At 33.1% G+C, this 115,343-nt stretch carries 88 protein-coding genes, 3 tRNA genes and 1 pseudogene; 46 read left to right on the forward strand and 46 right to left on the reverse strand.

The genetic code is table 11. The annotated features are described in order from the left end of the window. Positions 1 to 214: 214 nt before the first annotated feature. Positions 215 to 742, reverse strand: coding sequence for an endonuclease III domain-containing protein (locus FEM21_RS14700; protein WP_236353674.1), 528 nt, complete (start codon positions 740 to 742; stop codon positions 215 to 217). 392 nt (positions 743 to 1,134) lie between these two features. Here FEM21_RS14700 and FEM21_RS14705 point away from each other — a divergent pair, with 392 nt between their 5' ends. From FEM21_RS14705 to lon, 8 genes are all read left to right on the forward strand, one after another. Continuing rightward, entirely contained in the window at positions 1,135 to 2,556 is a 1,422-nt protein-coding gene (locus FEM21_RS14705; protein WP_035662000.1) for a glycogen synthase, read from the forward strand. Further along, positions 2,553 to 3,833 carry a glucose-1-phosphate adenylyltransferase gene (locus tag FEM21_RS14710; protein ID WP_035662002.1) on the forward strand — a complete coding sequence of 427 codons (1,281 nt, stop codon included), beginning with the start codon at positions 2,553 to 2,555 and terminating at the stop codon, positions 3,831 to 3,833. The genes FEM21_RS14705 and FEM21_RS14710 overlap by 4 nt, the downstream gene beginning before the upstream one ends. Positions 3,834 to 3,891: 58 nt before the next feature. After that, on the forward strand, positions 3,892 to 5,796 hold the full coding sequence (gene glgB / locus FEM21_RS14715; protein ID WP_035662004.1) for a 1,4-alpha-glucan branching protein GlgB: 1,905 nt from the start codon (positions 3,892 to 3,894) through the stop codon (positions 5,794 to 5,796). A 206-nt stretch (positions 5,797 to 6,002) separates the two neighbouring features. Further along, a complete protein-coding gene (locus tag FEM21_RS14720) occupies positions 6,003 to 8,399 on the forward strand; it encodes a glycoside hydrolase family 31 protein (RefSeq protein WP_035662006.1) in 2,397 nt (798 codons plus the stop codon). Positions 8,400 to 8,489: 90 nt separating this feature from the next. Continuing rightward, on the forward strand, positions 8,490 to 9,308 hold the full coding sequence (locus tag FEM21_RS14725) for a M48 family metallopeptidase (RefSeq protein WP_035662008.1): 819 nt from the start codon (positions 8,490 to 8,492) through the stop codon (positions 9,306 to 9,308). Positions 9,309 to 9,440: 132 nt separating this feature from the next. Further along, entirely contained in the window at positions 9,441 to 10,754 is a 1,314-nt protein-coding gene (locus FEM21_RS14730; RefSeq protein ID WP_035662011.1) for an MFS transporter, read from the forward strand. A gap of 53 nt (positions 10,755 to 10,807) precedes the next feature. Beyond that, positions 10,808 to 11,680 (forward strand): DUF6252 family protein, encoded by an 873-nt coding sequence (locus FEM21_RS14735; protein WP_035662014.1) that lies wholly within the window; start codon positions 10,808 to 10,810, stop codon positions 11,678 to 11,680. A gap of 221 nt (positions 11,681 to 11,901) precedes the next feature. Beyond that, positions 11,902 to 14,352, forward strand: a complete 2,451-nt coding sequence (lon, locus tag FEM21_RS14740; RefSeq protein ID WP_035662018.1) for an endopeptidase La — start codon at positions 11,902 to 11,904, stop codon at positions 14,350 to 14,352. Positions 14,353 to 14,460: 108 nt separating this feature from the next. On the opposite strand, the gene FEM21_RS14745 is transcribed toward lon, so the two are convergent. Next, complete coding sequence (locus tag FEM21_RS14745) at positions 14,461 to 15,192, reverse strand: Dph6-related ATP pyrophosphatase (protein WP_035662021.1); 732 nt, start codon at positions 15,190 to 15,192, stop codon at positions 14,461 to 14,463. A 99-nt stretch (positions 15,193 to 15,291) separates the two neighbouring features. On the opposite strand from FEM21_RS14745, the gene FEM21_RS14750 reads away from it, so the two are divergent. Both FEM21_RS14750 and FEM21_RS14755 read left to right on the forward strand, forming a co-directional pair. Continuing rightward, positions 15,292 to 17,352, forward strand: a complete 2,061-nt coding sequence (locus tag FEM21_RS14750) for a M1 family metallopeptidase (protein WP_035662023.1) — start codon at positions 15,292 to 15,294, stop codon at positions 17,350 to 17,352. Positions 17,353 to 17,359: 7 nt separating this feature from the next. After that, positions 17,360 to 18,259 carry a patatin-like phospholipase family protein gene (locus FEM21_RS14755; protein WP_035662026.1) on the forward strand — a complete coding sequence of 300 codons (900 nt, stop codon included), beginning with the start codon at positions 17,360 to 17,362 and terminating at the stop codon, positions 18,257 to 18,259. 1 nt (position 18,260) lies between these two features. Here FEM21_RS14755 and FEM21_RS14760 read toward each other — a convergent pair whose 3' ends face one another. Beyond that, complete coding sequence (locus tag FEM21_RS14760) at positions 18,261 to 18,782, reverse strand: DUF7935 family protein (protein WP_035662030.1); 522 nt, start codon at positions 18,780 to 18,782, stop codon at positions 18,261 to 18,263. Positions 18,783 to 19,006: 224 nt separating this feature from the next. Between FEM21_RS14760 and FEM21_RS14765 the strand changes: the two genes are divergently transcribed. The 3 genes from FEM21_RS14765 to FEM21_RS14775 all read left to right on the forward strand — a co-directional run bounded on the left by FEM21_RS14765 (position 19,007) and on the right by FEM21_RS14775 (position 22,508). Beyond that, positions 19,007 to 21,340 (forward strand): ATP-dependent helicase, encoded by a 2,334-nt coding sequence (locus FEM21_RS14765; RefSeq protein ID WP_035662033.1) that lies wholly within the window; start codon positions 19,007 to 19,009, stop codon positions 21,338 to 21,340. 62 nt (positions 21,341 to 21,402) lie between these two features. Continuing rightward, positions 21,403 to 22,023: an L-threonylcarbamoyladenylate synthase gene (locus FEM21_RS14770; RefSeq protein ID WP_035662037.1), complete on the forward strand. Its 621-nt coding sequence runs from the start codon at positions 21,403 to 21,405 to the stop codon at positions 22,021 to 22,023. A gap of 104 nt (positions 22,024 to 22,127) precedes the next feature. Further along, positions 22,128 to 22,508, forward strand: a complete 381-nt coding sequence (locus FEM21_RS14775) for a PH domain-containing protein (RefSeq protein ID WP_035662039.1) — start codon at positions 22,128 to 22,130, stop codon at positions 22,506 to 22,508. Between the two features lie 98 nt (positions 22,509 to 22,606). On the opposite strand, the gene FEM21_RS14780 is transcribed toward FEM21_RS14775, so the two are convergent. The 3 genes from FEM21_RS14780 to FEM21_RS14790 form a co-directional block, all read right to left on the reverse strand. Then, on the reverse strand, positions 22,607 to 23,437 hold the full coding sequence (locus FEM21_RS14780; RefSeq protein WP_035662041.1) for an OmpA/MotB family protein: 831 nt from the start codon (positions 23,435 to 23,437) through the stop codon (positions 22,607 to 22,609). 75 nt (positions 23,438 to 23,512) lie between these two features. Continuing rightward, on the reverse strand, positions 23,513 to 24,502 hold the full coding sequence (locus FEM21_RS14785) for a glycosyltransferase family 2 protein (protein ID WP_035662255.1): 990 nt from the start codon (positions 24,500 to 24,502) through the stop codon (positions 23,513 to 23,515). Between the two features lie 16 nt (positions 24,503 to 24,518). Beyond that, the gene (locus FEM21_RS14790; protein WP_035662043.1) at positions 24,519 to 24,962 is read right to left on the reverse strand and encodes a type I restriction enzyme HsdR N-terminal domain-containing protein; all 444 of its coding nucleotides are present in this window, start codon (positions 24,960 to 24,962) and stop codon (positions 24,519 to 24,521) included. Between the two features lie 98 nt (positions 24,963 to 25,060). On the opposite strand from FEM21_RS14790, the gene holA reads away from it, so the two are divergent. The 5 genes from holA to ettA all read left to right on the forward strand — a co-directional run bounded on the left by holA (position 25,061) and on the right by ettA (position 31,791). Beyond that, a complete protein-coding gene (gene holA, locus FEM21_RS14795; RefSeq protein ID WP_035662044.1) occupies positions 25,061 to 26,065 on the forward strand; it encodes a DNA polymerase III subunit delta in 1,005 nt (334 codons plus the stop codon). Between the two features lie 43 nt (positions 26,066 to 26,108). Then, positions 26,109 to 26,291: a CAL67264 family membrane protein gene (locus FEM21_RS14800; protein ID WP_035662045.1), complete on the forward strand. Its 183-nt coding sequence runs from the start codon at positions 26,109 to 26,111 to the stop codon at positions 26,289 to 26,291. A gap of 241 nt (positions 26,292 to 26,532) precedes the next feature. Next, the gene (locus tag FEM21_RS14805; protein ID WP_051627631.1) at positions 26,533 to 28,011 is read left to right on the forward strand and encodes an alkaline phosphatase PhoX; all 1,479 of its coding nucleotides are present in this window, start codon (positions 26,533 to 26,535) and stop codon (positions 28,009 to 28,011) included. A gap of 74 nt (positions 28,012 to 28,085) precedes the next feature. Next, entirely contained in the window at positions 28,086 to 29,906 is a 1,821-nt protein-coding gene (locus tag FEM21_RS14810) for a cytochrome-c peroxidase (RefSeq protein ID WP_051627632.1), read from the forward strand. Positions 29,907 to 30,099: 193 nt separating this feature from the next. Further along, entirely contained in the window at positions 30,100 to 31,791 is a 1,692-nt protein-coding gene (gene ettA, locus FEM21_RS14815) for an energy-dependent translational throttle protein EttA (protein WP_035662050.1), read from the forward strand. A gap of 137 nt (positions 31,792 to 31,928) precedes the next feature. Here ettA and FEM21_RS14820 read toward each other — a convergent pair whose 3' ends face one another. Continuing rightward, on the reverse strand, positions 31,929 to 33,716 hold the full coding sequence (locus FEM21_RS14820; protein ID WP_035662052.1) for an ABC transporter ATP-binding protein: 1,788 nt from the start codon (positions 33,714 to 33,716) through the stop codon (positions 31,929 to 31,931). Between the two features lie 211 nt (positions 33,717 to 33,927). Between FEM21_RS14820 and FEM21_RS14825 the strand changes: the two genes are divergently transcribed. Together FEM21_RS14825 and FEM21_RS14830 are read left to right on the forward strand one after the other, a co-directional pair. Beyond that, a tRNA-Val gene (locus FEM21_RS14825) sits at positions 33,928 to 34,005 on the forward strand. 172 nt (positions 34,006 to 34,177) lie between these two features. Continuing rightward, positions 34,178 to 35,371, forward strand: coding sequence for a hypothetical protein (locus FEM21_RS14830; protein ID WP_035662054.1), 1,194 nt, complete (start codon positions 34,178 to 34,180; stop codon positions 35,369 to 35,371). A gap of 132 nt (positions 35,372 to 35,503) precedes the next feature. On the opposite strand, the gene FEM21_RS14835 is transcribed toward FEM21_RS14830, so the two are convergent. Next, a complete protein-coding gene (locus FEM21_RS14835) occupies positions 35,504 to 36,964 on the reverse strand; it encodes an FAD-dependent oxidoreductase (protein WP_035662056.1) in 1,461 nt (486 codons plus the stop codon). A gap of 185 nt (positions 36,965 to 37,149) precedes the next feature. Here FEM21_RS14835 and FEM21_RS14840 point away from each other — a divergent pair, with 185 nt between their 5' ends. Continuing rightward, positions 37,150 to 38,151 (forward strand): LLM class flavin-dependent oxidoreductase, encoded by a 1,002-nt coding sequence (locus tag FEM21_RS14840; RefSeq protein ID WP_035662058.1) that lies wholly within the window; start codon positions 37,150 to 37,152, stop codon positions 38,149 to 38,151. A 126-nt stretch (positions 38,152 to 38,277) separates the two neighbouring features. Here FEM21_RS14840 and FEM21_RS14845 read toward each other — a convergent pair whose 3' ends face one another. The 5 genes from FEM21_RS14845 to FEM21_RS14865 all read right to left on the reverse strand — a co-directional run bounded on the left by FEM21_RS14845 (position 38,278) and on the right by FEM21_RS14865 (position 42,528). Continuing rightward, positions 38,278 to 39,210 carry a hypothetical protein gene (locus tag FEM21_RS14845; protein WP_035662061.1) on the reverse strand — a complete coding sequence of 311 codons (933 nt, stop codon included), beginning with the start codon at positions 39,208 to 39,210 and terminating at the stop codon, positions 38,278 to 38,280. 20 nt (positions 39,211 to 39,230) lie between these two features. Next, complete coding sequence (locus FEM21_RS14850) at positions 39,231 to 40,082, reverse strand: substrate-binding domain-containing protein (RefSeq protein WP_035662063.1); 852 nt, start codon at positions 40,080 to 40,082, stop codon at positions 39,231 to 39,233. 66 nt (positions 40,083 to 40,148) lie between these two features. Beyond that, positions 40,149 to 41,042, reverse strand: coding sequence for a nucleoside phosphorylase (locus tag FEM21_RS14855; protein ID WP_035662065.1), 894 nt, complete (start codon positions 41,040 to 41,042; stop codon positions 40,149 to 40,151). Between the two features lie 106 nt (positions 41,043 to 41,148). Then, positions 41,149 to 41,478 carry a translation initiation factor gene (locus tag FEM21_RS14860; protein ID WP_035662068.1) on the reverse strand — a complete coding sequence of 110 codons (330 nt, stop codon included), beginning with the start codon at positions 41,476 to 41,478 and terminating at the stop codon, positions 41,149 to 41,151. Between the two features lie 99 nt (positions 41,479 to 41,577). Next, positions 41,578 to 42,528: an isopenicillin N synthase family dioxygenase gene (locus FEM21_RS14865; RefSeq protein WP_035662070.1), complete on the reverse strand. Its 951-nt coding sequence runs from the start codon at positions 42,526 to 42,528 to the stop codon at positions 41,578 to 41,580. Positions 42,529 to 43,337: 809 nt separating this feature from the next. On the opposite strand from FEM21_RS14865, the gene FEM21_RS14870 reads away from it, so the two are divergent. The 8 genes from FEM21_RS14870 (at position 43,338) to FEM21_RS14905 (ending at position 61,062) form a co-directional block, all read left to right on the forward strand. Beyond that, positions 43,338 to 50,300 (forward strand): type I polyketide synthase, encoded by a 6,963-nt coding sequence (locus FEM21_RS14870; RefSeq protein WP_035662072.1) that lies wholly within the window; start codon positions 43,338 to 43,340, stop codon positions 50,298 to 50,300. 21 nt (positions 50,301 to 50,321) lie between these two features. Then, on the forward strand, positions 50,322 to 54,557 hold the full coding sequence (locus FEM21_RS14875; protein ID WP_035662074.1) for a type I polyketide synthase: 4,236 nt from the start codon (positions 50,322 to 50,324) through the stop codon (positions 54,555 to 54,557). Next, positions 54,545 to 54,844: an acyl carrier protein gene (locus FEM21_RS14880; protein ID WP_035662076.1), complete on the forward strand. Its 300-nt coding sequence runs from the start codon at positions 54,545 to 54,547 to the stop codon at positions 54,842 to 54,844. Before FEM21_RS14875 ends, FEM21_RS14880 begins: the two co-directional genes overlap by 13 nt. After that, entirely contained in the window at positions 54,835 to 55,626 is a 792-nt protein-coding gene (locus FEM21_RS14885) for an alpha/beta fold hydrolase (protein WP_035662078.1), read from the forward strand. Before FEM21_RS14880 ends, FEM21_RS14885 begins: the two co-directional genes overlap by 10 nt. After that, on the forward strand, positions 55,619 to 58,015 hold the full coding sequence (locus FEM21_RS14890; RefSeq protein ID WP_035662080.1) for a glycosyltransferase: 2,397 nt from the start codon (positions 55,619 to 55,621) through the stop codon (positions 58,013 to 58,015). The genes FEM21_RS14885 and FEM21_RS14890 overlap by 8 nt, the downstream gene beginning before the upstream one ends. Positions 58,016 to 58,019: 4 nt before the next feature. Continuing rightward, positions 58,020 to 59,291, forward strand: coding sequence for a condensation domain-containing protein (locus FEM21_RS14895; protein ID WP_035662083.1), 1,272 nt, complete (start codon positions 58,020 to 58,022; stop codon positions 59,289 to 59,291). Further along, complete coding sequence (locus tag FEM21_RS14900; protein WP_152547423.1) at positions 59,288 to 60,535, forward strand: condensation domain-containing protein; 1,248 nt, start codon at positions 59,288 to 59,290, stop codon at positions 60,533 to 60,535. Before FEM21_RS14895 ends, FEM21_RS14900 begins: the two co-directional genes overlap by 4 nt. 71 nt (positions 60,536 to 60,606) lie before the next feature. Beyond that, positions 60,607 to 61,062 carry a TLP20 family protein gene (locus FEM21_RS14905; protein ID WP_236353677.1) on the forward strand — a complete coding sequence of 152 codons (456 nt, stop codon included), beginning with the start codon at positions 60,607 to 60,609 and terminating at the stop codon, positions 61,060 to 61,062. Positions 61,063 to 61,123: 61 nt separating this feature from the next. Here FEM21_RS14905 and FEM21_RS14910 read toward each other — a convergent pair. The 4 genes and pseudogenes from FEM21_RS14910 to FEM21_RS14925 all read right to left on the reverse strand — a co-directional run bounded on the left by FEM21_RS14910 (position 61,124) and on the right by FEM21_RS14925 (position 62,853). After that, positions 61,124 to 61,207: transfer RNA gene (locus FEM21_RS14910), tRNA-Tyr, on the reverse strand. A 198-nt stretch (positions 61,208 to 61,405) separates the two neighbouring features. Further along, positions 61,406 to 61,486 (reverse strand) — tRNA-Tyr (locus tag FEM21_RS14915). 188 nt (positions 61,487 to 61,674) lie between these two features. Next, positions 61,675 to 62,061 (reverse strand): annotated as a pseudogene (locus FEM21_RS14920) (peroxiredoxin family protein); the annotation flags it as partial. 18 nt (positions 62,062 to 62,079) lie between these two features. Further along, positions 62,080 to 62,853 carry a DUF4369 domain-containing protein gene (locus FEM21_RS14925; protein ID WP_035662090.1) on the reverse strand — a complete coding sequence of 258 codons (774 nt, stop codon included), beginning with the start codon at positions 62,851 to 62,853 and terminating at the stop codon, positions 62,080 to 62,082. Between the two features lie 226 nt (positions 62,854 to 63,079). On the opposite strand from FEM21_RS14925, the gene FEM21_RS14930 reads away from it, so the two are divergent. After that, positions 63,080 to 63,307 (forward strand): hypothetical protein, encoded by a 228-nt coding sequence (locus FEM21_RS14930; RefSeq protein ID WP_035662093.1) that lies wholly within the window; start codon positions 63,080 to 63,082, stop codon positions 63,305 to 63,307. 35 nt (positions 63,308 to 63,342) lie between these two features. Here the strand turns inward: FEM21_RS14930 and FEM21_RS14935 are convergent, their stop codons facing one another. Further along, positions 63,343 to 64,887 (reverse strand): hypothetical protein, encoded by a 1,545-nt coding sequence (locus tag FEM21_RS14935; protein ID WP_035662095.1) that lies wholly within the window; start codon positions 64,885 to 64,887, stop codon positions 63,343 to 63,345. Between the two features lie 154 nt (positions 64,888 to 65,041). Between FEM21_RS14935 and FEM21_RS14940 the strand changes: the two genes are divergently transcribed. The 8 genes from FEM21_RS14940 (at position 65,042) to acs (ending at position 76,126) form a co-directional block, all read left to right on the forward strand. Further along, on the forward strand, positions 65,042 to 66,217 hold the full coding sequence (locus FEM21_RS14940) for a 2-isopropylmalate synthase (protein WP_081824717.1): 1,176 nt from the start codon (positions 65,042 to 65,044) through the stop codon (positions 66,215 to 66,217). A gap of 63 nt (positions 66,218 to 66,280) precedes the next feature. Further along, on the forward strand, positions 66,281 to 67,399 hold the full coding sequence (gene leuB / locus FEM21_RS14945; RefSeq protein ID WP_035662097.1) for a 3-isopropylmalate dehydrogenase: 1,119 nt from the start codon (positions 66,281 to 66,283) through the stop codon (positions 67,397 to 67,399). 274 nt (positions 67,400 to 67,673) lie between these two features. Continuing rightward, positions 67,674 to 69,347: a dihydroxy-acid dehydratase gene (ilvD, locus tag FEM21_RS14950; RefSeq protein ID WP_035662100.1), complete on the forward strand. Its 1,674-nt coding sequence runs from the start codon at positions 67,674 to 67,676 to the stop codon at positions 69,345 to 69,347. 104 nt (positions 69,348 to 69,451) lie between these two features. Beyond that, on the forward strand, positions 69,452 to 71,140 hold the full coding sequence (ilvB, locus tag FEM21_RS14955) for a biosynthetic-type acetolactate synthase large subunit (protein WP_035662102.1): 1,689 nt from the start codon (positions 69,452 to 69,454) through the stop codon (positions 71,138 to 71,140). A 4-nt stretch (positions 71,141 to 71,144) separates the two neighbouring features. Beyond that, on the forward strand, positions 71,145 to 71,675 hold the full coding sequence (ilvN, locus tag FEM21_RS14960; RefSeq protein ID WP_035662104.1) for an acetolactate synthase small subunit: 531 nt from the start codon (positions 71,145 to 71,147) through the stop codon (positions 71,673 to 71,675). A gap of 15 nt (positions 71,676 to 71,690) precedes the next feature. Continuing rightward, positions 71,691 to 73,163, forward strand: coding sequence for a ketol-acid reductoisomerase (gene ilvC / locus FEM21_RS14965; RefSeq protein WP_035662107.1), 1,473 nt, complete (start codon positions 71,691 to 71,693; stop codon positions 73,161 to 73,163). 136 nt (positions 73,164 to 73,299) lie between these two features. Beyond that, positions 73,300 to 73,908 carry an LURP-one-related/scramblase family protein gene (locus FEM21_RS14970; RefSeq protein WP_035662110.1) on the forward strand — a complete coding sequence of 203 codons (609 nt, stop codon included), beginning with the start codon at positions 73,300 to 73,302 and terminating at the stop codon, positions 73,906 to 73,908. 310 nt (positions 73,909 to 74,218) lie between these two features. Beyond that, positions 74,219 to 76,126: an acetate--CoA ligase gene (gene acs, locus FEM21_RS14975; protein WP_035662113.1), complete on the forward strand. Its 1,908-nt coding sequence runs from the start codon at positions 74,219 to 74,221 to the stop codon at positions 76,124 to 76,126. A 35-nt stretch (positions 76,127 to 76,161) separates the two neighbouring features. Here acs and FEM21_RS14980 read toward each other — a convergent pair whose 3' ends face one another. The 6 genes from FEM21_RS14980 to FEM21_RS15005 all read right to left on the reverse strand — a co-directional run bounded on the left by FEM21_RS14980 (position 76,162) and on the right by FEM21_RS15005 (position 83,650). After that, positions 76,162 to 76,761 (reverse strand): 3'-5' exonuclease, encoded by a 600-nt coding sequence (locus tag FEM21_RS14980; protein WP_035662116.1) that lies wholly within the window; start codon positions 76,759 to 76,761, stop codon positions 76,162 to 76,164. Between the two features lie 2 nt (positions 76,762 to 76,763). After that, entirely contained in the window at positions 76,764 to 78,671 is a 1,908-nt protein-coding gene (locus FEM21_RS14985; RefSeq protein ID WP_035662119.1) for a DUF294 nucleotidyltransferase-like domain-containing protein, read from the reverse strand. A gap of 375 nt (positions 78,672 to 79,046) precedes the next feature. Further along, on the reverse strand, positions 79,047 to 80,366 hold the full coding sequence (gene fucP, locus FEM21_RS14990) for an L-fucose:H+ symporter permease (RefSeq protein WP_035662122.1): 1,320 nt from the start codon (positions 80,364 to 80,366) through the stop codon (positions 79,047 to 79,049). A 42-nt stretch (positions 80,367 to 80,408) separates the two neighbouring features. Further along, entirely contained in the window at positions 80,409 to 81,332 is a 924-nt protein-coding gene (locus FEM21_RS14995; protein ID WP_035662125.1) for a carbohydrate kinase family protein, read from the reverse strand. 12 nt (positions 81,333 to 81,344) lie between these two features. Then, a complete protein-coding gene (locus FEM21_RS15000) occupies positions 81,345 to 82,208 on the reverse strand; it encodes a sugar phosphate isomerase/epimerase family protein (protein WP_035662128.1) in 864 nt (287 codons plus the stop codon). 77 nt (positions 82,209 to 82,285) lie between these two features. Beyond that, positions 82,286 to 83,650: a carbohydrate porin gene (locus FEM21_RS15005; protein WP_035662131.1), complete on the reverse strand. Its 1,365-nt coding sequence runs from the start codon at positions 83,648 to 83,650 to the stop codon at positions 82,286 to 82,288. A gap of 380 nt (positions 83,651 to 84,030) precedes the next feature. Between FEM21_RS15005 and FEM21_RS15010 the strand changes: the two genes are divergently transcribed. Next, positions 84,031 to 84,765 carry an NUDIX hydrolase gene (locus FEM21_RS15010; RefSeq protein ID WP_035662133.1) on the forward strand — a complete coding sequence of 245 codons (735 nt, stop codon included), beginning with the start codon at positions 84,031 to 84,033 and terminating at the stop codon, positions 84,763 to 84,765. A gap of 70 nt (positions 84,766 to 84,835) precedes the next feature. Here the strand turns inward: FEM21_RS15010 and FEM21_RS15015 are convergent, their stop codons facing one another. From FEM21_RS15015 to FEM21_RS15035, 5 genes are all read right to left on the reverse strand, one after another. Continuing rightward, entirely contained in the window at positions 84,836 to 85,405 is a 570-nt protein-coding gene (locus FEM21_RS15015) for a hypothetical protein (RefSeq protein ID WP_035662136.1), read from the reverse strand. Positions 85,406 to 85,579: 174 nt separating this feature from the next. Next, positions 85,580 to 86,848 carry an NAD(P)/FAD-dependent oxidoreductase gene (locus FEM21_RS15020; RefSeq protein ID WP_035662140.1) on the reverse strand — a complete coding sequence of 423 codons (1,269 nt, stop codon included), beginning with the start codon at positions 86,846 to 86,848 and terminating at the stop codon, positions 85,580 to 85,582. Between the two features lie 59 nt (positions 86,849 to 86,907). Beyond that, entirely contained in the window at positions 86,908 to 88,248 is a 1,341-nt protein-coding gene (locus FEM21_RS15025; RefSeq protein ID WP_035662143.1) for a DEAD/DEAH box helicase, read from the reverse strand. A gap of 48 nt (positions 88,249 to 88,296) precedes the next feature. Further along, entirely contained in the window at positions 88,297 to 89,844 is a 1,548-nt protein-coding gene (locus FEM21_RS15030; protein WP_035662146.1) for a DEAD/DEAH box helicase, read from the reverse strand. A gap of 105 nt (positions 89,845 to 89,949) precedes the next feature. Next, positions 89,950 to 90,468: a DUF6155 family protein gene (locus FEM21_RS15035; RefSeq protein ID WP_035662149.1), complete on the reverse strand. Its 519-nt coding sequence runs from the start codon at positions 90,466 to 90,468 to the stop codon at positions 89,950 to 89,952. Between the two features lie 102 nt (positions 90,469 to 90,570). On the opposite strand from FEM21_RS15035, the gene FEM21_RS15040 reads away from it, so the two are divergent. The 7 genes from FEM21_RS15040 to FEM21_RS15070 all read left to right on the forward strand — a co-directional run bounded on the left by FEM21_RS15040 (position 90,571) and on the right by FEM21_RS15070 (position 96,692). Beyond that, the gene (locus FEM21_RS15040) at positions 90,571 to 90,846 is read left to right on the forward strand and encodes a DUF3817 domain-containing protein (protein ID WP_035662267.1); all 276 of its coding nucleotides are present in this window, start codon (positions 90,571 to 90,573) and stop codon (positions 90,844 to 90,846) included. A gap of 211 nt (positions 90,847 to 91,057) precedes the next feature. Then, positions 91,058 to 91,462 (forward strand): hypothetical protein, encoded by a 405-nt coding sequence (locus tag FEM21_RS15045; protein ID WP_035662152.1) that lies wholly within the window; start codon positions 91,058 to 91,060, stop codon positions 91,460 to 91,462. 210 nt (positions 91,463 to 91,672) lie between these two features. Then, positions 91,673 to 92,386 (forward strand): alpha/beta fold hydrolase, encoded by a 714-nt coding sequence (locus FEM21_RS15050; RefSeq protein ID WP_035662155.1) that lies wholly within the window; start codon positions 91,673 to 91,675, stop codon positions 92,384 to 92,386. 38 nt (positions 92,387 to 92,424) lie between these two features. Then, a complete protein-coding gene (locus tag FEM21_RS15055; protein ID WP_035662159.1) occupies positions 92,425 to 93,369 on the forward strand; it encodes an ATP-grasp domain-containing protein in 945 nt (314 codons plus the stop codon). A 17-nt stretch (positions 93,370 to 93,386) separates the two neighbouring features. Continuing rightward, positions 93,387 to 94,493 (forward strand): carboxylate-amine ligase, encoded by a 1,107-nt coding sequence (locus tag FEM21_RS15060; protein WP_035662162.1) that lies wholly within the window; start codon positions 93,387 to 93,389, stop codon positions 94,491 to 94,493. Between the two features lie 31 nt (positions 94,494 to 94,524). Then, on the forward strand, positions 94,525 to 95,355 hold the full coding sequence (locus tag FEM21_RS15065) for a type 1 glutamine amidotransferase (RefSeq protein WP_035662167.1): 831 nt from the start codon (positions 94,525 to 94,527) through the stop codon (positions 95,353 to 95,355). Positions 95,356 to 95,501: 146 nt separating this feature from the next. Beyond that, positions 95,502 to 96,692: a hypothetical protein gene (locus FEM21_RS15070; RefSeq protein ID WP_035662170.1), complete on the forward strand. Its 1,191-nt coding sequence runs from the start codon at positions 95,502 to 95,504 to the stop codon at positions 96,690 to 96,692. Between the two features lies 1 nt (position 96,693). Here FEM21_RS15070 and FEM21_RS15075 read toward each other — a convergent pair whose 3' ends face one another. From FEM21_RS15075 to FEM21_RS15155, 17 genes are all read right to left on the reverse strand, one after another. Beyond that, a complete protein-coding gene (locus FEM21_RS15075) occupies positions 96,694 to 97,392 on the reverse strand; it encodes a DUF4240 domain-containing protein (protein ID WP_051627634.1) in 699 nt (232 codons plus the stop codon). Between the two features lie 55 nt (positions 97,393 to 97,447). Next, complete coding sequence (locus FEM21_RS15080; RefSeq protein ID WP_051627635.1) at positions 97,448 to 99,103, reverse strand: M1 family metallopeptidase; 1,656 nt, start codon at positions 99,101 to 99,103, stop codon at positions 97,448 to 97,450. 7 nt (positions 99,104 to 99,110) lie between these two features. After that, the gene (locus tag FEM21_RS15085) at positions 99,111 to 100,325 is read right to left on the reverse strand and encodes an ATP-grasp domain-containing protein (protein WP_035662173.1); all 1,215 of its coding nucleotides are present in this window, start codon (positions 100,323 to 100,325) and stop codon (positions 99,111 to 99,113) included. 4 nt (positions 100,326 to 100,329) lie between these two features. Beyond that, positions 100,330 to 101,757 carry a leucyl aminopeptidase family protein gene (locus FEM21_RS15090; RefSeq protein WP_035662176.1) on the reverse strand — a complete coding sequence of 476 codons (1,428 nt, stop codon included), beginning with the start codon at positions 101,755 to 101,757 and terminating at the stop codon, positions 100,330 to 100,332. Continuing rightward, positions 101,758 to 102,891 carry an alpha/beta hydrolase gene (locus FEM21_RS15095; RefSeq protein WP_035662179.1) on the reverse strand — a complete coding sequence of 378 codons (1,134 nt, stop codon included), beginning with the start codon at positions 102,889 to 102,891 and terminating at the stop codon, positions 101,758 to 101,760. Positions 102,892 to 103,030: 139 nt separating this feature from the next. Next, on the reverse strand, positions 103,031 to 103,630 hold the full coding sequence (gene hisIE / locus FEM21_RS15100) for a bifunctional phosphoribosyl-AMP cyclohydrolase/phosphoribosyl-ATP diphosphatase HisIE (RefSeq protein ID WP_035662182.1): 600 nt from the start codon (positions 103,628 to 103,630) through the stop codon (positions 103,031 to 103,033). A 95-nt stretch (positions 103,631 to 103,725) separates the two neighbouring features. Further along, a complete protein-coding gene (gene hisF, locus FEM21_RS15105; RefSeq protein WP_035662185.1) occupies positions 103,726 to 104,481 on the reverse strand; it encodes an imidazole glycerol phosphate synthase subunit HisF in 756 nt (251 codons plus the stop codon). A 54-nt stretch (positions 104,482 to 104,535) separates the two neighbouring features. Next, positions 104,536 to 105,267 carry a 1-(5-phosphoribosyl)-5-[(5-phosphoribosylamino)methylideneamino]imidazole-4-carboxamide isomerase gene (hisA, locus tag FEM21_RS15110; RefSeq protein ID WP_035662187.1) on the reverse strand — a complete coding sequence of 244 codons (732 nt, stop codon included), beginning with the start codon at positions 105,265 to 105,267 and terminating at the stop codon, positions 104,536 to 104,538. 7 nt (positions 105,268 to 105,274) lie between these two features. Continuing rightward, the gene (gene hisH / locus FEM21_RS15115; protein ID WP_035662189.1) at positions 105,275 to 105,868 is read right to left on the reverse strand and encodes an imidazole glycerol phosphate synthase subunit HisH; all 594 of its coding nucleotides are present in this window, start codon (positions 105,866 to 105,868) and stop codon (positions 105,275 to 105,277) included. Between the two features lie 72 nt (positions 105,869 to 105,940). Beyond that, entirely contained in the window at positions 105,941 to 107,077 is a 1,137-nt protein-coding gene (hisB, locus tag FEM21_RS15120) for a bifunctional histidinol-phosphatase/imidazoleglycerol-phosphate dehydratase HisB (protein WP_035662191.1), read from the reverse strand. Between the two features lie 79 nt (positions 107,078 to 107,156). Further along, a complete protein-coding gene (gene hisC, locus FEM21_RS15125; protein ID WP_035662197.1) occupies positions 107,157 to 108,206 on the reverse strand; it encodes a histidinol-phosphate transaminase in 1,050 nt (349 codons plus the stop codon). Positions 108,207 to 108,290: 84 nt separating this feature from the next. After that, complete coding sequence (gene hisD / locus FEM21_RS15130) at positions 108,291 to 109,580, reverse strand: histidinol dehydrogenase (RefSeq protein ID WP_035662199.1); 1,290 nt, start codon at positions 109,578 to 109,580, stop codon at positions 108,291 to 108,293. A gap of 93 nt (positions 109,581 to 109,673) precedes the next feature. After that, positions 109,674 to 110,531 carry an ATP phosphoribosyltransferase gene (hisG, locus tag FEM21_RS15135; RefSeq protein ID WP_035662200.1) on the reverse strand — a complete coding sequence of 286 codons (858 nt, stop codon included), beginning with the start codon at positions 110,529 to 110,531 and terminating at the stop codon, positions 109,674 to 109,676. Between the two features lie 296 nt (positions 110,532 to 110,827). Next, on the reverse strand, positions 110,828 to 111,769 hold the full coding sequence (locus FEM21_RS15140) for a YeiH family protein (protein ID WP_035662276.1): 942 nt from the start codon (positions 111,767 to 111,769) through the stop codon (positions 110,828 to 110,830). 65 nt (positions 111,770 to 111,834) lie between these two features. Next, positions 111,835 to 113,862, reverse strand: a complete 2,028-nt coding sequence (locus FEM21_RS15145) for a hypothetical protein (RefSeq protein ID WP_035662201.1) — start codon at positions 113,860 to 113,862, stop codon at positions 111,835 to 111,837. 105 nt (positions 113,863 to 113,967) lie between these two features. Next, positions 113,968 to 114,714, reverse strand: coding sequence for a 3-oxoacyl-[acyl-carrier-protein] reductase (gene fabG, locus FEM21_RS15150; protein ID WP_035662203.1), 747 nt, complete (start codon positions 114,712 to 114,714; stop codon positions 113,968 to 113,970). A 135-nt stretch (positions 114,715 to 114,849) separates the two neighbouring features. Continuing rightward, positions 114,850 to 115,272, reverse strand: a complete 423-nt coding sequence (locus FEM21_RS15155; RefSeq protein ID WP_035662204.1) for a hypothetical protein — start codon at positions 115,270 to 115,272, stop codon at positions 114,850 to 114,852. Positions 115,273 to 115,343 lie beyond the last annotated feature (71 nt).

Consider the following 115,343-nt stretch of genomic DNA (forward strand, 5'->3'; position numbering starts at 1 on the left):
CGCCTTTCTTTTGAAAACCCCTATCTCAACGAGATAGGGGTTTTTGTTTTATATATGTTTTTGATAATTTTAAAATGACTTTACAGAAAATTAAAATTTTTTAAAGCGGATTTAGATAGTAATTGCAACAAGAATTTATTGGGCATATTGTACATTTTGGTACAGGTTGGCAAATTTCTCTACCTAAAAAAGAAATTGCTAGGCCAATTTCACTTCAAATTTCTTTTGGTAAAACAAGCATCATTTCTTTTTCTATTTTTATTCCGTCTTTTGTGGAAGTTGTGATTCCTATTCTGGAAGCAACTCTAATTACATGTAAATCAGCCATTATTCCTTCAGGGGAAACATTTGCTTCTCTCATTATCACATTAGCTGATTTACGTCCAATTCCATTTATATTGGTTAATCCTTTCATTGTTAAAGGAATATTTTCTTCTTTTTTAATGATTTTGGCAATATTTAAAATCCATTCTGCTTTCTTTTCATAAAATTTGACAGCAGTGATATAAGGAATTATATTACTTATTGTTGCTTTTGACAAGCTTTCGAAATTTGGATAAGTATTAAAAAGTGGAATTGTAATTTTATTAATGTTTTCATCTGAATCCTGGGCAGATAAAACTACCATGATTACAAGTTGATATAAGTTTTGGTATTTTAAAGGGTGTTCTTTCTGTTTGTATTTTTCTAATATTGGAGTTAATTTTTGTCTCCAATCGATGTCATTGCTAAATAAATCCATTATCAAATTTAAATAATTAATTTCAGAATTAGTTTTTCTATTGCTTATTGTTATTAAAATATTATTTTTAAGAATGATGCTTCTTTTTTAGAATAATAATTCTATAATTTTATACAGTAAAGTTTGATGAAATATTGATTTAGAGTAAGATTTTTATTAAATTATTAATTTTTACAACTAGCTTGTTACTGATTGTTTTGAAAGGTTTGGATTATAAAAAAACTTTGATTTTATGCTTAATATTTTTTTAGTTTTACTCCAATTGTTTCTATTTTTCACTATATTTAGAAAAAAGTTAATTATTATTTTACTATCAAAATAACTATTGTGTTTGTCAATTAGAATCTATTCTAACTTTAATTTTTAACCCAAAATAATCTTAAAATAAGTAGATGGAAATATTTCATATCAGTGCAGAGTGTTATCCTGTAGCTAAAGTAGGTGGTTTAGCTGATGTTGTAGGTGCTTTACCTAAATACCAAAGTAATTGGGGAAATCAGGTAAGGGTTGTAATGCCTTATTATGAAACTAAATTTAGAAGTGAAAATAATTTTGAATGCGTTCATTGGGGAACAGTTAAATTAGGAAATTTTAATTTTCCTTTTAGTGTTCTTAAGGAGACAACTGATAAATTAGGTTTTGAATTATATCTAATCGAAATTCCCGAACTTTTTGACAGGAAAGATGTATATGGATATGAAGACGATATTGAGCGTTTTATGTCTTTTCAAATTGCCACTTTAGATTGGATTATTGGTAGAGCAACTATGCCAGATGTTATTAATTGTCACGATCATCATACGGGATTAATTCCATTTATGATGCAGCATTGTCATAGATATCATAAATTACTCAATGTACCATCAATGATTACGATTCATAATGGTTTGTATCAGGGACAATTTGGTTTTGACAGATTACATTATTTTCCTGATTTTGATTTGACTCATGTAAAATTACTGGAATGGGATCATCAAATTAATTCATTGGCAGTGGGAGTAAAATGTGCTTCGGAGGTTACTACAGTTTCACCTAGTTATTTGGATGAAATAAATTATTTTGCCAATGGTTTAGAATCATTGTTTAATATGGTTCGTTATAAATCCAAAGGAATACTGAACGGTATTGATGCACAGGTTTGGGATCCCGAAAAAGATAAAATGCTGGAGAAGAATTATTCGATTCAAAATTTTGAAAAAGGAAAACAACAAAATAAAGAGACACTTTGTACTCTTTTTAATCTTGATCCAACGAAACCATTATTTAGTTTTATAGGTAGATTATTTGATGAAAAAGGAGGAGATTTACTGCCTCAGGCTTCGGCATTGGCATTATCAGAAAATTTTAAAGAAATTAATATTTTAATACTAGGTTCAGGAAATACTCATATAGAAAATCAGCTGAATAGTTTATTAGCTGATTATAAGGGTAATTACAATACTTTTATTGGTTACAATGAAGAATTAGCACATTTAATTTATGCTGGAGCCGATTTTTTATTAATGCCATCAAGAGTTGAACCTTGCGGATTAAATCAAATGTACGCACTGCGATATGGGACAATACCTATTGTAAGGAGAACAGGAGGATTGAGAGATACTGTAATTGATTTTGGAGACGATGGAAATGGAATTTGCCATGACCAATCTTCAGTAGGAGATGTTTGTTATTCAATTCAAAGGGCAGTGGGTTTGTACAATGATAAAGAAGCGCTAAACAAAATTAGAAAAAAAGGAATGAATACAGATCATTCCTGGGAAAAAGCCAGTCAGGAATATATAGAAATGTACAACTTAATACTTAACAAAATATGAAGGCAAAAAGAAAAAACGTTATTGCCATTATCTTAGGAGGTGGGCAAGGATCCAGATTATATCCATTGACGGAAACCAGGTCTAAGCCAGCGGTACCAGTAGGAGGGAAATATAGACTTGTTGATATTCCTATTTCAAATTGTATGAATTCAGATATTTACAGAATGTTTGTATTAACACAATTTAATTCGGCTTCACTTAACGCACACATTAAGAATACTTATGTTTTTAGTGCTTTTAGCCAGGCTTTTGTAGATATTTTAGCTGCTGAACAAACTCCGGATAATCCAACCTGGTTTCAGGGAACTGCCGATGCTGTAAGACAATGTATGCCTCATTTTTTAAATCATAATTTTGATTACGCCTTAATTTTATCTGGTGACCAATTATATCAAATGGATTTTAATGATATGATTGAAGAGCATATTAAAAAAGAAGCCGATATTACCATTGCTACTTTGCCTGTAAATGCTAAAGATGCACCTGAATTTGGAATCTTAAAAACAAATAGTGATAGTTGTATTGAATCTTTTATTGAAAAACCAGCAAAAGAATTATTACCTGATTGGGAATCAAATGTGAGTGATCAAATGAAAGCCGAAGGTAAAAATTATCTGGCTTCAATGGGTATTTACATTTTCAATAAAAAGCTGTTGGTCGATTTAATGGCTAATCCTGATACAAAAGATTTTGGAAAAGAAATTATTCCGGATGCTGTAGGTAATAAAAAAATTCTAAGTTATCAATATGAAGGTTACTGGACAGATATTGGAAATATTGATTCTTTCTTCGAAGCTAATATTGGATTGACAGAAGATGTGCCTGAATTTAATTTGTTTGATAATGATAACAAAATTCACACAAGACCTCGTATGTTGCCGCCATCTAAGTTTCAAAATACGATTATAGACAAATCATTAATTTCTGAAGGATGTATTTTAAATGCAAAAGAAATTAAACGTTCAGTAATTGGTGTTCGTTCAAGAATTGGTAAGGATACCATTGTTCATAATACGTATGTAATGGGTAATGATTTTTACCAAAGTATCGAAGATATGGAGGAAGATTTGAAAGATGAGAAAATATTAATTGGTATTGGCGAAGGCTGTTATATAAATAATGCTTTGGTGGATAAAAATTGCCGAATAGGTAATAATGTCCAAATTAATGGAGGTTCTCATTTAGAAAATGCAACAACTAATTTGTATGCAGTTAAAGATGGAATTGTGGTAATAAAGAAAGGAGTGACTTTGCCTGATAATTTCAAAATTGGTTAGTGATTCACTTTTTTAATATTTATATTCTATTTTCCAAAATTATACCTAATAAAATACTATGAGTAAAGTTATTTCGCATTCCCTTTTTACTGATTTTGATATTAACTTATTCAAAGCTGGCAAACATTTTAGGTTGTATGAAAAGTTAGGAGCACATTTAATGGAATTAAATGGTGTTCAGGGCGTTTATTTTGCAGTTTGGGCTCCTACGGCTCATTCTGTGTCTGTTGTAGGTGATTTTAATTTCTGGACAGAAGGAGAGCATGAACTTTTTGTGCGTTGGGATTCTTCGGGTATTTGGGAAGGTTTTATTCCTAATATTCAAAAAGGAGCTACTTATAAATATAAAATTCTTTCTAATAATGGAGGTTTAGTAACTGAAAAAGCAGATCCGTTTGCTTTTTATTGCGAAAAACCACCGCATACTGCTTCAGTTGTTTGGGATCTTACTCATAAATGGGATGATTCTAAATGGATGAAAACCAGAAAAGAACATAATGCTTTAGATAAACCTTATTCGGTATACGAAGTACATTTGGGGTCGTGGAAACGTGGCGAAGATAATCGGTTTTTGAGCTATTTAGAATTAGCTGAAGATTTGGTTAGTTATGTAAAAGAAATGGGATTTACTCACGTAGAGTTTATGCCGGTAATGGAATATCCTTATGATCCTTCCTGGGGTTACCAGTTAGTAGGTTATTTTGCGCCAACCTCTCGTTTTGGAAATCCACAGGATTTTATGGTTCTGGTTGATAAATTGCATCAGGCAGGAATAGGAGTTATTCTGGATTGGGTTCCTTCTCATTTTCCGGATGATGCGCATGGATTAGGCTTTTTTGATGGTTCTAATTTATACGAACATCCTGATCGCCGAAAAGGCTATCATCCTGACTGGAAAAGTTTAGTATTTAATTACGGAAGAAACGAAGTGCGTTCTTTTTTAATAAGTAATGCTTTATTTTGGTTGCAACATTATCATATTGATGGATTACGAGTTGACGCTGTTGCATCGATGCTTTATTTAGATTATTCCAGAAATGATGGCGAATGGGAAGCTAATATTTTTGGAGGAAATGAAAATCTGGATACTATTAGTTTTTTAAAGGAATTCAATGAAGTAGTTTATTCTAATTACGAAGGTGTACAGACAATTGCTGAAGAAAGCACCTCTTTTCCAATGGTTTCCAGACCTACATCGGTTGGTGGACTTGGTTTTGGGATGAAATGGATGATGGGATGGATGCACGATACTTTAAAATATTTTCAAAAAGAAACGGTGTATAGAAAGTACCATCAAAATGATTTGACTTTTTCAATGACGTATGCTTTTACCGAAAATTTTATGCTGCCATTGTCTCATGACGAAGTGGTGTATGGTAAAAAGTCCATTGCCGATAGAATGCCTGGTGATGAATGGCAGAAGTTTGCCAATTTGCGTTTGCTTTACGGTTATATGTTTACGCATCCGGGAGGAAATTTACTTTTTATGGGAGGTGAATTTGGTCAAATGGCTGAATGGAATTTTCAGCAAAGTCTAGATTGGCATTTACTGCAATATCCTGTTCACAATGGCGTGAAAGAGTTGATTAAAGATTTGAATAAATTGTATAAATCAGAACCTTCTTTGTACGAAAAGCAGTTTAGTCATGAAGGTTTTGAGTGGATTGATTATTCAGATCATCAAAATGCGGTGCTTTCTTTTATTCGAAAAGGTAATGATCCAAAAGATGATTTGATTATAGTATGCAATTTTACTCAAATCGTCCGTAAGAATTACAGAATTGGAGTTTCTAAAAAAGGAAAATTAAAAGAAATTTTTAATAGTGATTTAGAAAAGTACCATGGAAGTAATGTGTTAAATACGAATACTATAAAAATTGAATCTTCACCTTATGGCGGAAGAGATTATTCGGTAGAATTAGTGTTGCCGCCTTTAAGTGTGACTGTTTTTAAAATTTTGTAAAGCTTGTTTTTTTGATAAAATAAATTCAGGCTTATAAAATTTATTTTTTTTAACTAAGAAGTATTAATAACGTATTAATACTTCTTTTTTTTTGATAATTAGTCAACTATTACGTTTTCGTTAATTAAAAAACTATTGTTTATTTATAAAAAAGATTTTTTGTAAGTTTGAGAAAACCCACAAATACTAATTCTAAAAAAACTAGCATGATTACAAATACAGAATTAGAGTACAAAGGAAATTTGTACCCGTCAAAAATAGTTTCTTACACACATGATGTTGATTCGGTTTATTTTTACACTGATAATAGTGTAATTTTAAAACTGACTGTTTTAAGAGATAGTTTGATTCGTTTTCGATATACTACTAAAGGCTATTTTAGTAATGATTTCTCTTATGCTATTGATGAGAGCCATTCACATGGATACAATCACTTAAAAGTTACTGAAGAAGAAGATTATTATCAGGTTACAACAAATAAAGTCATTTGTAAAATTCAAAAAGCCGATTTAAGATCATTTATTTATGATTTAAAAGGCAATGTATTACTAGAAGATGAATTGGGTTTCCATTGGGAAGAGTGTTACGAGTTTGGAGGAAACATCGTAAAAATGAGTAAAACTTCCAGAGAAGGAGAATGTTTTTATGGTTTAGGTGACAAAGCAACTCAAATGAACCTAAAAGGAAAAAGAGTTGAGAACTTTGCTACCGATCAATATGCTTATCAAAAAGATCAGGATCCTTTGTACAAAGTAGTTCCTTTTTATATTGGCTTACACAATAAACAAGCGTACGGAATTTTCTTTGACAATACTTTCAGAACCTTTTTTGATTTTTGTCAGGAGAGAAGAAATGTTACCAGTTTTTGGTCTGATGGAGGAGAAATGAATTATTACTTTTTCTATGGTCCAAGTATGAACGACGTAGTAACATCGTATACTGATTTAACAGGAAAACCTGAATTACCACCATTATGGGCTTTGGGTTATCACCAATGTAAATGGAGTTATTATCCGGAAAGTAATGTAAAAGAAGTTGCGGCTAAATTTAGAGAACTACAAATTCCTTGTGATGCGATTTATTTAGATATCGATTACATGGAAGGATTTCGCTGTTTTACATGGAATAAAGAATATTTTCCAGATCCAAAGAGAATGGTTTCAGAGTTATCTGCAGATGGATTCAAAACCATTGTTATTATTGATCCGGGAATTAAAATTGACAAAGAATATTGGGTTTACAAAGAAGCTTTAGCCAATGATTATTTTTGCAAAAGAGCTGATGGTCCTTATATGAAAGGAAAAGTCTGGCCAGGAGAATGTAATTTCCCGGATTATACAAATCCCGAAGTAAGAGAATGGTGGGCTGGATTATTTAAAGAATTAATTTCAGATATTGGAGTAAAAGGAGTGTGGAATGATATGAACGAACCAGCCGTAATGGAAGTTCCTAATAAAACATTTCCTAATGATGTGCGTCATAATTACGATGGAAATCCTTGTAGTCATAGAAAAGCGCACAATATTTATGGAACCCAAATGGCAAGAGCGACCTATCATGGTGTAAAACGTTTTGCTTACCCAAAAAGACCTTTTATTATTACGCGTTCCGCTTATTCTGGTGCACAGCGTTATACTTCGTCATGGACGGGAGATAATGTGGCTACTTGGGAACACCTTTGGATAGCTAATATTCAGGTGCAAAGAATGTCAATTTCAGGAATGGGCTTTACAGGTTCTGATATTGGAGGATTTGCTGAGCAGCCTACAGGCGAATTGTATGCAAGATGGATTCAGCTTGGTGTTTTCCATCCGTTTTGTAGAACGCACTCTTCCGGAGATCATGGAAATCAGGAACCTTGGGCTTTTGATGAGGAAGTGATCGATATTACCCGAAAATTTGTCAATCTTCGTTACCAATTATTACCTTATTTATACACTATGTTCTGGCAATATATCGAAGAAGGTACGCCAATGTTGAAACCTTTAGTATATTTCGATCAGGAAGATATTCAAACGCATTATCGAAATGACGAATTCATTTTTGGAAACCAAATATTAGTTTGCCCTATTTTAGAGCCTAATGCTCTAGGTAGAAGAATGTATATTCCTCGTGGCGAATGGTACAATTACTGGACAAATTGTTTGGTAAAAGGAGGAAAAGAAATGTGGGTGGATACAAAATTTGACGAGATTCCGCTTTTTGTAAAGGCGGGCGCTATTATTCCTAAATACCCTGTACAACAATATGTGGGCGAATTAGAATTCGACGAATTGACGCTGGATGTATATTACAAAGAAGGAAAAGAAAAATCAGTAGTGTATGAAGATGCTCAGGATGGTTATGATTATAAAAAAGGAAGATTTAGTTTTGTGACTTTCCAAATGACCGGAAAAGAAAAAGAATTAAATATTCAGGTTCATAAAGAAGGAAAGTTTGATACTAATTATTCAAAATACAAAATTAATTTTATTGGATTACCTTTTGAAGTAAAAACCATTGAGATTGATAATGTGGAAATTACATTTGATGCCAATGAATTAAAAGAAAATCAATATTTAATTGTTCCTAAAGATTTTAACGTTCTGCATATTGTCGGATAAAAAAAATTAAGATATTGATACAATTGAAACTAATTTTGTAAAGTTAAAATTAATAATAATTGTATTTTTGTTTTGAAAAATTTAACAATTATGAAAAAGAATCTAATACTTATAGGAATTGCAAGTCTGGGTTTAGCGTATTCTTGCGCTACTAATCCATTAACAGGAAAAAGAACGTTGAACTTTGTTTCTAATAGTGAATTGTTTCCATCTTCGTTTCAACAATATGGAACTTTTTTAAAAGAAAATAAAGTGGTTTCAGGAACCGCCGATGCTAAAAAAGTAGAAACTGTTGGTATAAAAATCAAAGCTGCTGCTGAACGTTACTTGGCTTCTCTTGGTCAAACCGATTATTTGAATGGTTACCAATGGGAATACAAATTAATAGACAGTAAAGAAGTAAATGCCTGGTGTATGCCAGGAGGTAAAATTGTAGTTTACACCGGAATATTACCAATTACTAAAAACGATGCAGGTTTAGCTACTGTTATGGGACATGAGGTTTCGCATGCCTTGGCTAATCACGGAGCGCAACGTATGAGTGCTTCACAATTGCAAACTTTAGGAGCGGCAGGTGTTGCTGTTGCTACAGGAAATCAAAGTGCTGAAAAACAACAAATGTGGCAACAATATTACGGAATAGGTTCTCAGGTAGGAGTAATGCTTCCTTTTAGCAGAAGTCACGAAACGGAAGCTGATAAAATTGGTTTAGTATTAATGGCTATTGCAGGATATAATCCGGATGAAGCTATTAATTTTTGGACTCGAATGTCAGCTAATTCAGGAGGTCAGGCACCAGCTGAGTTTTTAAGTACGCACCCGTCTGACGCTACCAGAATTGCTAACTTGAAAGCAATGATTCCGGAAGCTAAAGCTACTGCAGCTAAATTTGGTGTAACATTCAAATAAAAAAATATAATCCTTTTTAAAGCCAATTCATCCGAATTGGCTTTTTTTATGTTCATTAATAAAATATTATTTTAATTGATTTGAGTTGTAACTGTTAAAAAAAACTATAAATTCGTCGTCAAATAAAAAGATATGAATTCATTACAAAAAGGAGATAAAAAATTATTAAATGCCTGGGCATTTTACGATTGGGCAAATTCAGTTTACACACTTACAATTGCATCTGCAGTTTTCCCTATTTTTTACGAAGCATTATTTTCTGAACGAGAGCATTATATAGATGTTTTTGGTTTTCATTTAAAAAATTCAGCATTAATAAGTTTTGTTACAGCAGCAGCTTTTTTAGTTGTTTCTTTTATTTCTCCTTTATTATCCGGAATTGCAGATTATGTGGGGAATAAAAAATCTTTCATGAAATTTTTCTGTTATGTAGGGGCTTTATCTTGTATGGGATTGTATTGGTTTGATTTGGAAAATATTTATGTTGGATTAGCATTTTATTTTCTAGGGCTTTTGGGATATTGGGGGAGTTTAGTTTTTTATAATTCCTATTTGCCAGACATTGCTTTTGAAGAACAACAGGATCAAATAAGTGCCAAAGGTTATTCTTTAGGATATATTGGAAGTGTGATTTTGTTGATTATCAATTTAGCCATGATCATGAAACCAAAACTTTTTGGAATTTCAGGAACTGATGGTGAGGCAGCTATGAAAGCCATGCGTTATTCGTTTATAATGGTAGGTGTTTGGTGGATTTTGTTTAGTCAATATACTTATTATTATTTACCAAAAGGAAGTAAAGATACCAGTGGTAAACTAACAAAATCAGTTGTTTTTAATGGTTTCAAGGAATTGAAAAAAGTTTGGGCAATGTTGAATGATAATATTCCTTTAAAAAGATATTTGAGTGGATTTTTTGTTTCGAGTATGGCAGTACAAACAGTGATGCTTGTAGCAACTTATTTTGGAGCACAGGAAATTCAATGGTCGTCAAAAGAAGAAAGTACAATTGGATTAATTATTTGTATTTTAATTATTCAATTGGTCGCTGTAATAGGTGCTATTTTAACGTCTAAATCTTCTTCAAAATTTGGAAATATTCCCACTTTAATTGGAATAAATATTATCTGGGCAATATTTTGTGCTTTGGCATTTTTCATAACATTACCAATACATTTTTATATAATGGCCACTATTGCTGGTTTTGTAATGGGAGGAATTCAGTCTTTATCCCGATCAACTTATTCGAAATTATTACCGGAAACTCAGGATACTGCATCTTTTTTTAGTTTTTATGATGTTGCTGAAAAAATAGGAATTGTAATTGGAATGTTGATTTATGGTGCTATTGACCAAATTACAGGAAGTCCAAGGTATGCTATTGTGTTTTTAGCTATCTTCTTTGTTATAGCAGTTTTTTTATTAAGAAAAGTACCTAGAAAGTAATAGAGAAATAAAATAATGAAGTATATTTGAAGGCAATCAAAATTTACTGATTTATGAGAAAATTAAAAACTGTTTCGCAATTAATATTGTTGTTTATAACGACATTAATAGCTTCATGTACTTATGAACCCGTTGATGGCACTGTTGAACCAGATCCTGGCATAGGGATTTTTCAGGCAGATTTTAATGGTGCTACATGGAAATCAAATAGAAACGAAGCTATAGTTTCGGGAAATTTTATCCAAATTGCAGCAAGTAATTCAAAAGGGGAGAACTTTGGAATTATGATTGATGGAAGTACAGTGGGGACTTATGCAGCCAATATTAATATAGTGTCTTTTTCGCCAGCAGGTACAGAATATGGTTATTGGGGGGTAAATGATGATAATCCAACAGAAGATACAGGTTCAGTAATTATTACAAGTATAAATACAACAACCAAAACAATATCAGGAACTTTTCAGTTTAAGGGATATTGGTCAGATTCAGATACTCCTATAGCTCCAATTCAGTTTACCAATGGTGTTTTTAAAGATATTCCGTATACTACACAAGAAGAATCTGCTGATGTTTTCACTGCAAAAGTTGGTGGAGTGAACTTTGTTCCTACTGATATTCAAGCAATGGTGGTTGCTGATTTTATTACTATTGGTTCTTTAGACGCTAATTTTAATAATTTGTCAATTGCTATAAAAAATACTTTAGGCGCAGGTACTTATGCTATTACAAATACTATGGCGACAAATGGAATAGCAGATGAAGTACAAGGGTATTATGAAGATATAAATGATGAATATAAAGCTGTTTCTGGAAACATTACCATTACTTCTAAAACAGCTGACAAAATCAAAGGAACATTTCAATTTACAACTAATGGGGCAACACCATTTGTAATAACAGAAGGTAAATTTGATGTAGAATATTAGTTTTAGTATAAAATTACTGTTAATTGCCCTCAAATAAGTAGTTTACTTTTTGAGGGCAATTAATTTTTTATCAGCTTTATGGCATAAAGATTGACTTATACTACTTGAATAATGTTGTTTGTTTTATTGTTGATTGATTTTCAATAATATAGAACACATAAATATTAACTTTGTTATTAAATACTTATTTAGTTTAATGACAAAAAGACTTAAATTACATTATGTCAAAACATAAAATACTTACTATTGACAATTTGTCACAACAAGAATTTGATTCAGAAGCAGAATTAATACCTTTATTAACGCCAGAAGATGAAGAAGAAATGATGAAAGAAGAATTACCTCAGTCGTTACCAATTCTTCCATTGCGTAATATGGTTTTGTTTCCTGGAGTTGTAATTCCTATTACTGCTGGCAGAGATAAATCGATAAAACTGATTGATGACGCTAATGCTGATGGAAAAATTATTGGAGTAGTTGCTCAGAAAAATGAAGATATTGAAGATCCGTCTAAGGATGATATTAATTCAATAGGTACTGTTGCTCGTATTTTGCGTGTGCTTAAAATGCCTGACGGAACTACAACTGTGATTTTGCAAGGAAAGAAGCGTTTCGAAATCGAATCAATCACTGCTGAAGAACCTTATATTTCTGCTTTAATCAAAGATTTTTCTGAAGACAGACCTGATAGTGATGATTCTGAATTTTTAGCTATTTTAGAGTCAGTAAAAGAATTAGCTATCCAGATTATCAAGGTAAGTCCAAATATTCCATCTGAAGCTACTTTTGCTATAAAAAACATTGAAAGTCAATCTTTCCTGATCAATTTTGTTACTTCTAACATGAATTTATCAGTTAAAGAAAAACAAGATTTGTTAGCTATCAATAGTTTAAAAGACAGGGCTTTAGAAACTTTAAAGTATATGAATATTGAGCTACAGAAACTGGAACTTAAAAATGATATTCAGTCTAAAGTACGTTTTGATTTAGATCAGCAACAAAGAGAGTATTTCCTGCACCAACAAATGAAAACCATTCAGGAAGAATTAGGTGGTTCAACTCAGGAAGAGGAAATGGACGAAATGCTAGTGAAGTCTAAAACCAAAAAATGGGATGAAAAAACGCAGACAATTTTTGAAAAAGAATTGATTAAAATGCGTCGTATGAATCCGCAGGCTCCTGATTTTGGCATTCAAAGAAATTACATGGAATTGCTTTTAGATTTGCCATGGAATGAATATTCGAAAGATAATTTCGATTTGAAAAATGCTCAAAAAATTCTTGACCGTGATCATTTTGGACTGGAAGAAGTAAAGAAAAGAATGATCGAGCATTTGGCTGTTTTAAAGCTAAGAAACGATATGAAATCACCGATTATTTGTCTAACAGGACCTCCGGGAGTGGGTAAAACCTCAATTGGACGTTCAGTTGCCGAAGCTTTAGGTCGTGAATATGTGCGTATTTCTTTAGGAGGATTGCGTGATGAAGCTGAAATTCGAGGACATAGAAAAACGTACATTGGTGCAATGCCAGGTAGAATTATTCAAAGTCTGAAAAAAGCAGGAACATCAAATCCGGTTTTTGTTTTAGACGAAATTGATAAATTGTCTAATAGTAATCATGGTGATCCGTCATCAGCATTATTAGAGGTTTTAGATCCGGAGCAAAACAGTGCTTTTTATGATAATTTTGTCGAATTAGGATATGATTTGTCTAAGGTAATGTTTATTGCAACTTCGAATAATATGGGAGCAATCCAACCAGCTTTGAGAGATCGTATGGAAATTATTAAAATGTCTGGTTATACTATCGAAGAAAAAGTAGAAATAGCTAAGCAGCATTTGTTTCCACGTCAATTAAAAGAGCATGGATTGACTTCTAAGGATTTGACTATTGGAAAAAAACAATTAGAAAAAATTGTAGAAGGATATACCCGTGAATCTGGGGTACGCGGACTCGAAGCTAAAATTGCTCAGGTAATTCGTAATGCAGCAAAATCAGTTGCTATGGAGGAAGAGTACAATAAAAAAGTGACTGATGAAGATATTTTAAAGGTACTTGGAGTTCCTAGATTAGAGCGTGATAAATACGAAAGTAATGATGTTGCTGGTGTAGTTACAGGTCTTGCCTGGACAAGCGTTGGTGGAGATATTTTGTTTATCGAATCACTGCTTTCTCCTGGTAAAGGAGGAATGAGTATTACCGGAAATTTAGGTACGGTAATGAAAGAATCGGCTACAATTGCTTTGGAATACATAAAAGCCAATGTGCAACAAATAGGTTTAACGACTGAGATATTGTCTAAATATAACGTTCACTTACACGTTCCTGAAGGTGCTACACCAAAAGATGGTCCAAGTGCCGGAATTGCAATGCTGACTTCATTAGTTTCATTGTTTACGCAAAAGAGAGTGAAGAAAAATATTGCGATGACTGGTGAAATTACACTTCGAGGCAAAGTATTGCCTGTAGGCGGAATTAAAGAAAAAATCCTGGCTGCAAAAAGAGCTAATATCAAAGAAATTATCTTATGTCACGAAAATAAAAGTGATGTAGACGAAATAAAACCAGAATATTTAACAGGTGTTACTTTTCATTATGTAAAAGAAATGAGTGAAGTATTAGCTATTGCAATTACGGACCAAAAAGTAAAAAACGCTAAGAAATTGTAAAAAAAATAGATTTCGATAAGTCTTTAAAATATAATTTACCGCAAATTCACGAATTATTTGAATGTATAATAATTTGCGAATTTGCGGTTTATTTTTTCTCAAATCTTATTATTTCGGAATCAAATCGCAATACCAAAATCCGAAATCAAAAGCTGAAGTATCATTTGTGTCACAGGCAGTATTGGAAGTTTCTTGTTTGGGTTTTTCATATTTTCGATAGACAATTTCGCCTATTTCAAAATCAATTGGTTTTTTAAAAATTGGTCCGTCAAAAGTAAAGGTGTGAAATTCGCCGTTTTCACCACATACATCCACAGCATCAGGCAAATCATCAATAAATTGCTGATCGATTATTCTGCCTACAAAACTTTTATCAAGAAAACGTTCATTTACACAAACCACAATGGTTTTAAAACCTAAAGAAATAAATTCCTGAATCAAATCTTTTGTTGGGACTTTCCAAATAGGAAAAACGCCTTCTAATCCCATTGTCACTAATTTATCCTCACGGTATTGTCGTAAATCTTCCAGAAAAATATCACCAAAAACCGAATGTGTGATTCCTTCCTTTTTTAGTTTTTCTAATCTTTCCTGCATCACATTTTCGTAAACTTCCATTGTGGGCATTTCGGGAATTTGCATGATTTCTAATGGAATTCCAATGCTTTTAGCTTGTTGCTCTAATAATTCAACACGAACTCCGTGCATCGAAATACGTTGGAACTGCTGATTGACACTGGTTAATAAATATTCAATCGAAAAATCAGGGTTTTGAAGGATTTTGTATAAGGCTAAAGCAGAATCTTTTCCGCTGCTCCAGTTAAAAAGGGCTTTGTTCAATGTAATTTTATTAAAAATTTAAGAGGTAAACATACAAAAATACTTCGATTAGTTCATTTAGCTTTGTAACTTTGGAATTCTGGCTTTAATTTACTTTTAATGAGATACCTTTTTCTTTTTATTTCTTCTTTTGTTTTTTCGCAACAAACAAAAACAGTTGATTTTACTTCTGTAAACGCTCGTTTGAGTTTAGATGCTAATGAAAAATCAGTTGCCGGTAGTGTAAATTATGCTTTCGAAATTCTAAGTCCAACAGATACTTTGAAAATTGATGCACAAAATATGCAATTTTCAAATGTAAAACTGAACCAATCTAATGTTCAATATTTGAATTCAGGAAAGCAATTATTGATTGTTTATCCGTTTCAAAAAGGGAAAAACGAATTGGTTTTCGATTATACAGCTGCGCCTAAACACGCATTGTATTTTATAAACTCGGCTAGTTTAGAAGATTTACAAATTTGGACGCAAGGTCAGGGAAGATACACCAGTAATTGGTTTCCAAGTTTTGATGATGTGAATGAAAAGCTCATTTTTAATCTCGAAATTGCATTTGATTCGAATTATCAGGTGGTTTCTAATGGAGTTTTAAAACAGAAAAATAATTCAGATAATAAAACGATTTGGTCTTATCAAATGGAAAAGCCAATGAGTTCTTATTTATTGATGCTTGCCATTGGAAAATTCGAAAAGCAAGCACAATTTTCTAAAAGTAAAGTGCCATTAGAATTATACTTTGAAAATAAAGACCAACCTCGTTTTGAGCCAACTTACCGCTATTCGGCACGAATATTTAATTTTTTAGAAAAAGAAATAGATGTAAAATATCCGTGGAAAATCTACAAGCAAGTTCCTGTTAGGGATTTTTTATATGCTGGAATGGAAAATACTTCGGCTACTTTATTCGCAACCAGGTATGTTGTTGATTCGATAGGTTTTCAGGACCGAAATTATACTAATGTTGATGCTCATGAATTGGCTCATCAATGGTTTGGGGATTTAATTACTGCTGCAAGCGGAAAACATCATTGGCTACAGGAAGGTTTTGCAACTTATTATGCTTTGCTTGCTGAAAAATCAATTTACGGAGAAGATTATTTTTATTCGAAAATGTATGAGTCTATCCAGCAAATAAAATATGCATCAAGAACTGATACCATTCCTATTTTGAATGAAAAGGCCAGCTCGCTGAGTTATTATCAAAAAGGAGCCTGGGCATTGTTTGCATTGCATCAGGGAATAGGCGATAAAAAGTTCAAAAAAATCATCAAAAACTATTTGAAAAAATACGCTTATAAAAATGTAACGACCGAAGATTTCTTTGCAGAAATTAAAAAAGTTACTGATTTTGATACTGATTCTTTTTCTAAAGAATGGCTCGAATCAACTGTGATTAACACTCAAAAAGTCAATGCTTTATTGGTTAAAAATAAAATAACCAAAATAATGCTGGAGCTTGACAAAATAAAGTCAAAACCTTTGGCTGAAAAAAGAGGGTTTTTTAAATTAATTCTGATGTCTGATGCTCATTATGCGGCAAAAGAAATGGTGGTTAATCAATTAAAAAATGAAACTTTTGAAGCTAAAAAAGAATTTTTAGACTTAGTTATTGAAAGTAAAAATATTCCGGTTCGTCAGGCATTGGCTTATTCGTTGCCTAAAATTCCAGAAGAATTTAGAGTGGATTACGAAACTCTTTTGGACGATGATTCTTATCAAACAAAAGAAGTTGCTTTGTTGTATTTGTGGAGAAATTTCCCAAATCAACGCTTAAATTATTTAGAAAAATCAAAAGATTGGATTGGTTTTAATGATTATAATTTAAAGACTTTATGGTTGTCATTAGTATTGATGACTCCCGAATATTCAGCAAATAAGCAGGATATAATTACGGAATTAATTAATTATTCATCTGAAAAATATGAGGCGACAACAAGGCAAAATGCTTTGGAAAAATTAATTGGTTTTAAGATTATTAATGATGCCATTTTAGTCAATTTAGTAAAAGCAACCACGCATCACATGTGGCAATTTTCTAAATTTGGAAGAGACAACATTCGAACTTTATTAAAAAATCAGGAAAATAAAGCTTCTTTTTTGAGAATTTTACCTAATTTGAACGAGAAAGAACAATTTCAACTGAATCGATTATTAAATTAACAATTTTATGAGAGCATTGGTTATTTCCGGAGGCGGGAGCAAAGGCGCATTTGCAGGTGGTGTTGCCCAATTTTTATTGGAAAAAAAGAAAATCAATTACGATTTTTTTATAGGAACATCTACGGGAAGTTTGCTTTTACCGCACTTAGCTCTGGGAAATATTCAAAAAATACATCGTATTTATACCAATGTAGATATGAGTAAAATTTTTAATGTAAATCCGTTTATCGTTAAAAAAAAGAACGGAATTGATGTGGTTACCATTAATCACTTTAATGTTTTATTGCAGTTTTTTAAAGGCAGAAGAACCTTTGGCGAAAGCAAAAAATTACGTGCTTACATTAAAAAAAATCTGCCTATAGAGGAATTTAATTTACTCAAAGCTTTACATACCGATGTAATTGTAACGGTGACGAATCTGACAATGAATCAGGCAGAATATAAGTCGATTAAAGAATGTACTTATGATGAATTTTGCGACTGGATCTGGATTTCGAGTAATTATATTCCGTTTATGAGTATTGTTAACATCAAAGGCCAAGATTATGCCGATGGTGGTTTTTCGAGTTTGGTGCCAATTCAGGAAGCTATTAATCGTGGCGCTACAGAAATTGATGTAATTATTCTGGAAACCGAAAAAGCCACTCCCCGAATGGCTATTGGTAAAAACCCTTTTTCGCTATTGATTGATTTATTTCAAATTGAGTTAGACCAGATTGAAAAGCACAATATCTTGCTTGGAACTTTGTCTGCTTCTTACAATAATGTGAAGTTAAATCTATATTATACCCCAATTGCTTTAACTAACAATGCTTTGGTTTTCAATAAAGAAAAAATGAAGCAATGGTGGGAAGAAGGCTTTCAATATGCGCTGAAACAAAATGAAGTTGTTGAAGAGGTGAAATAATCTACCACAATTCAGCTACTTCATTTTTGATAAATGATAAAGCAGTAGTGCTTGGTGAAGCTTTGTCGAATAATTCACTAATAACAAAGGTTCTTAGTTCATCTGCATTAGTTACTTTTTCATTTTTAGCAGCAGTACGAATCATTTGCACAATAGCGTTTTTGGCGGTTACAATAACTGCCCAGCATTTATCTGAAACATAAATTTGCTGTGCAATATTGTGTTCAAACTCTTGTTCGATATGTGCAATCACATAATTTTCATAATCATTTTTATTGTCAGAAACGGGATTAACACGCACCATTAATTGCGACGGATTAATACGCTCCATTAATAAAGTCATCCTTTCGTAAGCCTGTAAACGTAATGGTAAAGCTGTTTTTTGATTTTCTTTTTGTAGTAACCATCGACGGGTATTTTGCTGGTCTTTAAAATGAGAATTGAATAATAAATAAGCCACTGTGCCTGTTATTATTGATGGAATTGTATAAGCTAGAATTTCGATAATATTGGTTGTGTTCATTGGGGTAAAAATTTTTGAAAACAAAAATATACTTTTTGTGTGTCTTTGTGAAAAAATAATACAAAGATTCACAAAGATAAAGCACAGAGAGATTCGTAGAGAAAGGGTTTAAAAGATTTTGCAATCTCTGTAAAAAATGACTTTTAAACTTTCGACTTAGTTTGTTAATCTTTGAGAAATAAGTCCATGGAAATACTTATTTTTGCATAAATAGACTAAGATACATGCAACAATATATTTCCCAGCTTAACGAAGCACAACGTGCGCCAGTACTACAAAAAGATGGACCAATGATTATTATCGCTGGTGCAGGTTCTGGAAAAACACGTGTGTTAACCATTAGAATTGCTTATTTGATGCATCAGGGAATTGATGCTTTCAATATTTTATCGCTAACCTTTACAAACAAAGCAGCCCGCGAAATGAAACATAGGATTTCAGATATTGTGGGTTCAAGTGAAGCAAAAAATCTCTGGATGGGAACATTTCATTCTATTTTTGCCAAGATTTTGCGTTCTGAAGCTGATAAATTAGGTTATCCGTCTAATTTTACTATTTATGATTCTCAGGATTCGCTCCGGGCTATTTCGGGAATTATTAAAGAAATGCAACTCGATAGAGATATTTATAAACCAAAACAAATTCTGAGCCGTATTTCGACTTTTAAAAACAGTTTGATTACGGTAAAAGCTTATTTTAACGACCCTGAATTACAGGAAGCCGATGCGATGTCTAAGAAACCCAGAATGGGCGAGATTTATCAGGCTTATGTAGAGCGTTGTTTTAAATCGGGAGCGATGGATTTTGATGATTTATTATTGAAAACCAATGAATTGTTGACTCGTTTTCCTGAGGTTCTAGCCAAATATCAAAACCGTTTTCGTTATATTCTGGTTGATGAGTATCAGGATACCAATCATTCACAATATTTGATTGTTCGCGCTTTGTCAGATAAATTCCAAAATATTTGCGTGGTAGGAGATGATGCGCAGAGTATTTATGCTTTTCGAGGTGCTAACATTAATAATATTTTGAATTTTCAAAAAGATTATCAGGGAGTTCAAACGTACAGATTAGAGCAAAATTACCGTTCGTCCCGAAACATTGTGGAAGCTGCTAATACGGTGATGGAGCACAATAAGACTAAACTGGAAAAGGTAGTTTGGACTGCCAATGAATTTGGTCCAAAAATAAAAGTACACCGCAGTTTAACCGATGCTGAAGAAGGCCGTTTTGTAGCCAGTACTATTTTCGAACAAAAAATGCAAAACCAGATGAATAATGGGCAATTTGCTATTTTGTATCGAACGAATGCGCAATCGCGCGCTATGGAAGATGCGCTTAGAAAAAGAGATATTCCATACCGAATTTACGGTGGTTTGTCTTTCTATCAAAGAAAAGAAATCAAGGATGTTTTATGCTATTTGCGATTAGTTCTTAATCCAAAAGATGAAGAAGCGTTGATGCGTGTAATCAATTATCCGGCTCGTGGAATAGGAGATACTACGGTCGAAAAATTGACTGTTGCGGCAAATCATTACAAAAGATCCATTTTTGAAGTGATGCAAAATATTGATCGCATTGATTTGAAATTGAATTCGGGAACCAAACAAAAATTACAGGATTTTGTTACAATGATTCAAAGTTTTCAGGTAATTAATGAAAATCAGGATGCCTTTTATATTACGGATCATGTTTCTAAAAAAACAGGATTAGTTCAGGAATTGAAAAAAGATGCTACTCCGGAAGGAATGGCAAAAATCCAGAATATTGAAGAACTTCTAAACGGTATAAAAGATTTTACAGAAGGACAAAGAGAGATTGACGGTGCACGTGGTTCTTTGGCTGAATTTATGGAAGATGTAGCTCTGGCTACTGATTTAGATAAAGATACTAATGATGAAGACCGTGTGGCTTTAATGACTATACACCTGGCAAAAGGATTGGAATTTCCTCATGTATTTGTGGTAGGAATGGAAGAAGATTTGTTTCCATCAGCAATGAGTATGAGTACACGATCCGAATTAGAAGAAGAACGCCGATTGTTTTATGTGGCATTAACCAGAGCCGAACATCAGGCCTATTTGACTTATTCCCAATCGCGTTACCGCTGGGGAAAATTAACAGATAGTGAACCTTCGCGTTTTATTGAAGAAATTGACGGACAATTTTTAGAATATCTAACTCCTGCAGAAACTAATTATCGTTTTAAACCGATGATTGATAAAGATGTTTTTGGTGATGTGGATAAATCTAAATTACGTTTGTCTAAACCCGTGAGTGCGACGCCTCCTAAATACATTACGGATAACCAACCTAAGCCAGAAGCGCCTATTCGAAAATTAAAACCTGTTTCGTCGAATGCACCTTCGGCAGGTGCGAATTTATTTGATAATAAATTAACAGCAGGAAATATTGTCATGCACGAGCGTTTTGGACGTGGACAAGTTTTGAACTTAGAAGGTGTAGGAGCTGATAAAAAGGCCGAGATTAAATTTGAAGTAGGAGGAATTAAAAAGTTGTTACTGCGATTTGCGAAGTTGGATGTTATTGGATAAACATTAATTCAATAGATTTTATTAACTTTAATAGTATTCTAAGACATAAAAATAACAACGCTATGGCAGAGTTTATAAAAATATACGAAGACAAACCATCAGAAGCAGCGATTGCTAAGGTGGTTAAGGTTTTAAAAGAGGGTGGTTTGGTAATTTATCCAACGGATACTGTTTACGGTTTGGGTTGCGATATTACTAATTCCAGAGCTTTAGAACGTATTGCTAAAATTAAAGGAGTAAAGTTAGATAAAGCTAAATTCTCTTTCATTTGTCATGATTTGAGTAATCTTTCGGATTATGTGAAGCAAATTGACACGGCTACTTTCAAAATTTTAAAAAGAGCTTTACCAGGACCTTATACTTTTATTTTGCCGGGGAATAATAATCTGCCAAAAGAATTCAAGAAGAAAACTACAGTAGGTATACGTGTTCCAGAAAACAATATTACGTTAGAAATTGTACGCCAGCTTGGAAATCCAATTGTTACTACTTCTATTCGTGATGAAGATGATGTAGTAGAATATACCACTGATCCGGAATTAATTTTCGAAAAATGGCAAAATCTCGTAGATATGGTAATTGATGGTGGTTATGGAGATAATGTGGCTTCGACTATTATTGATTTATCAGGTCATGAGCCTGAAATTGTGAGAGAAGGAAAAGGAGATATTGATATTATTTAGTTCTTTGCTTTTCCGAATGTAGTTTTAAAATAGCATTGTAATTTGTAATGATTGTTTTTATATTTTAGCTAGACAAAATATAAATTCATTTAAAAAAATACAATATGGGACTATTTTCAGCATTATTAGGAAACGCAGGATCAGTAAGTCAGGAAGAATTAAAGAAAGACTACGACAAATTATTAATTGAAGGAGAAGAAATAGAATTAGGTTTTAAGCTAATTCGTGACGTTTTCATTTTTACTACAATGCGATTAATTCTGGTAGATAAACAAGGTTTGACCGGAAGCAAAATAGAATACAAATCAATTACTTATAAAAGTATTTCCAGATTTAGTATTGAAACAGCAGGAACTTTTGACCTAGAAGCTGAATTGAAAATTTGGGTTTCAAGTGAGCAGCAACCAAGTATTCGAAAACAATTCAATAAATCAGTGAATGTTTATGATGTGCATAAGGTTTTAGCCAGTTATGTTTTAAAATAAAATATATGTTTTTATAACCGCTGAGTTGTATTCAAATGTATTATAATAAAAAACGTCCCGAGAAATCGGGACGTTTTTTATATTGAAATCAAAACAGATTATTTTTGTTTTTTCATTTCTTTTTCAACCATATCATAGAATTGGTCAATTTTAGGTAAAACTAAGATACGAGTTCTTCTGTTTTTAGCTCTGTTTTCAGCAGAATTGTTAGCTACTAAAGGAACATAAGAACTTCTACCTGCAGCGATTAATTGCTCTGGTTTAACTCCTAATTCGTTTGTTAACACACGGATGATAGAAGTAGAACGTTTCACACTTAAATCCCAGTTGTCAAGTAAAACTCCGTTTCCAATGTAAGGAACATTATCAGTATGTCCTTCAACCATACATTCGAAATCTGGTTTGTCATTTACAACTTTAGCAACTTTAGCTAAAACGCTTTTTGCTCTGTCAGTTACGTTATAACTACCTGTTTTAAATAACATTTTATCAGAAATAGAAATGTAAACTACTCCTTTTTCAACATTGATTTCGATATCTTGATCATTTAAACCAACAACGCTTTTTAAACTAGTTACAACAGCAAGAGTTACACTGTCTTTCTTGTTTAATGCATCTTGCATTCTAGTGATTTTTAAATCTTTTTCTTTAATAGATTCTAAAGCTTTTTCGATATTTTCAGCTCCTTTTGCTGTTAAAATTGTCATGTCTTTAGAAGTGTTGATTAAAGTTTGATTGTGTTCTTTTAAACCATCAACTCTGGCAACAAGTCCTGCTTTTTCTTCAAGACAAGAATTCAATTTTACTGTAGCAGTATTTAATAAATCCTGAGTTTCTTTATTTCTTGCTTCTAACTCCGCATACTTCTTTTTAGATACACAAGATGTCAAAAGAGCAAGTACCGAAAGGGTCATAACAACTTTTTTCATAAATTTTATTAGTTTTTGAGTTTTTACAAATCTAAGGTTAAATGTTTAAAAATTAAAAACAAATTAATGTTAAAATCATTTAACAAAGACCTTGCCATTATTTATATAGTAATTTATAACGATGTTTTTTGTATTATAGTATCTTTTTGATTGAAAATGTGCTCTTTTTTTATAAGTCTTTGAAAATAAAGCATAAAAAGCAAAGTGAGCTTTTAAAATTGCCCAGCAATGTGCAAATTTTCCTTGTAAAATAAAATGGATTCCTGCAAGTCCATCCAGTGATAACCGAATGAATAAGGTGGAATAAAAATTTTCTTTTGGAAGATTTTTAACCAACATTAATAATGAATTTCTGAAATTCAGAAAGGTTTTTTTCGGATTTCCTTGTTGTAAGGTAGCGCCACCTACATGATATACTACTGAATTTGGATTGTATTTAATTTGATGATTCTTGTTTTTTGCTCTCCAGCATAAATCAATCTCTTCCTGATGAGCAAAAAAATCGGCATCAAAACCTTGTAATTCATGATACACTTTACTTCTAATAAAAAAACAAGCTCCCGAAGCCCAGCTTATTTCGCAGGCATCATTATATTGTCCGTTATCTTTTTCTATAGTATCAAAAATGCGGCCACGACAGTAAGGAAAACCATATTTGTCAATAAATCCGCCGGCTGCACCAGCATATTCAAAATATTCTTTGTTTTTAAAATCTAATATCTTTGGCTGAATTATAGCTGTTTCAGGTTCTTTTTCGAAAGTTGCTATAATAGGTTGTAACCAATTTTCAGTTACTTCAATATCCGAATTGACTAAAGCATACAATTCGGTATCTATATGTTGTAAAGCGTCGTTATAACCTTTGGCAAAGCCATAATTTCCTGTGTTTTTTACAATTTTTACAATTGGAAAATTGGCTTCAACAAAAGAAATTGAATTATCTGTCGAAGCATTATCAGCTACATAAATATCCGCTTCTGATGAATACTTAACTACTGAGGGTAAAAATTGTTCTAATAATTGTACTCCATTCCAATTGAGGATAACAACGGCTATTTTTTTCAAAGTATATATTGTTTTCTTATTTATAATCTGGAAGTTGAGGCAGAAATTCATATTTTTCATTCTCATAATCCATTTGACAAAAATAATGATTCAGTCCATTGCTTACCATTAAAAAATTAGATTTCATAGTCATATTATAACGTGCAATCTGATCAAAAGTTCCCTGAGTAATTTTTACTTCAGGCGCTTTGCATTCGACCAAAATATTAATGGAACCATCGGTATTAAAAACTACAACATCATATCTTTTTCTTAATCCATTGACCAATAATACTTTTTCGACATTGATTAAGGATTTTGGATATTTTTTTTCTTCCAATAAAAACCGAACTAGATGTTGACGAACCCATTCTTCGGGTGTAAGAATGATGAATTTTTTCCTGATTTCATCAAAAATAGCCACTTTATTTTCGCTATTTTTGAAACGAAAAGTATAAGGTTGGAAATTGAGTTTTTGCATAAGGCAAATATAATTTGAAAATTAGACAATTTGAAAATTAGTTTTACTAATGAATTTTAAAAACTGACAACTGCTACTGAACACTGAATACTTGAATAATGGACGAAGTCATAAAAATTGTAAACGATATTAAAGCGGGAAATATTAAACCTATTTATTTTTTAATGGGCGAAGAACCGTATTATATAGATAAATTATCGGATTATATTGAGCAGAATGTTTTGTCGGAAGACGAAAAAGGATTTAATCAAACAGTAATGTATGGTAGAGATGTTTCGGTTGATGATATTGTTTCGACTGCTAAGCGTTATCCAATGATGGCTGAACGTCAAGTTGTAATTGTAAAAGAAGCGCAGGATTTAACGAAAACTATTGATAAATTAGAAGCTTATGTCGAAAATCCGATGCTTTCTACTGTTTTGGTTTTTTGTTACAAGTATAAAACTTTAGATAAACGTAAAAAAGTAACTAAGTTATTAGCAAAGTCCGGAGTGGTTTACGAAAGTAAAAAACTCTATGAAAATCAGGTAGGCGACTGGATTAAACGTGTTTTATCCGGAAAAAAATATACTATCGAACCTAAGGCTTCGGCAATGTTAGTCGAATTTTTAGGAACTGATTTGAGCAAAATAAATAATGAGCTCGAAAAATTACAGATTATTTTGCCTAAAGGCAGTACTATTTCTCCAAAAGATATTGAAGAAAATATAGGTTTTAGTAAAGATTTTAATGTTTTCGAACTTCGAAAAGCCATTGGTGAACGCAACCAATTAAGAGCGTATACTATTGCCGAAAATTTTGCCAATAATCCAAAGGAAAATCCTATGGTGGTAACGACAAGTCTGGTTTTTGGTTTTTTTGTACAATTATTAAAATACCACGGATTAAAAGATAAAAATCCAAAGAATGTGGCTTCGGTTTTGGGAGTGAATCCTTTTTTCCTGAAAGAATATGATTTGGCTTTAAAGAATTATCCAATGCGAAAAGTAAGTCAGATTATAGCAGCTTTAAGAGAAATTGACGTAAAAAGTAAAGGTGTAGGGGCTAATGCAATGTCTAATGCCGACTTACTAAAAGAAATGTTGTACCATATTTTTAATTAGAATTAATTATTTGATATTTGTACTTTAAAAAAATGCTAGAATAATGGGAATGAATAAAAATACCATCTTAGGATGGGCTACTTTTATAATGATTTTAATGGGTTTGTTATTAATAGGACTTGGAATTTTTAAATATAGAGATGTTTCAGGTATTGGATTTGCTGCTGTTGGGGTAGGTTTTTTTGCTATTGCGTGGGTGTTTAGTTCTTTAAAAGGAAGAGTATAAAATATAGATATTATAAAGAATTACGACTATTACTTTTTTAGTGATAGTCGTTTTTTTTTATGTCTTAAAATTGACTTTTTACAGGCTTATTAATACTGAATCTAGATATTAACTTAAAATTAACCTTTTTAGGATTTTTGTTAAAAACGCTTAACACAATGGTCATTATTTGAATAATATCACTTAACCTTTTCATCGTTTTTAGAACATAGTTTTGTCAAAAATAAAAAATAGAAAAACTATGAAATTTAATTATCTAAAAAAAGCAGGTGTATTGTCTTTATTCAGTTTAGCAGTTATTGGTTGTCAAAATGATGACGATAATTCTAAGAAAACAAATGCTACAATCGATTTTAACAACACTTCAAAAGAGCCGGCTTTAGTAGTGGCTAAAGAAGGTTTTGAAAATTTGAATATTACAGCAATGATAAGTAGTACTGATGTTTTACCTCAGTCACCTAATTTTGTTTATGGAGCTCAGCCGGATGGAGCTGGATTCATGAAAGATCCTAATGGTGATGGATATATAATGATTACAAATCACGAAATACTTCAGTCAGTTTCTAGAGTTTATTTTGATAAAACATTAAAAGCTGTAAAAGGAGATTATATAGTTGATGCAATAGGAGGTTTAACAAGATTATGTTCTGCAACTTTAGCAACTCCGGCTATTCACGGATTTGGACCAATATTTTTAACTGCTGGAGAAAGTGGTGAAGAAAGTATGGTTCACGGAATCGATCCTATGGGATTATCTAGCGAGAAAAGCAGAAAAGACAGAGTTTTACCAGCTTTAGGAAAAGCAAGTATGGAAAATGCAGTTCCGCTTACTAAAGAGGCTTATTCTGGAAAAACAGTTATCTTAATTGGAGAAGATCAGTCTTATGGAACTTCACATGCTAGTGCTGGTCAGGTAATTATGTATGTAAGTAATACTGTGGGTGATTTGAACAATGGTAAATTATATGCTTTAAAAAGAAATGATGGTAATCAGGTAGAAACAACTATGGGAATTGGTAGTTCTTTTGATGTTTCATTTGTTGAAATTCCAAATGCTAAAAACATTACAGGTGCAGAAATCAATAAAACAGTTAACAATTTAGGAGCTATTCGTTTTTCAAGAGTTGAAGATATTGATTACCGTAAAGGTTCTGCTAAAAACAACCGTGAAATCTATTTTACAGCAACAGGTCAGGCAACTAATAATGCTCCTGTAGATGGATACACAATGTGGGGAAGAGTATATAAATTAAACTTAGATGATAAAGATCCATTAAAAGGAAAATTAGAATTAGTTGTTGAAGGAGATTCTACTCCGGGAACAGGAATCATCAATCCGGATAACCTTTGTGTAACTGAAAATTATGTTTACATTCAGGAAGATGGAGATTCTTACTATGCTGCTGCAAAACACGATTCTTACATCTGGCAATACAACATCAATACTAAAGTTAACAAACCTTGGTTGACAATGAATCACAAGCGTGAGGATGTAGCCTGGAATACTACTTACAATCAATCTGGTGTTATGAAGTTAGGAAGCTGGGAATATGGAGCAATGGAAGATATTTCAGATGTTATTGGAGTTCCAAATACATTTATTGTAAATATTCACCCGCACACATGGCAAAAAGATGCTTTCAAAAATGCTGACGGAAGTGGTGTTAGTACTAATAAAGAAGGTGGTCAAACTGTGATCATCAGAAATGTTCAAAGATAATTTTTGATATTATTAAATAAAAAAACAGCCCTTTTACAGGGTTGTTTTTTGCATTTATTTACCTAAAAAACACAATGAAATTGCATACAAATAATTGGAGTAAAAATATATTCCTTCTTCTGAGTTTTGCCTTTGTAATTCTAATCGTAGGATGCGAAAAAAAATATACCGACTTAACCATTCAGCAAGAATTGATTTCTGATATTCAAAAAACATATCAAAATGTAAGTGAATTAGAAAAATTAGTTGAAGAAAATAAAGGTGAAAAGACCATACAAGAAGCTTTTAATACCGCTAGAATAAAATATAAAAAAGTAGAATGGGCTATTGAATATTTCACGCCTAATCCGGCTCGTTTTATTAATGGTCCTGCTTTAGACGAATTGGAAGTTGCTGAAAACACTTTTTTTCCTCCTAATGGTTTTCAGGTAATTGAGGAACTTATTTATCCTAATTATCCAATTGAAAATAAAACGGATTTAATTCGGGAAATCAAAAAACTAAATGCTAACTTAAAACAAATAGAATTGCATTTTGAAGCGATCACAATTTCAAATGCGCATATTATTGATGCTTCAAAGATGGAAATCAACCGAATTTTAGCATTAGGAATAACAGGATTTGATTCGCCAATTGCCTTTAAATCTATTCCGGAAGCGGCTGTAAGTTTAGAATCTGTAAAGGTGTTAATTTCGAAAATGAAACTGAATTCTCCAGAATCAGCTCAATGCGAAAAAGAAATAGCTGATTTAATTTCTCAGGCAGCAGTTTTTTGCCAAAAAAATAATGATTTCAAAACTTTCGACAGAGCTTTTTTTATTATAAATTATTTGAATCCAATTAGTAAAAAACTTGTTGTTTTTCAAAAAATAAATAAGATTGAAAACACTAATAAGAATAGCGTTGTAAACCCAAACGCGACTACTATTTTTGATAAAGAAGCTTTTAATGTAAATGCTTTTATTCCTTCAGAAGAATACCAATATTCTAAAGACAAAGCCGAATTAGGAAAACAATTGTTTTATGAAAATTCCTTGTCTGATAATAATAATCGTAATTGTTCTTCCTGTCATAATCCTGAAAAAGCATTTACTGACGGATTAAAAACAAATCAATCTTTAAGTGGTGGCAATCTAAGCCGAAATACGCCAACATTAACTTATGCTTCGTTACAAAATGCACAGTTTTGGGATATGAGACAATTGGATTTAGAAAAACAAAGCTTAGATGTAATCCAGAATAAAGATGAAATGCACGGAAATGTTGCCAATGCAATTGAGGTATTAAATAAAGATGCAGCATACCAAAAGTTATTTAAAAAAGCATTTCCAAAAGCGAAAAAAATAGAGGAGTGGCAGGTTCAAAATGCTTTGGCTAGTTACATTCGTTCGTTGAATGCATTCGATAGTAAATTTGATAATTACATGCGTGGAGAATCAAATGATTTTACGGATGAAGAAAAATTAGGTTTTAATCTTTTTGCAGGAAAGGCTAAATGTGCTACCTGTCATTTTATTCCATTATTTAACGGAACAGTTCCTCCTGGTTTTCAAAAAACCGAACAAGAAGTGATAGGAACTCCGGCAGACAAAAACGGAAAAAAAATCAGTCCTGATTTGGGACGTTATATGCAATACGAAATGCCACAATTAAAAAACGCTTTCAAGACACCTTCTTTGCGAAATGTTGCTGTTACAGCACCTTATATGCACAATGGTGTTTTTTCGACGCTGGAAGAAGTAATTGATTTTTATAATAAAGGTGGAGGAGTTGGTTTAGGAATTCCTGTTGACAATCAAACTTTACCTTCAGATGAATTAGAACTCAATCCAAAAGAAATTAAAGCCTTAGCCGCTTTTATGAAAACTCTGACTGATAAAAAATATCAGGAATAATTTCATAAACGGTATCATCCTAAAATATTTCTTTCGTAAAGACTTGCAGAGGTACACAAAGTCAATTTAAAAATCTTTGTGTACCTCTGCGTTTTCTTTGTGCATCTCTGTGCAATAACTAAATATTAATCTCTTTTTTATTTCTTGAATAACACTATATTTGTATTCTTTAAAAAATAAAAATCATAATAATATGTCAGACGATAAAAAGGTAATTTTCTCAATGCAAAAATTGAGTAAAACTTATCAGGGAGCCGATAAACCGGTTCTTAAAAATATTTACTTAAGTTTCTTTTACGGAGCTAAAATTGGTATTCTTGGTTTAAATGGTTCAGGTAAATCTTCTCTTTTAAAAATCATTGCAGGAATTGATAAAAACTATCAGGGAGATGTTGTTTTTCAACCGGGATATAAAGTAGGTTACTTAGAGCAGGAACCAATCTTAGATGATTCTAAAACTGTAATCGAAATTGTTCGTGAAGGAGCTGCCGAAACGATGGCCGTTTTAGACGAATACAACAAAATCAATGATTTATTTGGTTTGGAAGAAAACTATTCTGATCCGGATAAAATGGATAAATTGATGGAGCGTCAGGCGGCTTTACAAGACAAAATTGATGCCTTAGGTGCCTGGGAAATTGATACCAAATTAGAAATCGCTATGGATGCGTTGCGTACTCCGGATGGTGATACGCCTATCAAGAATCTTTCTGGTGGAGAGCGTCGTCGTGTTGCATTGTGTCGTTTGTTGTTACAACAGCCTGATGTATTGCTTCTGGATGAGCCTACCAACCACTTGGACGCTGAGTCAGTACTTTGGTTAGAGCAACATTTAGCTCAATATGCAGGAACTGTAATTGCAGTAACCCACGACCGTTATTTCCTGGATAATGTTGCTGGTTGGATTCTGGAATTGGATAGAGGAGAAGGTATTCCTTGGAAAGGAAATTATTCTTCCTGGTTAGACCAAAAATCAAAACGTTTAGAGCAAGAGGAAAAAGTTGCTTCTAAAAGAAGAAAAACATTAGAGCGTGAGTTGGACTGGGTTCGTCAAGGGGCTAAAGGTCGTCAGACAAAGCAAAAAGCACGTTTACAAAACTATGATAAGTTATTAAATGAAGACCAAAAACAATTGGATGAAAAATTAGAGATTTACATTCCAAATGGTCCAAGATTAGGAACTAATGTTATCGAAGCTAAAAATGTTGCCAAAGCATTTGGAGATAAATTATTATATGATAATTTGAACTTTACTTTGCCGCAAGCTGGAATTGTTGGAATTATCGGGCCAAATGGTGCTGGTAAATCGACTATTTTCAAAATGATTATGGGAGAGCAAAATACAGATAGCGGAGAATTTTCTGTTGGAGAAACGGTTAAAATCGCTTATGTAGATCAATCGCATGCTAATATCGATCCAAATAAATCAATTTGGGAAAACTTCTCAGATGGTCAGGAGTTGATTATGATGGGTGGAAAACAAGTAAATTCAAGAGCTTATTTATCTCGTTTCAACTTTGGTGGAGGTGAGCAAAATAAGAAAGTATCGATGCTTTCCGGTGGAGAACGTAACCGTTTACACCTGGCAATGACTTTGAAAGAAGAAGGAAACGTATTGTTACTGGATGAGCCTACGAATGATTTGGACGTAAATACTTTGCGTGCACTGGAAGAAGGTTTAGAGAATTTTGCTGGATGTGCTGTGGTAATTTCACACGACAGATGGTTCTTAGACCGTATTTGTACTCATATCTTAGCTTTCGAAGGAGATTCAGAAGTATATTTCTTCGAAGGAAGTTTCACTGAATATGAAGAAAACAAAAAGAAACGTCTTGGTGGTGATTTAACTCCAAAACGTATCAAATACAGAAAATTGATTAGATAAATTTTAATAAATTTCAATCCCAAATTTTCGGGATACAATCCCAAATTTCAATTGAACAAATTGAGATTTGGGATTTTTTCTTTGTGAACTTTGTGTGAAACTTAGTGTTCTTTGTGGTTGAAACCAAGCTTGAAAAACTATGAATGACTAAACTGTAAATTACTTAGATTCTTGTAGATTCCGTTTTCTAAAGCGATTAATTCTGAGTGTGTTCCTTGTTCGCTAATTACCCCATTATCAATCACTAATATCTGGTCAGCTGAACGAATGGTTGATAGTCGGTGTGCGATAATAATACTGGTTCTTCCTTCCATTAAAACTTCAAGAGCTTCCTGAACCAGTTTTTCACTTTCGCTGTCTAATGATGAAGTAGCTTCATCCAAAATCAAAATACTTGGATTTTTAAGTAAAGCTCGTGCAATGGCAATACGCTGTCTTTGTCCGCCCGAAAGTTTGATTCCTCTTTCGCCTACAACAGTTTCCATTTTTTCGGGAAAACTTTCGATAAAATTTAAAGCATTGGCTTGTTTGGCTGCCAATAGAATTTCTTCGTCAGTGGCATTTGGTTTACCGTAAGCAATATTTTCTTTGATAGTTCCTCCAAATAAAATCACATCCTGAGGCACAATACTCATATTACCACGAAGATTTTCCAAATCAAAATCGTAAATATTTTTGTTGTCAATCAGGATTTCTCCTTTGTCAATATCATAAAAACGCAATAGTAAAGAAGCAATTGTAGATTTACCTACACCACTTGGTCCTACAATAGCAATTTTTTGACCAAAATTAGCCGTGAAATTTACATCTTTCAAAACCTGAATTTCTTTTCGGGATGGATAACTGAAAGCTACATTTTTGAAAGTTACATTTCCTTTGATCTTCTCATTTGAAGCTAAATGATCTACACCTTTGATTTTTTCAGGAGTTTCATCCAATAATTCAAAAACGCGTTCGGTTGCTCCGATAGCTTTTTGAACCTGAGCATACAATTCGGCAATTCCTCCCGAGGAAGCTCCTACATAACTCGAATACAATATAAATGTGAACAATTCGCCTACAGAAATTTCGCCGGAAATACTCAATTGAACGCCGTACCAAACCACTGCTACGATTGTTCCAAACAAACAAATGATGATAAAAGAAGCAAAATAACCTCTTAATTGTCCGCCCTTAATGGCAATTTTAACTACTTCTCTAATTTTTCCCTGATAGCGGGCAATTTCGTACCATTCATTGGCGAAAGCCTTGACAATACTGATTCCCTGCATGGTTTCTTCAACAACTACCTGACTTTCGGCAACCTGATCCTGTACTTTTTTGGAATATTTTCGAATAAAACGCCCAAAAAGCACCGCAGCAACTCCTACCAGAGGAACTATAGAAACCATCATTACAGTCAATTTGATATTGATACTGGCGAGCATTACAAAACTTCCAATAATCAATATAAACTGACGAAGAAATTCGGCAATTGTTGTAGTTAGAGTGTCCTGAATTTGGGTAATATCGTTAGAAATTCGGCTGTTTAGTTCTCCAACACGTTTTTGAGAAAAGAAAGACATAGGTAGTTTTACCAGATTGGTGTACAATGCCAGTCGAACGTTAGCCAGAGTATTTTCGGTAAAATTGACAAACAATGATAATCTGAAAAAAGAAAATACCGATTGCAGTATTAAAACTAATCCGAGTCCTAAAGCAATTTGGTTAGCCAGAGTAGCATCTTTTTTATTCACGCAGTCTACCAACATTCCCATGAATTTAGGAAAAGCCAGTGCTGTAACACTAGTAAGTAATAAAAAGAGTAAGCCCAGATAAAATTTCCAGGTATTATTGCCAGCATATTTAAAGATTATTTTTGCCTTGTTAAGCGAACTTGCTGTTATTTTTGATTTGGGTAAATCGTTTTCTTTGTATCTGGGCATGTTTGATTTTTTATTTAGCCCTGCAAAGGTACTACTATAAGCTAGTGATAGCAAAAAAATATACAAGGTCTTGTTTTTATAAAAGTCTGACTTTGAGTTTAAAAGAAATTATGTATGATTTTTTATTAATTTATTTCCAAATTATGCTTGCAAATATAAAATCTAGCTGTATATTTGCACTCGCAATCAGCAATGATAGCAAAACAAAATAGGGCGATTAGCTCAGCTGGTTCAGAGCACCTCGTTTACACCGAGGGGGTCGGGGGTTCGAACCCCTCATCGCCCACCAATTTTTAAAACTCCTTAAGTAATTAAGGAGTTTTTTTTATGTCAATTTTTTTTCCACAATTTTTAGATTTGATCCTTAAATTCGCTCTATTGGTTTTTTGATTTAATATATTTATTAGAACTATTTTAGTGAAGAAAATAATTTTCAATTTAGAGTAAATAAGAGGATATTTATGAAAATAGCAGAAAGAATATACAAAGAATTAATGCACGAACCTGCATCAATATGGTTTATCAATGATGATTTTGGAGCCAAGATAATGGTTAAAATACCTTCACCTATCATAAAATCAATAATGAAAGGTTGTAAAATTGAATTTCTGTTTGGTAAGGATAATTCACAGCAAGCTGCAATATTTCATACAGGACTACGAGTTTATGATGACCCTATAAATTATGCAACAATTACAGGAACAGAACGTTTTTTTGACGAACATTGCTCTCTTGCTGCAATAATGAATCGTAGCTTTACTTATATTCATTTTCATAATGAACTTGGGATTTGTGTTGCAACAGCAAAACTTTCATTTAGTATTGCAGACCAGTTCCGAGTTCTAAATCTTCAAGGCAATCCTGAAAGACTGTACTGCGGTAAATTTGATGAAATAATTTCTCGATCACTCGATTGTTTTGATTACAGTATTAAAATAAAAAACAAACAGAAAAACGTTTACGTAATAGAAAACATTGCAATCGAAGGAAAACTCGAAGACTGGATTATTATGAATAACACAGTTATTGGATATAATGAAATAAATCATGTAATGGTTGATGATAAAGATGAAGGTAGTATTCTGGAAAAGGAAGTAACAATTATTCTTGATGATCTTTTTAGGCAAAAGCTATACCTGAATCCACAAATTACAAAAGCTAAAGGTTACCGTGAATTAACAGATGTTTTTGCAATTTCTGACAATGGTCTTTTTTTAATTGAGAGTAAGGCTCTTGGGGTTATAGATAGTGTCTCTAATAAAACTATGGAAAAGAAAGTTAAAGGGGTGCAAAAACAGATATCTACAGGAATAGATCAGCTTGTAGGCGCTTCGAGAAAGATAGAATCGAATACAAAAATATATGATAAGCATTTAAAGGAAATTATTTTTAATAAAACTTCTTTTCTTCATTGTATTGTTTTGGTTTCTGAATTGTTACCTTTTGGCGATTGGAAGACAATCGAATATAAGATGTTTAAAGTAATGGTTGAAAATAAAATCTATCTCAATGTTATCGATTTACGTGAGTTTATGCAATATGTAGGTCACGCGCGAGGGAGTGCTGACCGACTTAATTTAATGCTGATTGAAAGAGTTGAAGCCTTTGTTAAGAATGAGAATATACACATGAGGCTAAATGTCATGAAAGAATAGTTTATAAAATTTTAATCTTTGTGCATGAAAAAACTGTTATCTAAAATAGTTAGCATCAATTCAAGAAGTCATAGAGTGCTAATTTTTTTAAATTCTAAACAATTGGATTTTGGAATTTGTAAAAATTGGAATTTATTGATTTTTTTTCTTTAAAACATTACCTCTAGGTTTATCACTTTCATGAAGTACAATGTCTGAATGCAGAAATTCGGCGGCTGCGGCTGAATCTTTTACCTTTACAGCAGAGCGTTCTAACATTTCTGCTTCAAATTCATTGAGAACACTTTCTCTTATTCCAGCTTTTCGCCAGTGTGATTGAGGTTGGCATTTTTTTGTGATTGTGCGTGCTAATGAAAGTGCATCCAGTAATGCCTGATTAGCTCCCTGACCTTTAAACGGACTCATGGGATGAGCAGCATCGCCAATTAGAGTTGCTTTTCCTGCTTTCGATAATAATTCTGAACTAAGCAATTCTCTGTCATAAACAGGATAACCTGAAATTTGAGCTTCTTTAGTTGCTGCTATAATTTGTGGAATAGGATCGTGCCATTGTGTTCTTCGGCTAGCTTCTTCTTTTAAGGCTTGAGATCCTTGGGAACTTAATTCTTTAGCATCTTTTTCGGTCATTGGAAAACTAAGCTGCCACATTATAGAATCTGTAGTGTAAGGCATCATGTAAATGCGTTCATTGCCATTAGCAGTTTGAAATACCGTAGCAGAATCCAATAAAGGACTTGAAATATCTTCAAGAGCGCTTAAAGGACAAATTCCTAATATTACAATACAATTAAGATAACGTAAAGGAGTTGTTTCTTCGCCAATTAATAATTTTCGAACGGTACTACGAATTCCATCAGCACCTACAACTAAATCAGCTTCGTAGTTTTTTATTTTATCATTTACTTGAAAGTTAAGATGGACTTTGTTGTTTTCGGATTCCACGAAATCGATTAATTGATGTCCCCAATTCACTATGTTTTCTCTACCGAGTTGGTTAAGCAGGGCTAACCGCAGTGATTGTCGTGCAATATGAATATTAGTGCGTTTTATAGTTGGAGTTATAATTTCTGATGATAGCCATTTTCTGGTTCCCCATTCGCCAATTACTTTTCCTTCGGTAGTATGAACTAAATGTCGGGTAGAAATCACACCTTCGTCTAACGAAAAAATACCCAAACCTTCGATGGCTTTACTTGCTTGTTGTAGTGTAAGTCCGTAACCCTGAGACCGGGATTCGAAGTTATCATCACGTTCAAAAAGCGTAAAAGGAATACCACGATGTAAACAGGCAACAGCCAAAGCCACGCCGCCAATTCCACCGCCAATAATTGCTATATGAGGATAATTTTCTAAGTTGGGAATAGGAGGGTTAATGGCAGGAATTAATCCAGTAGCATTACAGTTTTTACAAGGAATTAAAGGGCTTTTTGGAGGAATAGGAGCTGTACTGTTGCTATTTGATTTCTCAAATTGTTCCAATTTCATTTGGTAACGAAGTCGCACTTTTTTGCTGATTCTTTGGCTTTTTTTACCTCGTCCCAAACATTCAGGGCATATTGTAAAGTTTGCTTCTTCGTTTTTTAGTTTTTCCAATTTTTTAAATTTAAACTGAAAGAAAATTTCAGTATTGAATTGTTTTCAATGCAAATTTAGGATAAAAGTAGCGTAAATAGAAAATAGAACTTTTTTTGTTTTCATTTAACTTTCTATTAGTATTTGATTTTCTCGAAAGCATTTTACAATTCTTACCTTTGTATATACAAATAAGAAAATGCATTATGACTACACATACACTTTCAAACATAAAAATCTCTGTTCTGGATTTAGCGATAGTTAGAGAAGGAGGAAATGCCAGCGATACTTTTAAAAATAGTTTAGAATTAGCACAGCAAGCTGAAAAATGGGGTTATACCCGTTTTTGGCTGGCTGAACATCATAATATGCCGGGAATTGCGAGTACGGCAACTGTGGTTTTGATAGGTCATATTGCGGCTGGTACTACAACCTTAAGAGTAGGTTCGGGCGGAATTATGTTACCTAATCATGCTCCTTTGATTGTTGCTGAGCAGTTTGGTACTTTAGCAACACTTTTTCCGGATCGAATTGATTTAGGTTTAGGTCGCGCTCCTGGAACCGACCAATTTACTGCTGCGGCTTTAAAAAGAGATGAGCATGCAGCGATGGAATTTCCGTCGAATGTAGAAGAATTACAACGTTATTTATCAGAGGGAAATAAAAATGGCAGAGTAAGGGCTTTTCCGGGTGAAGGTTTAGATATCCCAATTTGGATTTTAGGTTCGAGTACTGATAGCGCTTATTTAGCGGCTTCTTTAGGATTACCGTATGCTTTTGCGAGCCATTTTGCACCAGCGCAATTGCACAATGCTATAGCTATTTACAGAAGAAATTTTAAACCATCAGCACAATTACAAAAACCTTATGTAATTGCCTGTGTCAACGTAATTGCTGCCGATGATGACTATAATGCCGAAAAATTAGCTACTTCGTTTAAAAAAATGTTTTTAGGTATTATTACTGGAAATAGAAAACAGTTACAAGCACCAGTTGAACCCGATGAAGATTTTATGGATCCAATGGAAGAGGCAGCTTTACAACAAATGATTCAGTTTACGTTTATAGGCGGTCCGGAAAAAATCAAAAAGGAATTAGATAATTTTATTGAAATTACCCAAATTGATGAGTTGATGGTAACTTCGGCAATTTATGATCACGAGGCAAGATTGCATTCGTATGAGATTGTATCACAATTAAATAAGTAATCTCTTCAGTTCAAGTAATATTTTAAAAATTGTATCGAGAACCTTTTGGAAAAAAACTTCTCGATACAATTTTTCTCCATTTCTTTACGAAAAATCACTCGAAGTGACGATGTTAAACAAGGTGATTTAGTTCAAAGTTAAAGCTCCTAAAATTTCTTCAGACATAAATGGGCCTCCCGGATAGGTAGCGGTATAGTCGAGATTAAGCCAAATTTGGTTACGCTCATCAATATGATAATGCAATTGTTTACCATAACTTTCTTTTACAAAAAGTTTGTTTTTTATCAGGAAATTGGCAGTTTCAAGATCATTCATGTTACCTATCAAAATTTCGGGATAAATATGTCCTTTGGTGTGAATTAATCTGGGCGTTCCGCCAATGGCACGAACGCAGGCCGCCATTAAAATCGAATGATCATCACAATCTCCTGATAAATATTCTAAAGATTCACTGGCTGTAGCAATATAGTCGCCGTCTTTAGGATCGCTTACATAATTCCAGCGGCTATTGATTTCTTTGAAAACTGCAAAGCACTGAATAATAGTGCGATAATCAGAGTAACCTCTGGTGTTTTTAAAATGCTTATTGACTGCCATTACGGCAAAATTTCGAACCCTTGGATTTTTGTATTCAATAGCACTAAGGATTTTTGACTTATTAGGAAATGGTAATAATTTCGAAATAATAATATCCTGAGGATGCGGATTGTCTGACATTGTATAAATCATCGAATCGTAGTCTTCATAGATACTTTCGAAACCATAATTCCCAAATATAGTTCCGTAAAATAGTACCAATAGATAAAGAACTATACAAATAATGATAATGGTTCGAAGCAAACGCAAAATTAATTGGGTGGCAATTATGATGAAAATAAAAAGTAGGATTCGATCGAGATTGAATACCCAATTGAGTTCAATTAAATTTTCGTGCGCAATGATAAAAAGTGGAACACTAATCAAAACGTTCAAAACAAAAATAATAACATCATCCCAAGGCTTCTTGACTTGAAGTTTTTGTTTTATATTTTGAAAAGTAAGATTTTTAAAGTTTATCATGCGAAGTAAAAAAGGTAAAACTATACTGTTTTAACTATTTCATCAAAAGTACCTATTTTATCAATAATTTTTAGTTCTAATAACTGATTTTGAATATTGTTTAACATTTCGGTTGATAATTGACTTTGTGACCATTCAGTTAATGAAAGCCATTCCTGAATATCTTCTATTTTTTGATGGTATTCGAAAGCTAAAATACTATCTATTCCCTGAATCGATTTAAAAGAAGCTGTCATGTTATTGATAATAGACAGAATGCTCTTAATTGCTTCCGGATTTTGTTCTAAAACTTCGTCTCTGACAGCAATTACAAAACAAGGCCAGGGAGTAGGGCAGTCGGCAATTTTTCTAAAAATACCTTTGTCAACCAATGGTTTTGTCATAAAACGTTCCCACATAAAATAATCGGCAGTTCCGTTTGTCAAGGCCTCAACAGCACCATCAATGGTATTGATAATTTCAAACTGAAGATTATCGGTTTTCCAGCCTTGATTATTGGCATTTACATAAGCCATTAATTGGGAACCAGAGCCTAAACGGGAAATAGCAATCTTGGTATTTTCAATATCTGCCAATGTTTGATAATTGGAATTAGCAGCCACATGAATACCCCAAATTAAAGGCGAATCAACATAAACCTGAACAATTTTACTAGGATTTCCAGCTACAATATCTTTTACAATTCCTTCTGAAAGAATTACGGCAATATCAGTTGATCCATCGCGCAACATCTGACACATTTTTCCGGTTCCTTCGGGAACATCTGTCCATTGTAAATCGATGTTTTGTGTCTCAAATTCTTTGTTTCCGATAGTTAAATGCCAAGGTAAATTAAAGTGTTCCGGAACTCCGGCTATTTTTATTGTTTTCATTGTATTTCAGTTTTTTGCAACGCAGATTTTAAAAATTAGAAAAATCTAAATAATTATATAGATTTCTTAAATCTGTGTTCCTATACTATTTTGATTTTCAATTAATTTATTTAATGCATGACGGATTAATTTATCAATTGTCTGACTTGGATTTTCACTAAAAGTTCCATCAGCACGATTAGCAACAATGGCATTTAGCGAAAGAGCATGATGTCCTAAAAGAGCGGCTAATCCATAAATAGCAGCCGTTTCCATTTCAAGATTGGTAATTTGAATTCCGTTAAAATTAAATGCATCCATTTTTTGATTCAAATTTGGATCCTGAATTTTTAAACGTAAAACTCGTCCTTGCGGACCGTAAAATCCAGGAGCTGTAGCGGTAAAACCCTTTTGAAATTCAAGTGAATCAAATTGTTCTTCTAAAGTTTTACTTGAATTAACGATATAAGGTCTTCCTTTTTTTGTATCCCAATTAGTTTGTTCAATAAAGGCAGTTTCGATTTCATTGTTCAAAACAGCATCTAAGCAGTAAGAACGAAGCATGTTGTCTAAACCTATAGCGTATTTACTCATTACAAAACTATCTACAGGAATTGACGCTTGCAGTGAACCTGATGTTCCTATTCGAATAATATTTAAAGGATATAATTTTTCTTTTACTCTTCGGGTGTTAAAATCGATATTGACTAAGGCGTCTAATTCGTTCATAACAATATCAATATTATCAGGGCCTATTCCGGTTGAAATTACCGTGATTCTCTTGCCTTTGTAAATTCCTGTTTGGGTTTTGAATTCTCTTTTTTGAGTTGAAAATTCAATGGAATCAAAATGCGCTGTCACTTTTTCAACCCGATCCTGATCACCAACAAAAATAATATCCTGGGCAATATTTTCGGGTTTTAGATTCAGATGATAAATACTTCCATCCGGATTGAGAATTAATTCTGATGCTGCTATCATTTGTTCTGTGTAAGTTACTAAGATTCATGAAAAAATATAAATTCCAAATTTTTGAAATTCCAAATTCCAATGATGTTTTTGGAATTTGGGATTTGAGATTTGGAATTTAACCTCCAACCCGTTTGGTTTTAAATCCTTTTTCCTGTAAAATTTTCATGATTTTATCACGATAATCTCCTTGAATAATGATTGCTCCGTCTTTAAAACTTCCGCCCACACTTAATTTAGTTTTGATTTCTTTGGCAAGAATTTTAAAATCCTCATCATCGCCTTCATAACCTTCAATTATAGTGGTTACTTTTCCTTTTCTTTTTTCGAATTTGCAAATCATAGGTTCTTTTTGAACATATAATTCTTTTTCTTCTTTTACAATTTCTTCTTCTGGAGTAGGGACATGATCCGGAAAAAGATTTTTTAATTGGTCTTGTAAATCCATAAATTTTTATGCTAAAAATAAAAGCCAATTTTAAAATTTCAAACGCCAATGATTCAATTTTGGAATTTGGAGTTTCAAAAATTTGGAATTTATCTATTGTTATTTTTTAATCAACCCTAAATCAACTAATCGTTCATATAGAAAATCACCAGCGGTAATATCTTCAAATTGTTTCGGATTTTCATTGTCGATACAATTTTCTAAACAATTTAGAGGCATATCGCTCACGGGATGCATGAAAAACGGAATAGAATAACGTGAAGTTCCCCATAATTCCCTTGGCGGATTCACCACTTGGTGAATAGTCGATTTTAATTTATTATTAGTGTGTCTTGATAACATGTCCCCCACATTAATTACTAATTCGTCCGGTTCAGCAATAGCATCAATCCATTCGTCGTTGTGGTTTTGTACCTGCAATCCTTTGCCTTGAGCGCCCATTAAAAGCGTAATCAAATTGATATCGCCATGAGCTGCTGCTCTGATAGCATTTTCGGGTTCAACTGTAATGGGAGGATAATGAATAGGTCTTAAGATTGAATTTCCTTCTTCGGCATATTTGTCAAAATAAAATTCGTCTAAACCTAAATGCAGTGCTAAAGCTCTTAAAACATAAATTCCTGTTTTTTCCAGCATTTGGTAAGCTTCTTTTCCTACGTTATTAAAACGAGGCAGTTCTTTTACCGTTACATTTTCAGGATATTCTGAGGCATATTTTGAATCACTGTTTACATATTGTCCAAAATGCCAAAACTCTTTTAAATCGCCTTCTTTTCTTCCTTTAGCATGTTCTTTTCCAAAAGAAACATAGCCTCTTTGTCCGCCAAGTTCAGGATTTTCATATCCTCTTTTAGTTTCTAATGGTAAACTGAAAAACTTTCTGATTTCGCTATACAATTCGTCTACTAATTCCTGATCTAAAAAATGTCCTTTTAAGGCTACGAAACCAATATCTTCAAAAGTATTTCCAATTTCGTTTACAAATTTTTGTTTGCGTATTGGATCATTAGAAAGAAAATCACGTAAATCAACACTAGGTATATTTTGCATTGGATAACTATTTTTAAATAAGAAATTTTAATTGATTTTATCTTCGGTATACAAATGTATTTAATAATTATTTTAATTAGAATTTTAAAAACTAAAATAGTTGAAGGAAATAAGAAAATATCTTTTTGATCTTTTTTAAAAAGATATCTATAGAATAGTCATGAACAAATTTTTCATTTTTAGCGTAAAACACATACAAAATTTTTCTTGTAATGACGCTGTTTGAAATGTAAAAAAAGCATTGAGAATTTTTTAAAAAACAGGGTCGTTTTTTTTGTTAAATGAAATTTAATAGGCCGTTAATGTTGAAATAAATATTATTGTTCATATTTGAATAATTAAATATGAATAACGGATTTTATTAATTATTTTTATTTTTTTATTGAGTTATTTCTTAGTTTTTTATTTTAAAACAACATTTTTTTTTACAGTAAAATTTACTGTTTGTTGTTTTTATTTTGCTACCCCCGCAAATTATAAAAAGCGTTGAATCATACTATATTTTAGGATTATTGTATCTGTACATCAGAAAATGTTTCATTAACCAGACTAATCTAGTTGATTAATCCATTTTCTCTATTTCCAGTATAAAATATTCTATTTACTGAAAGTATGTTATAGGAATGAAATTTCTCTTTTTGCTAAAAAAATATTTCAGTTTTTTAAAGCTTAGTGAAAGTATATTTTCAATTATAGATTTCAAATGATAGTATCATTTTTAATACTTAAAGCAAATTGTTATTCCTCCTCAATCAGGAATAATACGCTCTATATATTTCCCCATAATAATCTTAAATACCACCTACACCATGAGAGATTTAACCATTATTGGATTAACACCTTTTGAAAAACCAGATGTAAAAATCCTGCCCCAGTTGTATCAGGCTGGAGCATTTCCAGTTTTAAGCTTAGGACATGATTTGGCTATTGCTCAGGAAGCAATTAATCAATTGGATCAAACCGATCTACCGCTTTACGGTCTTTATTTAGCTGAAGTAACATTTTTATCACTTCAATTTCCAAAAAACGTAGCTTACATTATTTTACCATTTAGCAGTTCTTGTAATGTTGTTACTGAGGTACCCATTATTTATCAGGTAACCAGTGTGCAGGAAGCTAAAGAAGCAGCGAGCTTGAACCCTAAAGGGATTATAGTAAAAGGAAACGAAGCAGGTGGCTTAGTTGGCTATGAGTCTACTTTTGTACTTTTTCAGCGTATTATTCGTGAAATTCAGAATATCCCAGTATGGGTTCAGGGCGGAATTGGTATTCATACCGCTGCAGCATTCAAAGCATTAGGAGCTACAGGTGTGATATTAGATAGTCAATTAGCATTATTTCCCGAAAGCGCTGTTCCAAAAGAAATCAAAGAACTTTCTTTAAAATTAAATGGAACAGAAACGAAAGTAATAGCTAATCATCGGGTTTTAGTAAGACCTAATTCGCCATCACTATCAGAAAATCCAAATCAGGAAGAACTTAAAAACTATTTTATCAATTTAGATCTTAACCAAAGTTATATTCCTATGGGGCAGGATATTGCTTTGGCAGTAGATTTAGTTGAAAATTTTAAAAATCTTAAACAATTGGTTTTTGGTTTTAAGGAAGCTATGCATGGACATTTGAAACAGGCAAAAGCACTTAAAATACTTGAACCTAAGAATCCATTAGCAAAGGATTTGAATATAGAATATCCTATTGCACAAGGACCCATGACGCGTGTAAGTGATGTTCCTGCATTCGCCAATGCAGTTGCTCAATCTGGGGCTTTGCCATTCGTAGCTTTATCGTTATTGAAAGCTAATGCTGCAAAATCTTTGGTGTTTGACACTAAAAAATTAGCCGGAGAAAAAACATGGGGTGTTGGGATTTTAGGATTTGCACCTCCTGAATTGCGGGAAGAGCAAACGGCTTACATATTAGAAGCAAAACCTCCGGTAGTATTAATTGCCGGCGGAAGACCGGCTCAGGCAAAAATATTTGAAAAAGAAGGTATCAAAACATTTTTACATGTTCCTTCTCCTGCCTTATTAGATCTTTTTTTAAAGGAAGGAGCAACTAATTTTATTTTTGAAGGACGCGAATGTGGAGGTCATGTTGGACCACTTTCCAGTACGGTTCTTTGGGAAAAACAAATAGAACGAATTTTAAACGAAGATGCTCCGGAAAAAATAAGTGTGTTTTTTGCAGGAGGTGTTCACAATGATTTTTCAGCAGCATTTGTAGCTATTATGGCAGCTCCATTAGCAGCTAGAGGTGTAAAAGTAGGCGTATTGATGGGGACAGCTTATTTGTACACACAGGAAGCTGTTACTTGTGGCGCTATTCAGGACGAATTTCAAAAACAAGCGCTTCAGGCAAAAGATACTGTTTTGTTAGAAACCGCTCCGGGTCATGAAACACGTTGTTTAGATACCAAATTTGCTCAATATTTTAACGAGGAAAAGGCAAAATTAATTGCTGCAGGCACCGATAAAAAAGAGGTTTGGGAAAAACTTGAAAAACTAAATGTAGGTCGGTTAAGGATTGCTGTAAAAGGAGTGGAACGCCAAGGTGATAAATTGGTAAATATTCCTAAAAACGAACAGTTAGGTTTAGGGATGTATATGATTGGACAAATTGCAACAATGCAAAATCGTATCATTTCTATTGAAGAACTTCATAAAAATGTTTCCGTTACTAATTACCAATATATTGAAAAAGCGGTTCTTTATGATTTGCCAATATCCAAAGAAAAATCATTAGATATTGCTATTGTTGGAATGGACTGTATTTTTCCTGAGGCTAAAAATTTAGAAGAATACTGGCGAAATATCATTACAGGAAAAGATAGCGTAACTGAAGTTCCTTACGAAAGATGGAATAAAGAACTGTATTACCATCCTGATTCAAACGAAGCCGATGTTTCTCATTCAAAATGGGGCGGATTTATTCCTAAAATTGATTTTGACCCATTAGAATTCGGAATTCCACCACAATCTCTTGCTGCCATTGAACCCACACAATTACTGAGTTTGTTAGTGGCAAAACGTGCCATGGAAAATGCCGGTTATGATAAAAAACAGATAAACAGAGAAAATATTTCGGTAATTATTGGTGCTGAAGGAGGAAATGATTTAGCTAACAGCTATAGTTTCAGAGGTTTTTACAAACAGGTTTTTGGTGAACTTCACGAAGAAGTAAAAGAAGCATTTCCGCATACTACAGAAGATTCTTTTCCCGGGATTTTAGCCAATGTTATAGCGGGACGAATTACGAATCGTTTGGATCTTGGCGGAAGAAACTATACTGTAGATGCAGCTTGTGCTTCTTCTTTGGCAGCATTAGAATTGGCTTGTCAGGAACTGGTTTTAGGAAAATCAGATATGGTTTTGGCGGGAGGAGCCGATTTGCATAATGGAATTAATGATTATTTGATGTTCTCCAGTACGCATGCTCTTTCCAGAAAAGGAAGATGCGCTACTTTTGATAATGAAGCAGACGGAATTGCTCTTGGAGAAGGAGTAGCCATTTTGGTTTTAAAAAGATATGAAGATGCTATAAATGATGGCGACCGAATTTATTCTGTTATCAAAGGAATAGGTGGTTCAAGTGATGGTAAGGCTTTAGGGCTTACTGCACCAAGAAAAATAGGGCAGGTGCGTGCTTTAGAACGAGCTTATACTCAGGCAGGAATAAGTCCGTCAGCTGTTGGATTAGTCGAAGCTCATGGTACAGGAACTGTAGTAGGGGATAAAACAGAATTAAGCGCACTTACTAATTTATTTAGTCGTTCGGGTGCTGTTCCCGGTCAAACGCATTTGGGTTCTGTAAAAACACAAATTGGGCATACTAAATGTGCTGCGGGATTAGCCGGATTAATTAAAGCTTCTTTAGCGGTGTATCATGGGGTAAAACCACCAACGCTTCATTTGAAAGAGCCTAATACTTATTATAATATAAAAAGGAGTCCTTTTATTTTCAATGCAGAAAGTGGATTATGGGCAGAGAAAAACCGTTTGGCGGGAATTAGTGCTTTTGGTTTTGGAGGCACTAATTTTCATGCGGTAATTGCTAATCATCCTAAAGAAGATGATTTTACCGTATTAGATTCCTGGCCTTCAGAGTTATTTGTATTTCGAGGAAATACTTATGAGGAAGCTATAATTCAATTAAATCAAGTTAAATCTTTACTTGAAGTTAATGATAGTATTGCTTTAAAAGATATTGCTTACAGTTTAGCTGTTAGTTCAGAAAAACAAATTCAGGTAAGTATTGTTGCTGGAGCTGTTGAACATCTAATGCTGAATATCGAATTAGCACTTGCTGGCATTGAAGGTAAAAATATATTTATTACAAATAGGATCGAAGGGAAACTTGCTTTCCTATTTTCCGGACAAGGAAGTCAGAGAATAAATATGGCGCGTGAGTTATTTGTTATTTTTCCTGAAATGCGAAAATTAATTAATTCTTATCCCGAATTAGAAAAAGTACTATTCCCTTCTAAATCTTTTGATGAAACGACAGATATTCAACAAAAAGAAACAATCAAAGATACTCGTTTTGCACAACCTCTTTTAGGAATAGTAGATTTGGCATTAGCCAAATTCCTTCAGTCATTAGGGATTGTTCCTGATATGTTGGCAGGTCACAGTTATGGTGAGTTACCAGCTCTATGTTTTGCAGGAGTATTTGCAGAAGAACAATTAGTAAATCTAAGTATTCAGCGTGCTCAGGCTATTTTAGATTCGGTTGAAGGTGGTGATCCAGGCGCTATGATTGCTGTAAGTACAACCAAAGAAAATTTGCTGCCTATTTTGGCACAGGTTGAAAATTGTTATGCTGTAAATTTCAACGCACCTACTCAATGTGTGGTTGCAGGTAGCACAGATGCTATTAATAAACTGACTGAAATCCTTAAAGAAGAACGTATTTCGGCTAAGAAATTAGAAGTTGCCTGTGCATTTCATAGTCCGTTGTTATCAAAATCAAAAAAGTTGTATGGAAATGCTTTAAAGGATGTTCCATTCAGCGAAATGCAAATTCCGGTTTGGTCGAATACAACTGCCGAAGTTTATCCAACAACTGCTTCTGAAATCAAAGAAAGATTAACAGATCATTTAATAAAACCAGTACGATTTGTTGAAGAAATTCAGGCAATGTATAAGGATGGTGCACGAATATTTATAGAAGTGGGACCAGGCAAAGTTTTGACAGGATTAGCAAAATCTTGTTTAGAAAAAGATCAGCTAACCTTGTTTACAGAAGCTAATAACAATAAGCTTACCCATCTTCTTTCAATGTTTGGACAATATTTAGCAACAGGCAGAAACTTTACTATTGCTAAACTTTTTGAAGGGCGAAATGCTAAACTTATCCAGATCGATAAACCTAAATTATACAAAAAAAGTCCTGCTATCTGGCGGGTGAATGGACAAATGGCACATCCTACAACCGCTTCACTTCCGGCCAATGGTGCATTACCTATTATAAAACCTATAAAAATGAATAATTTTACTAACCCTCATAATCCAACGGCTGAAAACCAAACGAATGCAGAACGCATGTTGCAGGAATATCTTGAAAGTATGAAAATGATGATTCAGGCGCAACGTGATGTAATGCTTACTTTTTTAGGACAGCAACCACAGCTGTACCAAGCTCCTGTAGTTTACAATACACCTCCTGTAATTGCTATACCAAATGACGAAGTTAGGCAAACTATAATTAGCTCTGTTGTAACAGAACCACAAACAAGAGACATAAAAACATTACTATTGGAGGTAGTAAGTGATAAAACGGGCTATCCTCACGAAATGTTGGGTATGGAAATGGATTTAGAAGCAGATTTAAGTATTGATTCTATTAAAAGAGTCGAAATTATTGGAACATTAAAAGCTGAATTAGGTTCTTTTTCTTCGAATAAAGTCAATGAAGACACCATCATGGAACAATTAGCAGGAATTAAAACCTTAAATGGTTTAGTTTCTTGGTTAACAGAATATTCAAGTGCTTCAAATACAACAGAAAAAGTTGAAGTTATACAAACTCAGGTTTCAACTTCTCCAACTCAGGCTGGATTGTCTCTTGAAGAACTTCAAACGGCTATTTTAAATATCGTAAGTGATAAAACGGGCTATCCTAAAGAAATGTTAGGTTTAGACCTTGATTTAGAAGCAGATTTAAGTATCGATTCCATCAAACGTATGGAAATTATCGGCGATTTGAAAACAAAAGTCGGCTTCGGTGGCAATATGGAACAAGCGGATGATTTAATGGAAAAATTAGCTGCAATCAAAACACTGAACGGATTAGCTTCATGGATTCATGAAATGAGCGGAAATACGCCTTCTGAACCAGAGCAAAGCGCATTATCCCGTCTTCGTTTTGATTTGACTCCAACTGATATTTCTTTAACGGAAAACACAGAAATTATTCAGGGAAAACGTTTTGCCATTACTCAAAATGAAAGCAATCAGACATTAGCAATTAAAAATGAGCTTGAAAAACATGGTGCCATTGCAGAATTAATTGATTCGGATAAAGATTTAACCAATTTTGACGGATTAATTATACTTGATTTATTTTCGTCTTCCGCCAATCACAACATCATCGATCATGTAGATTTAATCAAAAAAATGGATCTTGATAAAGCAAAATGGATTTATCTGATTTCCGATATTCCGGCTCACGTTCAGGAATTGACAAGTACTATTGTTTTACGTCATTACAAAGGACACTCAGGACTTTTTAAAAGTTTGGCTCGTGAATTTGAAAAGACCAATTGCAGATTAATCAGTTTAAGCTGTCCTCAACAAATTGATCATATTGCTGAAATTACATTAAAGGAAGTTTTAGCAAAGGATAAATCTGCAGAAGTTATTTATAAAAATAACCAAAGATACACGATAGATATTATTCCATCTCCTTTATCAAATAATTCAAGTGAAACTCAAATTAATCTGGATAAAGATGCTGTAGTTTTGGTGCTTGGAGGAGGACAAGGAATTACTTCCGAATTGGTAAAACATATGTCACAGGCTTATCCTTGTACCTATGTTTTGGTTGGAAGATCGGCCGATCCTAGAAATCAGGCAACAAATAGAGAATTAGAAGTAATGAAAACAAAAGAAGAAATAAGAGCCTATCTAATTAAATCCGGAACATTTACTTCGCCTTCTGAAATTGAAAAAGAAACGATAAAAGTTTATAAGAACAATCAGATCCTACGTACCATTCGCGATATGGAGCAATTGGGAAATAAGATTGTTTACCAATCATTAGACCTTTGTGATGAAAATGGTTTATCTGAATTAATCAACAATATTTACGAAAAATACAATCGTTTAGATGGTGTTATTCACGGGGCAGGATTATTGGAAGATAAATTATTCAAACAAAAAACAACAAGCTCTTTCGGACGTGTTTTCGATACTAAAGTAAAACCGCTTCGTGTTTTAGCTGAACAGCTTCGTACGGATTGCCAGTTTGTAGTGTTGTTTTCAAGCATAGCTTCGGTGTACGGAAATAAAGGTCAAACCGACTACGCAGCCGCAAACTCTGTATTGGACGACTATGCGAATGCTTTAAATAAAAAATTAAAAGGAAAAGTAATCTCCATCAACTGGGGACCTTGGAAAGGAGCCGGAATGGTTTCCGCAACCCTAGAAACAGAATATGAGAGAAGAGGTATTTCTTTAATTCCATTGGAACAAGGCAAAGAAATTTTCCTTAACGAAATAAAATATGGAACTGAAAGTCAGGTATTAATCATGTCTGGAAGTAACTGGTAATGTCTGTTTAAAATTGAATATATGAAAAAAACAGATGTTGCAGTAATTGGTTTGTCTTGTGTCTTTCCGGGAGCGCAGGACGCCGAAACTTTTTGGCAGAATATTGTCAATAAAGTAGATTCTACCCAGCTGGCTCCAGCCGACCGAATCGATCCTGTTCATTTCAGTGATAGCACGAATCCGGTTGACCGTTTTTATTGTCAGCGTGGTGGATTTATCCCTGATTATGAATTCGATCCAACAGCTTTCGGAATTTTACCATTGGCGGTTGAAGGAACTGAACCCGATCATTTATTAACCTTGGATTTGGTTCAAAAAGCCTTAGACGATGCCGGAATTTTCCAGAAAAATATTTCGCTCGAAAAAACAGGAATCATCATTGGGAAAGGAAACTACACAGGACCAGGTGCAACACGTGCCATCGAAATTGTAAGAACTGGCGAACAAATTTCTTCTTTATTAAAAGAATTGTTACCTGAAGCTTCTTCCGCTGATATTGAAAAAGTAAAACACGCTTTTCAGGAAAAGAAAGGCCGTTTTGCAGCTGATACTGCGATGGGATTAATTCCGAATTTAGTGGCTTCATTAGTAGCGAACCGATTCAATTTGGGAGGCGCTGCTTTTACCGTTGATGCTGCTTGTGCAAGTGCTTTGTTAGCCGTTGATCATGCTGTTCAGGAACTACAAAGAGGTCGTTCTGATATTATGATTGCAGGTGGCGTTCACACCGGACAAAACGCTGCGTTCTGGAGTATTTTTGCTCAGTTGGGCGCCATGTCCCGCCAACAGCAAATCAAACCTTTCAGCAGTGATGCTGATGGGTTATTGATTGGTGAAGGTTGCGGTTTTGTAGTCTTAAAAAGATTGGAAGATGCCGTTCGTGATCAGGATAAAATTTATGCCGTTATCAAAGGTGTCGGAATCAGCAGTGACGGAAACGGAACAAGTGTGATGAGCCCTTCTGTAAAAGGACAATTGAAGGCTTTGCAACAAGCTTGGGCAAATGCAGATTTAGATGAAAACCAAATCGGTTATTTGGAAGCTCACGGAACGGGAACGCCACTTGGTGACAAGACAGAATTACAAACCTTAGCACAGTTTTTCGGAAAAGAAGAAGGTGCTAAAATTGCCGGAATTGGTTCTGTAAAATCGAATATCGGTCACGCAATGCCTGCTGCGGGAATTGCCGGTTTAATTAAAACTTGTCTGGCTTTGCATCACGATACATTGCCACCGACCTTATACTGCGAAAATCCGACTTCGGAAATGCAGAAAACAAGATTCGAACCTGTTCAGGAAGCAAAAAACTGGACGAAAACAGGCTTACCAAAACTAGCGGCGGTGAATGCTTTCGGATTTGGAGGAATCAATGCACATGTGGTGTTGGAAGGCTATGATATGCCTAAAAAAGATGAAGTTTTAATCTTGGCAAGACCCACTCTTGAAGAATTATTAACCGCTTTACAAAATAATGAAACATCGGTTGGAGAAGGAAATTTCCGTGTGGCGATTTTCGAACCGACTCCTGCCAGAATTGAAAAGGCGACTAAAATTGTCGCTAAAAATAATCCGTGGAGAAATAAACAGGATATTTGGTACACCAACACTCCCCTTTTACAAAACGGAGAAAAAGTAGCTTTTGTTTTCCCTGGATTAGACGGATTGGCTAAAGGTGAAGTGGAAAGTGTAAGCCGTTATTTCAACATCAATGCACCGATTGAAACGGAAGGCGAAGGTTTGTTAAATGATGCTTTAAATATCTTCAACAATTGCAGCATTCTCGACAATTCACTAAAAAAATTGGGAATTATTCCCGATATGAATGCAGGTCACAGTTTGGGAGAATGGCTTGCAGGCTACTCTTCTGAATTGGCAGAAGGGAATTCTGTAAAGGCTTTAATTGATGTTTTAAATCCCGAAAATTTTGAATTAAAAGATTCAAAATTCATCGCCATCGGAGCCGGAATTGAAACCATTAAACCTATTATTGAAGAAATTCAGAATGTTTATATTTCCAACGACAACTGCCCGAATCAGGTGATTCTTTGCGGAAGTAATTCGGCTTTGGAGGAATTGGTTCCAGTTTTAAAATCAAAACAGATCTTTCATCAGATATTACCGTTCCAGTCAGGGTTTCATTCGCCTTTTATCGCGGATAAATTAGATGTGATTTTGGCAGGAATGGAAAAAGCACAGTTTCAGCAGACGAAAATTCCGTTATGGTCGGCAACGACTTTGGAACCGTATCCGGCTGATCAGGACGCGATTAGAAAACTGAGTGCAGAACATCTTGTAGAACCCGTTCGTTTCCGTGAGCTAACGGACAAATTATACGAAGAAGGCGCAAGGTTTTTCATTCAGGTCGGAACGGGCGGTTTAATTGGATTTATTGATGATACGTTAAAAGGAAAAGCTTTCAGTACCATTGCTTCCAGTATTGCGACGCGTTCTGCATTGGCTCAATTTCAGAGAGTCGTTGCGGCGTTATTCGTGGAAGGAAAAACAGTTGCGCTGGACTTTTTAGATATTCAAAATCAAACCAAAAAATCATCCGGAAAAGGCATTAAACTGGAATTAGGTTCGCCAATCATCCGTGATTTTGCAGCGATTAAAAATTTAGCCAAATCGATCGATACTCCGAAGCAAAAAACTACTGCGACCGTTGCAAAAACAGGACATCCATTGGTTCAGGCATTTCAGGATAATATTTCGGATATGATTAAAATGCAGGAAGAAGTTTTAACCTTATTTCAGGATCGTCCGAAAGTTTCAATTCCGAATGTGGTTTTACAAAAAATTCAGGCTCCGATAAGCAAGAATTTTGAAAAGACATTGTACGTAACGTTGGAAACCCACCCTTACCTCATCGACCACAGCTTATTGAGACAGCCAAAAGGCTGGACAGAAGTTGCCGATATGGAACCTGTAATTCCGATGACGATGATTTTCGAACAATTAGCAGAAATTGCTCAAGCAGAAATTGAAGGAAGTCAGGTTCATAAAATCATAAATGTAAGCGTTTTTCAATGGATGAATGTGGCAAAACCTTTCGAAAAAACCGTAAAAGGAGAATGGAAATCGACAAATCATGCGTATTTGGATATTGAAAATTTTGCAAACGCTGAAGTTTTATTAACCTCAACAGCAAGACCGAATCCTACCTTCAATCTTTCCGTCGGAGAAATATTACCTATCGAACGAACTCCCGAAGAAGTGTATGAAATGCACATGTTTCACGGTGAAAAATATCAGGGAATTACGGAAGTTTCAAAGGTCGGAACGAAAGGAATTATCGGAAAAATAAAAGGAAATGGCGGAAAAGGTTCGTTGTTGGATAATGCAGGTCAATTATTCGGGCTTTGGTTACAATTAACTTTAACAAAAGACAGAATTGCATTCCCTGTAAAAATCAAAGACATTGAATTTTTCGGAGATCTAAACGATCAGGATGGTATTTTCGAATGTACCTGTAGCTTAACCGAAATGAATGATGAATTTGCCATCGGAGATATTCTTTTAACTAGAAACGGAAAAGTCTGGTGTAAAATTTCAGGATGGCAAAACCGCCGTCTGGAAATCGATGCAGCACTTTGGAACGTTTCGATGTCGCCTTTGCACAACCGTCTTTCAGAGGAAATTGCTCCCGAAGTATTTTTCTTCCATCAAGCCTATTCAAGAGTGGCATCTTGGGATTTTATTCTGAAAAGATATTTCAATCAGACTGAAAAACAGCATCATCAAACCTTACTTCCAAACAAGAGAAAAAGCTATATGGTAAGCCGCGTTGCGGTGAAAGATGCTGTGAGAAATCTTCTTAAAAAAGAAAAAAATCACCCTTGCTTCCCAATTACTTTTGAAGTGGGAAAAGATGAGGTTGGAAAACCGTTCTTAATTGGAGATGCTACGAAAGACATTCACATTTCTCTAGCGCATAAAGGAAAAGATGCCGTTGGAATTGCAAAAAGCGGAAAACCCGTCGGAATCGATATGGAAATCATGGAAGAACGAAGCTCAGGATTCTACGATTTGGTCTTTACTGATAACGAATTAGCTTTATTAAAAGGAAAAGATCAGGCAGAATGGACGACTAAATTCTGGGTAGCCAAAGAAGCCTACGGAAAGTTTTTGGGAACCGGATTAAAAGGAAACCCAAAACAGTTCGAAGTAGAGAAGATAACAGAAGATTCTTTATGGATCAATCAAACAGAAATCAAAACCATTAAACATAAAAATTATATCATAGGATGGACACTTTAAATACAACAGAAAAATTAAATCACGAAGAATTATTCACCCTTTTAAAAGGATTTATCACTGAAGTTATCGGTGAAGAATTCGCAGAAGAAATGGATATTACCCCGGAAAGTTCATTCACAAAAGATCTGGAAATGGACAGCATTGAAATCGTGTCTTTTTCAGAGAAAATAAAGGCGCATTTTGGTGACCAGATCGATTTTACAGGATGGTTGTCTTCCATGGATCTTGATGAACTGATCAACCTTGATTTACGTATGATCATCAATTATATCTACGAATGCCAATAATCGAAATCAATCATAAAAAAGTTCATATTCAGGAACTCAATAAAGGGGCTGAACAAACCGTGGTATTGATCCACGGAATGTTTAGTAACCTGTCCATTTATTATTTTAATATCGCTCCGGTTTTAGCAAAAAAATTCCATGTCGTGATGTACGATCTGAAAAGTCACGGCATGAGCGAACGTTTTACAGACGGTTACGATTTGGAAAATATGTCTTCCGATGTCTTGGCGTTGATGGATGTTTTAGAAATTGAAAAAGCACATCTTGTCGGTTACAGCTTTGGAGGATTGATTTCTTTAAAAACTGCTTTAAAAGCACCTCATCGTATCGAGCAACTGGTTGTTATCGAAGCTCCCGATCCTCAGGACGAAAAAGCCAGAAATATTATTGATGAATACAGCAAAGAGTTTCTGGAACATTATGTAGCCAATTTTACCGACACCACTAAAGTACAGATGGGCAAAAGACAGATGGAAAAAAACCATCGTATGTATGAATTTTTGTTTAATCAGACCAGCATCAAAGCGGATATGATTAAGGAAAAGCATTTTCTGAGCGAAGTTGATTTTTCGGAATTTAAACTTTCAACAATGCTGATGTACGGTGAAGATTCCAACTGCAGACCAACGGGAGAATGGCTGAATGATCAAATCGGAAGATCAGAATTAAAATTAATTCAGGGAGATCACAACATCCCGATTCAGGAACCTGTTTTGATTGCGGAAACCATCGCTCATTTTTTATCAAAATCATTAAAAATCGTATCACAAAACCATGGCTAAATTTGTATTTATAGTTCCACCTTTAACTGGTCATGTCAATCCCACATTAAGCATCGGTGCTACTCTTTTGGAAATAGGACATCAGGTTGCATGGATAAGTCTCGACCAACAATTACAACATAAACTTCCGGAAGGCGGAGAATTATTACTGATTCAGTACGACCAAACGGACGAAGAAAAAAGAGAAAGCGAAAACTATCTCGATATTATTTCTAAAAAAGTGGTTTATGGAATTGACAGCATCAAATTTCTTTACGAAGATGTGCTGATTCCTTTAAACAGACATTGCTACAACGGGATTATTCCTTTGTTAAAAGCCTATCAACCCGATTTGGTGATTGGCGATCATCAGTTATTTGCGGCTTCCATTGCTGCGAAAAAATTAGGTTTGCCTTATGCTACGACAGTAACCGCTCCGGCTGCGATTAAAATTATGAGTGAACTTCCAAAAGTTCATGAGTGGGAAGAAAAACAAATCATCGCTTTACAGCAGGAATTAGGGGTTGAAGAAAACCGCGCCTTGGATTGTTCAGATTTATTGACGTTGGTTTTAACCTCACAATATTTCTTTGGCGAAATGGATCTGAATTCCAATTTCCAATTTACAGGTCCCGTTCTTACGGAGCGTCGTGTTTCTTCTGATTTTGATTGGGAAAAATTCAATAGCAATCCAAGAAAGAAGATTTTAGTAAGCATTGGAACGACTTTCGATCACGAACATAAAAAAGCATTTTTCCAAAAGGTTGTTGATGCTTTTAAAGATGAAAACTTAACGGTTGTTATGGTTTCAGATCCTCAGCTTTTTGAGGAATGGCCGGAGAATTTCATGGTATATCAGCAAGTTCCTCAGTTGGATTTGTTACCTCATCTCGACGGCGTTGTTTCTCACGGCGGTCATAATACGGTTTCTGAAACGTTGTCGAATGGTTTGCCTTTGGTAGTGATTCCGATTGCGTACGATCAATCGCATGTTGCTGGTCGTGTTGTACGTACCGGAGCAGGAGAACGTCTGAATTTCAACCGATTTAAAGCACATCATTTAAACGAAGCCGTACAAAATATTTTAACCAATCCTGAATATAAAAAAGCTGCAGAAGTCCTTCGCGAATCTTTTATCGAAGCCGGAGGAAGCGCAACAGCAGCCAATTTACTGGAAAATGCCATTTCAAATTCAACTATGGAAAAAAACAAATCTAAATTTTTATTTGTTGTTCCTCCGTTTTTTGGACATATCAGTCCGACTTTGAGTGTTGGAGCGAGTTTAATTGCCCGTGGTCACGAAGTAAAATGGTTTGGAATTACACCTTTAGACAACAAACATATTCCGGAAGGCGGAAGTTATTTTTATCCTGAACAAGATTTAATTCCGTATCAGGATGAAATTGCTAAAATTTTAAAAAGACAAGATGATGGCCCCGCCTGTTCAGGTCCTGAAGTAATGAAACTGGCTTTGGAAGAAACCTATGTTCCTTTCGCTAAAATCATGATGCCCGGTTTAGAAACATTGACAAAAGAATGGCAACCTGATGTTATTGTGAACGATTGTATTACTTTTGGAGGAGCGCTTTTTGCCCATAAAAATAATATTCCTTGTGTGACGACAACGCCTGTTCCACCCGATGTTATGGGAAATACCGAAAACAGTGCCCCGAAAATTTTTGAATGGCAGCAGAATTTAATCAAACAGCTTCAACAAGAAATAGGAATTGAAGATGAAGGAATTTTTATTCATTCTCATCATTTGAATTTAATTTTCACCTCTCAAAAATTTGCTGATTTTGAAGAAGTTCCTTCTCATATGAAATTTGTTGGTCCTGTAAAAGGTCGACCAAATCCTGCACCGTTTGATTGGGATAAATTAAGTGCTTCAACAACTCCAAAAATATTTGTTTCATTAGGAACTCTTTTAGTAGATATTCGAAAAGCATTTTTCGAAAAAGTAATTGCCGCATTTGCGGATCAACCTGTAACGGTAATTGCCGCTACTCCACCGGAAATTTTTGAGGAATGGCCTTCAAATTTCATTGTAAGCAGTTTTGTGCCTCAATCGGCTTTGATGCCTCATATGGATGCTGTGATTTGTCATGGAGGTTTCAATACCGTGAATGATACTTTCACCAACGGATTACCGATGTTGATTACACCAATTGCTTACGACCATTTTCATATTGCAAAACTGATTGAAAAAGCAGGTTGCGGAATCAGTATCCGATATAAAAGATTACGTGTAGATGCGCTTCGTCAGACCGTTTTCGAACTCTTGGAAAATCCGACGTACAGAAATGCAGCGACAGAAGTTCAATCGAGCTTAATTAATGCCGGAGGAAATGATCGCGCGGTAGAATTACTGGAAAACTTTGTTGAACAATCCACTTTAGCTCTTGTATAAGTCGATGAAAAGAAAATTGTTATTTGGCGAACGAATGTTACTTGGAGACGAAACAGAACCTTTTAATACAGTAATTCCATTTAGATTGAGAGGTTCTTTTCAGGAAGAGAATATTCTGAAAGTTTTGTATGAGCTTCAGGAAAAGCATCCGTGGTTAAAGGCTGTGATTAAGTATGATGAAAATAAGGCACCCTGGTTTGAAGTTTCGAAAGAAAAACTGATAATCCCAATACGAATTGTTTCCAGAGAAGGAGAGGAGGATTGGCAAGAGGAATCTAAAAAAGAGTGGCATACCTTGTTTAATCCTCAAAAACAGCCATTAATGCGATTAGTTTGGATTAAAGGAGAACTTGTTTCAGATATTCTTTTTGTTTTTCATCATTGCTTGTGTGACGGAGGTTCTGCGATGACTTTGTTACATGAATTTTTACAATTATTAGATAATTTATCAGCTAAAATTAGTTTAGAGAATCCTATTTTAGGAATTCAGGATGTTATTCCGAATGAAATTTTAACTAGCAGAAAACAACAATTTAAAGCAAAAGTTATTGGACAATTCGCAAAAACTGTTGTTCAATGTATTCCAATTAAAACAAAAACAATAAATCGTCAAAAAGATTACCTGATTCATTGGAAATTAGATAAAGAAACGACTAGCGAACTTATTTTTTATTGTAAAGAGCATAAAATTACGGTAAATACTTTTTTGTGCGCGACGCTTTTAAAAGCATTTGAGAAAGTCAGAAAAGAAAAAGCATTCAATAAAGTTTCCTGTCCTGTTGATATCAGGCGTTTTGCTCCGCAAATAAAAGACAATCATATTTTTGCTTTCGGGTTGATGATTGTGGTTTCTTTAAACAAAAAAATAGGTTTTGAAGAAAATCTAAAACTAATGCAAAAAGCTGTAGAGAAGAAAACCTCAAAGCTGAACCCATACATTACAATGATGGTTATGGAATCAGCTCACGGTGTGATAACCAAATTTACAAATCTTTTAAAATATGGTAAATCTTCTAATGATTGTATGTTTTCTAATTTGGGACGCATTCAAATTCCTTATCAGTACCAAAATTTTTCATTAGAAAATATATTCAGTCCGTCTGTGATAGGTCCTTTGGGAAATACGACGACGATGGTTACCTCCACTTTCAGAGGTGAAATGGACTTTTCTTTCATGGGAAGTGAAGGGTATTTGGCACATTCAGATGCTTTGGCAATTCGTGAGGAACTAATAAAAATGGTAAAACAACAAATAGAATCTTTGGCAGTATTATGATGAAGCGAAATTTAACGATTGTGGAAAGAATCATGTATGTTGATGTTAAGACACCATTGAATTTAGTATTTACAGCTAGAATTAATGGAGAAATTTTTGAAGATGATTTCAAAATTGCCTTAGATAAAATTCAACAAAAACATCCTTTGTTAAGGGTTTCCATTGATGATACAACTAAAAAATATCCTTTTTTTGTTGAAGAAAAAGAGATGGCATCAATTCCGATTCGAATTGTCGAAAGAACATCAGATGAAGATTGGTTATTGGAATCGGAAAAAGAATGGTACAGGATTTTTGAAGATAATAAAAAACCAATGGCTCAAATTGTTTGGGTAAAAGGTGCAACTATTTCAGAGATTCTATGGGTATTGCCTCATTGTATTTGTGATGGTACAACAGGAGTTACTTTGATGCGTGAACTATTAGCCTTATTAGATGATGTTTCTTTAGAATTAAATCCTTATAAAGATTTCGATTCGGTTAATGATTTTTTACCTACCGATTTTAATTTTAAGAAAAAGAAACGAAAAGCCAGATTCTATTTATTGATAGCCAAATTATTCTTTTTAATGCAATCAAAAAACAGCAATACAAATCAAGGTAAAAATTACGCACTTCATAGAAAACTAGATGTTACTGTTTCCAAGAAAATAGTTGAAAAATGTAAAGCTAACGGAATTTCAGTTCATGCTTTATTGTGTTCGGCTTTTATGCAGGCTTTTAAAGAAATTCAAGGTAAAAAGGCCAAAGGAAAAGTGATTAGTCCGGTTGATGTTCGTCATTTTATTCCGGAAATTAAACAAGATTATATTTTTGCTTTTGCACCTACGGTTGAACTTCTACTTGACAAAGACAATAATGATTTATTGAGTAATGCTAAGCATATTAAAAAAGATCTTATCCAAAAAATAAAAAAAATGCAAGTTAGAGAACTTTTATGGATGGGTGAAAATATGCATTCTGTAGTAAATTCGATGGTTTCAGTATTAAAATCGAGTAGGGGTAGTCATGATGTTACGCTTTCGAATATGGGAAAAATCAATATTCGGGGAGGATACAAAAACTTTACATTAGAAACCATTTTTAGTCCTACTGTTGCTTTTCCCTGGTTGAATTCAAATACTTTGGTAACCACGACTTATAATGAGCAAATGGATTTTACTTTTATGTCTAATGAAAATTTTCTTTCGAAAGAAGAGGCTATTAAAATTAAAAATAAGGCTATTGAGCTGTTTATTTCATGAAATTTAGAGAAAAGAAGATACAGGCAAAAACTATCAAAAAAACTACTTTAAATCGCTTTCTAAGGAAGCGAATGATTATTTATATCCTTCCGAATGTATTTTTTAATTTCATTATTGCTTATGCAAGTTTTAACGAATTGGGATACACACATTTTTTTGCCGGAACACAATGTCTGGCTCGATTAACGTTGCCGATGGCGATTTTCTTGCCAGTTGTTCTCACGATTGATATTATTAAAAGAGTAAATAAGGCTGCTAATCAGGAAGCTATTGAGTTTATTGTCGATAATCAACTTAATTTAAAAAAACTCATGACAAAACTGAGTATTTTGTATGGTTTGCTTACTGGGTTGTTAGTATTATCATGTTTGTTATTTGCGGAGTCTGTTTGGTCAAAATATTATAAACTGGATGCCAATGCTATGGCAATCCTTGTTGGGCTTCTGGCGGGCTTATTATCAGTTTTGTTTACTTACTTACCAATTAAGAAAATGAAAGGCTACAGTATCTTAAAACAAAGATATTAAGCTAGAATAGTTAGAAAAAATAGACATAAAAAAAAACGCTTCAATTTCTTGAAGCGTTTTTTGGTGGGGAGAGCAGGATTCGAACCTGCGAAGTTTTCACAGCAGATTTACAGTCTGCCCTCGTTGGCCGCTTGAGTATCTCCCCGAAGCCTTTTGAGTACAACAATTAATTTGTTGTTAGCGGTTGCAAATATAGGAACAGTTTTTGTTTTTGCAAACTAATTTTGGACTATTTTTTCTACTATTTTTTAAGCTGTTGAAATAGAATTAAATAAATATTTTTAACTATCTAAATAATAAATTTAAGCATAAAAAACGCCTCAATTACTTGAGGCGTTTTTTGTGGGGAGAGCAGGATTCGAACCTGCGAAGTTTTCACAGCAGATTTACAGTCTGCCCTCGTTGGCCGCTTGAGTATCTCCCCGAAGCCTTTGAGTACAACAATTCAGTTGTTGTTAGCGGTTGCAAATATAGGAACACTTTTTGTTTTAGTAAACTAAATTCCGAACTAATTTTGCACTATTTTACATGTTATTTCTTAATCTGTTGGTCTTGAATAAAATAAAAAATCTCCACTAGGGAGATTTTTTATTTTTATGCTATGAATTAGCTTTATTTAGCTAAAAGTTCAATGATTTTTGCTCTAAGTTCAGCACCTTTTAAGTCTTTTGCAACTACTTTTCCAGAAGCATCAAGTATAAAAGTAGCAGGAATAGCTTCTACTTTGTATTGGGAAGCAATTGGTTCTTGCCATCCTTTTAAATTAGAAACCTGAGTCCAGGTTAATTTATCTTTTGCAATGGCTTCTTTCCATTTATTTGCATCCTGATCTAAAGATACTCCTATAATGTTAAGTCCTTTTGAATGAAATTCATTGTAAATTTTTACAACATTAGGATTTTCAATTCTACAAGGTCCACACCAGGAAGCCCAAAAATCAACTATAGTCACTTTTCCTAAACTTTCCTTCAGCGAAATTACTTTCCCTTCAGGATTAGGAGCTGAAAAATCGGCTCTTCAGTTTGCTGCTCCAGGAGCTGGTGCTGCACCTGCAGCCGCACCTGGTACTGAAGAATTAACAGCAGCAAGTCTTTCTTTAATTTCTTTACCTGGCTTAGTGTTTTTCAATTGATCTTCAAAGCTGTTGTAGATTTTCTCTGCTTGTTTGATATCTGCAGATGGATCTTGTAACATACTTTGGATAATTAAAACACTAATGAAAGATTTTGGGTGAGTTTCTGCATAAGACAAATATTTTGCTTTAGATTTAGCACCTACTTCTTCTTGAATTGTTTGGTATTGTTGCATTAAACTATTGATTGTAGCAGTATCTTTAGTTTGTTGCGCCTGATTCATTTTTAGCATATTAGCTGATTGGAAATCAATTAATTTCTTTTGAACCACTTTCATTTCATCATTAAATTTCACATACTCATCATTGTTGTAAGTACCTGAAATTTTAGATTTTTGAATACTATCTTTGTTAACTTCGATATTGATTTCTCCTTCTTCTAAGATAAAAGGAATTTTATCATTAGCAGAGTCTATTTGAAGAACGTGGAAAGAAGGTTCAGTAACTTTACCTTTAATTTCAAATTTTCCATTCTCAACTTTTACAGTATCAATATTGATTAATCCTCCCATTCCGCTTGGATCCTGTGTTTGAAGGATGATAGTTTTTCCGTTTTCGATTCCTTTTGCGATACCAGTGATAATGTACTCGTCTTTACCAACTTTACTGCAAGAAAATAATACAGCAGAAGCAGAAAGTAATAAAAATAATTTTTTCATTATTAATTAGTTAAATTAGTTAAGTGTGCAAAAGTATTTAAATTTATAAGATAGCAATAATTTTATTCGCTAAATTTTTGTTATAATTACTAATATTAATCGTTAAGTGCGAATGATTTTAAGTTGTAGTTAAAACAATAACAAAATAATAATTTACAGAGCCGGTTTCTTTGTTTGTTTTTATGTTTTTACTGATTTATTTTTGACAAAAAAAGAGTTTTGATTTATGAAGCGATTGAAAGAAATATTATTAATAAAAGACGCTACTATTAATAAGGTACAATTTGATAAAGAATGGTTTTTTAAATTGGACGATATGGCTTATTTTCTCAAAGAAGATTTATCAGAGGTTGAGTTTGTGTATTTGCCAATGCTAATTGATGGAGAAGAGAAAATAGTAAAATGCAGCAGTTTTGAAGATATTATTAGAGGTAGAAAAGAATTTGACCAATAAAAAAAGAGAGAAGTTAATCTTCTCTCTTTTTGTTTTTATCTGTTGCTCAATTTTGCTTTTTCTTTAATAATATCACTTATTTTTCGATTTTCAATTTTACTTTCCAGCCATGAAATAATATCAAGATACAGGAAAGCTCTTTTTTCGTATGTGTTTTGATCTAATTCAATAAATCGTTCTTTCATTTTAATGAACTCTTTTTTAATATCACTTGGATAAATAGAATTCAGATTTTTTAGGAATCGAATGATTTCTTTTTGTACTTCATGCAAATCATTCATTTTAATTAAAAATTTATACGTGTTTTTAAGTTGGGTTTCCAGATAAAAATCTTTTCCTAATTCATAATGTGCAATCAGACATAGAATTCGGGCAAAACACATTAAATCTTCCCGCATACTCAAATTCTTATTGTTGATTATTTTTTCCAGATAGAAGATAGACTCGTTGTATTTTCCAACTCCGAAATAAATACTCGCAATTTTATAGAAAAACAACATTTCGTGATGTTCATCTAAATGTTCGTTGTGTGTTTTTAATTTGCTTAAAATTTCAGGGATTAAATATTCACTTTCCGCGAAAGTTCCTTCCATAATGTGAAGGTTCAATTTGTTGTTGTAAACATATAAAAACGACAATGATGCTATATTGTCGTTACTTGGAAAACGAGGATCTTTGATTGTTTCTTCTAATAATGTCAGGTACTTTTTAAATTTTGTCTGGTACTTTAACATATATAAGGACTCTAATAAATAGTTGTTTCCTTTTAAGAAAAACACCGGATTCAGAAAAATCATGTTTTCATTGTCATAAAAAAGCGTAACCCATTTGGAAGCAAATTTATAACTGCCTAAAAAATCCTGAACCAGAAAACTACGCCAAAGACTGGCATTGTAAAACCAGTATTTTTCACGAAATCCAAATTTATTTTCGTCTAATTTGGAGATATGTTTGTTGAAATAATCATCGATATAGGTATATTCCTCATCACTTTTTACATAACCAGTTTTAAGCATAATGCCATATAACTGCAAGGATAAGTTAGAAAGTTTGCTCGAAATCGTATTTTGATAATTCAATTCTTTTGCCTGAATAACTAATTCGTCAGCTCTTCCCTGAATACTTCGGGTAATGTATTGTGATTCTATTAATTTTTCAAATTCTACAATTTCATAAGCCATTAGTTTTTCGTCATTTTCTATGGCCTGAGTTTTAGTTTTATCGAGAATTTTTAAACTTTGTTTGTATAAACCTTTGTTGTACAGTATGGTAGCAAAATCAATTTGTTCTCTTAATTGATAACGAATGTTTTGACTCGGAATGTTTAATCGGATACTAACTAATATTTGTTTGTACAGATACGATTTTAAATTCGATAATTGTACTTTTTTGATGATACCGCTTTTTAAAATAAGTTTCTCATCATAACTCTCAGATTTGTCTAAAATATTAAAAAGTTCAATGAATTTTGTATTCGAACTGGTCTCTAATCGGCTTGCAAAAATCTTAAACTGACGTTTTTCTGATTTAGATAAGGACTTTATTAGAACGAATAAAAAATCTTTTTGATGGTTAGCCATTGTAAAATAAATAGGTTTAACTAATTGATTTTGAATTATTTATATTGTCTTTGATAGGCTTATAAACAGTATATTCAGATAAAATGAATTTTCTATTCAAAGTAAAGAATATATTTTTGTTACCAAGATGTGAAATTACATTAAATAAATGAAAATGAATAGAGAGAAAGTCCAAATTTTTGATACCACTTTGCGAGACGGAGAGCAAGTTCCAGGATGTAAATTAGATACCAATCAAAAACTTGTTATTGCAGAACGCTTAGACAAGATGGGAGTTGATATCATTGAAGCTGGTTTTCCTGTTTCTAGTCCTGGCGATTTTTTATCTGTCACTGAAATTAGTAAAATAGTTCAAAATGCAACAGTATGTGGCCTTACCAGAGCTGTGAAAAACGACATTGACGTAGCAGCAGCAGCTTTAAAGCATGCAAAAAAACCACGTATTCATACTGGTATTGGAACTTCTGATTCTCATATATTACACAAGTTAAATACTACCAGAGAAGATATTATAGCAAGAGCAAAAGCTGCTGTAGCACATGCAAAATCGTATGTAGAAGACGTAGAGTTTTATGCAGAAGATGCAGGAAGAACTGACAATGCTTTCTTGGCACAAGTTTGTGAGGAAGTTATCAAATCAGGAGCTACAGTGCTTAATATTCCTGATACTACAGGTTATTGTTTGCCTTCTGAATATGGTGAAAAAATTAAATACCTTAAAGAAAATGTAAAAGGTATTGAAAATGTTACTATTTCTTGTCACTGTCATAACGATTTAGGTATGGCAACTGCTAATTCAATTTCGGGAGCTATTAATGGTGCGAGACAAATCGAATGTACTATTAATGGTATTGGTGAAAGAGCAGGAAATACTGCATTAGAAGAAGTGGTGATGATTTTTAAACAACACCCTGATTTGAATTTATATACTGATATTAATACAAAAGAATTAAACGAAATGAGTCGTTTAGTTTCAGATAGTATGGGTATGATGGTTCAGCCAAATAAAGCTATTGTGGGAGCAAATGCTTTTGCACACAGTTCAGGAATTCACCAGGATGGAGTGATTAAAAACAGAGCTACTTATGAAATTATTGATCCTTTAGATGTAGGCGTCAATGAATCTTCAATTGTTCTTACTGCCAGAAGCGGTAGAGCAGCTTTAGCTTACCGAGCTAAAAAAGTGGGTTATGAATTGACAAAAACTCAGTTAGATGTTGTTTATATTGAGTTTTTAAAATTTGCCGATCTTAAAAAAGAAGTTTTAGATGACGATATTCATTTAATTATTGCAGCTTCAAAAATAGAAGGTGATTTAATTAGACGATAGTTTAGGATTAAGCGTTTTTAAATGATTAAATTTGCAGCATTTTAATTAAAAAAATAATCCGCGATGAACTTAAAAATAGCTGTACTGCCTGGAGACGGAATAGGTCCTGAGGTGATTTTACAAGCCAAAAAAGCTTTGTATGCTGTAGGAGTGGTTTATGAACATGATTTTCTTTTTGAAGAAGCGCTTATAGGAGCTATTGCAATAGATAAAACAGGTTCAGCACTTCCAGAGCAAACATTGAATTTGTGTCTGAATACAGACGCTGTTTTGTTAGGAGCTATTGGTGATCCAAAATATGGTACTGATGCTGCTGCAAATGTTCGTCCGGAAGATGGATTATTGAAATTAAGAAAAGAGTTAGGTCTTTTTATAAATATTCGACCTCTAAAGCCTTTTAAAGGCTTGCTAAATGTTTCTCCTTTAAAAAGAGAAATTGTAGAGGGAGTAGATTTTGTGATTTACAGAGAGCTAACAGCTGGGATTTATTTTGGAGAAAAAAAGCTAAACGAAGCTGAAACGGTTGCTTCTGATTTATGTGAATATACAGAAGAAGAAATTTCGAGAATAACTCATTTAGCTTTTCAGTCAGCTCAAAGAAGACGAAAAAAAGTAACATTAGTTGATATGGCTAATGTTCTTGAATCTTCCAGATTATGGCGAAAAGTGGTAAAAAAAATAAGTCTTGAGTACTCTGATGTTGAATTGGATTTTTTGTTTGCTAATAATGCAGCAAAACAGATTGTAAGGAATCCAAAACAATTTGATGTAGTGTTAACAGGGAATTTATTTGGAGATATTTTGTCTGATGAAGCAAGTGTGATTACAGGATCGATAGGCGTTTTACCTTCGGTTTCATTAGGTGAAAATAAAGTATTGTTTGAGCCGGTTCACGGTTCTTATCCTCATGCAAAAGGAAGAAATATTGCTAATCCATTTGCTTCAATACTTTCGGTAGCGATGTTGTTAGATCATTTTGGTTTAAAAAAAGAAGCTCGAAAAGTATTAGCAGGAGTAGAAAAAGCAATCGAATATAATGTGGTTACAATAGATTTAAATCCAGATTCTAAATTTGGAACCAATGAAGTAGGGGAATTTGTCTCCAACTTTATTTTAAACAAAGATGACTTAATGTATTTTAATAATGATAATGTGCATTTAGGTCAATCAACAATAGTATAATATAATGTTTTGATAGATAATTAAGTTTAATGATAAGAAATTCATAAAATTTTATTTTTTATTTTTTTAAATATAAAGGTTTTTATACTTTTGTTGCATCAAAAAAAGAAAATGAAAAATTCAATTGTAATAGTTTCTGTCATTAATGTCATTGTTGTATCAACAAGTGCATAACGGAAGCTATTAATATAATTGAAAAATAATATTATAAACTCCCGTAAATTGGGAGTTTTTTTTTGGAATTATATCAGGCAAAAAAATATAAAAAAAACAGATGGAATTAAATAAGTATAGCAAAACAATTACTCAGGATGAAACACAACCTGCTTCTCAGGCAATGCTGTATGCACTTGGATTAACTGAAGAAGATCTTAAAAAAGCACAGGTAGGAATTGTGAGTATGGGTTACGACGGAAATCCGTGTAATATGCACTTAAATGATCTTGCTAAAGATATTAAGACCGGAGTATGGAAAGAAGATTTAGTAGGATTGATTTTCAATACTATTGGTGTTAGTGATGGTATGTCAAATGGAAATGACGGAATGCGTTTTTCATTAGTTTCCCGTGATGTAATTGCTGATTCTATCGAAACAGTTATGGGGGCACAATGGTACGATGGTATGATTGCTGTTCCGGGTTGTGATAAAAATATGCCGGGAGCTTTAATGGCTATGGGTAGAGTAAACCGTCCGTCTATTATGGTTTATGGAGGATCTATTCACCCAGGGAAATGGAAAGGTCAGGATTTGAATATTGTTTCTGCTTTTGAAGCTTTAGGGAAAAAAATCAGTAATACTATTACTCCTGAAGATTTTAAAGGTGTAATTCAAAATGCTTGTCCAGGTGCAGGTGCTTGTGGCGGAATGTACACAGCTAATACTATGTCATCAGCAATTGAAGCATTAGGAATGAGTTTGCCATACAGTTCTTCTAATCCTGCTTTGAGTCCGGAAAAAAAACAAGAATGTGTTGATGCCGGAAAAGCAATCAAAATATTATTAGAAAAAGATATTAAACCTAGAGACATCATGACCCGTAAAGCATTCGAAAATGCTATTACAATGGTGGCTGTTTTAGGTGGTTCTACAAATGCAGTAATGCACTTAATTGCAATGGCGCATTCTGTAGGTATCGAATTAACATTAAAAGATTTTCAGGATATCAGTGATAAAACTCCATTGTTAGCCGACTTGAAACCAAGTGGAAAATACTTAATGGAAGATTTACACAATGTAGGTGGTGTTCCGGCAGTAATGAAATATTTACTAAAAGAAGGTTTCTTACACGGAGATTGTTTAACAGTTACAGGTAAAACAATCGCTGAAAATTTAACTTCAATTCCGGATTTACATGATGGACAGGAAGTAATTTTCGAAATCCATAAAGCATTAAAACCAACAGGAAATATCCAAATTTTATACGGAAATATTGCTTCAGAAGGTTGTGTAGCAAAAATTAGTGGAAAAGAAGGTGAATTTTTTGAAGGTACAGCTGTAGTTTTTGAAGGAGAAAAACAAGTAATCAAAGGAATTCAGGCTGGTGAAGTAAAACCAGGAAATGTCGTCATTATCCGCTATTGCGGCCCAAAAGGTGGTCCTGGAATGTCTGAAATGCTAAAACCAACTTCTGCAATTATGGGAGCTGGTTTAGGAAGCAGTGTAGCTTTAATCACTGACGGACGTTTCTCTGGAGGTTCTCACGGTTTTGTTGTAGGACACGTTACTCCGGAAGCTTACGAAGGTGGAGGAATTGCTTTAATCGAAAACGGAGATGTTATTACAATTGATGCAGTAAAAAATACCATCAATATGAAAATCTCTGATGAAGAATTTGCAAAACGTAAAGCTAATTGGAAACAACCAGAATCATCAATCAAACAAGGAGTTTTACTTAAGTATATGCGTTCAGTATCCAGTGCATCAGAAGGATGTGTTACTGACAAATAATAAATAACAATATCAATTGCAATACCAATTAAAATATAAATAATCAGTTTAATATTGAAATTGATTTTTGAAATTGCCATTGATTTTTTGAAAAAAAATAAAGTATGAAAATATCAGGAGCAGAAGCAGTTATCAGATGCTTATTAGCCGAAGGAGTAGATTTGGTTTATGGTTACCCAGGTGGAGCCATCATGCCGGTTTATGACGAATTATATAAATTTCAGGATCAATTACACCACGTTTTGGTGCGTCACGAGCAAGGTGCTGCACACGCTGCACAGGGGTTTGCAAGAGCTACAGGAAAAGTAGGGGTTGCTATTGCAACTTCAGGACCAGGAGCAACAAATTTAGTTACAGGTATTGCTGATGCTCAAATTGATTCTACACCAATGGTTTGTATTACTGGACAAGTAGGGAAACATTTATTAGGATCAGATGCTTTTCAGGAAACAGATATTATCGGAATTTCTACTCCGGTAACTAAATGGAATTACCAAATTACTGAAGCTGATGAGATTCCGGAAATTATGGCAAAAGCATTTTATATTGCCCGTTCAGGACGTCCAGGACCAGTATTAGTAGATATTACTAAAAATGCTCAGTTTGATACTTTGGATTTTAGTTATAAAAAATGTAATGATATCAGAAGTTATCACCCAAAACCAGTTCTAAAAATAGAAAAGGTTCAGGAAGCTGCTGAGATAATTAATAATGCCAAAAAACCAATGATTGTTTTTGGTCAGGGAATTATATTAAGCCAGGCTGAAGAACAATTAAAAAAATTCATTGATAAATCAGGAATTCCTGCAGCATGGACTATTTTAGGACTTTCGGCTTTACCTACAGATCATAAATTAAATGTAGGAATGGTAGGGATGCACGGTAATTACGGACCAAATCTTTTAACTAACGAATGTGATGTTTTAATCGCACTTGGAATGCGTTTTGATGACCGTGTTACAGGAAATTTAGCAACTTATGCTAAGCAGGCTAAGGTTATTCATTTCGAAATTGATTCAGCAGAGATTGATAAAAACGTAAAAACAGATGTAGCTGTTTTAGCTGATGTGAAAGAAGCATTAACGGCTTTGATTCCATTAATTGATAAAAAATCACATGATGACTGGCATAATGAATTCAAGAAAAAATATGAAATTGAATTAGATGCGGTTATCAACGAAGAGTTAGCTCCAACAAACGGAAAAGGAATTTCTATGGGAGAAACTATCGAAATGATTAACAAACACTCAAAAGGTGATGCGATAATGGTTTCAGATGTAGGACAACACCAAATGTTTACCTGCCGTTATTCTAAATTCAACCAAACTAAAAGTAATGTAACTTCCGGAGGTTTAGGAACAATGGGATTTGCTTTACCGGCAGCTATTGGAGCTAAAATGGGAAGACCGGATCGCGAAGTAGTGGCTATCATTGGTGACGGAGGTTTCCAGATGAATATTCAGGAATTAGGAACTATTCATCAAACTAAAGTTCCGGTAAAAATTGTGGTATTAAACAATGAGTTCTTAGGAATGGTACGTCAATGGCAGGAATTGTTTTTCGACTATAGATATGCTTCTACAGTAATGACAAATCCTAATTTTTGTGCTATTGCCGAAGGATATTATATCAAATCCCGCAAAGTAACTAAGAGAGAAGAATTAGATGAAGCAATTGCTGAAATGCTGGCTTCTAAAGATTCTTATTTCCTTGAAGTTATGGTTGAAAAAGAAAATAATGTATTCCCAATGATTCCTACAGGAGCTTCGGTTTCTGACATCCGATTAAGTTAATATTATGGAAGAGACTAAAACATTCACTATTTCTGTTTATTCAGAAAACAACGTTGGCTTATTGAACAGAATATCCGGGATATTCTTAAAACGCCATATTAATATATTGAGTTTAAATGTATCCGAATCAGAAATTGAAAACGTTTCTCGATTTGTAATTGTAGTAGATACTACTGAAAAATGGGTACAAAATATTGTTGGTCAAATTGAAAAACAAGTTGAAGTAATTAAAGCTTTTTATCATATTGATGAAGAAACTATCTTCTTAGAAAGTGCTTTATTTAAAATCAATTCCAGTTTGTTATTTGACGAAAGACAAATTCAAAACATCATTAAAGAAAGTAATTCAGAAATTGTAACCGTATCCAGAGACTTTTTTGTAATCTCAAAATCAGGAAGACGTTCAGACATCGAAGAATTACACGCAAAATTAAAACCTTTCGGAATCATGCAGTTTGTACGTTCAGGAAGAATATCAGTTTCCAAAGAAAAAATGGAAGTAACAAGTTTATTATTAGAAGAATTAAAATCATAAATTAAATATTAGAAAATGGCAAATTATTTCAATTCATTACCACTTAGATTACAATTAGAACAATTAGGCGTTTGCGAATTCATGGAGCAATCAGAATTTGCTAATGGAATCGAAGCTTTAAAAGGTAAAAAAGTAGTTATCGTAGGTTGTGGTGCTCAAGGTTTAAACCAAGGTTTGAACATGAGAGATTCAGGTTTAGATATTTCTTATGCATTACGTGCCGAAGCTATTGCTGAAAAAAGAGCTTCTTATAACAATGCTGTTGATAATGGTTTCAAAGTGGGAACTTATGAAGAATTAATTCCAACTGCTGATTTAGTATGTAACCTTACTCCAGATAAACAACATACTGCTGTAGTTACTGCAATTATGCCGTTAATGAAACAAGGTGCTACTTTATCTTATTCTCATGGTTTTAACATTGTAGAAGAAGGAATGCAAATTCGTAAAGACTTAACAGTTATTATGTGTGCTCCTAAATGTCCTGGATCTGAAGTACGTGAAGAGTACAAAAGAGGATTTGGTGTACCAACACTTATCGCTGTTCACCCAGAAAATGATCCAAACGGTTTAGGTTTAGATCAGGCTAAAGCTTATGCTGTAGCAACAGGAGGACACAGAGCAGGAGTTTTACGTTCTTCTTTCGTAGCTGAAGTAAAATCAGATTTAATGGGAGAGCAAACTATCCTTTGCGGATTGTTACAAACAGGATCTATCTTATGTTTTGACAAAATGGTAGCTGAAGGTGTTGATGCTGGATATGCTTCTAAATTAATCCAATACGGATGGGAAACTATCACTGAAGGATTGAAATATGGTGGTATCACTAACATGATGGATAGATTATCTAATCCAGCTAAAATTGCTGCTTTCAATGCTGCTGAAGAATTAAAAGACATCATGCGTCCATTATTCAAAAAGCACATGGATGATATCATCTCTGGACATTTCTCTAAAACAATGATGGAAGACTGGGCTAATGATGATGTTAACTTATTAACTTGGAGAAAAGCTACAGGAGAAACTAATTTCGAAAAAACTCCAGCTGGAAATGTTGAAATTTCTGAGCAAGAGTACTACGATAACGGAGTATTAATGGTAGCTATGGTAAAAGCTGGTGTTGAATTAGCATTCGAAGCTATGACTGATTCTGGAATTATCGAAGAGTCTGCTTACTACGAGTCATTACACGAAACGCCACTTATTGCTAACACAATTGCAAGAAAGAAATTGTTCGAAATGAACCGTGTAATCTCTGATACTGCTGAGTACGGATGTTATTTATTTGATCACGCTTGTAAACCATTAATCGCTGAGTACGTTAAAAATGCACCATCTAACTTAATTGGTCGTCCATTTAACAACGGTGATAACGGTGTTGATAACAAAGAATTAATCGAAGTTAACGCTGCTATCAGAAACCACCCGGTTGAAGAAGTAGGAGCTTGGTTAAGAGAATCAATGACTGCAATGAAAAAAATCGTTTAATCACGAATTTTTAATAAAGCTAAGAAAGCGGAGTAATTATTTACTCCGCTTTTTTTATTTATAATCATTATAGAAAAGGATAAAACTTACAAAGTATATTTTGTATTATTGCATCAACTTAAAAAAAAAGAATTATATGTCAGAGCAATCATTTTTTATCCCGAAATTTTTTGAAAACAATGATTATTTTATCGATGAAAAAGTAAACTATTTTAAATTTGGAAATACTTATAATGTATTTGACAAAAGCGGAGAACAAGTTGGAGTTATCAATCAAAAAGTAACGGGTTGGCACAAATTTTTACGTTTGTTTCTAAATAAAGCAATGTTTCCATTTTTACTGGAAGTGCATAATATGGATAACGATTTACAAGTAAGTATCAAAAGAGGCTGGACTTTTTGGATGAGTAAAATTGTTATTGTTGATTCGAATGATAAAACTATTGGTACCATCAAACAAAAGTTTAAATTCTTTAAGCCCACTTTTATTATTGAAAATGCTGAAGGAAAAACAATAGCCAGAATTACAGGTGACTGGAAAGCCTGGGATTTCAAAATTAATGATGCCAATGAAAAGCCTATTGGTACCATCAATAAAAAATGGGGTGGTGTTATGAAAGAAGTTTTTACAAGAGCAGATAAATATTATGTTGCTGTAAATCCGGATTACACCGAAATAGCTAATAAAATGACAATTGTTTCCTGCGCAATAACTATTGATATGGTTCTTAAAAACAATAAATAAGCTGAAAGTGATATAGAATTATCATTAAAAAGCTTTGTTTTAATATTAATAATTTGATAATCATTGAAACCAAAATAAGATTAAGGGAATCCTTATTTTTATACAAATAATAAAAATCTAAAAGAGCGAAGTAATAATTAACTTCGCTTTTTCGTTTTTATAATTTTGGCGGTTTTTACGCTATTTTTCAATAATTTGCATTTTTGTTAAGATAGGATTTCATTATTTTAATTAAATTGCACTGATTTATGATTTTTTTTGTTTTAAAAATAGAATCATATTTTATACATTTATACAAAATAAAAAAGGGATGAGTTACTATAAAGTTGATAATTTAGAGCAATACTTTAAGCATTACAATAAGTCAATTAGAGAGCCAAGAAAATTTTGGGGGAAAATTGCTGAAGAAAATTTCACATGGTATCAGCCATGGGATAAAGTTGTTGAGTTTAATATGGTCGATGCTGATGTTCAGTGGTTTGCCGGAGCAAAAGTAAATATTGCTAAAAATTGTATTGACAGACATTTAAACAAAAGGGGAGAAAAAACGGCAATTATTTTTGAACCAAACAATCCGGACGAAGAAGCATTACATATTAGTTATAATGAATTGCACCAACGCGTTTGTAAAATGGCAAATGTATTGCGTGAGCAAGGAATTAAAAAAGGAGATCGTGTTTGTATTTATCTGCCAATGATTCCGGAATTAGCAGTATCTGTTTTGGCTTGTGCCAGAATTGGAGCGATTCATTCGGTAGTATTTGCAGGTTTTTCATCTAAGGCCTTAGCAACCCGAATTAATGATAGCGAAAGCAAAATGGTTATTACTTCTGATGGAAGTTTCCGCGGAAATAAAACAATTGAACTAAAAGAAATTGTTGACGAAGCATTACAAAAATGCTCATCGGTAAGCACCGTTTTAGTTGCAAAAAGAACTAATACTCCGGTGAACATGAAAGAAGGCAGAGATATTTGGTTACAACCATTATTAGACGAAGCTTCAGATAATAGTGTAGCTGAAATCATGGATGCCGAAGATCCTTTGTTTATTCTTTATACTTCTGGTTCAACCGGAAATCCTAAAGGAATGGTGCATACCACTGCGGGATATATGGTTTACACTGCTTATACATTCAAGAATGTTTTTAGTTATGAAGAGAACGATGTATTCTGGTGTACTGCCGATATTGGCTGGATAACAGGACATTCTTATATTTTATATGGACCATTATTAAATGGCGCTACAACAGTAATATTCGAAGGAATTCCTTCTTACCCAGATCACAGCCGTTTTTGGGAAGTAATCGAAAAACATAAAGTAAGTCAGTTTTATACAGCGCCTACAGCCATTAGAGCATTGGCTAAAGAAAAATTAGAATACGTTCAAAAGTTTCCTTTTAAAAGTTTAAAAGTAATTGGGTCAGTAGGGGAGCCTATTAATGAAGAAGCATGGCACTGGTTTAATGATCACGTAGGAGGAAAAAGGTGTCCTGTTGTGGATACCTGGTGGCAAACTGAAACAGGTGGAATTATGATTTCGCCATTGGCATTCATTACACCTACAAAACCTACTTATGCAACTTTTCCATTACCGGGAATTCAGGCGGTATTGATGGATGATAAACGAAATGAAATTGAAGGTAATCAGGTAGTAGGAAGTTTGTGTATCAAATTCCCTTGGCCAGGAATGGCAAGAACAATCTGGAATGATCACCAGCGCTATAAAGATACTTATTTTTCTCAATATCCTGGAAAATATTTTACCGGAGATGGCGCTTTGCGTGATGAAGTAGGTTATTACAGAATTACGGGTAGAGTAGATGATGTGATTATTGTTTCGGGACACAATTTAGGAACGGCACCTATCGAAGATGCAATTAATGAGCATCCTGCAGTTGCCGAAAGTGCTGTAGTAGGATTTCCGCATGATGTAAAAGGAAATGCTTTGTATGGTTATGTGATTCTAAAAGAAACAGGAGAAATTCGAAATAAAGAAAATCTTTTTATCGAAATCAATCAACACATTACAGATCACGTAGGTCCGATTGCAAAATTAGACAAAATACAATTTGTATCAGGATTACCAAAAACACGTTCAGGAAAAATTATGCGAAGAATTCTTAGAAAAATTGCAGAAGGTGATTTCTCTGATTATGGTGATACAAGTACACTATTAAATCCTGAAATTATTGAATTAATTCAAAACGAAAAGAAATAAGAACAAAAAATCGGCTTTATTTGAAGCCGATTTTTTTATTTTAATCCTAATTTGAATTTTAACTTTAAAAAGAGTAAAGCAATTTTATATGCTTTTTCAGTAGTTGAATCTCCTTCTGTGGACGGAATTTTATAATATTCTGTAAGTTCTTCAAGAGAGAATTCTTTGTCTTCCGGAAGTTCGTGCAACTTTCGATGCATAATATCAATATCTAATGCATCATTACGCAATTTTCCACAATCTAAACGTTCCAGAGTAGCATTTATCATCTCCATATCAGAAGCGATTTCGTGCCCTACAATTATTCCGTTTCCTAAATATTCTACAAAAGTTTTTAAGGCTTCGGGTTCAGATAATTTAAGGATTCTGCTTTCAATAATGTATTCATTAGAAAGATGATTGTCATGTAAAAAACGGTATTGCAGCAAAATAGTTTCAAAACTGTCTTTTATCATAACGGCATCGTTTTCAACCGCAAAAGCACTCATGTAAGTGATCACATCTTTTTCAGTTGAATTTCCTGTAGCTTCGGTCGAAAGAATCACATAACGATTTGTTTTCTTAGAAAACTTAGCGATGTATTCTTTCCAAAATTCAGGATGTTCTTTATTTATATTTTTTAACCAGTCTAACATAACTATGAGAATTGAGTAAGTTGAAACTTATCTTTAATTAATTCTTCTAATTCCTTCATCGGAATCAGGGCATTTTTCAATTTTTCTCTATCAATTTTTGATAGTTCCTCTAAGTTAATATATTGTCCGGAATTTTCGTTTTTTAAACCTTCTAAAGTTCTGATTTTTGTCAAAAATAAATAAGCTTCGGCGCAGCTTAAATAAATTTCAGCGTGTTTTGGATCAGCAATTGCCAATTGTTTAAATCGGGTATAGGTATTGTTGATACCTTTGATTTCGTAACTTAATGTAAAAAGACGCGCACTATCAATCAAAGGCATTAAGGCTTTGGTTTTAATGTCGAATTTGTCTTTGTGGATACCTTCTTCTTCCACAAGGAATTTTTTGAAAAAACTCAAAGGAGCATTGTTTCTTAAAGCATCATTTCCTAAAAAGTCAAAAAATAAAGTATTGTTGCTTGCATTTTCAAAAACAATATTATTGATAGCGGTTTCAATTTTTTGTTCGCCGGTAACCAGTTCGTAATCAAAGAAAATACTACTTAAATTATCGGTATTTTCTCTTGTAGCATTCATCCAGTTGTTATACTGTTTTATCCAGTCAGTCAATGATTTACACCACATCATATTGCTTCCCATATGCCCGTAAGGACATAATTCGTAACCTATTTTTTCGAGCGTGGCAGTTGTCTTTTTTCCAAGCTTTAAAAAATAGTCTTTTACTTCAATATATTTGTCCTGAGCCACATCTTCAAACACTAAAATACTATCCTGATCAGTCAATAAAAGTTGTTCTTTTCGTCCCTGACTACCAATACTTAACCACGCAAAACGGGCAGGAGGTGAGCCTAAATCTAAAATAGACAATTCGACAGCACGTTTTAAAATAGCAAAGTTAATTTCGCTGGCAATATTAGTAATATGTGTCAACGGAATATTTTTTTGTATCGAAGACTGAATCAAATTAGTTAATCGGGTACGGATTTCTTTCAATTCTTTCGAAGATAAAGAACGTTTGATTTCTTTGATTAAAACACCAGGATTACTGGCTTGAGCAGCAATTAAATCGTGTTCAGAAATTACACCTTTAATCGTTGATTTATCGGTTCCATCAATGGTTACGCACAAATGAGTTACATTATTTTTTAGCATCAGCAATTGGGCTTCAGCCAAAGAAACATTTTCTAAAACGGTAACTACAGGCGAGGACATAATATTACTAACAGGAGTATTGATAGGAAAACGTCCGGTGGCGATTTTTGAAGCTAAATCGGCATGAGTTACAATCCCAATTGGACCATTTCTTTCGAAAATGATAACATTATTCTTTAGAGATTCAGCCATTAATTGGGCAACTTCCTGAGCAGTATTGTCAGAAGTAGCCAAAAGTGGCGTAGTATTATAGGCTAAAGTTTGAAAAAATTGAGCTTCCGATTGTTTTTCGGTATAAAACAAACCATCAGAAACCAAATTTCCCTGAGACGAACGATCATCAGGCAAATTGCTGGCAAAATTTTCCAAAAGAAAGTTTAAAACCTCTGAATTATTAGCTAACAATGGCTTGAAAACAGCAATTGGAATAGCATAAACCAAACTTTCTTCTCTGGCTTTAGCCGTCATTTTATAGTTGTTTTTAGCAAAAAACGGACGTAAACCAAAAATTGTTCCTTCGTGAAGTTTGCTAATAATACTTTCTTCGGCATCAGCAATTACTGAAATATTGACAACGCCCGAAGCTACAACATAAAAACTGTCGTGTAGCGTATCATTGATTTTAAATAAGGTTTGTTTTTTTTCTAAACTAACAACACGAACATTACTGGCAACTTCGGCTAATTGCTCTGAAGTAAGCTGATTAAAAGGCGCATAATTTTTTAAAAATTCAGCAATTTGCTGTGCAATTATATTCATGAGGGTTAAATAAAATGTGTTACAAAATTACTAAAATAATGAGTTAAAAATAATTTCATTTATAGGTAAAACTCTTGTTTAACAAAAATGTTTTATGTATTTTTTACTACAATTATTTTAAAATAGAACTGTTTGAACAATTTACAAAAAACGATTTATAATCAGAATTATTATTTGAATATTTATAAGCTTAGAAAGGAAAGTAGAAATAAATGAAATTTTCTATTTTACATAATATAAATTATAGTTCAATAATATACAATTAAAAAGTTCTCGTTTTCCTGATTTTCGGAGTGTTTTTCTAAATTACAATCTATTTGAATAAAAAAACCGATATAAATTGAAGTCTATATCGGTTTTATGAAAAGTTATTTTCTATTTCGATGTTTTGTATGTTGAATAACCATAAAGTGCTACAACGGCCAAACAAATTAGTGGTAAAATAAAAGAAAAATTTACTTCGGGAATAAATCCTAAAATTTGGATATCAGCAAATCCAGAACCGCCCCAATCTAAAATACTTCCTTGTAAAACCGGCATTAATGCGCCACCCACAATTGCCATAACTAATCCCGCAGAACCAATTTTAGCTTCGTCGCCCATATCTTTTAATGCAATTCCGTAGATTGTTGGAAACATAATTGACATAAAAATCGAAATACAAACTAATGCAATTAATCCTGATATTCCTTGTAAAACAATGGCTCCAGCGGCACATAAAACACCGCCAATACCAAAAACCATTAATATTTTAGATGGATTAATGCTTTTCATCAAGCCAGTTCCAATCCATCGTCCAATCAAAAATAAAATCATTGCCGTAATATTATAATATGTTGCCGTTAATTCTAATCCAAAGGTTTTATTGATGTTGTCAACATATTGAAAAATAAATGTCCAGCACATAATTTGTGCTCCAACATAAAATGCCTGTGCTATAACACCGTATTTATAATTTTTATTAGCAAATAACTTTTTAAACGATTCTCCAATAGACATTTTGTCTTCATGAGCTGTTTTCGGCATTTTGGTTAAACAAATAATAATCAGAATAATTAAAACAAAAATTCCCAATCCAATGTATGGAATACTAATAACATCTAAATCATTTTCCCGAATTGCAGCTAATTCATTTGATGTTAAAGCTTTGAAAGCTTCTGGAGTATAATCATCTGATTTTATTTTGTCAATTACTAAAAATTGCGCCATGATCAATCCTGTTATTGCGCCAATTGGATTAAAAGCCTGAGCTAAATTCAATCGCTGTGTAGCGGTTTCTTTGTTTCCAAGGAATAAAATCAACGGATTTGAAGTGGTTTCTAAAAATGCTAATCCACAAGTAATTACCCATAATGAAATTAAAAAAAACGTATAACTCTGATAATGTGCTGCCGGATAAAATAAAAAAGCGCCTGTAGCATACAAAATAAGTCCTAAAATTATTCCTGATTTATAGCTGAATTTTCTAATGAATAAAGCTGCGGGCAAAGCCATAAAGAAATAGCCAAAATAGAATGCAAACTGCACTAAAGAAGCCTGAACATTAGATAATTCGGGCATTACTTTCTTGAAAGTAGAAACCATAGGAGTTGTCAAATCGTTGGCAATTCCCCAAAGCGCAAATAATATGGTAATAATGATAAACTGAAAAACATATTCTTTACTGATTACCGGTATTTTTTTAGATGAATTCATTTTTAGTGGTTTTTTGGTTGTTGAATTAGAAAAATAGTGTCTTTAAACGATTTCATATTGAGGTAATTTTTGGCTAAAACCACTTAAGAATTCTTCAATTTCAGATGATGAAATTATCGGATTTGCACCTTCGTTCTGCGCTACAATTGCTCCTATTGCACTGGCAAAATTGATAGCATATTGTGGATCTTCGCCACTAAGTAACATGGTGATTAATGAAGCCAGAAATGAATCGCCTGATCCTACCGTATCTACTACACTTACTTTGAATCCGCAGTTGTGATAAAAAGTATCATTACAATATAAAACCGCGCCATGAGAACCTAAAGTCACACAAACAATTGGAGTATTGGTTTTTTCAGCAATGAATTTAATATTTTGTTCTAATGACTTTTTATTTGAATGTAAGTCTACACAAATTTCATTCAATTCTTCGTCGTTGAATTTGATAAAATCGGCAGCTTCTAATAATTCTAAAACATTTTTTTTGGTGTAATGTGGTGCTCTTAAATTGACATCAAAAATCTTGTATTTGGCTACTTTTAAAAGTTCGTCCAGTGTGTTTCTGGAAACAGTATCTCTGGAAGATAAACTACCGTAAACAAAAAAATCAGCTTTAGCAACGATAGTATTGCTTAGGTCTGAATACTCAATTTTGTCCCAGGCCGAAGGATAATTAATATCATAAGAAGCATTTCCTTTTTCATTTAAAATCACATTGACCACTCCTGTTGGATAATTTTCTTTTATTTGAATTGCTTTGGTATTTATTCCTGCATCATTCAAATAATCAGTCAGTTTCATTCCGTTTTCGTCATTTCCTATTGCGCTGATCATAGCAACATCAACACCTAGCGAACTCAGTCTTGAAGCTACATTAAGCGGTGCTCCTCCTATTTTTTTATGCTCCAGAAAAACATCAAAGAGGATTTCTCCAAAACATACTCCTGTTAATTTCTTTTTCATTTTTTATCTTTTTTAATTAGTTGTATTCGAATTGTTATACCATTTTTCGACCATCTTTTTCATAAATAATAAGCTGTCTTTAGCTAAATCTTCTGAATTGTATTTTGAAGGTCTCCATAAAGATGTCGGTCCAATTAACTCGGTTATTTCAGAAGAAAAATTCTCTAGAACTAACGGGCCCTGATAATTAATTTCAGCCAAAGCTTTAAACAAATCATCCCAATGTACATTGCCTTCGCCTGTCATTCCCCTATCCGATTCTGTGATATGCAGATGCTTCAAATTGCTTCCTGCACGAATTACAGGACTATAAAAATCAGTTTCTTCAATGTTCATGTGAAAGGTGTCGAGATGCAATCCAAGATTAGTTACACTACAATTTTCAATCATTTCTAAAACTTCATCAGCAGCTGTAAAAACATAACTTTCATAACGATTGATGGGTTCAATTCCCAGAGTAATGTTACGCTCTTTGGCGTAAGCCGCAACTTCAGAAAAAACGTGTTGGATTATTAATTTTTCATCATTCGAACAAGGATTTCCTGTAAATGTTCCAATGGCGGAATGTAAGACGCCACCTAAAAAATCGCCTTTCATTTCAGCAACTTTATTAATTGCTTTTTTGATGATTTCGCTAGCTTTTTCGGGATAAAAAGGAACATGACAATGAGCTGGTAAATTGAGGGTACAACGTGCTGTAATTCCTGCTGAGTCCAATTGTTTTTTTACCAATTTTGAATCAAAATTCATTGAAGTGGGTAAAAGAATTTCGAGCATATCAAAACCATATTTAGCTGTTTTTTTTATGGCATACTGACCGCCTTCGGGAGTCCAAGTAGGAATAAATGATAAGATTGAGGTTCCAAAAACAGGCATAAGTATTTGTGATTTTAATTAAAAAATAATTTTAGGTAATATGTATTAAGTATTTGTTATTCAGAAAGTAATTTGTTTTAAAAAAGCCACCACTCTGTTCTAACGCCTACATAAGTTCCCCAGCGTTTTTGATTAATTTGTAAATAAGGAGAATAGTGATGGTCTCGTGCGTAATCGTTATATCGGGCTACGGTTCCTACTAATCGAATGTGAGGCCTGCTCCAGGGATCTCTTTTTCCTAATGGAACAATTGTGGGCGCCAGAGAAAATTTCCACATACTGGCTTCGGGATTATCGCCATCTTTTCTAACTGCATAATGTATTTCCTGAATGAGATGAAACCAATTGGTCACATAAAAAAAGTTTCTAACGCCAAGAACCCAATCTGTTTTTCGATTATAAAGTTGGTTTCCATTAAAATATTCATCAGTATTTGTACTTGCTGAACCTCCTTTACTTTTAGTAAAAACGCCATATCCATTGATGCTAAATTTATTAGAAAGATTCAATAAAAAATGCTCGACCATTGTAAACGAATAAGCATTAGTATATTTTCCGTTTTCATCAGGAGCACCATAAGTTGCCCAGGTAAAGGTGTTTCCGTTATCTCCGCCGTTAGCAATTCCGGAACCGTAACGAACAGAAATTTGGTTAAACGAACCTGATTTAGCTGTTTTAAATGGATTATTGTATTTAATTCCTGCGACCCAGCCATTATCTGAAGCAAAAGTTTTTGAAGCTGTTGCCGAATTTTTAGAAACATAATGGAATTCGCCTAAAAGTTTTAAAGAGCTATTATTTTTTAAAGAAATACTCTGCTCTCCTATCCAAACCATACGCTGACGAATGGCAGGATTTGTAGCTCCGGCTACCGTAACTTCATAATTATAAGGAAACACACCAGTAGAATCTGTTGAAGCAGGCATGAGCATTGTTAATTCGGTATTTTTATATTTTACACCAAATCCCTGAGCAGAATGGTCATCAAAATAAAAATAGTCACTAATATGAATATCATCATAACGACGAAAACGGGAACCCACCCAGGCTGACCATCGACTTCCTAAAATGTTAGTGGCTTCAATATAAGCTTCGGGAAGAATAAAAGTCAAACCATTGTTAGAACGGCTGCTTACGTTTCCAACAAATTGTCCATTGGCAGAATACATTCCCAAGCGCATTTGGAAAGTAACATTGGTGCTGTCTTTTCCGTTTATTTTTGGTGTAAAATGAATTGCCGGCAAAATATCGATATAATCTACTTGTTCCATACGTCCGCCCAAAGAACCCTGACCTGATAAATTTAAAGGTTTCCAGTTATTCCCTTCTCCATTTGGCGAAAGCCCAACTCCTATTCTACCTGTTGTTCCTAATGAAAAATCTGAATTTGTAATAACAACCTGTGCATTCATATTCATTGCAGCAACGCAACAAAATACCATAAGATATGTTGTTCTATTTGTCTTATAATGAGACCTTAATTTATAATTTATTTTCATGGTTATTGGTTAGTTTGGAAAATAATTTATTAAACGTCATTTTGACTATTTATTTTTCAAATGTATTATATTATTTTAATATCCAACAAAAAAAGGAGAATATTTTTTAATATTACGTACTATTATCGTAAATATATTACAGTATTATAGTTGTTTAGCATGTGAAAAATAGAAAAGAATATAGAAATAAATATAAAATGTTATAAATACGTTTAATTAATTTGTTTGCAGTTTAATTAAGCAGTACAGATTAAAATAAAATCGTTAAATTTGTTTTTGTCCATCAAAAAATAATATTTACTGATGGATTTAAAACTCAAAATATGAAGCCCGAAATAATTCCGAATATATCTGTAGATTGTGTCATTTTTGGATTTGACAATGCCACAAAATCATTAAACGTACTATTAATTGAACGTGTTTTAAAATTAGAAAACACTCAAAATGCTGTTGTTAATGATTATGTTCTTAAAGGATTTCATACTTATGAAAACGAAACAATAGACGAAACTGCTAACCGGGTTCTAAAAGAATTAACGGGTTTAGATAATTTATACAAAAAACAGTTCAATGTTTTTGGTGATCCTAACCGTTTGAAGAATGAAAAAGATGTGATTTGGGCTCAAAGCGAACATTTTAGCGACAGAACCATCACTATTGCTTATTATATTTTATTACCAACGGATGTTGTTCAAACAAAAAGCAAATTCAATCCGCAGTGGTTTCCTGTGAATCAGTTGCCACAATTGGGTTTTGACCATAAAAAAATCATTGCCGAAGCTTATGCTGATTTAAAAGAAGATGCTTTATCAAAACCCATTGTTTTTGAACTACTTGCGGATAAATTTACCATTAAAGATTTGCAAGACGCTTACGAAACGATTCTAGGAGTCGAAATTGATAACCGAAATTTTAGACGAAAATTAATTACTAAAAAATACATCATCGCTCTGGACGAAAAACAAGTGGGCGTTTCTAAAAAACCTTCTCAATTGTATATGTTTAGTAAAGATGTGTACCAAAAAATCTATAAAGAAAGCTATTTGATTAATATTTAGATTTTTTAATCACAGATTATTTTCACAACCATGTTATTTCGAAGAATGAGGATTCCGTTTTGTATAAAAATCAATAATCAAATAAAGTAGAAATTGTATTTTCATCAATTGAATGAGCATAATTAGTACTAGAATTAGAAGTATTATCCATATAAATTGTAAGCGTAATTCTTGAATTTTTTAAATCCTCTTTTTTGATATTGGGAATGGTAAATTTTAAATTTGAAAAGGCATAAAAGTCTTCTTGAGATTCAAATATTTTGTCGATTATTACTTTTTCTCCAGTAGCTAGGATATTAAATGATTTATCACCTGGAAAATATCTGGATATTGCTATTTGAATTGCATATGCAGAAGAAGTTTTAAATCTATTTTTGTGTATTGGGTTAATTCGTATCTCGCCTTTTGTAATTTGAATTTTTAATTTGTCTGGATAGACATCTACAAATCCATGTCCAGTGGTTGCCAATTGAAAACTATTAGGTATAAATTCAAATTCGATTCGTTTTTTTTGAACAATCTCTTTTTTTACTACTGATTGTTTTACAGATGAACAATTAATCAACAATAAACAGGTTGTAATAATCAACACACCTAAAAAAAGTTTTTTAATTCTGAACAGACTTATTTTTGTAATCATTGTTTAATAGTTAGAAATTTAATTTACTATCACCAAGGTTATATATTGTGATTTTATAATTTTTCCAAATATAACAACTTTATCTAAAGTAATCCATTTCCTATTCTAAAAAATAATTCCATAAAAAAACCGATACAATTACTGCATCGGTTTTAGTTATTTTAAATTGAAATCTTAACAGTCTTTCAATTTTTTATCTGGTCTGATGATCATTCGTAAAGAATTATCTTTTGCAAAATAAGAAATCATCCAGTTGTAAAAGGTTCTAACTTTATTTCTGTAGGTAATCAACGAAATCAAGTGGATAAACAACCAAATCAACCAGGCAAAAGTTCCTTTAAAGTGCAGTTTAGGTTTTGGTAAATCAACTACAGCTTTTGCTTTTCCAATAATCGCCATCGAACCTTTATCAACATATTTAAAAGGAACAAGTGGTTTTTGCTGGATTTCTAATTTGATGTTTTTTGCTAAATTAATTCCTTGCTGAATAGCTACTTGTGCTACTTGTGGATGTCCGTGTGGAAAAGCTTCGTCATTAAATTGGATACAAGTATCTCCGATAGCGTAAATGTTTTCTGTGCGATCCAGTTTATTAAAACCATCAGTTGTTAATCGTTTTCCACGACCATAACTTTCTGCAGGAAGTCCTTTAAATTCGCGTGCTGTAACACCAGCTGCCCAAATTAAATTTTTAGTTTGAATTTTGTCTCCGTTAGCAAAATGAACCGTATCATCTACATAATCCACTACGTTATTGTTCAATTTTACAACAACACCTAAATCAGTTAATGCTTTGTAAGTATCATCCTGAGATTCTTTACTCATAGGAGTTAACAATGCCGGCGCACCATCAACTAGGTAAATATTACTGGCACTGGTTCCTAATTCAGGATATTCTTTTAAAAAGACATTTTTACGCATCTCGGCAAACATTCCCGAAATTTCAACTCCTGTAGGCCCGCCTCCGGCAACTACAACAGTCAGTAATTTTCGGCGTTTACGCATGTCTTTAGTAATTGCTGCTTTTTCAAGATTTTTAAGCAGGGTATTACGCATTACAATAGCATCATTCAACGTTTTCATTGGAATGGCGTTCTTTTTTACATTTTCCATACCAAAATAACTCGTCTCTGCTCCTGTTGCAAAAACCAGTTTGTCATAATGTAATTCGCCATTGTTGAGGATCACTTTATTTTCAGAAGCGACTACTTCTAATAATTCTCCTAAACGAAATTGTAAATTCTTTTTCCCAGCAAAAAATTTTCTAAATGGATAACTAATGCTTGAGGGTTCTAAATAAGCCGTGGCCACCTGATAAATAAGTGGTGGAAAAAAATTATAGTTATTTTTATCAACCAAAGTTACGTGAACTCCGTCCTGATTTAATAATTCTTTTGCCAAATTTAGTCCTGCAAAACCGCCTCCGATAATTACGATTTCCATAATTTTTACAATTTAAAATAACACCTTTTATTGGTTACTAAACGATGTTTGGATTGTTTTTATTTTTTTAGTTTTTGTCTTTTTACTGGTTTTTCTACTGCTTGATTTTTATTTTGCAATAAATGATGGGCTAGTATTTTTTCTATTAATTCATCCTTGGTTAAATGATGAAATATGGTTTTAATTTTAGTTTTTAAATCGGCTTCGACCTCGTGATTAGGCTTTGTTTTAAAAATTTGCTTTGCCCAAAGCAAGGTATTATTGTCTTCGATACTGGCAACCGAAGGTTTAGAAAATGGTTTGAATTGGATACCTAATTCCTTTTCAAAATCAGCGATTTCAATTTCTTCTTCGGCTTGTAAAACAGTTAAAGATAATCCGTTTGCTCCTGCTCTGGCGGTTCTACCACTTCGATGCACATAATTTTCATAGGTATCCGGTAAATGGTAATTAACCACATAAGCAATTTCTTTAACGTCGATTCCTCGGGCTGCCAAATCAGTAGCCACTAATATATTAATATGTCCTTCACGAAATTGCTCCATGATGCGGTCACGAATTCCCTGAGACAAACTTCCGTGTAAAGCGCCTGATGAAAAACGATTAATGGCTAAGTTTTTAGCTAATTTATTGACAGCTGCTTTTGTTTTACAAAAAATAATTCCGCGTTGTCCTTCTCTCGAATTCAAAAAGTGCATTAAAACATCTAACTTTTCGATAGGATCTACAACAATGTACTGATGATCAATTTGCTCATTACCTGAAATTTCCATATTAGCACTTATTTGCACTACATTTTTATGCAAATAATTCTGAATCAACTGTTTTATTGTTCCTGGCATAGTAGCCGAAAACAAATAGGTACGGTGATTTTTAGGTAATACAGCAACAATTTCGTCCAGACTTTCTTTTAGAATGCTTACCATTTCATCGGCTTCGTCCAATACTAAAAATTGAGTTTCGGCTAAACTGATGGCTTTTCGCTGTAATAAATCAATCAAACGACCCGGAGTTGCCACTACGATATGAGTGGGATTACTTAATCGCTCAATTTGAGGTTTTATTGGAATTCCACCACAAGTTGCAGCAATAGAAACAGCTGGAAGATTTTGTGCAAAAGATTCTAAATTTTTAAAAACCTGATGTCCTAATTCTCTCGTTGGAACTAATATAACAGCTTGTACAGTAGGTTTTGAAGTATCAATTAATTGCAAAATAGGTAAACCAAAAGCAGCTGTTTTTCCCGTACCTGTTTTAGCTAAACCTACTACATCAGTTTGATTAGCTAAAAGCAATGGAATTGCCTGCTCCTGAATAGCTGTGGGAGCCACAAGATCCAGTTGGTTTAATGTTTGTACTAAAGCTGTCGAAATTCCTAAATCTGAGAATTGTTTTGACATGGTTTTGTTTTTATTGTTTGTATGAAAAACAGTTTTTTAGCTTTTATTTTATTCTTCATCATCAGGTTCGTTCATGATTTTCTCACGATATTTTTTACCTAATAATAAAGTTAGTTTTTGTTTGTAATCATCCACAAGCCATTCGCGGTAGTTTTTACTACATTGGCTCAGGCATTTTGCATAACGCTTGATACGGCATTCAATATCATCATCTAATTCTTTAGATAATAATTTTGCTTCCTGTAAGGTTTCGGTATTATAAACACACATAGTTGCGTGTTGATCTAATGATTTGTCAAGAACAACCTTTGAACGTAAATTTTGTTTTATGGCTAATTTATGTTCTTCGTCAACATCAAAAGTTACATCTTCGGTTTTGCTGAATTTAGCTCTCAATTCAGGCGGCATGGTGTATTTAAAATACATTTCAATTTCGGCATCATCACGTAAATTTTCCAGATAAAATTCAGGTGATTTAAAAATATGCTGCCAGTTTACCGGTTCACTCCAAAGTCCGAAACGTGCTGCATTATTACCCAAATCAATTACGGTAAATTCATCTTTACCAGGTAATTTACGGGAACCACGACCAATCATTTGATAATATAAAGTCAGTGATTTTGTAGCGCGATTTAATATAATGGTTTCAACAGTAGGCTCATCAAAACCGGTTGTTAAAATCCCTACCGAAGTAAGTATAGCATCTTTAGTATGTTTGAACCAATGTAAAATTTCTTTTCTTTCTTCGTTACTGCTGGTGTTGTCCAGATGACGAATTTCGTAACCTGCTTCTCTAAAGGTTTCATATACATACAAAGAAGTATTAATACCATTATTGAAAATCAAGGTTTTTTTACCCAATGATCTTTCGGTATAAGCATGCAATAATTTTTCCTGCATTAAAGTATTGGTATACAAATCATCCGATGATTTAACGGTATAATCACCGTTGATACCTACTTTTAAGGATGTTAAACCTACATCATAGCTATAAGTAGTAGCTTTGGCAAGGAAACCATTTTCAATCAATGAATTAATAGTGTCTCCTACAATTAATTCACTATAACTTTGATTCATTGGTAATTTTATGTTAGAACTCAACGGCGTAGCAGTTACTCCTAATATAAAGGCATTAGCAAATGAATTTAATAATTTTCTAAACGAATTATAATGCGCCTCATCAATAATTACTAAACCAATATTATCTAATAATAATTTTTCGTCATTAATACGGTTTTTAAGCGTTTCGACCATGGCCACAAAACAAGAATATTCGTTTTGATCCGGCAGGTCTTTTACTTTAGAATTGATGATTTTATTTTTAACACCAAAACCTTTCAACATCTTAGAAGTTTGTTTACATAACTCAATTCTATGGGTTAAAACAACTACTTTTTTATCGTGTTTAGATAGGTAACGGCGAACGATTTCTGAGAATATTACTGTTTTTCCACCACCTGTAGGCAATTGATACAGTAGGTGATGTTTTTCAGGACCATTATCGATGCGCTCAAAGATGGCATCAATATCTCCTTGCTGGTAGGCATAAAGTTCTTTTTTTTCTTCTTTTTCTATTTCTATCGTACTTTCGAACATTGCTTTTTGTTGAATTTTTGCAAAAATACGTCTAAAAAACAGTTATCTTGTTATATTTAATTTAAATTATTAACTCAAAATGAAATAATTTGATTTACAACACTATTAGTGGTCAATTCGCTCCATAATTAGCAAAAAATCATGCTTATTTTTCCATTTTTGTCTAATAGTTTCTTCAAAAATTGCTTTAACACGGCTTTTAAATTCGCTCAAAATGCCATTGGTAATCAAAAATTGTACTGCCTGATCAAAAGAATTGTACATGCTTTTATAAAATGCTTCTTGTTTTATAAAATTTTCAGCCGAAAAAGTCTGTGCTATTTCAATTGTGTATAACATCACATCGGCAGTTACAAAAGGATCAACTCCCAGCGTAATAAAATGCTTGATGATTTTTTGTGCTGTCGAACGGCGCATTTTAGCTCTTCTGGTTTTTCCTACCGGAAAATATTCGTTAGCGATTTTCAATTTCGCTTCCTGTAATAATTTATCTTCTTTTGGATTAAAAACAAAATCATAAAACTCCTTTACGACACTAAATTTGTCATACAATTCAATTAGTTGCTCTTGTAATTGCTCTTTGTCCAGTTCGCCCAAATATTTCTTTAAATCTCTTTTACTCATTATGAAAAAATTATGATTACAAATGTAAATTACTTTCTGCTTTAATGGGAGTAAAACAAAAGTTATTACTTAATTTTGGCAGCAAACATTAAAACAACAACAATGCTTAAGATTTTTAAAATAACTGCCATTCTTGAAGGAATATCCTATTTAGTTTTATTTGCTAATATGCTTTTAATTAAGCCTAATAATCCTGAATTATACCACACTTTATTATATCCTATCGGTATGAGTCACGGAGTTTTATTTATTGGTTACATTATTCTTGCTTTTTTATTAAAATCTTCTCAAAGATGGAGTTTAAAAGATTTCGGAATCATTTTACTTGCTTCTTTACTTCCATTTGGAACTTTTTATGTAGAAAAGAAATATTGTTAAAAAATATTTTCAAAATTTTTAAAAATGAATCTGCTGAATTAATCTTTAGCAGATTTTTTTTTGAACAAATTTATTTTTAAAAGATAATCAATTGAAAAATATTTTAAGCTATTAATCCATCAAAGTAAGTAACAATATTTTGTTAATACAATTTGCTTAGAAATAAGGTTTAGAAATTGTTTTTTTTCTAAATTTAAGAAAAAGATAAGTCATGAGCCAAAGAGATAGTTTTTTAAGGGAATTTAGAGGTGACGCTATTGGTAGTGTTAGTACCCAGTCTTCAAGTGATGAAATTTTTCAAAATGAAGTTTTAAGGCCTATTCTAAAACTACAAAATGATCTATTCATTGCTTCTTTCCATAATTTTATTAGTAAGTACAAACGGGATTTTTATTCGCTTAGCGTCGAAAAAAAATTAGCGACCATAGAAAATGCTATTCAAAAAGATATTAAGTTTCGGAATGCTCTAAAAGGAATGATTATCGCCTTATTCACTGTAGAGGAATATTCGCAGTACATTAAAAATTCATCCAGTTTAAACAAACGAATGATGAATATGCTTATCGAAAGGTTGAAAAATCAGGTGCAATTATTTGAAAAAAGTCTGGTGGAGTAAACCAGACTTTTCTTTGATATTTTTTAGTTTTATTGAATCCTTTTGTTAATGTAAATAAATTGTTTTTAAGTGTCATTTTGCTTGCTTAACAAACATCTAATCTCAATGATAGCATAAAGAATATTATTTTTTTGTTAAAAGTAAAATACTACATTCTCTTTATAGATTTTATATCGTTTTATTCAGTACACTTGTTAAAACCAAAAGTTTATGAAAGAGAACTATTTAAAATGGTATTCTCCTAATTTGAATAGAGAAACCGAAATGCTCGTTTTTGGACATTCAGGTTATCCTGTTATTTTGTTTCCTACTTCTCTGGGCAGTTTTCATGAAAACAAAGATATGGGATTAATAGCATCAGCAAGATGGTATGTTGAGCAGGGATTGATCCAAATTTATTGCCCGGACAGTATTGATAAAGATAGTTTTTACAACAAGCAAATTCATCCTGTGCATCGCATAGAAAATCATAATTGGTACGATAAAATGCTTTGTCATGAAATTGTAGAAAAAGTACGTTACAACACTCCTTCAGGAAAAGTAGTAATGGCAGGTTGTAGTTTTGGTGGTTATCATGCAGCAAATTTTGCCTTAAGACATCCGGTGTATGTGAGTCATTTGTTTAGTATGAGTGGTATTTTTAGCATCAAAAATTACTTGAACGGTTTTTATAATGACACTGTTTTTTATCATAGCCCTACTGATTATTTGAATGGATTTAATGATTATGAATTATGGAATATGGACATTGTTTTAGGAACTTCAAACTGGGATATTTGTTTTGATGCCAATTTAAAAATGAGTCAGTTGTTAGCTCATAAATCAATGAATCACTGGCTGGATATTCGACAGGACAAGCAACACGACTGGCCGCTTTGGAAAGAAATGTTTCCGCATTATTTATCCCGAATAAAGTTTAATTAAAGTTTAAAGAGTATTGTAAAATTGCAAAAGAAATAAGTATGAAAAAAATTGGGATTTTATTTGGTATGGAAGATACCTTTCCACAGGCTTTTATTGAGAGAGTAAATTCAAAAAACGAAAAAAATATTATAGCCGAAGCAGTTTCTATTGATAAGGTTATCCAAAATAAAGGCAGTGAATATGCTGTAATCATTGATAGAATTTCACAGGATGTTCCATTTTATCGTGCTTTTCTTAAAAATGTTGCTTTAACCGGAACTAATGTTATTAATAATCCTTTTTGGTGGAGCGCTGATGATAAATTTTTTAATAATGCATTGGCAGATACACTAGGCGTTCCGTTGCCTAATACGGTAATTCTTCCTTCGGCGGAACATCCTACTGATACTAATTCGAATTCATTTAGAAACCTTAAATTTCCATTAGACTGGGAAGGCATTTTCGAATACGTAAAGTTCCCCGCTTACATGAAACCATATGCAGGTGGCGGATGGAAAAATGTCTATCGTCTTGAAAATAAAGAGGAATTTTGGGATAAACACAAGCAAACAGGACAGCTTGTTATGTTATTACAAGAAGAAATTGTGTTTACTCAATATTTTAGAGTATATTGCTTAGGCTGTAAAGCAGTTAAAATTATGCAGTATGAACCTCGAAATGAACCTCATTTACGTTATGTTCACGATGGTCCTCCGATAGATAAAAAATTACTGGCAACGATAAAAGACTATACAATTCGTCTTTGCGAAGGTTTAGGATATGATTTTAATACGGTCGAGTTTGCTGTTCGTGACGGAATTCCGTATGCTATCGATTTTGGCAATCCTGCTCCTGACGCAGATATTAATTCGGTTGGAGCTGAAAATTTTGAATGGGTAGTTGAAGAAGCTGCTAAAATGGCAATTGCTGCCGCAAAAAAACAAAAACCGGGAAAAATAAATTTGACCTGGGGTACATTTATGAAACAAGCTGTTGGTAAATAATAACTTTTAAAACAAGAATGAAAAAATTGCCTGTTTTTACACTTGGTATCGAAGAAGAATACCAAATTATAGATCCCGAAACCAGAGATCTACGCTCCCATTTATCTAAAATTGTAGATGGAGCTAAAATATTATTGAACGAACAGGTAAAAGCCGAAATGCATCAATCGGTGGTCGAAGTTGGAACTAATATTTGTAAAAATGTAAAGGAAGCCGAATGTGAAATTAAATTTTTAAGAACTAAAATTGTCGAATTAGCCGACAAACAAGGACTTATTGTAGGTGGTGCCGGAACGCATCCTTTTTCAAAATGGCAGGATCAGCCTATTACTGATGATCCTCGTTATCATACTATTATTAACGAATTACAAGACGCAGCGCGTTCTAATTTAATTTTCGGGATGCATTGTCATGTGGGAATCGAAAATCGCGAAATTGGTTTAAAATTAATCAATCAGGCTTGTTATTTTTTACCTCATATTTTTGCTTTATCTACTAATTCCCCTTTTTGGGAAGGAAGACAAACAGGTTATAAATCCTTTAGAACAAAGGTTTTTGATAAATTTCCAAGAACCGGTTTGCCTGAATATTTTGATTCTTTGTCTTCTTATGATAATTTTTTAGAGACTTTGGTAAAAACCAATTGTATTGATAATCCAAAGAAAATATGGTGGGATTTGCGTTTGCATCCGTTTTATGACACCATCGAATTTAGAATTTGTGATATGGCACTAACGGTTGAAGAAACTATGTGTATTGTTTCTGTAATTCAGGCAATTGTTGCTAAATTGTATCGAATAAATTCGCAAAACATGAGCTTTAATTCGTATCGTTTAGCATTGATTAAAGAAAATAAATTCAGAGCTGCTCGATACGGAATTGAAGGTAATATGATTGATTTTGGTCTTCAAAAAGAGGTTGAAACCAAAATGCTTATTTTAGAATTATTAGATTTTATTGATGATGTAGTCGATGAACTGGGAAGCCGTGAACACATTAATTACGTACATGAAATTCTAAGAAATGGTACAGGTGCGGATAAGCAATTAGCGGTTTTTGAACAAACGAAATGCCAAATAAAAGTAGTCGATTTTATAACTTCAGAATTTACTAAAGGACTATAATTGTTGATTTATAATTATTAAAAAGATATTAATGAGAAATAAAAGTATAACAATAGCAATATTAGACATGTATAATGGTCAGCCCAATCAGGGAATGCGTTGTATTATTGATATTGTAAATAGATTTACTCCTTTTGTATCTTTTAAAATATTTGATGTTAGAGGAAAATGCGAATTACCGGAAATTAATCGTTATGATATTTATATATCTACCGGAGGTCCTGGAAATCCACTGGAAGGCGACGGAAACTGGGACAAAAAATACTATGATTTTATTGATGCATTAGTAAAATGGAATACTGAAAACCAAGTTAAAAAACATGTTCTTTTTATTTGTCATTCGTTTCAAATGGCTTGTAAACACTTTGGTTTAGCCGAAATCACGAAAAGAAAAGATACATCTTTTGGTGTCATGAAAATACACCGGACAAAAGATGGTCTTGATGATTTGTTGTATGAAGGCCTCGATGATCCTTTTTATGCTGTTGATTCCAGAGATTATCAGGTGGTTCAGCCTAAATTGAGTGTTTTTACTAAAAAAGGAGCTAAAATTATTTCGCTGGAAAAAATCAAGGACAATGTACAATATGAAAGAGCCATTATGGCTGTACGTTTTACTGATTATCTTGTGGGAACACAATTTCATCCCGAAGCGGATCCTATTAGTTTTTTGTCGCATTTAAGAGATAAAGAAGTAAGAGAAAAAATGAGAAAAATGAAGGGGAAGAGAAAGTTTAGAAACATGCTCGAAGACTTAGTTGATGATAATAAAATATACCGAACTAATGAAACTCTGATTCCTAATTTTCTTCGTTCAGCGATTAGCGATTTGATGAAATCAAAACAAATTTTATCAAATTAATAAATTACAATTATCTCTTTTTAAAACTAATCTAAATATTAGGAACGCAGATTGAACAAATTAAGAAATTATCACAAATTAAATTTCTTTTTATTTATGGAATTAATAGAATCTATGTTTCATACTTTTTTAATAATTAAACCTATATGATTTCTAAATACCGACAATTATTTAAAGAACAATTTACTGCAGAAAAATATCAGGCTTTAAAAGATGATATTACTTCTGATTTTAATTATGATCCAACTTTTAGATTAGGAGAAACTCCTTTTTTTATTTCTAACGAATTGAAATCACAATTAGTTGAAGGTTGTAATGAAGTTATAGCTTTTATTCAAAAAGATGATTTTAAAGAGCTTACTAATAAATCATTAGATTTAAATATAAAAGTACCTAATGAAGACGAGCACAGTAATTTTATAATCATTGATTTTGGGATTTGTGAAGAAAACGGAGAAATTGTTCCTAAATTAATTGAAGTACAAGGATTTCCTTCGTTATTTAATTATCAGGTAAATTTATTTGAAAAATTCCAAAAGCAATATCCGTTTTTAAAAGAGTTAACACCGTTTTTAAATAACATAACACCAAAGGAATATCTGGAAAATTTAGAAGCTGTTTTTTGCAACAATCATCCCAAGGAAAATGTTGTTTTATTAGAAATTGAACCTGAAAAACAGAACACTAAAATTGACTTTTATTATTGCAAAAGAGATTTGGGATTAAATATCGTTTGTGTAACCGATGTGATTAAAAAAGGAAATCAATTGTTTTATAAAAATGATAATGGAGAAGTAATTCAAATTAAACGAATTTATAACAGAGTAATTTTTGACGAATTGAATTTACGTACCGATTTAAAGATGAATTTCAACTTTTCAGATGAATTAGATGTGGAATGGGCCGGGCATCCTAATTGGTTTTTTAGGATTAGTAAGTTTATATTACCTTTTTTGAAAGGGAAATATTTTATTGAAACGACTTTATTAAGCGACTTAAAAGAAATTCCTGAAGATTTAGAAAATTATGTTTTAAAACCTTTGTTTTCTTTTTCGGGTTCCGGAGTGATTTTTCATGTAAAAAGAGAAGATATTGAAGCGGTGACAGAGAAAGAATTGTATATTCTTCAGAAAAAAGTAAATTATATTCCTATAGTAAAATCTCCTGATGGGAAAGTAAAAGCCGAAATCAGAATGCTTTGCACCTGGAAAAAAGACGATGCTGCTCCTACTCTATTATGTAATTTAGTGCGTTTGAGTCGAGGCGAAATGATAGGTGTAAAATACAATCAGGACAAAGACTGGGTTGGCGGAACTATTGGTTTATTTGAAAGGTAAATTACTTTTTCCAGAATTTTTTAAATAAAACAGGACAAATAACCTCCATTGTTTTAGGTTCGTCAACATTCCAGTTGAATTCTAAAATAGGATAATTTTCATCGTTAGTTTTAAAGTTTTCATAATCAATATAAGCTTCGGCATCTTTATGAGTCATGTTTTTAAAAGCATTCATTCCCACGTACCAAAAACCTTCAAAATCATGAACTTCGGGTTCATTGCCAACTAGGTTTACCAAATAATCAGGCGTTTCCTGGGTTTTATAAAAAGCCTCTTTTCCTCTTGAAATCAACCAGCATCTAAAATAATCAAAACCATCTTCGGAAGCTCCATTGCTAATTACATAATTAGCACACCATAAATTTGATGTGTAGGAATCAAATAAAAGTTTGTCAGTTCTAAGACGAAAACCAATCATTTCCTTTGGCGAAAGATGTTCAATTTCAGAAACCAGAAAAATTTCCTGATCTTCCTGATTGGTAGTTTCTTTAATCGACTTTTCAATAATTGCCCAATATTTTTCTTCATCAAGCATTTCGCTGGATGCCTTGAACTGAATTGAATCTAAGTTTATTTTTGGTGCATCTACAATAGAATCAGTACTTGTAACTAATTCATCAGTATTTGTTGTTTTGTTCTGGCTAAAACCTGCAGCCGACAAAATTAAAAAGAAGGATAGAAAAAAGTAGTAATTTTTCATGTTGATACAATATTCAATTAGAAAGTGATTAATTTTTCTATAAAATTAGTCTATTTTATTTTTGAATAAGAGCTCCTTCTACATAAAAATTGACGTCAATAGTTAATTTTGGATTTTCGATATTGTTTTGCTCTGTTTTCCAGTTAGTTTCCGGTTGTAGCCATTTTTCATTTCCATTTATCGAAACTTTCACAGGAATTTTGAAATTGCTAACACAATTTGTCCAACGATAAATCAGATTATTGTTCTCAAAATAATATTCTAATCTTGGAATTCGAATGTTTCTTAAATACTGATTAAAAAACGGATTCAAATCAATTCCAGCCTTTTCGCTCGAATAATCCTCGATTTGCTTTGTAGTAACTGTTTGGTGATAAAAAGTGCTGTTTAAACCTCTCAACATACTTTTCCACTTTTTGTCGTCATTTACAATTTGGCGTAAAGTATGCAGCATATTTCCTCCTTTCGAATACATATCTACCGAGCCTTCCTGATTCACATTGTAAATACCAATAATAGGAATGTCATTTTTTATTCCTGTTCTTGTTCCTATAATATATTCAGCTGCTGCTTTTTTACCATAATAATATTCCAGAAAAAGACTTTCAGAATAATTAGTGAAACTCTCGTGAATCCACATATCAGCAATGTCTTTGTACGTTATATTATTCGCAAACCACTCATGCCCAGATTCGTGAACGATAATAAAATCAAATTTTAATCCCCAGCCGGTATCACTCAAATCTTGCCCTAAATAACCATTTTGAAATCCATTTCCATAAGTAACCGAACTTTGATGCTCCATACCCAAATAAGGGACTTCGACCAGTTTGTAACCGTCTTTGTAAAAAGGATAAGGACCAAACCAGTATTCGAAAGCTTTGAGCATTCGGGGAACTTCTTTAAAATGTTTTTTGGCTTTCGCCAAATTGTCTCTCAAAACATAATAACTGCAGTCTAAAATTCCTTTTTCGCCTCTAAATTTCTCTGAAAAAGAAACGTAATCACCAATATTGATATTGACGCCGTAATTATTTATTGGATTCGAAACATACCAATTGTAAGTTGTGGTTCCGTTTTTAAGTTTTTTTGCACTCAACAAACGACCATTTGAAACATCCATCAAATCAGAAGGAACATTGACGCTTATGTACATATTATCCACTTCATCATACATGTGGTCCTTATTTGGCCACCACACACTAGCGCCTAATCCCTGACAGGAAGAAGCAATAAATGGTTTTCCGTTTTGATCTTTCTTCCATGTAATTCCACCATCCCAAGGCGGATTGACAGCAACTTTAGGCTTTCCTCCGTAAAAAACAGTTAACTTTTTTATCGTTCCTTTTTTTTGCCCGGCGACTAAATTTACAAAGTATGCATTTCCGTTTCTATTGTATTTTAAGGCGTTTCCGTCCTGAATAATTTTAGTTATTTTCAAAGGATTTTGCAAATCAATCTGCATTACATTGTATTCCTGTAATACTTGATATTTAATCACATTAGAACCTGTAATTGTGCTGTCTAAAGGATTTACTTTTATATCTAAACGATATTGTTTTAAATCCCACCAGGATCTTTCTTTGGTGATACTTCCACGTAAACTATCTTGTTGTGAAAAGGAATTTTCGGTAGTATTATTAAGCAATTGTGCGTGAATTGTATTCGAAAAAAAGAAGATTATATAAGTAAGAAAACAAAGTTTTTTCATTGATTGATTACTGCAAATTAGTAACTTTTTTTTGTTCGACAACCACGGTGTAATCACTAACTAAACGATTAGTATAATTATTTAATAATTCTAAAACCCTTTCGTTGTTGTCTGATTTTACAATTAATCCTGCATGATAATCCAAAGGAACTCGAAAACAAACTTCGGGATCTGAAAATGAAGACAAATCAGGATGCTGAAATTTCGATAATGACAAAACGATTCCAGCGTATTCTTTTTTGACTTTGGGTAAATTGTATTCGGTGTTTTTAACTAAAACATCTTCAATAGTTGCCCATTCTTTCCAAAGATTAATATTCGAAGCTGCTTCAACCATTTCGGCAATATGAGCACCGCCTACACGGGAAGAAGTTTCGAGGAAATAAATTTTTCCACTTTCATTACATTTTATAAATTCAGTATGAGCCGCACCATTTTTTAAGCCAAAACCTTTTAAAACGGCTTCATTTACTTTTTTGATTTCGATATCATCTTCTGAATTATAAGTGATGTTTGCAGTTCTAAAAACACCGCCCGCTTGCGAAATTTCCATTGGTGTAGCCAAATATTTTGAAGTCAGACTAAACAGAATTTTTCTATCTACAATCAAACTATCGCAATGATAAACAGCTCCGGGTTTAAATTGTTCCAATAAATATTTGAATCTATTATTGCCCATTTCGTTAATGTGAATCCACAATGTTTCTTTATCATAAACCTTGATTATCCCGGAAGATGAAGCTTCAGATCTTGGTTTTAAAACCCAGGGAGGCGAAACAGTATCGGCAAAAGTATTGATGTCATGATCATTAAATAAAGAACAAAAAGCCGGAATAGGAATTCCGCAACTTTTGGCTCTCATACGCATGGCTAATTTATCTCTAAAATAACGACCAGTAGTTTGTCCCATACCGTCAATGCGGAGGTTTTCTCTAAGATAAGTAGCTTTTTCGACATCATAATCGTCTAATGCTACTATAGCATCAATTGGATTTGATTTCATCAAATTACCGACTCCTAATAATAAATGCTCTAAATTCCATTCGGTATCCTGTCCCTGCATATAGAATATTTCATCTATAAAAGCATGTGGCCAGGGCTTATTTTTAAGATTTTCACTGGTAACAAGATAAACTGTATTACCTAGTTTTTTTAACTGAATTAAAAAATCAGTTCCTTTAAAATAATTGGATATACAAACGAAACTTTTAGCTTTTTTCATAAAGTCATAAATTTTCTATGAATTTAGTTAATAAATGAACACCATAAGCAGTAGCATGTTTACTTTTTGCAAATTCGTCATCACCAAAAGCTACACCTGCAATATCAAGATGCATCCAGGCTTTATGTTCATTCGTAAAAAACTCTAAAAACTTTGCTGCACTGATGGCTCCGGCAACTGGTTTTCCGCTAAAATTTTTAACATCGGCAATATCACTTTCGATGTCTTTTTTGTAATCATCCCAAAGCGGCAATGGCCATAAACGTTCGCCAATAGACTCTCCTGTTTTCTGAATTTTTTTCGAAATAGATTCATTATTAGTAAACAAAGCGGCACATTCGTAACCAAAAGTTCCAACACTACTTCCTGTAAGCGTGGCAATATCTACAATATATTTAGGATTATAATTTTTAATTAAATACGATAATCCATCAGCTAAAACCAAACGGCCTTCGGCATCGGTATCGATAATTTCAATCGAATTTCCGCTGTAACTATAAATGACATCACTTGGTAAAAAAGACTTGCTATCGACTGAATTTTCGGCACAAGGAATAATCGCGGTAACTTTTACGGGTAATTGCAAATCAGCAATTAATTGCATCGCGCCCAAAATAGCAGCTCCGCCAGCCATATCACATTTCATGTGCACCATTCCGGCTGTTTTAATATTCAATCCGCCAGTATCAAAGGTGATTCCTTTTCCAACTAGACCAATATGCTTTAAATTTGGATCAGCATTTTTAGAACTGTAGTTCATAATAATAAATTGAGCTTCATTATCACTTCCTTTTCCCACAGCTACAAAAGCGCCAAGATTTTGTTTTCTGGCTTCTTCTAATCCTAAAACTGTTACATCAAATCCGTACTGATTTCCTTTTTCCTGAGCCCAATTGGCCAGGTATTTTGGAGTAACAACATTTGGAGGCAAATCAACTAGATTAAAGGTTGCTAGTTGAGCCTGAGCAATTTTTACAGCCTTATTAATCGTTTCCGAAAAATCTTTGTTAGATACAATTTGGAGTTCAAATTCAGGATTTAAAAATGGATGCAATTCCTGTTTTTTATAATGTCCCAAATTATAAGTTCCTAAATACAATCCTGAAATTACGGCTTCAACTTGTTCCTGAGTAAAAACTTCAGGTAAAAATAAAGACACATTTGATGTGAATGTGTCTTTGTTTTTAGAAGCAATTCTTCTAAATATCGTTTTTAATGATTTATAGTCAATAGTATTACCTAAACCTATAAAAATAAAAGTCGTCTTGTTTTTTTCGGCTACATAATGAGTATCTTTTTTTCCAGAGAAAATCTTTGCTGAAATTGCTACGCCTTCAAATTCAATAACTTTATTTTCTGAATTATTTTCGAAAACCGGAATTAAAACCGTTCCTTCAAAATTATTTAAATGATTAATTTGTATTGTTTTCATCTAATTGTCTTTAGTATTAAAAAATAACCATTCAATTGCTTTAGGAAATTCATCGCTCCAGTAGGTTTCATTGTGTTTTCCTAATTTATTTATGCTAAGATTAATTTTCATTTTATCATTCACAAATTCGCTTTCAATCATACTGTTTTTAAAAGCCTGAACATGTTCGATCATAGTGTCACTTTCGTCACCACCGGCATAAAGATAGATTTTTGTGTTTCCGTAATCTTCATCATTTTTTATTGTCATCTTAGGAACAACCCAAAGTGAAGGCGAAAAAATCATTAATTTTCCAAAAATTTCCGGATGTCTTAAACCTGAAAAAATACTGATTAATCCGCCCATTGAGCTTCCGCCAATTCCTGTAAATTCTCTCTCTTTTTTGGTTCGAAAATTACTATCAACATAAGGTTTTAAGGTTTCGACTAAAAACTGAATGTATTTTTTGCCCTGACCTTTTCCTAAAATCGTTTCGCCAACATTGTATTCTTTTATTCGGTCTTCTTCGGCGTGTTCGACAGCAATAATGATGATTTTACCCACTTTATATTCAGACATTACAGCTAATTTTTTATCAATTTCCCAATTACCATATTCGGCATTTTCATTGAATAAATTTTGTGCATCCTGCAAATACATTACAGGATAATTTTCGCCAGAATAATCATAATCATGAGGTAAAAGTGCCCATACTTTACGTGTTGTATTCAATTGCGGAATTTCAAATTCATCTGATATTAATTGAATTTGAGGAAGAAAATTTGGTTTAAACGGCAGCCAATTTCTTCTCCATTTATATACATGCTCGTTTTGAATTCCGGTATGTTTAGTTGTCGAACGGTTTTCTGTTCGTTCTTCATTCGCATCAATTTCTACCGCACTCCAGTCTCCTTTAGTGAATTTATACAATACTGTTTCGGGTAACGGAAAATCATGAGTAAATTTAAAATGATATAAACCATAGCCTACTCTTTCCATCATAAAATCTTTATCCTGCGTACGCCATTCATTAAAATTTCCTGAAATATAAACCGGACGAGAATCATCTTCGTCAGTAGTTAAAATGATATGTAATCCCGTTGCTATTTTGGCTTCCATTACATCTTCTGAAAAATGAGTTTTATCAAAAATCATAAATTAGGGGGTAAATGATTAGTTTGTGGGGTAAATATAGTGGATTGTAATTTTTTGAAAAAATAAAAACGAGTCTAAAGAAGAATTTAACCTTCTATTAGACTCGTTTTCATGTTAAATTAACATAAAGGCTACTGTTTTATTTCTGACGAGCTTTTAAAACTTCAATAACATCGTTTAGTTTGTATCCTTTTGCCTGCAATAAAATCAAATAATGAAAAAGCAAATCGGCACTTTCACTCAGGAATAAATCATCGTTGGCATCTTTGGCTTCAATCACCACTTCTACCGCTTCCTCACCTACTTTTTGGGCAATTTTATTGATCCCTTTTGCAAAAAGAGAAGCTACATAACTTTGCTCTGAATCAGCATTTTCTCTTCGGCTTTGAATTGTGTTTTCTAAATGAGAAATAAATCCGTAACTCTCCTCGTTTGGCGTTTGCCAGCAAGTATCAGCTCCGGTGTGACAAGTTGGCCCAACAGGTTCTGCCTGAATTAACAAAGTATCCTCATCACAATCATTTTTAATATCTACCAAATTCAAAAAATGACCACTTTCTTCTCCTTTTGTCCAAAGACGTTGTTTTGAACGGCTGTAAAAAGTTACTTTTCCTGTTTCAATTGTTTTTTTATATGCTTCAGCATTCATGTAGCCTAACATCAAAACATTTTTGGTTTCACTATCCTGAATGATGGCAGGAATTAATCCGTGTGCCAATCTTGAAAAATCTATTTCCATATCTTTTAAAGTTATGAGTTATGGTAAAAAGTTATGCGTTATGAGTTAAGTGTTTTTGAAGTCCAGATTTCGACTCTTAACATATAACGTTTAACCTATAACCTCACTGCTATATTGTTGTTTTTAAGTTCTTTTTTCAAAGCCTTGATTTCAATTTCCTTGAAATGAAAAACGCTTGCTGCCAGGGCTGCATCGGCTTTTCCTTCTGTAAAGCTATCCATAAAATGCTGAATGTTTCCTGCACCGCCTGAAGCAATAATCGGGATATTTACCAAAGTTGACAATTTAGCCAAAGCTTCATTAGCGAATCCGTTTTTGGTTCCGTCATTATCCATTGAGGTAAACAGGATTTCCCCTGCACCTCTTTGTTCCACTTCCACTGCCCAGTCGAATAATCTAATTTCTGTTGGGACTTTTCCACCTACTAAATGTACTATCCATTCACCATCAATTTGTTTGGCATCAATGGCTACCACCACACATTGGCTACCAAATTTCTGTGCCAAATCATTAATCAACTGTGGATTTTTTACCGCCGAAGAATTGATAGAAACCTTATCGGCACCGTTTTGCAACAAAACTTCCACATCTTCCACAGCAGAAATTCCTCCGCCTACGGTAAATGGAATATTAATGGTTGCAGCAACTTTTCGAACTAAATCAACTAAAGTTCGTCTTCTTTCTTCTGTTGCCGAAATATCTAAAAATACTAATTCATCAGCACCTTCATCCGAATAGATTTTGGCCAATTCAACAGGATCTCCCGCATCGCGCAAATCTACGAAATTAACGCCTTTTACCGTTCTTCCGTTTTTAATATCCAAACAAGGGATTATTCTTTTTGTTAACATTTTCTTTGAGTTATGAGTTTTGAGTTATAGGTTATTCGTCTATACGCTTAACACCTAACTTTTAACTTCTAAAATATAGTTTTCCAGTTGCTTCAAACTAATTCTTCCTTCGTAAATGGCTTTACCAATGATGGTTCCTTCACAGCCTATTTCGGCTAATTTAGGTAATTCGTCAAAAGTAGAAATTCCTCCTGAAGCAATCAATTTCAATCCTTCGGCTTGTTGCAGAATTTTTGCATACAAATCAAAACTAGGTCCTTGCAACATTCCGTCTTTGGCAATATCAGTACAAATTACATACTGAATTCCTTTAGACTGATAATCCTGAATAAAAGGAACTAAATCTTCATTAGAATCTTCTAACCAACCCGAAACTGCTACTTTTTCATTATTAGCATCAGCTCCTAAAATAATTTTATCCGATCCATATTCGGCAATCCATTTTTCAAAAACCGAACGGTTTTTTACGGCAATACTTCCGCCTGTAATTTGGTTCGCTCCACTTTCAAAAGCAATTTTCAAATCAGAATCAGCTTTCAATCCACCACCAAAATCAATTTTCAACTTCGTTTGGATAGCAATTTGCTCTAAAATTTTATAGTTGATGATTTTGCTTGATTTAGCTCCGTCTAAGTCAACTAAGTGTAAATATTCGATTCCGTGTGCCTCAAATTCTTTGGCTACTTCAAGCGGATTTTCGTTGTAAATTATTTTAGTATTGTAATCGCCTTTGGATAAACGAACACATTTTCCATCGATGATGTCTATAGCTGGTATTATTCTCATTGTTAAGTTAGAAGTTAGGAGTTAGAAGTAAGAAGTTTTTTAAAATTTGTTCACCCACATCACCGCTTTTCTCCGGGTGAAATTGCGTTCCAAAGAAATTTTCATTTTCTAATGCCGATGAATAAGGAAGTTCATAATCGGTAGTAGCAATGGTTTCCTGACAGAGCGGAGCATAAAAACTATGTACTAAATACATATATTCTTTTTCGGCTACATCTTTGAATAAATCTGATTTTAGATCGTAAATGGTATTCCAACCCATTTGCGGTACTTTTACCTTTGGAGTAAACTTAATCACATTCACGTCAAAAATCCCTAAACCAGTTGTATTTCCCTCTTCGGTGTGATTACACATTAATTGCATTCCTAAACAAATCCCTAAAACAGGCTGTTTCAAGGTTGGAATCAAAGTGTCCAATCCACTTTCTTTAAGCATTTTCATGGCATAACTTGCCTCACCCACTCCTGGGAAAATCACTTTATCAGCGGCTTTGATTTCGTCAGGATTATTGGTTAACACAGCAGAATATCCCAGTCTTTCTATGGCAAATAGAATACTTTGAATATTTCCTGCTCCGTAATTTATGATTACTATTTTCATTATTTCAAGTTAGAAGTCAGGAGTTAGAAGTGGGAAGTTTCTAACCTCTCACTTCTAACTTCTAACTTTATGTTACAACATTCCTTTTGTTGAAGGTAAAATCATTTTTTCGGTATCTCGTTTTACGGCTACTTTTATTGCTTTTGCAAAAGCTTTAAAGATTGCTTCAATCTTGTGGTGCTCATTATCTCCTTCAGCTTTGATATTGATATTAGCTCTCGCACCATCAGAGAACGATTTGAAGAAGTGGAAAAACATCTCTGTTGGCATCTTTCCTACCATTTCACGTTTGAATTCAGTTTCCCAAATCAACCAGTTTCTTCCACCAAAATCGATAGCTACCTGTGCCAGACAATCGTCCATTGGCAAACAGAAACCGTAACGTTCAATTCCTAATTTATTTCCTAAGGCTTTCGCATAAACTTCACCTAAAGCAATCGCAGTATCTTCTATAGTGTGGTGTTCGTCAACTTCCAAATCACCTTTTACTTTGATTTCCAAATCCATTTGTCCGTGACGCGAAATCTGATCTAACATATGATCGAAGAAAGCAATTCCGGTATCAATGTTACTTTTCCCAGTTCCATCTAGATTCAACTTGATGTAAATATCGGTTTCATGAGTTTTTCTGGTAATAGAAGCGGTACGTGCTTCTAATTTCAAGAACTCGTATATTGTTTTCCAATCCGTAGATTGTAACGCAATAACAGCATCCAATTCTTCTCTTTTAGCACTGATTTCAGTACTTCCAGCTCCATCTGTTGTATTTAAAAAGATCGCTTTTGCACCAAGATTTTTAGCCAATTCAATATCGGTTAATCTGTCTCCAAGTACAAAAGAATTTGCCAAATCGTAGTTTGGATTATCAATATACTTAGTCAACATTCCCGTGCGAGGTTTGCGTGTTGGTGCATTGTCTTCAGGGAAAGAACGATCGATAAAAATATCATCAAATAAAACGCCTTCGTTTTGAAAAGCTTTTAAGATAAAATCCTGTGTTGGCCAAAAAGTATCTTCCGGAAAAGAATCCGTTCCTAAACCATCCTGATTGGTCACCATTGCCAATTCATAATCCAATTCGTTAGCAATTTTAGCCAAATATTGAAAAGCCTTTGGGTAAAACTCTAATTTCTCCAAACTGTCTAATTGATATCCTTCCGGTTCTAAAACAATCGTTCCGTCACGATCTATAAAAAGTACTTTTTTCATTTTTAATATTTTTTGCCACAGATTTCACAGATTAAAAGGATTTTGAATCTTTAAAATCCTTTTAATCAGACTTATTTTTTTATTTTAATTCTGTTAATGCTTCCATTAACTTTTTATTCTCCTCTTCTGTTCCAACAGTTAAGCGTAGCGTGTTTTCACAAAGCGGTTGAGTTGTTCTGTTACGAATTACAATTCCTTTAGCAATCAATTCATCGTAACGTTTATTAGCATTATCCACTTTTATAAGAATAAAATTTGCTTCCGTCGGATAAATTTTTTCTACAAAAGATACTTTATTTAATACTTGTAATAAAGCTTCTCTTTGTGCTATAATTGAGGCAATTTCGCCATTAATTCTCGCCTGGTCTTTTAAACGATCTAAGGCTCTTTGTTGCGTTAATTCGTTTACGTTGTAAGGAGGTTTGATTTTGTTTAAAACAGCAATTACTTCAGCTGATCCATAACAGATCCCTAAACGAATTCCAGCTAAACCATACGCTTTAGATAAGGTTTGAGTGATAATCAAGTTAGGGTATTGATCTAATTTAGCTAACCAGCTTGCCTTATCTGAAAAGTCTATATAAGCTTCGTCAATAACCACAAATCCATTGAATTTTTCTAAAATTGTTGTTACACTTTCAGTCGAAAATGAATTTCCTGTTGGGTTATTTGGCGAACATAAAAAGATAATTTTAGTGTTTGCTGTTACCGCTTGTAAAATTGCTTCAACTCTTGGCTGGAAACTTTCAGAAAGCAGAATTTCTTTATGCTCTACATTGTTGATATTCGCCAAAACACCATACATTCCATAAGTAGGTGGTAATGAAATTACATTGTCTTCTTTTGGCTCACAAAAAGCTCTGAATAACAAATCTAATACTTCATCACTTCCGTTTCCTAGCAAAATTTGCTTTGGATTTAATCCTTTACTTTTAGCTAAAATTGCTTTTACACTCAATTGTTGTGGATCCGGGTAACGATTTACCCCATTTTGATACGGATTTTCATTGGCATCTAAAAATACCATATTAGCCGTATCAAAATCTTCAAACTCATCACGTGCAGAAGAATAAGGTTTTAACACCTTTACGTTGTCACGGACTAAATTATTTATATCGAAATTGTTCATTATACTTATTTTTTTAAGAATAAAGAAAAGAGAGAATAGACTTTGTGGTATATTTTCTTTTTATGTTCTATATTCTTTTCTCTATTATCTTTTTTCTATTTCAGCTAATCTTAAAGTCACTGCATTTTTATGTGCCTGTAATCCTTCGGCTTCTGCCATGATTTCAATCGCATTTCCAATATTTTGAATTCCTTTTTCAGAAATTTTCTGGAACGTCATCGATTTCATAAAGCTATCCAGATTCACACCGCTGTAATTCTTAGCATAACCGTTTGTCGGCAAGGTATGATTGGTTCCTGAAGCATAATCTCCGGCACTTTCAGGAGTATAATTCCCTATAAAAACGGAACCTGCATTTTGGATTCCATCTACATAAAAATCATTGTTTTCGGTACAAACAATAAAATGTTCCGGACCGTACTCGTTGATTAAATCTAGAGCAATTTTATCATTTTCAACAAAAATTGATTTTGAATTAGCAATGGCTTTTTCGGCAATTTCTTTACGTGGTAAAACGTTTAATTGCGTTTCGATTTCTTTTTCAACGGCATCAATAATCACTTTAGATGTAGCCACCAAAATTACTTGACTATCAGTTCCATGTTCCGCCTGAGATAATAAATCAGAAGCAACAAAAGAAGCATTTGCAGAATCATCCGCAACCACTAATAATTCAGATGGTCCGGCAGGCATGTCGATTGCCACACCAAACTGAGTTGCCAGTTGTTTCGCTACCGTTACATATTGATTTCCTGGCCCGAAAATTTTATATACTTTAGGAATTGATTTTGTTCCAAAAGTCATTCCGGCAATAGCCTGAATTCCTCCTACTTTGATAATTTTAGTGACACCGCATAAATTGGCAGCATATAAAATCGCAGGATTGATATTTCCATTTTTATCGGGTGGTGAACACAAAACAATTTCGTTACAACCCGCAATTTTAGCTGGAACAGCCAGCATTAATACTGTAGAAAATAAAGGTGCTGTTCCACCGGGAATGTATAAACCTACTTTTTGAATTGGTCTTTTTTCCTGCCAGCATTGTACACCTTCAGCCGTTTCAACTGAAACACGAGACGTTTTTTGTGCCTGATGAAATTTTTCCACATTGGATTTCGCCAAAGAGATAGCTGCTTTTAATTCTTCAGAAATTGTATTAATAGCAACTTCAATCTCGGTAGCAGTTACCAGACTGTTTTCAAAATACACACCATCAAACTGAGTTGTATATTTGGCAACAGCCGCATCTCCATCTTTTTGAACAGCAGTAAAAATTTCTTTTACCGTTGATTCTATATCGTTAACCGTTTTCGTTGGTCTTTCTAAAATAGAAGCCCAGGTGTCGGGTGTTGGGTTATATATTTTATTCATGCTTTTAAGTTATAGGTTATGAGTTATGAGTTAAGTGTCAGCTGTTTATTGTTTAAAAACTTCTAACTCCTAAACTTCTAACATCTAACTTTTTTACAAAACCATTTTCTCAATTGGACAAACCAAAATTCCTTCGGCTCCGGCAGATTTTAACTGGTCAATTACTTCCCAAAAAGTATCTTTGTCAATTACAGTATGCACACTGCTCCAACCTTCCTGAGCCAATGGCATTACTGTAGCGCTTTTCAATACAGGAAGAATATTACTTACTGCTTCGATTTTATCATTAGGCACATTCATCAAAATGTATTTTGATTTACGGGCTCTCAAAACAGCATCAATTCTGAATTTTAGGGTATCAATTATTTTTTGAGATTCAGCAGAAACTTTTGGAGAAACCGCTAACACAGCCTCACTTTTTAAAATAACTTCAACCTCTTTTAGGTTATTTTTAAATAAAGTACTTCCGCTGGAAACAATGTCAACAATGGCATCAGCTAATCCAATATTTGGAGCAATTTCTACCGAACCTGAAATTTGGTGAATATCAACAGTTACACCTTTCGAATTAAAAAAGTCAATTACTGTATTAGGATAAGAAGTAGCAATGCGCAATCCGTCTAAATCTTTTACTGAATTGTATTCGAAAGTCTTAGGAACAGCTACAGAAACTTTACATTTTGAAAATCCCAGTTTTTGGATTACCTCGATATTTTTTCCTTTTTCAACCAATAAATTGTCTCCAACAATAGCAATATCTACTACTCCGTCAATCAAATATTGAGGAATATCCGAATTACGTAAATACAGGACTTCTAAAGGGAAATTAGATGCTTCGGCTTTTAACTGATCAATGCCGTTGTTGATAGAAATTCCGGCATCTTTCAGGATTTGAATACTGTCTTCGTTTAATCTGCCTGATTTTTGAATTGCAATTTTTAATGTACCCATTGTTTTGTTTTTTTATTTTTTATTGAATGTGTTTGAGTACAAAGGACTTAACACACAATGAAAAACCCGTTTGATGTACTCAAACGGGTTTATTAATATGATGACTTACACACATACCATTAACACATCGCTTGAGAGCAATAGTGAGAATGATGATGATGCAATTGATTTGATAACATATACTATAAAATTTGACAATTTTTTTTGATTTCGATTGCAAATATACTTTTTATTTCGAATATCAAGCAATTTTATTTCACTTTAAAATGAAGAAATTGTTAAAAACGATAATAATCTTAATTGAAATATAAAATTGAAACCAAAGCCAGTATTGCTATAAATCCCCATAAAACCAGTCCTTGTATTAAAGGTTTTATTCCCACTGCTAATAAAACAGAACTGCTTAATCCGGAACCAATAAAAAACAAGGTAACTGTTAGACCTACTTTGGCAACTGAAACAATATATGGAGTAAAAACTGTAACTTCAGAAACATAAGTATTGATTATCATGGCCAAAATAAAGAATCCAATGAAATAAGGAATTTTTATTCCGCTGGTTTTGTTTTTAAACAAAAAACTCGTTAGTAAAACAACTGGGATTATCCATAATGCACGGGCTAATTTTACTGTTGTTGCAATAGCTAAAGCTTCCGTTCCATATTTATTTGCTGCACCTACAACTGAACTTGTATCATGAATTGCCAAAGCGCACCATAATCCAAAATCTTGTTGTGATAAATTAAGCCAGTGTCCTATAATTGGAAATAAAAATAAAGCAATTGAATTCAATATAAAAATAACTCCTAATGCTACTGAAGTCTGTTTTTCATCTGATTTGATAACCGGAGTAATTGCTGCAATAGCGCTTCCGCCACAAATTGCCGTACCGCAGGAAATTAAATGTGAGGTTTTCTTATCAGTCGCAAACCATTTTCCTAAAAAATGTCCCAATAAAATAGTGCTAAATAAAGTCAGCACTGTTAGCATAAAGCTTTCTTTACTGGAATGTAAAGCACTAGTAACATTCATTCCGAAACCAAGTCCCACAACCGAAACCTGAAGCAACAAACGAATGATTTTATGATTTAAATGCAACCATGGATGTCCTGAAATATTAGCTACAAGTAAACCAAGCAACAACGCAATGGGTGGAGTGATTATTCCAGATAAACAAATTACTAATAATGCAACAAAAATAAACTGTTGGGTTCTAGTATGCTTTTCTAAATTAAAAATCCCATTTTCGGGGAGAAGATTTGGTTGCTTTTTCAAGAAAAAATGATATTAAAATTTGAAATTGCTTATAATAAACCGTTGTATTTTCGAATGAACCATTCAGCTGCGAAAAAGCTGCAAATAAAAACCAATAACCATTTCCAATCAATTAATGGCGAACGCGAAATGTTGTTTTTTTCAATGGTTTTGTAATTTTCATCAACCAAAAGAGATTCAATTAAAGCATCTATTTGATTTGGAAAATATACTTTTCCGTTTGTTGAATTAGCTAATTGACTTAGTTTTTCGAAATCAGGATTTACAAATTGTTTTTCGATATCAAAATCTAAAATTTCAAAATGCCCCGAATACGCCGCATTCGAATTCAATTCTTTCACCGTAAACTGATAATTTCCGGCAGTTAAACCATCTAAATTGACTTTGTATGAATTACTTCCTTTTAATAAATCGTAATTTTTAGTCTGTTTAGTTTTCGAATTTATAAGTGTAATTGTCAAATGTGCTTTTTCGTCAAACTCGTAATTTTTATTGAAATATTGAGCCGTAATTTCGATAGCATCTCCTGAATTGTAAAAACTTTCATGATTGACAACCAACGATTTTTTTGAATTATTACTGGCTAAAAACTGAATGATTTTATCCATAAATACATCATATTTTTCGAAAGATTCGTTTTTAATATGACTTTCTAAACGCCATTTCCAACTATTTTCTCCTAACAAAAAGGCTGAACGGCTTCCTTGATTTTCAGAAAAAGCCAGCAAAGGAGCTTCGGTATTTATGTTTCTAATTTTTGAAGAAAGTAAAATACTTGTATTTCCGTTTGCCTTGATTTTTCCGTATGGATTTTGCAAAGGCGGGAAATTTTCGAAATCAATATTATCAATGGCAAACAAATTAAATTGCGGATTGAATTCAGCGAGATAATCTTCTTTTTGAGAAGTCATCTTAAATTCTAAACTGTTTTGTATTTGGTTCAAAAAGCCAAAATCAGTATGAGTTCCTGTTATTATAAAACTATTAATTCTGGTTAATTTTACAGCATCAAAAATAGTTTTAAATTCAGTTGTAGGCTGATAAAAAATCAAAACATTATAATCTGTTAATAAATTGATTTGTTTTGGGTTAAGGATGGTTACTTTCCGCTGTGCATTAGACTCGATTGAGCGTTTTAAAGCAGCAATATCGGGATGATTTATTGATGAAATTATAGCTACATTTGTCTTTTGATCGAGAACTTCGACAGCAAAATTCTTTTGATTGTTATAGTTGTTTTTTTCTTTTTCATTCGAAATTAAACTAGCCTTATACAATTGTGTACCTGTTTTGTTTGCAGCAAGTAAAACTGTAACAACAGCTGTTTTTTTAGTAGCAGAAAAAGAGACTTTTTGTTTACTCAAAACAGAATTTCCCTGTAAAATCTGAAAATCAGCAGTTGTATTTTTATTTCCGGAATATTGTAAAAAAACTTCGACCGGGAATTTATTTTTAAAAAAAGCGTATTTATTAACGTTAAGCTGATTGATTTTTAAATCAAAAACTTTAGTTGTGTCACCTAAAATTATTGGATAAACTTTGTTTGATGAATCAAAAGTATATACATAATCATTTCCTAAAGTTTGGTTTCCGTCACTAATAAGTACCGTTGCAAAATTAGTATTACGATTAATTGCTTTAGTATTTTTTGCAACAAGATCAATATTGGTTTGCGTTCCTTTAAAATCTAACTTTTGTAAAGGACGTAACTCTGAATCAAATTGATACGATTGAATATTAAATTTTTCTTCTAAATCACTATTGTTTTTTAGTTTCGAATATAATGCTGCTGCCGTTTTGTCTGATTCCAAGTAAGAAATAGAATTTGAATTGTCAACAACAATTGTCAATGGCGGTTTTATGATTTCAGTTTTAGTGGTTGTTATAACAGGGTTTATTAACAACAATAAAATTCCAAAAATGATTAAAAAACGTAAAAAAGCCAAGAGTAAATTGACTTTTAACTGACTCTTGGCTTTGTAATAATATTGAAAATAAGACAACCCAGCTGCTATTACTAATGAAAGAATAATAAGTAGAATGGTATTTGTTGTCATTTATTTTAAAATTTAAAGATTGAAAAATTAAATAATTTAAAAATTCTAAACATTTACGAATATAAAAATCTTTAAATTCTTAAATCAATAATCTTTAAATGTATTTTAAGTAAGCATTCCTCCGCAAACATTCAATACTTGTCCTGTAACATAAGCACTCATATCTGAAGCTAAGAACAAACAAGCATTAGCAACATCTTCAGTAGATCCACCGCGTTTTAACGGAATTCCTTCCGTCCATCCTTTTACAACATCTTCGCTTAATTTAGCAGTCATTTCGGTTTCGATGAATCCCGGAGCAATGGCATTACAACGAATATTTCTTGAACCTAATTCTAATGCTACTGATTTGGTAAATCCAATTGCACCGGCCTTAGAAGCAGCATAATTCGTTTGTCCTGCATTTCCTGAAACACCTACAACTGAACTGATATTGATAATTGATCCGGCACGTTTTTTCAGGAATGTTTTTTGGATAGCTTTAGTCATATTGAAAACTGATTTCAAATTCACATCAATTACCTGATCGAAATCGGCTTCAGACATACGCATTAACAAATTGTCTTTTGTAATTCCGGCATTATTGATCAAAATATCTACTGTACCAAAATCAGCTAAAACAGTATCTACTAATGTTTGTGCTTCGTCAAAATCAGCTGCATTAGATTTGTATCCTTTGGCTTTAACACCTAGAGTAATTAATTCGTTTTCAAGTGCCAAAGCTGATTCTACAGATGAACTGTAAGTAAAAGCTACATCAGCTCCATGTTTTGCGAAAACCTCGGCAATTCCTCTACCAATTCCGCGACTTGCGCCAGTAACAATAGCTACTTTTCCTTCAAGTAATTTCATATTATGATATAAGTTTATTTACTAAATTGAAATACAAATATAAACGATTTAGCTGTTTTATAAAATTTGTTGCATAAAAAAAGCCTTACCGAAGTCAGGCTTTTGAAAAATGTATTTTATTGTATTGAAAATGAACTAGAAAGCCACATTCCATCTTGGCAATTTAGCATTTTCGCTCAAAAAATTTTGTAAAACCTGAGCTTCAACGAAAGTTGGAATTACTTTTGTATCATTATTATAAGTTTCATACCAAACTACTTCTAAACGGCTGATTTCTTCTTTTTTCATTTGAGCCGGCCAGGAATATTTTCTTCCTGTTTTTGCAAATTGATGACCATTTACAATTTTATCATATAAACCGCCATTTTTAGTTTTCAAAGTACCATCATTTTGTACTGTTCCGGTAGAACCTACCATGATTAATTCTTTTTCATCAGCAACATCAAAAACTAGAAATACACCTGAACCTTCAGAAGCATTACATACTTCTTCTAAATTATCTTCGGTAGTTAATAAAAACTGATTTTTTACTTTGAATCCTTCTAATTCCTTGTACATATTTATTTTCTTTTTATTTTTAGCAATAATTATATAAGATGAGAGTGCTCATTTTATCGAGTGCAAATGTA

This window comes from Flavobacterium seoulense (genome assembly GCF_000695795.1).
GTDB classification, from domain to species: domain Bacteria; phylum Bacteroidota; class Bacteroidia; order Flavobacteriales; family Flavobacteriaceae; genus Flavobacterium; species Flavobacterium seoulense.

Bases quoted from the DNA above. Each gene is read 5' to 3' on its own strand.
- FEM21_RS14700 (WP_236353674.1), bottom strand. From the start codon at position 742: ATGGATTTATTTAGCAATGACATCGATTGGAGACAAAAATTAACTCCA.
- FEM21_RS14705 (WP_035662000.1), top strand. From the start codon at position 1,135: ATGGAAATATTTCATATCAGTGCAGAGTGTTATCCTGTAGCTAAAGTA.
- FEM21_RS14710 (WP_035662002.1), top strand. From the start codon at position 2,553: ATGAAGGCAAAAAGAAAAAACGTTATTGCCATTATCTTAGGAGGTGGG.
- glgB (WP_035662004.1), top strand. From the start codon at position 3,892: ATGAGTAAAGTTATTTCGCATTCCCTTTTTACTGATTTTGATATTAAC.
- FEM21_RS14720 (WP_035662006.1), top strand. From the start codon at position 6,003: ATGATTACAAATACAGAATTAGAGTACAAAGGAAATTTGTACCCGTCA.
- FEM21_RS14725 (WP_035662008.1), top strand. From the start codon at position 8,490: ATGAAAAAGAATCTAATACTTATAGGAATTGCAAGTCTGGGTTTAGCG.
- FEM21_RS14730 (WP_035662011.1), top strand. From the start codon at position 9,441: ATGAATTCATTACAAAAAGGAGATAAAAAATTATTAAATGCCTGGGCA.
- FEM21_RS14735 (WP_035662014.1), top strand. From the start codon at position 10,808: ATGAGAAAATTAAAAACTGTTTCGCAATTAATATTGTTGTTTATAACG.
- lon (WP_035662018.1), top strand. From the start codon at position 11,902: ATGTCAAAACATAAAATACTTACTATTGACAATTTGTCACAACAAGAA.
- FEM21_RS14750 (WP_035662023.1), top strand. From the start codon at position 15,292: ATGAGATACCTTTTTCTTTTTATTTCTTCTTTTGTTTTTTCGCAACAA.
- FEM21_RS14755 (WP_035662026.1), top strand. From the start codon at position 17,360: ATGAGAGCATTGGTTATTTCCGGAGGCGGGAGCAAAGGCGCATTTGCA.
- FEM21_RS14760 (WP_035662030.1), bottom strand. From the start codon at position 18,782: ATGAACACAACCAATATTATCGAAATTCTAGCTTATACAATTCCATCA.
- FEM21_RS14765 (WP_035662033.1), top strand. From the start codon at position 19,007: ATGCAACAATATATTTCCCAGCTTAACGAAGCACAACGTGCGCCAGTA.
- FEM21_RS14770 (WP_035662037.1), top strand. From the start codon at position 21,403: ATGGCAGAGTTTATAAAAATATACGAAGACAAACCATCAGAAGCAGCG.
- FEM21_RS14775 (WP_035662039.1), top strand. From the start codon at position 22,128: ATGGGACTATTTTCAGCATTATTAGGAAACGCAGGATCAGTAAGTCAG.
- FEM21_RS14780 (WP_035662041.1), bottom strand. From the start codon at position 23,437: ATGAAAAAAGTTGTTATGACCCTTTCGGTACTTGCTCTTTTGACATCT.
- FEM21_RS14790 (WP_035662043.1), bottom strand. From the start codon at position 24,962: ATGCAAAAACTCAATTTCCAACCTTATACTTTTCGTTTCAAAAATAGC.
- holA (WP_035662044.1), top strand. From the start codon at position 25,061: ATGGACGAAGTCATAAAAATTGTAAACGATATTAAAGCGGGAAATATT.
- FEM21_RS14800 (WP_035662045.1), top strand. From the start codon at position 26,109: ATGGGAATGAATAAAAATACCATCTTAGGATGGGCTACTTTTATAATG.
- FEM21_RS14805 (WP_051627631.1), top strand. From the start codon at position 26,533: ATGAAATTTAATTATCTAAAAAAAGCAGGTGTATTGTCTTTATTCAGT.
- FEM21_RS14810 (WP_051627632.1), top strand. From the start codon at position 28,086: ATGAAATTGCATACAAATAATTGGAGTAAAAATATATTCCTTCTTCTG.
- ettA (WP_035662050.1), top strand. From the start codon at position 30,100: ATGTCAGACGATAAAAAGGTAATTTTCTCAATGCAAAAATTGAGTAAA.
- FEM21_RS14820 (WP_035662052.1), bottom strand. From the start codon at position 33,716: ATGCCCAGATACAAAGAAAACGATTTACCCAAATCAAAAATAACAGCA.
- FEM21_RS14830 (WP_035662054.1), top strand. From the start codon at position 34,178: ATGAAAATAGCAGAAAGAATATACAAAGAATTAATGCACGAACCTGCA.
- FEM21_RS14840 (WP_035662058.1), top strand. From the start codon at position 37,150: ATGACTACACATACACTTTCAAACATAAAAATCTCTGTTCTGGATTTA.
- FEM21_RS14845 (WP_035662061.1), bottom strand. From the start codon at position 39,210: ATGATAAACTTTAAAAATCTTACTTTTCAAAATATAAAACAAAAACTT.
- FEM21_RS14850 (WP_035662063.1), bottom strand. From the start codon at position 40,082: ATGAAAACAATAAAAATAGCCGGAGTTCCGGAACACTTTAATTTACCT.
- FEM21_RS14855 (WP_035662065.1), bottom strand. From the start codon at position 41,042: ATGATAGCAGCATCAGAATTAATTCTCAATCCGGATGGAAGTATTTAT.
- FEM21_RS14860 (WP_035662068.1), bottom strand. From the start codon at position 41,478: ATGGATTTACAAGACCAATTAAAAAATCTTTTTCCGGATCATGTCCCT.
- FEM21_RS14865 (WP_035662070.1), bottom strand. From the start codon at position 42,528: ATGCAAAATATACCTAGTGTTGATTTACGTGATTTTCTTTCTAATGAT.
- FEM21_RS14870 (WP_035662072.1), top strand. From the start codon at position 43,338: ATGAGAGATTTAACCATTATTGGATTAACACCTTTTGAAAAACCAGAT.
- FEM21_RS14875 (WP_035662074.1), top strand. From the start codon at position 50,322: ATGAAAAAAACAGATGTTGCAGTAATTGGTTTGTCTTGTGTCTTTCCG.
- FEM21_RS14880 (WP_035662076.1), top strand. From the start codon at position 54,545: ATGGACACTTTAAATACAACAGAAAAATTAAATCACGAAGAATTATTC.
- FEM21_RS14885 (WP_035662078.1), top strand. From the start codon at position 54,835: ATGCCAATAATCGAAATCAATCATAAAAAAGTTCATATTCAGGAACTC.
- FEM21_RS14890 (WP_035662080.1), top strand. From the start codon at position 55,619: ATGGCTAAATTTGTATTTATAGTTCCACCTTTAACTGGTCATGTCAAT.
- FEM21_RS14895 (WP_035662083.1), top strand. From the start codon at position 58,020: ATGAAAAGAAAATTGTTATTTGGCGAACGAATGTTACTTGGAGACGAA.
- FEM21_RS14900 (WP_152547423.1), top strand. From the start codon at position 59,288: ATGATGAAGCGAAATTTAACGATTGTGGAAAGAATCATGTATGTTGAT.
- FEM21_RS14905 (WP_236353677.1), top strand. From the start codon at position 60,607: ATGATTATTTATATCCTTCCGAATGTATTTTTTAATTTCATTATTGCT.
- FEM21_RS14925 (WP_035662090.1), bottom strand. From the start codon at position 62,853: ATGAAAAAATTATTTTTATTACTTTCTGCTTCTGCTGTATTATTTTCT.
- FEM21_RS14930 (WP_035662093.1), top strand. From the start codon at position 63,080: ATGAAGCGATTGAAAGAAATATTATTAATAAAAGACGCTACTATTAAT.
- FEM21_RS14935 (WP_035662095.1), bottom strand. From the start codon at position 64,887: ATGGCTAACCATCAAAAAGATTTTTTATTCGTTCTAATAAAGTCCTTA.
- FEM21_RS14940 (WP_081824717.1), top strand. From the start codon at position 65,042: ATGAATAGAGAGAAAGTCCAAATTTTTGATACCACTTTGCGAGACGGA.
- leuB (WP_035662097.1), top strand. From the start codon at position 66,281: ATGAACTTAAAAATAGCTGTACTGCCTGGAGACGGAATAGGTCCTGAG.
- ilvD (WP_035662100.1), top strand. From the start codon at position 67,674: ATGGAATTAAATAAGTATAGCAAAACAATTACTCAGGATGAAACACAA.
- ilvB (WP_035662102.1), top strand. From the start codon at position 69,452: ATGAAAATATCAGGAGCAGAAGCAGTTATCAGATGCTTATTAGCCGAA.
- ilvN (WP_035662104.1), top strand. From the start codon at position 71,145: ATGGAAGAGACTAAAACATTCACTATTTCTGTTTATTCAGAAAACAAC.
- ilvC (WP_035662107.1), top strand. From the start codon at position 71,691: ATGGCAAATTATTTCAATTCATTACCACTTAGATTACAATTAGAACAA.
- FEM21_RS14970 (WP_035662110.1), top strand. From the start codon at position 73,300: ATGTCAGAGCAATCATTTTTTATCCCGAAATTTTTTGAAAACAATGAT.
- acs (WP_035662113.1), top strand. From the start codon at position 74,219: ATGAGTTACTATAAAGTTGATAATTTAGAGCAATACTTTAAGCATTAC.
- FEM21_RS14980 (WP_035662116.1), bottom strand. From the start codon at position 76,761: ATGTTAGACTGGTTAAAAAATATAAATAAAGAACATCCTGAATTTTGG.
- FEM21_RS14985 (WP_035662119.1), bottom strand. From the start codon at position 78,671: ATGAATATAATTGCACAGCAAATTGCTGAATTTTTAAAAAATTATGCG.
- fucP (WP_035662122.1), bottom strand. From the start codon at position 80,366: ATGAATTCATCTAAAAAAATACCGGTAATCAGTAAAGAATATGTTTTT.
- FEM21_RS14995 (WP_035662125.1), bottom strand. From the start codon at position 81,332: ATGAAAAAGAAATTAACAGGAGTATGTTTTGGAGAAATCCTCTTTGAT.
- FEM21_RS15000 (WP_035662128.1), bottom strand. From the start codon at position 82,208: ATGCCTGTTTTTGGAACCTCAATCTTATCATTTATTCCTACTTGGACT.
- FEM21_RS15005 (WP_035662131.1), bottom strand. From the start codon at position 83,650: ATGGTATTTTGTTGCGTTGCTGCAATGAATATGAATGCACAGGTTGTT.
- FEM21_RS15010 (WP_035662133.1), top strand. From the start codon at position 84,031: ATGAAGCCCGAAATAATTCCGAATATATCTGTAGATTGTGTCATTTTT.
- FEM21_RS15015 (WP_035662136.1), bottom strand. From the start codon at position 85,405: ATGATTACAAAAATAAGTCTGTTCAGAATTAAAAAACTTTTTTTAGGT.
- FEM21_RS15020 (WP_035662140.1), bottom strand. From the start codon at position 86,848: ATGGAAATCGTAATTATCGGAGGCGGTTTTGCAGGACTAAATTTGGCA.
- FEM21_RS15025 (WP_035662143.1), bottom strand. From the start codon at position 88,248: ATGTCAAAACAATTCTCAGATTTAGGAATTTCGACAGCTTTAGTACAA.
- FEM21_RS15030 (WP_035662146.1), bottom strand. From the start codon at position 89,844: ATGTTCGAAAGTACGATAGAAATAGAAAAAGAAGAAAAAAAAGAACTT.
- FEM21_RS15035 (WP_035662149.1), bottom strand. From the start codon at position 90,468: ATGAGTAAAAGAGATTTAAAGAAATATTTGGGCGAACTGGACAAAGAG.
- FEM21_RS15040 (WP_035662267.1), top strand. From the start codon at position 90,571: ATGCTTAAGATTTTTAAAATAACTGCCATTCTTGAAGGAATATCCTAT.
- FEM21_RS15045 (WP_035662152.1), top strand. From the start codon at position 91,058: ATGAGCCAAAGAGATAGTTTTTTAAGGGAATTTAGAGGTGACGCTATT.
- FEM21_RS15050 (WP_035662155.1), top strand. From the start codon at position 91,673: ATGAAAGAGAACTATTTAAAATGGTATTCTCCTAATTTGAATAGAGAA.
- FEM21_RS15055 (WP_035662159.1), top strand. From the start codon at position 92,425: ATGAAAAAAATTGGGATTTTATTTGGTATGGAAGATACCTTTCCACAG.
- FEM21_RS15060 (WP_035662162.1), top strand. From the start codon at position 93,387: ATGAAAAAATTGCCTGTTTTTACACTTGGTATCGAAGAAGAATACCAA.
- FEM21_RS15065 (WP_035662167.1), top strand. From the start codon at position 94,525: ATGAGAAATAAAAGTATAACAATAGCAATATTAGACATGTATAATGGT.
- FEM21_RS15070 (WP_035662170.1), top strand. From the start codon at position 95,502: ATGATTTCTAAATACCGACAATTATTTAAAGAACAATTTACTGCAGAA.
- FEM21_RS15075 (WP_051627634.1), bottom strand. From the start codon at position 97,392: ATGAAAAATTACTACTTTTTTCTATCCTTCTTTTTAATTTTGTCGGCT.
- FEM21_RS15080 (WP_051627635.1), bottom strand. From the start codon at position 99,103: ATGAAAAAACTTTGTTTTCTTACTTATATAATCTTCTTTTTTTCGAAT.
- FEM21_RS15085 (WP_035662173.1), bottom strand. From the start codon at position 100,325: ATGAAAAAAGCTAAAAGTTTCGTTTGTATATCCAATTATTTTAAAGGA.
- FEM21_RS15090 (WP_035662176.1), bottom strand. From the start codon at position 101,757: ATGAAAACAATACAAATTAATCATTTAAATAATTTTGAAGGAACGGTT.
- FEM21_RS15095 (WP_035662179.1), bottom strand. From the start codon at position 102,891: ATGATTTTTGATAAAACTCATTTTTCAGAAGATGTAATGGAAGCCAAA.
- hisIE (WP_035662182.1), bottom strand. From the start codon at position 103,630: ATGGAAATAGATTTTTCAAGATTGGCACACGGATTAATTCCTGCCATC.
- hisF (WP_035662185.1), bottom strand. From the start codon at position 104,481: ATGTTAACAAAAAGAATAATCCCTTGTTTGGATATTAAAAACGGAAGA.
- hisA (WP_035662187.1), bottom strand. From the start codon at position 105,267: ATGAGAATAATACCAGCTATAGACATCATCGATGGAAAATGTGTTCGT.
- hisH (WP_035662189.1), bottom strand. From the start codon at position 105,868: ATGAAAATAGTAATCATAAATTACGGAGCAGGAAATATTCAAAGTATT.
- hisB (WP_035662191.1), bottom strand. From the start codon at position 107,077: ATGAAAAAAGTACTTTTTATAGATCGTGACGGAACGATTGTTTTAGAA.
- hisC (WP_035662197.1), bottom strand. From the start codon at position 108,206: ATGAACAATTTCGATATAAATAATTTAGTCCGTGACAACGTAAAGGTG.
- hisD (WP_035662199.1), bottom strand. From the start codon at position 109,580: ATGAATAAAATATATAACCCAACACCCGACACCTGGGCTTCTATTTTA.
- hisG (WP_035662200.1), bottom strand. From the start codon at position 110,531: ATGGGTACATTAAAAATTGCAATTCAAAAATCAGGCAGATTAAACGAA.
- FEM21_RS15145 (WP_035662201.1), bottom strand. From the start codon at position 113,862: ATGACAACAAATACCATTCTACTTATTATTCTTTCATTAGTAATAGCA.
- fabG (WP_035662203.1), bottom strand. From the start codon at position 114,714: ATGAAATTACTTGAAGGAAAAGTAGCTATTGTTACTGGCGCAAGTCGC.
- FEM21_RS15155 (WP_035662204.1), bottom strand. From the start codon at position 115,272: ATGTACAAGGAATTAGAAGGATTCAAAGTAAAAAATCAGTTTTTATTA.